Consider the following 114,852-nt stretch of genomic DNA (forward strand, 5'->3'; position numbering starts at 1 on the left):
GATTCGCCACGCCGTGGACGCTCGCCCTGGTACATGACGTGCTGTCCTGGGCGGGTGACTCCCTTGGGCTGGGCGTCACGCCCGAACTCGACCTGATGCAGACCCTGTACGCGAACCTGATGGGTTCGGTCGTGGTCATCTGGGCCACCCTGCGAGTGGTCAGGCCGCTGGCGGTGCACGGACTGTTCGACGGCGTTGCGCGCACGTTGTTCGCGACATGGATGGCATACGCCCTGGCCCATGGCGCCCCGCGGTGGCTGTGGCTGTTCTTCGTGGTCGAGGCGGCGCTCGCCGTCGTCGAGCTCGGGCCGTGGCTGCTGCACCGCACCCCCTGGCCGGGGGGCGGCCGCCCCGGCACTGCCGATGACCACCTCCTGGGCGCCGCAGGTCGCTGACGGCCAGCCGGGGCGGTCCGGTGAGCGGGCTCTGCTCGGGTCCGCCTGTCTCCACCGTGGTGGCGAAGAAGGCCCCACGGCATCCCAGTTCGCACCGCCCGCAACGGCGCGTTGGCCGCTCTCGCTGCTGATCGCCCCAGCCCGATCCTCGCGGAAGTGACCGGGATGCACCGTCACACCGCACTCCGCTGGGTCGCCTACGCCAGACGCGACTGGGCCGAGTACCTCGCAGCCCGGGCGGCAGATGACTCGCCATTGAGGCGGTTGCCCAAATGATGTTGCGTCTGTCCGGCGTGTCCTGGAGCCTCTCAGGCTGGAGGTGGTCTCCGTGACCGACATCAGGGTCTCCCTGTCCGTGCGCGATCTCACCCACGAGGACCTGCCCTCGTGCGACTGGTCGGGCTCCGCCATGCACGTGAGGCAGATTGCCGAGCAGTTGCGGCGGGCCGAGGTCGGCGAGGTCGACTACCTGGCTGTTTGCGGACCCGCAGACGTGCCGGTGGCGATCGGCGGCGTCGACTACATGCTCAAGAGTGGTGCCGGCACGCTCTGGCAGCTCGGTGTCCATCCAGCGCTTCAGTCGTGCGGCATAGGCACCTTGCTGATCAGCTCCGCAGAGGCCCGAATCACAGCCCGTGGTCTGGCGGTGGCCGAACTGGGCGTGGAGGAGAGCAACCCCAGAGCCCGAGCTCTCTACGAGCGATTGGGCTACCGGCCCTACGGCCGCGAGCTGGACTCCTGGGACGTGGAGACTGAAGAGGGTTCGATCAAGCGGTACCAAACCATGTGCACGTTGATGCGCAAGGACCTCGCATAGCCAGGGTCGCCAGCAAACCGAGCGGACATCGGAAGTTGCAGCAGCGAAGCAACGGCACGGAAGACGGGGAATAGCGCACGGTCGGAATAACCCCCTCCCGCCAGTAGTGCAGAGCCTGCGGGCCGGATGCTGTCCCGACTCCGAGCCCTGCCATTGCCGAAAATTTCATCCGCCCTGGTGGGAGTGGGTGTACCGGGTGTCGCGGATGGTCGACCGTGGTTGCTCGAGTCAGCGCTCTCGCGCGGTTGGAGGGCACTGCGGATGATGATCAACCGTGCTGCTGCGACTGGCTTACCTGGGTGTGGCGAACGCGTTCGCGGTGCTGCCTGCTGCCGATGAGCAACCGGGACAAAGACGCGGAGATCCTGGCCCTGCGCCACCGGATCACCGTGCTGGAACGCCAACTCGGCAACAACAGGCCGCGGTTCGCTGCGAGCGACAGGGCGTTCCTGGCCGTGCTGCTGCACCGTCTGCCCTCGGACGTGCTGCGCAGGCTGTGGCTGCTGGTGCGACCGGACACGGTACTGCGCTGGCAGCGCGGCCTCGTCGCACGCCGCCATGCTGCCGCCCTCCCGTCCGAAGAGCCCGGGACGACCCCGCACGATCAACTCCGTCAGGGCCTTGGTGGAGCGCTTGGCAAGGGAGAACCCCAGCTGGGGATATCGCAGGATCCACGGCGAGCTGCTCGTCCTGGGCGTGAAGGTCGCCGCGTCCACAGTTTGGGAGATCTTGAAAGAGGCCGGGATCGACCCTGCACCCGAGCGCGGCTCCAGCACGTGGGCGGACTTCCTGCGCTCCCAGGCCGACGCGCTGCTGGCCTGCGACTTCTTCGAGGCAGTCACCCTGTCCGGGACGCGGACATACGTGTTCGCGGTGATCGAACACGCCAATGGACGGATCCGGATCCTCGGCACCGCCACCCATCCGACCGCGACGTGGGTGGCGCAGACCGCGAAGAATCTCGTCATGGACCTCGAAGACGCCGGCTGCCGGGCACGGTTCCTGATCCGTGACCGCGACGGGAAATTCCCCAGCCTCTTTGACGCCATCCTCAACGACGCCGGCATCGAGGTCGTACTCAGCGGCGTCCGGATACCGCGAATGAACTCCATCATGGAACGGCGGGTACAGACCTGTCGCCGCGAGCTCCTGGACCGCACCCTCATCTGGAACCAGCGCCACCTCCTCCACGCCCTGCGCGAGTTCGGACAGTTCTACAACTCCCACCGACCGCATCAGGGCATCGCCAACACCCGCCCACTACACCCGTTCCCCGCGCCGATCACCGATCCGGGACAGATCACCCACCTCGACATACGAAGACGCGAGCGCCTCGGCGGCATCCTCCATGAGTACGAACATGCCGCCTGACGTGCGCGGATGAGATTCTCGGCAAGGGCAGGTCCCGGTGCAGGGTGACCGCGCTGGGTGGGAAGGCGACGAAGACCGGGCTGGTGCGGTCCTCGGTGGTCGTGATCGCGGGCCCGCCGTCGACGTGGACGGTGTGCCCCCGGGTCTCTTCCCGGTAAGGCTGAGGCCGCCAAGTGGGCGATGTCGTCGGTGCGCGGGTGGCGGGCGATGTCGGAGGGGCGCCTTCCTGGACGATGCGGCCGTCCTCATGGCGACGAGGTGGTCGGCCAGAACCATGGCGTCCAGCAGGTCGTGGGTGACGAGCACGGCGACCGCTTCGAAGGCGGCCAGATGGTGGCGGAGCTTGGCCCGGCTGCCCAGGCGGGTGCGGGCGTCGTGTGGCTCGTCGAGGAGCAGTAGCCGGGGCCGGGTGGCCAGCGCGCGGGGGAGGGCGACGCGCTGGGCCTGGCCGCCCGAGAGACGGCGGGGTTTGGCGGAGGCGTGTTCGGCGAGGCCCGTGCGGTCCAGCCAGGCTGCGGCCTGGGTGCGGGCCTCCGCCTTGCTCATGCCGCGGCAGCGGGGTCCGAAGGCCACGCTGTCCAGCGCGGACAGGTGGGGAAGGAGCAGATAGTCCTGGAAGATGACGCCGACCGGGCGGGACTCCCGGTGGCGTACGGTCCAACTTGGCACCGTACAGGTGGAGTTGGTCGTCAGCGAGCGGGAGGAGTCCGGCGAGGGCGCGCAGGGCGGTGGTCTTGCCGGCGCCGTTCGGGCCGAGGAGCGCGACCACGTCGCCGGGCGTCGCCGTAAGCGCCACGTCGAGACGGAAGGCGCCGTGCTCGACCACCAGCCGGGTGTCAGGCCCCTCGCCGGCCGGACCGGGAGCGTCGACGGCGACCGCGCGGGCTTCTGGGTGTCGGTCATGAGGCGGTCATCCAGCGGTCCCGCAGTCGCGCCAGGACCTCGACCGACACGGCCAGCAGCACCAGGCTGAGAGCGATCGCCGCCTCCGGATCGTTCTGCAGGGCGAGGTAGACGACCAGCGGCATGGTCTGGGTGCGGCCGGGGAAGTTGCCGGCGAAAGTGATCGCCGCGCCGAACTCGCCGAGCGCGCGGGTCCAGGCGGGCACGGCGCCGGCCGCGATGCGGGGGGCGGTGAGCGGCAGGGTGACCCGCGGCCCAGCTCGTCGCGTTCGGCGGTCGGTTTCCCGCCGTCGACCAGGCGCCTCGCGGTGTCGACGCTGACGCCCAGTAAGGCGGCCGCTTCCCCCATCCGGCAGGTACGCATACGCCGACGATACTGCCGCAGATGCGAGGGAAAAACCTCCTATGGCTTTGCATGAGCCGAAGCATTCATCTATTGGCATGGCATGTGCGTTTGTACGTGATGAGTGTTCGGGTACGGTCCCCCCGGAGGTGGTAGTCCGTGAGTCAGTCCCTCGTAGTTGCCGGTATGGCCGGCGGTCAGGTGGCGGAACTCGTCATCACCGGCGACCTGGCCCATCCGGCCAGGCTGACGGTTCCCGACCTTCTCATCTGGCCCCAGTACGAGGCACAGGTCGCCTTCGAGTGCGCCACCAGCGGCATCCAGCGCCACCGCTTCACCGGCCCGCTCCTGCACGACGTTCTCCAGGACGCCGGTCCTGCCTTCGATCCCGTCCGCCGCAAGGACCGGCTGCGCTTCCTGATCGCCGTACGCGGTGCGGACGGCCACCACGCGCTGCTGTCCTGGGCGGAGATCGACCCGGACTTCGGCCGCGCCCCCGTCCTGCTCTCGGTCACCCTCGACGACACCCCGCTCGACAGGGTCGGCCCTCAGCTGGTGCTGCCCCAGGACCGCTGCGGGGCACGGCACATCAGTGGCATCGACGCGATACGAGTGGACGGCGGCTACCCCGCGATGACCGGCGCCTGGTGAGTTCGGTCCAGGCCGCCCACGTCCTGGTCCTGGAGCACGCACCGCAGGAGAGCCGGTACGTCATCGCTAGGGCGCTGGAGAGCGCCGGGCAGAAGGTGCGGGTATGCCGGACGTGGGCAGGGGACCATATTCCGGACACGCTCGCCGACGTGGTCGCCCTAGTGGTCATGGGCGGCCCGATGACGGCGTACGCGGACTTTCCGGGCCGCATGCGGGAACTGGCGCTGCTGCGGGCGGCGCTGGAGGCCGATGTGCCGGTGCTCGGGGTCTGCCTGGGCGCGCAACTGCTGGCGGTAGCCGCGGGTGCAGCGGCCCGTCGCGGGATCGGAGCGCAGATCGGCTGGGGAGCGGTGGGCATGAACCCGGCCGCAAACACCGACCCGCTCTTCGCCGGCGTGCCCGAACGACTCCGCGTGCTCCACTGGCACGCCGACGCCACGGACCTGCCGTCCGGCGCCACCTTGCTGGCATCCTGCGACCGCTATCCGGTCCAGGCGTTCCGGATCGGCGGCTCGGCCTGGGGCCTGCAGTTCCACCTGGATGTGGACGAGACGGCCGTCGACGCGTTTGTCGCTGCGTGCCCGGACGAAGCGGCCATCGCCACAGACGTCGGCGAGTCCGCTCCTCCGGAACTGACCGCGTTTCGTACAGAGCTGACCGCGTTGGCCCGTCACCGTGACGACGTGTTCGCCCGCTTTGCCGGCCTCGTCGCCGACCGGGCCGCGATGATGTTGACCCGTACCTTCTTCACGCCCCGTGCGGCCACCTGGGAGGAGCGCTACGCAGCCGACGGCGCCAGGTACGCGGCGGCCGTCTCCCGCATGGGATTGCGTCCCGGCAGCGAGCCCTGGACGTGGGCTGCGGCAGCGGCCGCGCCCTACCGGCGCTGCGCGCCGAGGTCGGTGACGAGGGCGTCGGGTTCGGTGTGGACCTCACCGCGGCCATGCTGGTGGCCACAGCGAGGGAAGGTCGAACCGGCGTGGCAGGGCTGCTGCTGGCCGACGCCTGCCGGCTGCCGTTGCCGGCCGGCGCGGTGGACGGCGTCTTCAGCGCAGGACTGGTCAACCATGTCCCCGCCCCCGCAACGGCACTGCGCGAGTGGGCCAGAGTGACGGCCCCCGACGGCGTCCTACTGCTCTTCCACCCCTCCGGCCGCGCAGAACGCGCCGCACGCCACGGCCGCCCCTTCGACTCGTACGACCCGCTGGCTGAGGAGAACCTGCGGCCTGCTCTGGGGGCGGCGGGCTGGGACCTGGACTGCTACGAGGACGCACCCCGTCACTTCTTGGCGCGCGCGGTTCGTGTCGGCGGATGAGCCATCATCCAGCGGTTCTGAGAGGACAGGCGCATGCCCCCAGGCATGCAGGGACACCGCCCATGGCCTGGTCGGCACCGGGTGTAGTCGTGTCCTCCGCGCCTACCCGCGTTTCCCTGTCCGGTGTCGCACCAGCTGGAGTCGTGCAGGGCGGTACTGCTGATCGTGCACCGCGGTTACCCCAACACCCGTCCCGGAGGCGGGTGAGCGGACCGGAGCACACCCGAACCGCGCAGGCGAGCAGGGGTAAAGCGGCGCGGGCAGGGCGGGGGCATGACGGTCCTCGTCGCAGCCCCGGACCCGGTGACCACCTCGTACCGAGAGGTGCCGTGGGCGCGTGCACGCGAACTGGCTCATGCGGTCCCCGCGCTCCTGCCCGGTCGGCACGTCCCGCTTGCCCCGCCGGCACGTCCCACTCGCGCGGGCGGCAGGACTGACGCCGGCCGACGCGCTGCGGGCCCACCAGCTTCTGCCCGGCTTCAACACGGCGGCCATGGACGGCTACGCGGGCGGCCCCGGTCCTGGTCCGTGGGGCCTGCGGGGCGCGATATGCGCGGGCACTCCCTGGACGGGCGGGACGCCGGGTCTGGGGGAGGCGGTAGCGATCTCGACCGGGGCAGCGGTCGCGGCGCGGGTGCGCTCCGGATCGGCATTCTGGCAGCGGGTGGCCGACCTCGTCGCGACGCTGCGTGGCAGGGGCCCGCAAGTTCGAGGTCGAATGGCCATCCTATGTAGCATCTACCAACCAACTCTGTGTGATTAGCCTGTAGCTGCGGTTCTGACGGGCTGTTACTGTCCGCGTCTGCGAGCCGAGTTGAATGCCGACTCGTACGGGTTCCGTCTCCCTCCGTCCAAGGCTTCCCAGCCGCCCCCGGACCCGTGGCGGCCGCTACCCCCAAAGCGGTCGGTTCTTCTCGTGCAAGGCATTTCTCCGCGCTGCTCTCCCCGTACGCAGCGCTGCGATCAGAGAGGAAGAGTCCGATGAAGACCACATTCCTGCCGCGCCTGGTGGCCGGCAAGGGGATGGTGATAGGCGCCCTGCTGGCCCTGGCTGTGCCCGGTGTCGCGTACGCCAACACCGTGAGCGTGACCGTGAAGACCCCCGGCGCGACCGCCGGACCCACCACCACCTTCTCCGAGATCTCGACCCACGCCGACTGCAGCAGCGGTCTCGTCTCCGGCGGCGGGCTCGAGCAGGCCATCGGTACCGGTACGTCGTCCAACGGCAACCACGTGATGGGCACCGAGCCCAGCTCGGACGGCTCCACCGAGTACACCGGCACCACTGGTGTCGTCGGCACCGACAACACGCACTGGCTCGGCATCGGCGGTAGTGGCGGCGCGGTGAACAGCTCGTTCTCCACGACCCCCTACGCGGTGTGCTTCACCAGCAACGTGGTCAACCACACCCAGATCGTCATGAACAAGGCTGCCGGGCCGACCGCCGCCGCGACGCCGGTCGCGGTGACGGCGACCTGTCCGGCCAACACCGTGCTGCTGGGCGGCGGCGCCCGGACCACCCCGGCCAGTGTGGGCAGCCTCAAGCCGATCTCGAGCTTCCCCACGTTCAACAACTCGGGGCACGACTACGGCCTGAAGGCCGCGGCCGACGGTGAGACCAATCCCGACTCCTGGACGGCGGTCGGCTGGAACGGCGGCGGTGGCGGCACCACGAATGAAACCTACGCGTACGCGATCTGCAGCGGCAGCGGCATCAACGTAAGCGGCGTGACGGTGAAGGTCCACTACAGCGAGGTGACCACCTCCTCCTCGGCGGGCGCGAACACCGTCGTGACGGTCGGCTGCGGCGCCGACGGCAACCTGGTCAGCGGCGGCGCGGGCGCCAGCGGCGGCAACGTGACGACAACCGACTACACCGGTCCCGGCTCGGGCGGCGACCACCTCAACGGCAGCTTCCCCAGCGGCTCCAGCGGCAACCCCGTCGGCGACGGAACCACCACCGCCTCGTACTGGTCCGCGGACGCCCACGCGGGCGGCGCCGGCTCCACCAACACCTACGCGGACGTTTGGGCGCTCTGCGCCAACGACGGTGTCTGATCCACCGGTTGATCCCGCTCCGCGGGTGGGCCCGGCCCGCCCGCGGAGCACCCGTTCCCCATCTCAGCTGCCCACAGGGCCGGAGAAACAGTGTCAACACCCATGAGCGACAGTAGCCCGACCTCCCGTCGGACCATATTCAGATCCAGGATGATGACGGTGGCCGGCACCACCGGCCTCGTCGCCGCCATGATCGTGCCCCTCACCGCGGCCGCCGGCGCGGCGAGCGTGGCCGAGCCCTGCGGCACCGGGGGCGTCTTCACCACCTCCCAGCAGCCCACGTGCGCCTACAACTCCGCGGGCACGGACACCTTCACCGTCCCGGACGGCGTGACCGCGGTCAACGTCGACCTGTCCGGCGGCGAGGGCGGCAGCGCGGCGGGCTACATCGACCCGCACCCGGCGATCTCCGGTGCGCCCGGAGGTCTCGGCGGCGAGACCCGCGCCACCCTGCCGGTGACCTCCGGCCAGATCCTCCAGCTCACCGTCGGCGCGGCCGGTGTCCCCGGTTCCTCCCGGCACGGTGAGTTCGCCCGTCCCGGCGGTACCGGCCACGGGCGCGGCGGTGGCGGCGCGCACGGCGGCGGCGGTTCGGGCGGCGGCGGCTCGGACGTGCGGGTCGGCGCCTTCGGCGGCTTGGACCGCGTCCTGGTGGCCGGCGGCGGCGGTGGCGCGGGCAACGGCGGCCCCATGCTGCAGGGCGGCGCCGGCGGCGGTGTGGTCGGCCAGGACGGTGGCCAGAGCAACGGCCCGCTCGGCTCCGGCCTGGCCGGTGGCGGCGCTACCCAAACCGCGCCAGGTCACGGCAACCCCAACACCCTGAACGGCGGCCCCGGCACCCCGGGCATCGACCTCGACCCGATCACCAGCGAGCCCAACCCCGGCAGCGGCGGCACCGGCGGCAACGGCGGTGCGGGTGGCCCCGGCGGTGGCGGTGGCGGTGGCGGCCGGCACGGCGGTGGCGGCGGCTCCGGCGGAGGCAACCCGGGCTATTTCCCGGGCGCGGGCGGTGGTGGCGGCAGCAGCTACGCAGATCCGTCGGCGACCAGCGTCACGCTCCTCCAGGGCGTCAACCACGGCAACGGCAAGGCGATCGTCACGTTCCAATACGGGACGTCGCTCACGCTCAGCGCGGACACAGCCGCCCCGCTGTTCGGCCACGCCGTCAGCGTGACGGCCACTGTGGCCTCGGCCAATCCGGGCGCGGGCATCCCGACCGGGTCGGTCACCTTCTCGGACGGGACGACCACGCTGGCGACCGTGCCGCTCAATGGCGCAAGGGCGACCTTCGCGACCAGCAAGTTGCAGCCCGGGGCGCACAGGATCACCGCCACCTATGGCGGCGACCCCACCTTCACGGCCAGCGCCACGGCCGCGCCCACCGATCTCACCGCCGGCTTCACCCAGCCGTGCCTCACGGACCACGACGGCCCGCTGACCGTGCCCGCCGACCAGTCGCTGTGCATCGCCCCCGGCGCTATCCAGAACGGACCGGTGGACGTGCAGCCCGGCGGAGCGCTGGCGGTGTCGGGTGCGGAGATCAACGGCCCGGTGGCCTCGGACGGCGCCCTCGCCGTCACCATCTGCCACTCGACCCTGCACGGGCAGGTAACCCTCGCGGGCACCAGCGGCTTCGTGCTGCTGGGCGACGACGAGGGGACGGACTGCGCGGGCAGCACCTTCAGGGCCCCGCTGACCCTCGACGGCAACACCGGCGGCCTTGAGGTTTCGTCCAACACGATGTCGGCGCCGGTGAGGATCAACGACAATAGTGGTAGCGGCCTGCTGTCCGAGGACCTCGTCCCGGAGTTCGAGGGCAACCATGTCGGGGCGCCGCTGCGCTGCGCGGGCAACTCACCCACCCTGCGGCAGTCGGGCAACACCGTGAACGGGCCGCACAGCGGCCAGTGCAAGTGAGTTGAGCCCACAGCCCTGTCCGGCCGGTCTCGCCGGGCAGGGCATCGCGCTCAATTCCTCAGACCACATACACATATCGGTGCCGTAGTACGCGGCTTGGCGGTGCGGATCTCCCCCTACCCAGAGCCGGGCTTGGGCGTCGAGTCGGTATGTTGCCGGCCTGCGGCATGTTCGATCTCGGTTGGTCCGGCGACGGAATGGCCGGCGAGGCCGGCCTTGCGGAAGCTGTGCCAGCAGCCTCCCCGAACGGGGCCAACAGTGCCTCTAGGCAGCTCGGGGTTGCGAAGCCAACCGATTCTGGCCGGGCTTGGTTCGGGAGATCACCGCCACCGGCAGTGAGGGAAGACCATGCCGGGTGTCGGCGCCGGAGCCTGACCTAGAGTTCGGTCTGTGCCGTCGTACAGCATTGGGCAGGCCGCGAGGCTGCTGGGCGTGAGTTCGGAGACCGTCCGGAGGTGGGCTGACGCCGGACGGCTGCGCATGGAACGGGAAGGGCCGGGGAACCGCGCGATCGACGGAGTAGGCCTGGCCGCGTTCGCGAAAAAACGGGCAGCGGGGATGCATTCGTTGCGGCAAGGCCCCCGGTCACATCCGTACGCAACGCGTTCCCGGGGATCGTGACCCGCGTGACGCTCGACGAGGTCGCTGCACAGGTCGAGGTCCAGTCGGGACCGCACCGCATCGTCTCGCTCGTGACGCGGGAGTCCGTCGAGGAACTCGGCATCGAGGTCGGTGCCACGGTCACCGCGCGCGTGAAGTCCACCAACGTGCACATCGACACACCTTGAGCCGACGCGCGCCCGCCGGTGGCTCACCGGCACAGGAGTGCGGCGTGCAGGTCGAGTTTGTGGTCGAGGCGGGAGAGGTCCCGCCCGGTGAGTGCCTGCACGCGTTCAATGCGGTAGTGGACCGTGTTGACGTGCAGGTGCAGGGCGTCGGCGGTGCGGGCCCAGGAGCAGTTGTGGGCGAGGAAGACTTCCAGGGTCTCCAGAAGAGTTCGGTGCGAGGCCGCCTCGCTGTGGGCGAGGGGGCCGAGTGTCGTGCCGCTGAAGGCTCTTCGCACGTCCGTGGGGATGCCTGCCAGGAGTGATTCCAGGGAGGCGAGTTCCTCGATCATGGCCACCTGGCCGGTCGTCGGGGAGCTGTGGCGCGCAGCCGCGAGTGCGTAGCGGGCCTGGGTGAGGGCGGCGTGGAGTCCGGTGGGCTCCCCGGTGGGGCCGCTGACGCCGGCGTACAGCGGAGTCTCCGGTCGGCAGCCGTTGAGTAGGGACCAGGGCTCGTCGAGCCGGAGGGCGTCCTCGTCTCTCACGCGTACGACAGCGACGGCTTCGGCGTCCATCGTCGTGCCGACCGCGAAGACCGTGGCGGGGAGGTGCCCAAGCGCCTCCCTGAGCGCTTCCTTGGCGCCACTGTCCGCGAGCCGTGCGCCGGTGGTCGTGACCACGACCCGCCAAGGTCCCTCGGCGAGCGGCCCGCAGGACTCGAGAGCATTCGCCAGCGCTCCGGGGCCCGCGTCGCCCAGGTCGACGAGGGCAATCAGCTCGTGCCCGGTCCGTCGCCGGGCCGCGTACGTGCGGTGGTGATGGTGGCGGTACTGGCCGATCACCTCGGCTATCTCGTGCAGGGCTCGGGGAGGCGCTCCGCCCACCTGGGGCATATGGAGGTACCAGGCGTCGTACGGGGTGGTCTCCGCCTGGACGCGCAGCGTCTCCCCGGTGAGGCCGCGCAGGCTCTCCACCGCCCGCACCGCCGACAGTTGAGGAGCTGAAGCGGTGCGGGCGATCGTGCGCCCGGTGCTGGTGAGTACGTAGCAGGGCGGCGCACCGAACGGAGCGAGCGCACGGCCCAGGAGTTCGTCGGCGTCGGTGTCCTGCTCGACGAGGCGGCCGAGGTCGCTGCGTACGTACTCGGGCAGGGCGAAGTGGTCGGCGGGGCGGCGGCTGAGGTCGCCCCACTGGCGCCGGTACACGGCTTCTGTGATGGCCCGGAAGGTGGTGTGCGCCGACACGGCCAGGAGCGCGATGCCGTGTGCTCGACACGAGTCGACGATGTCGACGGGGACGTTGCCGTGGGTCTCCTCGCCGGCGAGCAGTGCCGTGGCTCCGGCCCGTGCCAGTGCGGAGACGAACCGCTCGGTCCTGGCGCGGCCGTCTGCCTCGTTCCACCAGACCAGGCCACTGAGCACGACCTCGCCGGGCTGGACGAAACGTGCGGGGTCCTCCAGGTCGGTCGCGGTCACTCCGCTGATCGCCCGGCCGAGCAGATTCTCGCCACCCCAGAGGTGGCTGAGATTGAGTCCCTCGGTCTGGAGGAGGTCTCCGACGTGCATGTTGCGGCTCCTTGCGCGGCCACCGGTGGTCATCCGGCTTCTCACACCCACCAGGCAGACATGGGCCGAGCCATCGTAATTGCAAGGGCCATAGGGGAGAACGCCTCTTGGTTGATTCACCAGGACGTGGCCGGTCCGGCGGGGGATTTTCCGTGGGGCGGACCAGTCGTTTTCGGCCTGCGGCGCAGCTTCACTGAGGAGGCAAGCAGTGGCCGACGGAGGGGGAGACATGGACCTGAACACGGTGCTCGACATAGGTGACGCGAGCCGTCACGAGCCCTGGCGACCGGGCGACGCCTGGCTCGGCGGCGGCACGTACCTCTTCTCGGAGCCGCAGCCGCATCTGCGCCGGCTGGTCGATCTGAGCCGGATGGGCTGGGTGCCCGTCCAGACACTGACGGACGGTTCGTTGGAGATCGCGGCAACCTGCACGATCGCGCAGCTGTCCCGGTTCGGGCGGACGCTCGACGCGGAGGCCGCGCCGCTCATCGAGCAGTGCTGCCGGGCCTTCCTCGCCTCGTTCAAGATCTGGAACATGGCGACCGTCGGCGGGAACCTCTGCAACGGCCTGCCTGCCGGACCGATGATCTCCCTCACCGCGGCCCTCGACGGCGAGTGCCTGCTCCAGGCCCAGGACGGCTCGCTTCGGCGGGTGAAGGTGGCCGACTTCGTCACCGGAGCTGGGCGCAAGGATCTTGCCGAGGGCGAGCTGCTGCGCTCGGTCATGATTCCCGCCCGCTCGCTGCGCTGCCGTACGGCCTTCATGCAGGTGTCGCTCTACGGCCTCGGGCGCTCCGGCGCCCTCGTCATCGGGGCACTGGATCCGGCGGACGGATCGCTGGCCGTGACCATCACGGCCGCCACCACCCGACCGTTCCGTCTCTGGTTCGCCCTGCCGCCGGACCGGACCGCACTGCGCAGGGCGATCGCCTCGGCCGTGGGCGACGGTGACTGGTTCGACGACATCCACGGGCTGCCCGAGTGGCGGCGGCACATGGCCTTCCATCTGGCCGAACAGGTCCGCCATGAACTCGCCCTGGACGGTGTGCGATGAGCTTCCGCATGCAGGTCAACGGCCGGCCCTTCGAGAAGGAGCCCCGCGCCGGGCAGTGTCTGCGCACCTATCTGCGCGAAGCCGGCTGGTTCGGCGTGAAGAAGGGCTGCGACGCCGGGGACTGCGGGGCCTGCACCGTGCATGTCGACGGCGAGCCGGTGCACAGCTGTCTCTATCCGGCCGTACGCGCGCAGGACCGGTCGGTCACCACCGTGGAGGGATTGGCGGCACAGGACGGTGAGCTCCACCCCGTACAGCAGAAGTTCCTGAACGCGCAGGGCTTCCAGTGCGGATTCTGCACCGCGGGGTTCCTGATGACCACGGCCGCCCTCGAACAGGAGCAGGGCAGCGCCCACGACGACGGCAAGCTCGACGACCTGCCGCGGGCCTTCAAGGGCAACATCTGCCGCTGCACGGGATACCGCGCCATCGAGGACGCCGTCCGCGGCGTCAAGCACACCGAACGACCCTGCGCCGGCAAGGCAGTTGGCAAGAGCCTCGGCGCCCCGGCCGGTCCCCAGGTCGTGACGGGCGCCGCCCGCTACACCTTCGACGTCGAGGTGCCCGCGCTGCTGCACATGAAGCTGCTGCGCTCCCCGCACCCGCACGCCCGCATCCTCGCCATCGACACCTCCGCCGCCCTGCGCGTCCCCGGCGTGCACGCCGTCCTCACCCATGAGGACGCTCCCGCCACGCTGTACTCCAGCGCCCGGCACGAGCACCCCACCGAGGACCCCGATGACACCCGCGTGCTGGACGATGTCGTCCGCTTTGTCGGCCAGCGCGTAGCCGCCGTCGTCGCGGACAGCGAGCAGGCCGCCGAGGAGGGCTGCCGGCGGATCGAGGTGACGTACGAGCAACTCCCTTACGTCATCGATCCCGAGGAAGCCATGCGCTCCGGCGCACCCGTCATCCACGCCGGCAAGGGTCCGCAGGAGCGGATCGCCCGCGTCGAGAACAACGTGGCCGGTGAGGTGCACGGCGAGATCGGCTGCGTGGACGACGGATTCGCCGAAGCAGCGGTCGTGTACGAGGAGACCTTCCAGACCCAGCGCGTGCAGCACGCCAGCCTCGAAACCCACGGCTGCGTCGCCTACTTCGAGCCGAAGGAGGACGGCAGCGGGGAGCGGCTGACCGTGCGCTCCAGCACGCAGACCCCGTTCCTGACCCGCCGTGCGCTGTGCGCCCTCTACGGCCTTGCCGAGGACGAGGTCCGCGTCGTCGCCGGCCGGGTGGGCGGCGGCTTCGGCGGCAAGCAGGAGATGCTGACCGAGGACATCGCCGTCCTGGCCGCACTCAAGCTGCGCCGCCCGGTCAAGCTCGAATACACCCGCGCCGAGCAGTTCTACGGCGCCACCACCCGCCACCCTTTCACCATCCGGATCAAGCTCGGCGCCCGCGCCGACGGCACGCTCACCGCGGTCCAGATGCGGGTGGTCACCAACACCGGCGCGTACGGGAACCACGGCCCCGGCGTCATGTTCCACAGCGTCGGCGAGTCCTTCGCCGTCTACCGCGCCCCGCACAAGAAGGTCGACGCCTACGCCGTCTATACCAACACCGCTCCCTCCGGAGCGTTCCGGGGCTACGGACTTGGCCAGGTCACCTTCGCCGTCGAGTCCGCCATGGACGAGGTCGCGCGACGCCTGGGCATGGATCCACTGGTCTTCCGGGAGAAGAACATCATCGGCCCCGGCGACCACATGGTCACACCGATCGGGCACGACGAGGACCTCTACATCGCCTCGTACGGCCTCGACCAGTGCCTGAGCATCATCCGCAGTGCCATCGCGGAGGACCGCAGCACCGAAGAGGTGCCGGCGGGGTGGCTCACCGGTCAGGGCGCCGCCATGGCGATGATCGCCACCGCCCCGCCGAACGGACACTACGCGGACGCCACCGTCAGCCTCCTTGCCGACGGCACGTACGACCTCGCCGTCGGCACCGCCGAGTTCGGCAACGGCACCACCACGGTCCACAAGCAGATCACCGCGGGCGCCCTCCACACCACCATGGACCGAATCGCCGTCCGCCAGTCCGATACCGACGTCGTCCGCCACGACACCGGCGCCTTCGGCTCCGCCAGCACCGTCGTGGCAGGCAAGGCGGTGATGCTCGCTGCCGACTCCCTGGCCGGACGGCTGAAGACCTTCGCGGCCCGGTACACCGGAGCACCCCGCCACCTGTGCACGCTCGATACGGAGGCGTTCGACTGCGCGGGCCGCTCGGTCACGCTGAAGGAGTTGTACGAGGCAGCACACGAGCAGGGAGCGCAGGCCGAGCTCACCGCGGACGGCTACTGGGGCGGCAGCCCGCGCTCCGTGGCCTTCAACGCACACTGGTTCCGCATCGCGGTCGACCCGGAGACGGGAGAGATGAGGATCCTGCGCAGTGTGCACGCCGCCGACGCGGGAAAAGTCATGAACCCCTTGCAGTGCCGGGGCCAGGTCGAAGGGGGAGTCGCCCAGGCGCTGGGTGCGACGCTCTTCGAGACCGTACGGGTCGACGAGCGCGGCGAGGTGACGACGGCAGCCTTGCGCCGCTACCGCCTCCCGCAGTACGCCGACGTGCCGCGCACCGAGGTCCACTTCATGGCGACCTCCGACTCGACCGGCCCGCTCGGAGCCAAGTCGATGAGTGAGAGCCCCTTCAACCCGGTGGCCCCCGCCTTCGCCAACGCCTTGTACGACGCCACAGGCATCCGCTTCACCGAAATGCCCATGACCCGCGACCGCGTCTGGCTGGCGATGAACCAGCAGAAGGCATGACAGGGCGAGCCCTCACCCTGACCGCGATCTTCATCGGGTACTTCGCCCCGCCCCGATCGAGAGCCGGCTCGGCGTGGGGTAGCCGTACCGCACCGGCCAGTCGCACCATCCCGCTCGACCCCACCACACATCCCCGATTCCTCGAATCCCCCAGCGAAGGAGACCGCCATGCTGGACATCGCCGAAGAGCTCGACCGGTGGGCCCGGCAGGGACGTGAGTTCGCCGTCGCCACGGTCGTGGCCACGAACGGAAGCTCGCCCCGACAGCCCGGCGCCGCCCTCGCCGTCGACAGTGACGGCACAGTCATCGGCTCCGTCTCCGGCGGATGTGTCGAAGGGGCGGTCTACGAACTCTGCCGTCAGGCCCTGTCCGACGGCAAGAACACCCTCGAGAGCTTCGGCTACAGCGACGAGGACGCCTTCGCCGTCGGTCTGACCTGTGGCGGCATCATCGACATACTCGTCACGCCGGTCCTGGCCGACTCGCCCGCCCGCGCGGTGTTCGCCGCGGCCTGTGCAGCCGTCGCGCAGGGGTCGGCGGCTGCACTGGTCCGCGTCACCGAAGGGCCGTCCGAACTACTCGGACGCGCCCTTCTGGTACACCCAGACGGCAGGTACGAGGGCAAGCTCAGAGGCCACCCCGACCTGGACCGGGCGGCAGCCGGCGTGGCCCACGCCATGTTGGACGCCGGTCGGACCGGCGTCGTCGTTCTCGGCGAGGACGGCTCGCGCTGCGGGCAGCCGCTGACGCTCCTCGTCGAGTCCAGCGTCCCTGCCCCCCGCATGATCGTTTTCGGGGCGGTCGACTTCTCGTCGGCGCTCGTCAGGGTCGGAAAACTTCTTGGCTACCACGTGACAGTGTGCGACGCCCGACCCATCTTCGCGACGAAGGAACGCTTCCCCGAGGCGGACGAGGTCGTCGTCGACTGGCCGCACCGCTACCTGGCGGCGACGCAGCTCGACTCGCGGGCCGTGCTCTGCGTCCTCACCCACGACGCCAAGTTCGACGTACCCCTGTTGGAGAGGGCGCTGAAGCTGCCCGTGGCGTACATCGGCGTGATGGGTTCGCGCCGCACCCACCTGGAACGCAATGAGCGGCTGCGGGAGGTCGGCGTCACCGAACTGGAACTGGCCCGCCTGCGGTCGCCCATCGGACTCGATCTGGGCGCGCGGACACCGGAGGAGACGGCGCTGTCGATCACTGCGGAGATCGTGGCCGTCCGGCGCGGCGGCTCCGGTGTGTCGCTGAGAGGAGCCCACACACCGATCCACCACGACGAGGCGAGGAGCGCCGCGCGAAGGATCGGCGAGGTCGCTTAGCTTGACTGCGTCGGGGATCTTGAGAATCCCCGGAGGGGCAGCCTGGTCAACCGTTCTGGTGAGTTCCCGTCTCCGACCGAGCAGATGGCGCGAGCGAGCAACCCGGGCGGTACAACGGCGATGGGGCACGGGCAGGCAGCCGAGGCGGTTCGCTGCCGCATCGATTTCAAGTACGCGCCGGCCATGGCGATCGCCTCGGTCTCGGCTGATCCCTCCTGCTGCCCCTGACCCCGCCGCGCCGCCCCGCTCACCTGGTTTCAGGGGCGCCAGGGTGTAGAAGTGAACGCGACCTGTTCCGCGCTGACGCCCTGACTGGAGTTCCCCGATGAAGGCCCTCGTAGCCCGCGCGTACACGACGCTCGACGGCATCAGCGTCACCGACCTCCCAAAGCCCGTCGCAGGACCGGGTGAGGTGCTGCTCAAGGTGGAAGCCGCAGCCCTCAATCCGCTGGACCTCGCGCTGATCACGGGTGCGATGAAGGACCTCTTCCCCGTCGAGCACCCCCTCGTCGTGGGGATGGATGCAGCGGGCACCGTCGCCGATCTCGGTCAGGGGGTGACGGCCTACGCACCGGGCGATCCGGTGCTCGCCTTCACCGGTCAGGCCGGGGCCGTCGCCGAGTACACCGTGGTCGCGGTGGGTCCGCACCTCGCCAAGCGGGCCGCCGGGGTCGCCGCACCGACCGCCGCAGCCATCCCCGAGTCCGGGATGACGGCCATGTGCCTGCTGCGCGCGGTCGGCCTCACAGCGGGGGAGAGCGTGCTGGTGGTCGGTGCGACGGGAGGTATCGGCCTGTACGCGGTACAGCTCGCCGCCTCGCTCGGCGCCAAGGTGATCGCCACCGCGACGTCCGAGGACGCGGACTACGTTCGCGGGCTGGGCGCGCAGGGCACTGTCGACTACAAGGCGGGCGACATCGCGGAGCAGCTGCTGCGCCAGGTCCCGGACGGGGTGGACGTGGTGGTCGACCTGATCAATCGAGGTGACGCGCTCTCCAACACGGCCCGCACGGTCCGCGCCGGGGGCCGTGTGGTCTCGCCCCTCTTCGGGCCGCAGGACCTGGGCCGGGGAGTCACCGGCGTCTACATTGGCAGCTTCACCGCCGAGCCCGGCGACCTGGCGGACTTGGTAGCCCGCGCGGCCGACGGGCGGCTACGGGTGGAGATCGGCGCCACCTACCAGTTCGACGACGCCCCGCAGGCGGTGTCCGACTTCGCAGGCAAGCACATCCGGGGCAAGGTCGTCATCACCGTCCCGTAGCGACAGATCCGGTGATGTGCCGCCTGGGTCGCTGGTCTGGTCTTCTGGTCCCGGGATGTAGTCGGTGCAGGTGCCGGGCATCGATGACAACGCCCCCTTCATCTCGACGGGGGCAGTCAGCTTCCCCACCGACCAGGCTCTTCGTTGTCGCTCCGGTGCAGGCTCAAGGGCGGTGGCTGGCCGATGTCGGTGGTGTGGAAATTTCTGAGGTCACAGGGTGTCGCCCTCGCCCGCGAGGTCCTGGCCGAGGCCGAGGGCTGCGAGCTGGTGGGCGGCGTCGCGGGTCGCAGCGTGGCGGGCGGCGCGCACGACGTACGCGTTGACGCTCAGGCCCGCTGCTTTCGCGGCGTGCTTGATGGCGGGCGCGAGTTCGTGTGGGGCGTCCGGTCCGGCGCCGCCGGCGCCTCCCGTAGGCTCCTGGCATGTCCTACGGGGTGGATGCGCGGGAACTGTACGAGGCCCTGGCGTGGTACGAGGGGGTCGAGCCGTACGAGACGATCGTCGTGCCCTGGCTTGATCGGGCCCAGGGGGGCTACCGCGCCTGGCTGGCCACGTCGGCCGAAGACGGCTCATGGTGGGCCGAGAAGGAAATGGAGCCCGACGGCCAGGAACTCGTGTGGGAGCTCTACGCCCTGCACCGGGTCAGCGACCGACTGCTGCTCACCCTTCAGCCTCCCTCCGAAAGGTCCGGCTCCCCGGACCTTCGGCCCTTGCTTTCGAAGTGCGAGTACCTCGACGTGTTCACCTCGCTCGGCATGACGCCGTTCGAGGACGGCGACGCATTCGACCCGTTTCTCCACGAGATCGTCGAGGTCGAACAGGCCGACGACCCGCACGTGCCGTTCGAGATCACCGAGGTCCTCTGGCCCGGCCTGATGCTGGGCCAGCTGCTGTTCAACCGGGCCGGCGTGCGGATCCGCGCCGGCGTCGAGCACGCGCAGCGCGGCGTTGCGGACCGCTCGCTGCTGTACTGGACCTTCCGGCGCCGCCACCGGCCAACGGTCGACCTGTCTCAGGGCTGGGGCAGCAATTCCCAGTGGCGTACCGACTTCCGCCTCGACTACCGGACCCCGGCCGGCGATCGGCTCAACGTGGCGGGGGATCGCCCGATCGACGGCAGTGCCGACCTGCACCCCGACCACCCGAAGAATCTCAGCCCCGAGGGGAGACTCCTGACGCCCGGCGACCGGCGCGAGCTGTTGCGCCACCGCTGCTTCCTGCGCACGCCCGAGGCCGCTGACGCACTGGCCGGATCGCCCGGCTGGGAGCGGGATCTGATGCCCTTCGACTGGCGGCTTCCGGACTCCGAGGCCTGAACCGGGGCGGCCGGTAGTTCGGGAACAGGGACGGCCGGACCCGCCTGCGCCGCCCGTCCAGTGGCACCGGGGAGACCTCTGCGGAACTCTCCCTCCGCAGGAGGTCGTTGAGGGGCGTTGGCCAGGTGGTCAGTGCCGTGAGGTAGAGGCCGCCCGCGCAGCCGAGGGCTTCTCCGGAGAGCCGACGGATAGTCCGTTGAGCAGGATGTTGTCCTTGTAGCTGTCGTTGCTGGCCCTCCGACTGAGTCGGTGGTGATTCCCTGCCCCGGGGTGACCGCGGCCTCGCGGTGTTCGACGGCTGCACGGTGTCCACGAGGCGGGTCGTTCCTGGAGATGACTGACGCGACGTCGTGCCACGGACCTCGGCCAGCATGATGATGATGCCGTTGGGGGACGGTCGAAGGGCGTGTGGGTCAAGGAGGTCTCGGCAGTCGCTCATGCACGTGTCATGGGAGGGGTAAGGGTTGTGCTGGCTGCTCGTTGTTCATCTTCTGGGTCTACTCGCATAGATGCTCTGGGTGGTGTCATGCCGTCAGCCGCCCGGCAGCACGGCCGGGCCGACCGACGGGACCCTCACCTATGCGCCCGATACGCCGCTTCGTCTCCGCTGCCGCCGCCCTCGCCCTGGCCACCGCTGCCCTTGCCGCCGGCACCGGCATGGCTCACGCCGCCGCCCACGCCGCTACCACCACCGCTTCCGGGGCGTGTCCCAGGCGTACCTGCCGCTGCCGGACCCGGTCTGCCAGCCTGGCGTCGACAACCTGGATGTCACCCAGGACACCATCAGCTCCACGATCTGCGTGTCCGGGTGGACCAGCACGGTGCGCCCGCCGACGTCCTACACCAACCCTGCGCCTGCCGAGAATGTCATCCATGCTGCTCACGGGCTTGCTTGGTGGTTGCGGCAGGATGATCACTCGTGTTGCTTCGCCTGGCATACCTGACTGTCACCAACGCGTTCGCCGCCCTGCGGCTGCTGCCGATGAGCGACCGGGACAAGGACGTGGAGATCCTCGCCCTGCGCCATCAAGTCACCGTCCTTGAGCGGCAGCTCGGTGCGGACAGGGTGAAGTTCGCTCCGGCGGACCGCGTTTTCCTCTCTGCGCTCCTCGCCCCGCTACCGCGCGAGGTCGTGCGGCGCCTGCGGCTGCTGGTCCGACCGGAGACTGTGCTGCGCTGGCATCGTGACCCGATGAGGCAGCGTCACGCCCGCCTCTGCCGGCCGAAGCGGCCGGGGCACCCGTGTACCGCTCGCTCGATCCGTTTTCTGATCCTTCGCCTGGTTCGGGAGAACCCGTCGTGGGGGTACAGGCGCGTGCACGGCGAACTCGCCGCTCTCGGCATCAAGGTCGCTGCCTCCACCGTCCGGGAGATCCTCAAAGCCGAAGGTATCGACCCTGCGCCCGACCGCACCGCCACCACCTGGGCCGGCTTCCTGCGCTCCCAGGCCAACGCGCTCCTGGCGTGCGACTTCATCGAGACCGTCACCCTGACCGGCCAGCGGCAGTACATCCTCGCGGTCATCGAGCACGCCACCCGCCGCGTCCGCGTCCTGGGCACCACCGCGCATCCCACCGCCCACTGGGCCGGCCAGGCCGCCCGGAACCTGGCCATGGACCTCGAAGATGCCGGAGCCACCGTCAACTACCTGATCCGCGACCGGGACGCGAAGTTCCCAGCTCTCTTCGACCAGATCCTGAGCGACGCCGGCATCCAGGTCGTGCCCTGCGGCATCCGCATACCGCGCATGAACTCCATCATGGAACGCTGGGTGCCGACATGCCGCCGCGAGCTCCTGGACCGGACCTTGATCTGGAACGAACGCCACCTGCGCCAGGCCCTGCGCGAGTTCGAGCACCACTACAACACGCACCGGCCCCACCAGGCCATGAACCAGGCGGCACCCCTACGCGCGGTGCCCGAACCGATCACCGATCCCGGCCCAATCGCCCGCCTGGACATACGCCGACACGACCGGCCCGGCGGAGCAGTCCACGAGTACCGACATGCTTCCTGACCTGGCCGGATGAGATATTCGGCAGGCGCAAAGCTGGCCCATTGCTTGAGCGGGTGCCGCTCTCCGTGCCGGGGCGGCCGCCCGGGTCTGCCGTCCCGGCGGCCCGCGGACGCCGCACCGTAGAACACCCGGTCCGAACGCACTCGGCCCAGCACCTGGACCGCCAGGCCCTCCTGGCCGGCCAGGTAGCTGATCCGGCTCAGGTCGTAGCCCGAGTCGAACACGATCACCGGAGCAGGCCGGTCAGCGAGCAGGCCCGTGTCCGCCAATTCCTCGACCACACGGGTAACTTGGCGCACCGTCACCAGGGTGGCGTCGTCGTCCGGGCCGATCCGGACTGCGTCCAGTAACGCCGTCCACGAGCTCGCAGCCCCCTCCAGACCGGCCGAGAATTCCGCCAGCGAACCCACCCGACCGGGCGCGGTCAGTACCACATCGGCCAGTTCGAACAAGGCATCCCCACGAGACTGCGGACACTGGTACAGGCCCTTCCGGAACGCCACCAGCCGCCGCCGGGCCGCGGCCTCGCCCTCGACCGCTGCGGCCAGTCCTGGCATAGTCGGACCCACGGCCACCCTCCTCTTCGAAGCCTCAACACTCCGAAGGTGACGGGTGGCCGCCCTGCTGTCACGAGCCATGACAAACCCCGACAAGAACGATCTTGATGGGGATAAAAGTAAAGTTCAGACGTCCAGTCGTTTGCGCGATCGCCACAGGTGGACCGCCGGGCGGCCATGTGTTTCACGAGCGACCACCTATGAAACACACGAGAGTTTCGCGGCCGGCCCCCGAGGCTCCGACTTCGCCGGAGTTGGCAGAACGTAGTCACTGACTACAGATTGATACTTGGGACTTCGCCGTGGCAATACGGGTTCCGGGCTTGCTTCCAGGCCTATGACCAATGCTCTAAAACAGGACGTATGCGTCCCGTATGGAGAAAATGGAATGTAGGGCACTCAGTGTGCCGAAAACCCGAGCGAGAGGAGTGCACCATGATCGCCAAGCTGCTCCGAAAGCTGTCCTTCACACGCAACTACGGTGCGTACGGGCTCCACGACTGGGCTACGTCCGCCGACAAGCTGTGACCGCACTGCCGGCGGGCGCTCCCGGGCGCCCCCCGGCTCTTGGCCATGCTGTCGGCGATATCGGCCTGGACAGGTACGAGCGTCAGGGGCGATTTCATGGGCCGAATGAATGAGCCGCCGCGGTTGCCCGAAGGCAGCTTCGCGGCCTGGAGCCGCGACCGGCTGGCACTGGCTCGCCGTGGCGCTGACGAATGCGGCGACGTCTGGCAGCTGGAGCCGGGTGCCTACGTAGTCGCTACGGCCGGCTCGTGCGAAGAGGTCCTGCACCGCGCGCAGGACTTCCCCAAGCCACCCTCGCCCCTCTTCCCACCGTTGAAGCGGGCCAACAGCGCGCCGACGCCCGAGGAGCATGCGTACGCCCGCGCCGCCCGAATGCGCGGACTACGCCCGCAGACGGTTGCAGCCCGGATCGGTGAGATCGCTCCCGGCGCCGCTCGATTTGCCGAACAGTGGCCCACAGGCCGGGACGTCGAGATTCTGCCCGTAGTCCGGCCCGCCCTGGCAGAGATCGGCGTGCGCTACCTCTTCTCCATGGACGCTCCCACTCTGCTGCCCTTCGCCTGGCAGCTCTTCATGGCCCGGGAGCTGCTCGTACGCCCCTCGCGCTGGGTATGGCCGCGCTGGGTCCCCACATCGGCACGGCGCTTCCGCACACGGCAGCAGGTCGCCTTCACCAACGCTTTGCGGCCGATCGTCCGCCGACGCCGTTCATCGGGCTGGCTGGGTGACGACGTGCTGGGACATATGCTCCGGCCCTCCTCCCGCTACGGCCTACTGCCGGAAGAGGCCATCCTCGACACTCTCCCCGGAATCACCGTCGCCACCTTCGAGACACCGTCCCGGGCAGCCGGATGGATCCTGCTCCACCTGGCCCGGTACCCCCAGGCAGCGGGCCGCGTCGCGGTCGAAGCCGCCTTGCTGCCCGCGGACCCGGCCGCGACGACCAGCATCCACCTCGACAGCCTCCAGTACACCCAGGCACTGGTACGCGAGGTCCTCCGGCTGTACCCCCCGAGCTGGCTGCTGACCCGGCGCGCCACGCGACAGACTCGGCTCGCCGGCTACACCATCGACGCCGGGTCCACCGTTCTCGTCTGCCCCTACACCGCCCACCGTGACGCGCGGGAACACTCCGAGCCGGACCGGTTCCGGCCCGAGCGCTGGCTCGATGATTCGGGCTCACCGGCGAATCCGGGGGCTTTCCTCACCTTCGGTACTGGGCCGCACGCCTGCGAGGGAGCCGCTCTGGCCATGGCCATGCTCACGCTCCTGACCGCGCAGATCGCCAGCCGCTACCACTTGAGCGAGCTGCCCGGACCGGAACCCGGCTACCAGGTCACCACCTTCGAAGGTCTCGCGACCGACGGCCTGCGCCTGCGTGCCACCGTGCGCGGCTGAGGGCGGTCCCGCTTTCGGTGACAGGACGCGCCTCCACCCGCGAGCAGCGAACGTTGATCAGGTTCGGGTGCCGTTCCACACGTGATCGTAGGACCGGCTCATGGTTCGCTCATCGTGTGTCGCTGGTCGAACTCGTTGACGAGGATGCCCATCATGACGAGGTCGTGGTGCCGGCCGGCGGAGAAGACGTGTTTCCGCAGGCGCCCCTCCTCGGTGAAGCCGAGCCGACGAAAAAGTGCCAGTGATGCCTCGTTGTCGGCCAAGACCGCCGCCAGGCATTTGTGGTAGCGCCGCTCGGCGAACATGAAGCGCAGCAGCAGCACCACGGCTTCCGCCGCATAGCCCTTGCGTCGGTGCTCGGCGCCGATCGTGACATCGAACTCGAACCAGCCCGATGGACGGCCGGTGCGATGTGAGCCGACCGTGCCGACCAGCTCTCCCGTGGCCGTCGTTTCGACGGCCAACCGGAAACGGTCGTCATCACACTCGGCAACGGCTTGCTCCTGCGCCCAGGCACGATAGCTCTCGGCGGACCGCGGCAGGTCCAGACGGGTCTGGCCCTGCCCGTAACCATCAGCGTCAGCGAAGCGCGCGAACACCGTCCAATCGTCGGGTTCGATGGCGCGCAGGCGCACCCGTTTGCCGGACCAGGACGATGCCATGCTCTAGTTGATCACGCTCAGTGCACGCGAGGTCGAGAGGCGCGCCGAGGCAGGTGTCGCCCGCAGTTGCTCGGTCTCGCCGCTGATCGTCGTCCTCGTCCGGAGCAGTGGGGTCGCGCAGCGGGCGCAAGTCCGACTGTGTCAGAGAGGGGCGTGCCGGTGCTGCCGCGCTACTGCTCTTCGGACTGAACTGAGGTAGAGCTGTCATGGGGGGGGAAGGTGGGGGCAGCTCATGACGGTACCCGTGGCGACGATTGTGAACATCGCGATCCCGTCGTCGGAGCCTGCCCACGCGATCGACGGAGTCCCAATAGCCCCGTCAAGCGCGGCTTCCCGAGTCCTGCCGAGTGGGCACGCGAAGGGCATGGGGCGGCCGCCAGTCACCGCTTTAGGAGTTCGCTGGATGTCAGGCGTTCGTCTCCCGGGCGATCGGACTTGCCGGTATCGGTGCCGCTGATACGCTGATTTGTGACGGTTTACCGGCGCACCATGTCATACGGTTTCGTCGAAACGGCAATCCAAAAGAGTGCCGTTTGCGTAACCAAAATGCAGCCGCAACCAGGGATGCGTCCCCAGTCAGGCGCCGATCGCCTCAGCCGCGATGATCATTCTTTTCATGGGGACCCACCGAGCGCGGTGCACCCTCTCGCACTTCGCAGGGGTGGGCAGCGGCCGGGTTCTCCCTCGTTGCGCGCCGGAGTGGCGCTGGCTTGAGGGTCTGCAGCTCCCACTTCCTGTGGAGGTCGGGGTGAAAGTTGTCGTTGATCTTTCCCGATGCGTGGGGCATGCGCAGTGCGCGTTCCTGGCTCCGAAGGCGTTCTGGATGCACGGTGAGGAATCGCTCATGTACGCCCCGAACCCCGACGACGCCCAGCGCGACCAGGTGCTACGCTCCGCGGCGGCCTGCCCGGTCCAGGCGATCCTGGTCGATGTCGACCAGCCGGAGGCGCGGCACGTACCGGCGGAGGCGTCGCCGTCATGACCGGTGCCGACAACCTGCGTGCGTTCAAGCGCGATGGCCGCATCGTGGTCGTCGGGGCTTCGCTGGCGGGGCTGCGGGCCGCGGAGGCTCTACGAGACGAGGGTTTCACCGGATCGTTGACCATGATCGGTGACGAGTTGGGCGAGCCCTATGACCGGCCTCCCCTGTCCAAGCAAGTACTGACCGGGTGGGTGCCGGCCGACGGCACCACTTTGCCCCGCCGTCGTGGCATCGATGCGGAGTGGCTGCTGGGCGTGCCCGCGAGCGGGCTGGACCTCGCGACGAACCACGTGCGTCTCGCCGACGGACGCGAGGTTCCCTTCGACCGCGTGCTGATCTCCACCGGGGTACGGGCCCGGCCGTGGTTCGTCGAGTCCGAGGCGGCCCTGGACGGAGTGTTCGTCGTACGTACACGCGAGCATGCCGAGAGCCTGCAGCGGGCCCTCGCCGCCGGGCCCTCCCGTGTGCTGGTCATCGGTGCGGGGTTCACCGGCTCCGAGATCGCCTCCGTCTGCCGCGAGCGGGACATCCCGGTGACCGTCGCCGAACTCGCGTCGGCCCCGCTGGTCGGGGCGCTCGGCGCCATGATCGGCGAGGTCGCGGCCGGCATGCAGCGCGCTCACGGTGTCGACCTGCGGTGCGGTGTCAAGGTCGCCTGTCTGGAGGGCGACGCGCAGGGGCGGTTTCGCCGTGCTCACTTCGGCGACGGCAGTACGGTCGACGCCGATGTGGCGGTGGTGGCACTCGGGAGCATCCGCAACACCGAGTGGCTGCGGGAGTCGGGACTGGCGGCGGGCGTATGGGGGATCACTTGCGACACGGGCTGCCGCGCCCTCGACATCAATGGCCGTGTCACCGACAACGTCTTCGCCGCGGGAGACGTGGCACGTTGCCCGAACCCCGTCTATGAATACCGACTCATCTCACTGGAGCACTGGGCCAACGCCGTGGAGCAGGCAGAGGTCGCGGCACACAACATGGTCAGTGCCCAGGCGGACTGTCGGCCCCACCTGTCCATCCCGCTGTTCTGGTCGATCCAGTTCGGCGTCAACATCAAGTCCGTCGGCGTGCCGACCTTCGCCGACGAGGTGGTCGTCACCCAGGGATCGCTGGACGACCACCGTTTCGTCACCGCATATGGCTATCGGGGCCGCGTCACGGCTGCCGTGAGCTTCAACAACGGTAAGTGGCTTGACCACTACCGACGGTTGATCGAGACGGCCGCGCCTTTCCCGCCGCCCTGCCCCACGCCGGACCAGCCGACCGACATGAAACCGGTGCCCGTCGGCACCCCCGGCCCCGCCCTGCTCGCGGAGGGTGCCACGGTGGTCCTCACCGGCCATGACCTAGGTGAGCGCCGCGTCACGGCCGTGCACCAGCGTCGGCAGGAGGAAGGCCAGACGACCACGACCGGGACACCCGGCACGCTGCAACGGATCTTCGACTACTCCGCCCGGGCCGACCCCTACCCGCTGTATGCCGAGCTGCGTAAGACGCCGGTGGCTCGGCAGGAGGACGGCAGCTACGTCATCAGCACCTATCGCGAGATCACGGACATACTGAATGACCCGCATCTGAGTTCCGACCTGCGCAATCTGTTGCGTCCGATGCCCCCAGCCGAGGAAGGGGCCACGTCGTCTTTCATCCACATGGACTCGCCCGAGCACGATCGCCTGCGGCGTATGGCGATGCGTCACTTCGGCCCCCCGCACACCCCTGGGCTGGTGACCGGACTTGAAGGCTTCCTGACCGCCACCGTCGGCAGCCTGATCGACGATTTGGCGGGCAAGGAGCGGATCGACGTCGTCGACGATTTCGCCTTCCCGTTCCCCGTAACCGTGACCTGTCACTTGCTCGGCGTGCCACGCGAGGACGAGCCGAGGTTCCACCTCTGGGTGAAAGACATCATGAACTCGATCGACTACAACCCCGAGACCGACCCGAAGGAGAAACTGGACAAGGGCGTACAGGCCCGCAAGGACTTGCGCCAGTGCCTCGGCGAGCTGGTGGAACAGCGCCACGGCCGGCCGGGAGATGGCCTGCTGTCACGGCTGGCCAACGACGACGGGCCCGACGGTCGGATGACCGACGACGAAATCGTCGCCACCGTCAGTCTGCTCCTCATCGCCGGCCATGAGACCATCGTCAACCTCATCACCAACGGCATGCTGACGCTGCTGCGCCACCCGCAGGTGCTGCAGCGACTGCGCGACGAACCGGACCTCGTCGTGCCGCTGGTCGAGGAACTGCTGCGCTACGAGCCCCCCGTGCACATCATTCCCTGGCGGGTGGCGTACAGCGACGTCACCGTCGCCGACACCGTCATCCCCCAGGGCTCGCAGATCATGCTCATGCTGGCCTCAGGCAGTCGCGATCCGAAGCGCTTCCACGATCCGGACCGTTTCGACCCGGATCGGCATGACAACCAGCACCTGGGGTTCGGCAGCGGCATCCACCTGTGTTTCGGCGGCCCGCTGGCCCGGCGGGAAACCCAGATCGCGCTGACCGAGTTGGTACGCCGGCTCAAACGCCCCAGACTGGTCGCCGACCCGCCGCCGTACCGGCCCAGCCCCGTTCTTCGGGGTCCGATCCATCTGGACATCGAGCAGGGTGACGGTTGACGCGGCAGCCGAGGGCAGTTGAAAGGTCGCGCCGCGGACGGCCCGGCCATCCGGCTCTGCATTCGACAGCAACCCGCTACCCTCCTCAGCTCACGGCGAGCGGCGCGCTCGCGGCCCGGACTCCGGTCGAGACCGGCTTCTTCCTCTTCGCCCGTCCACGCGCCACAATCTGCTCAACCACACCGCCATAGAGACACTGACTGCCACCGTCGCAGACCACGCCGCCTCCGGATTGCCCCACGGCGGCATAGCGTCAGACACCGCCCTCGGCAAGGACATGCCGGTGACGCCACACTCCCGCTGTCCCGCCTGCTCGGCGTCAGCCGCAACACGATCTACAAATACCTGCCCGAACTGAAGGACGGCCGCCTCGCGCTCACCGAGCCGAAAGCCTTGGCCGGACTCCCGCTCCCGCGCTGCCGACCAACTGGGCCCTGCATCAAGGCAGATCAGCGATATCCGTTGTTTTTGCGGCCGGTGATCCGGCTACCCCCTTGGGCCCACGCGAACGCCAGCCGGCCCCCTACGTAGCCAGTGCACCTCGTTGAGAGGCTGTTGTCTTTCCGGGCTTGAGGACTGCGTTTCCGCTGGTCGGGCATAGGGTCGGCGATCCCGTGGGAGTTGTGGCCTGGTGTGCTGTCGCTGCCCGGGAGGTCGTGGATGCCGTCGGTGGTTGGGCTGTTGGAACAGCGTGAGCTGGGTGCTCGCCGTCGTGTTGAAGAGTTGCGGGGGGAAGCCGACCGCGTCCAGGCCGAGTTGGCCGTGGCCGAGCGGGAATGGAAGGAGTGGGCCATCGCCTGCTCGCGGGTCGGCGAAGTGCTGGCCCCGGGCGGACGAGAGCGGGCAGGACCCCGCCCGGGCCGGGGGGACCGTGCCGGGCGCTGAGGAGCAGTCCGGAAAGACGTCGCGGGCGCCGGAGGTGGCGAAGACGAAGTCGCAGGTTCCGGTGTGGTGTGAGGGGCTGGCCTGGTCGGTGCTGTCGGTGGACTACCAGCGGATCCTGGGGGCGCTCGCGGACCGGGCCCGGCTCCATCAAGGGCCGCTGACCTGCCAGGAGATGACCGCGGCGTTCGGCATGGATGTGGTGCCGGCGCGGGTGGAGGCGCTGCGGTCGAAGGCGAAGCGCCTGGTCGCGCGGGGCTGGCTGGCCGAGCGGCAGCCGGGCCGGTTCACGCTCGCGCAGGGTGTGGCCGGGCAAGGCGGCGTGTCATGAGCAGGGGCATCGACCAGTAGACCATCGCTTCGGCGCTGGTGGTGCGCCGCTCGAAGTCGCGCACCAGACGGCGGCTTCGCATCAGGTGGGCGAAGAGACGCTCGACGATCCACCGCTTGGGCAGCACCACGAAGCCGCGCATGTCGTCGCTGCGTTTCACGATCGCCAGGACCAGCCCGAGCCTGGCCAGGCAGTTCTCGACGAGGCTGCCGGTGTAGCCGCCGTCGGCCCAGACCAGTTCGAGGCGGTGGTGCACGCCGGCGACCTGCCCGAGCAGCACCTGGGCGGCGATACGGTCTCCGGTGTCCGCGGCGGTGACCATCACCCCCAGCAGCAGGCCGAACGTGTCGACCACGACATGCCGCTTGCGCCCGTTGACCAGCTTGCCGCCGTCGAAGCCCCGGCTGTCCGCGCCGACCACGGCGTCCGCTTTGACGGACTGCGAGTCGATCACCGCGGCCGTCGGCTCCGCATCCCGCCCCAGCTCCTCGCGGACCCTCACGCGCAACCGGTCGTGGAACTCCTTGACCAGCAAGTTGTCGCCAGCGGCGGAAGAATGCGCAGATGCGGTCCCACGGCGGGAAGTCGGCAGGCATCGCCCGCCACTTGATCCCGTTGTCCACGAGATACCGGATCGCATCGAGTGCAGCCCGGTGGCAGTACCCCTCCGGCCGGCCGCCGCGACCACGCATCCAGCCAGGCAACGGCAGCAACGGCCGGACGGCCGCCCACTCCGTGTCCGTCATGTCCGTCGGATAACGAGGCTTCCGTCCCGTTGTCGGCGGCGTTTCCGAACCGGTGAGCCAGACAGTCACACTCCCAGGTGACCGCACTGGACTACCCGGCCGTCGGCACGGAAGACTGCTGCATCAGGGCCTCCTGCTGCTCGGTGATTCGACACCAACGAGCTGTTCAGGAGGCCCTGTCCGTATGCCCCGGGCGCCCCACGACCACCCGATCGGTACTCCCGTTCGACGCACATCTCTCAAGATCGAAAAGACAACAACTACTAATCGGGCACCCGTGGCTGCGCTTCAGTTGGCGAGCTTGGCCAAGTACGGCGCTCAGCACGTGTCCGGGTGTCGCCAACATCTCTGTGACGTCAAAAACTGCGAGCCATTCGGTGACCATCCAGGCAGGATGCTCTCTGTGAATCATGTCCTGTGCGGGCTGGCTGCCAATGCCGCCGTGCCGTCCGAGCTGGTCGACCGGCTGATCGAGGTCGCGGACGCTGACATCGCCGCGGACCTCGCTCGTCGCGAGGATCTCAGCCATGCGCAGGCGGTTGCCCTGGCATCGCGCGTTGAGGAGAGCGCCGCATGGCTTGCGTCCGAGGGCCAGCTGACCACTGCCGACATCGATCCCGCAGCACAACCACACGCCGCCCTCGCGTTGCTCTGCGAGCATGTTGACAGCCCGGACTGGGCGCGACTCTTCGCGACGGACCCAGTCTTCGAGCACCGGGAGAAGCTGGCTGCCTGTTCCGGTCTCCCATCCGATGTGGTGGAGACGCTTGCCGCTGACGCGGACGTACGGGTCGTCGCGGAGCTCGCATTGTGGACTACATCTGAGGTTGCCGGCAGGCTCGCGGGGCATCCGCATGCCGAGGTCCGCCGCGCAGCGGCGGCCAACGGGGCGACGCCCCCACCCATCCTGGCGGCGCTGCTCACCAGCGTGGGCCTGCCCCCGGCGCAGCAGTGCCTGGTCTGTGACCGCGAAGAGACGCCGTTCGTACACGATCCGCAATGCCCGCGAAACGAATGCGATCTGCTGCCGGGTGACTCCTGCGACGGCGCCCACCAGTCCACCGTGCAAGAGACGCAGCGGATGGCACTGCAGAACCCGGCCACGCCCACCGACGCCGTCATCCACTTCGTCAATCACCCCTCACCGCTGCTTCGCTGGGCACTCGCCGCTCGCCCCGACCTGCCGTCGGAGGTATACGGACAGCTCGCCATGGACTCCCACCCTGGTGTCCGAGCCGACCTCGCCGAGAATCCCGCGATCGAGGACGCCCTGATCCGAACGCTGGCCGGCGACCGTGGCCACGACGTGCAGCGCAGGCTCGCCCACAATCCGCGCGTCCCGCTCGACGTACTCATCCGCCTGGCGGGCACCACCAAGATCGGCGCAACCCTGCTGGCACGAATCGCCGCCGCCTCTTGCGCCGAGGTTGAGGAACTCGCCCAGTCACCAGAGCCGGCTGCGCGGATGCTCGTGGCTCAACGACGAGATCTGCCGACCAGAATCCGCGACGCGCTGGCCACCGACCCCGACGCGAAAGTGGTCAAGTCCGTTGCTTCGCACCCAGGCCTTTCCGAAGCGCAGTTGCGCGCCATGGTCGACAGGCACGGAGTCCGTGTCATCGCCAAGGTGGCGACCAACCCGGACGCGACTCCGGCGCTGCTGGAGGACCTGACCCGGCACGAACCCCCGGTACAGAAAGCGTTCCGCGAGATCGCCCGGCACCGCAACGCGACGGGCCCGGCGCTGCACAACTGCTTGGCAGACAGGCAGGCACGGCCACTAGCCGCCAGCCATCCGGCCCTTCCACCGCAAGTCATCATGGAGCTGCTCACGGATCCCGACTGGCAGGTAGTGGAAGCCGCAGCGGCCAACCCGTCGCTACCGCTCGCCACGATGTCGGCTCTGGTGCACCAGCTGTAATCGCTCTGCTCGCCAGGCTGACGATCACATCAGATCGGGCGCTCCGGGTGAGTGGTGTCGCCGTCTCTTCGCTGTGGCAGTACCCGGACCACGCCGGACCCTTCGGACAGTTTCTGTCGAAGCACCCGGTTCTCTGTTACCGACTGGTGCAGGGCGCTGACCAGTGCCTCGACATCGGCCTTAAGCCGGGCGATCTCTTCGGCGTCCGCAGCCCGAAGCTCCTTGAGCCGCCGGACCTGCTGGCGCAGCCGTCGTTCACTGTCCGGCATCTGCCCGCGGGCACGGACCTGGTCGTAGAAGTCGTTCTTCAGGTCGGGGTGGCGCTGGGTGAGCGCGTTGCGGGGGACCTGAGCCTCGGCCGCGAGTGCGACGATCGGCAGCGCGCCGTTGGAGTGCTCAGGCTCGCCGAGCATCCCGTACAGGGTGTCCCACAGCCGGACGCCGCCGACAAGGAATGACACTCAGTGAGGGGTCGTCAGCTGCGCAGGACGGTGGCGCGGCCACGTGCGGCGACCGGTAGGGCAATCTTGATGCAGTGCAGGGGAGTGACCTGACGGTTCTGAAGCATTTCCACGGCGGGTGGCCGCACCGATCCGGCAAACTCCCAGTTCAGCCCGCCCTTCCCGAAAAGAGCTGCCCCTGGGACGGTCGGCCCGAGGTGTCCCCGTCGATCTCCGGCTCCAGCAGGCGCCGACATGCGCAGGCGTGGGGCGGCAGTTGGCCGTGCCGACGGCAGTGATCACCCTGTCAATATGGCGCTCCTACGCTGGTTGGCGTGGAAACGTGCCTTCTTCTGGCGGTTGCCGCAGGTGTTCATGTCGCACCACCGGCGGGTGCGGCTTCGACTGGTATCGAAGAAGGCGGCTCGGCACGTCGGTGAGGCGCACAGGGCCAGCCGTCCGTCCCGTTCACCTGCGATGATGCCGATCGCGTCGGCGGCGATCACGCCCAGGGCATCCTCCAGGCCGGAGGCTGGACCGAGCCGCCAGCGGCGCTCGCCCTCGGGTGTCAGGATCGCCGTAGCCCGGCCCTGCCTGCTGCGGTCATTGAGGATTCGGACAGCGAATGCGGGCAGGGTGCCCTGGAGCGCGGCCGCGGTCGCGGCCGCGTGGATCGACTCCCTCAATTCCCGGGCGAGGTCGAGCTGGTCAGGAGTGCAGGAGTCCACGTCGAAGCCGTACACCGCCAGCCAGTCGACGAGTCGTCGCGGCGTGGGGATGCGCTCCACGGCGTCGCCATGACGCTCGGACAAGGTCCCCGTGAAGCTGGTCGCCAGCACGGATCCGAGGCGGAAGTCAGGGAACTCAGCACGCATAGAACCACCGTAGCCGGTTGCGTACGGGCGAGAGCTCGCGCTAGAACCGTCATAGCCGGTTCGCGATGGAGTGCGGCCGGTATCGCGATGGCCAGGAGGTCCCATGTCTCGCCCGACCGGCGACGTGTACGCATTCACAGCCCGCGCCACCGACGCCGAACTCGACGATCTGCGCGCACGCCTGTCCGCGGCGCGGCTGCCGGAGACCGAGACGGTCCACCGCGCCACGCCCGACCCGCGCCGGTGGAACCAGGGCGTACCGCTCTCCGACCTCGTCGATGTCGTCCACTACTGGCGCACCGGGTACGACTGGCGGTGGTTCGAGGACCGCCTGAACACCATCGGCCAGTACCGCACAACCATCGACGGCCTGGGGATCCACTTCCTTCACCGCCGATCAGCGCGCACGGATGCCACACCGCTGCTCCTGACCCACGGCTGGCCGGGCAGCATCGCCGAATTCATCGACGTAGTAGATGAATTGGCGGATCCGAAGGATGTCGACGCGCCAGCGTTCCACATCGTGGCCCCGTCGCTGCCGGGCTTCGGTTACAGCGACAAACCGGCCACCACCGGGTGGGGGACCGGAAAGATCGCGACCGCATGGGTGGAACTCATGCGGAGGCTGGGCTACGAAAGGTTCGCAGCCCACGGCGGCGATTGGGGAGGCGTGATCACCACCGTCCTCGGCGGCAGGTTCCCCTCGCACGTCCTCGGCATCCACACCACGCTCGCGCAGGCACCATCCGGCCTGACCACCGAAGGCCTGACGCCGACCGAACGCCAATGGGCCGAGGAAACCCGCGACTTCTGGCACCACCGCGCGGCGTACGCGAAACAGCAGGCGACCCGACCGCAGACCATCGGCTACTCGCTCGTCGACTCACCGGTCGGACTCCTCGCCTGGATCCTCGACAAGTTCGCCGAATGGACGGACACCGACGACAGCCCGTTCGAGAGGATCTCCATCGACCGAATCCTCGACGACGTCACCCTGTACTGGCTGACACGGACCGGCGCGTCGGCGGCCCGCATTTACTACGAGAGCCACGGCGGCGTCAACGCCCTCGACCCCGACCTCCGCGTCGATGTCCCGTCAGCCATCACCACGTACCCCCGCGACATCGAGAAGTGCCCACGCCCCTGGGCACAGCAGCGGTACCAGCAGATCGTCCGCTGGAAGACGGCCGAAGCCGGCGGCCATTTCCCGTCGCTGGAAGTTCCCGAATACTTCGTCAAGGACCTGCAAGAAGGCATCACGGCAGTGCTGACCGCCGACGGGCGGTGAACATGGAAGCGAGCCCCTGAACCAGGGCGCTGGGAAATTTTCCGAGGCCGCACTGCCCGACCGATCGCCGAGCGAACCATCCAGCCGGGCCTCAAACCGCAGTTCACGCAGGCAGTGCCGTCTCCGGAAAGGATCCGCACCCTTCCGGGAAGGCACCCCGCCCGCGGTCAGCGTCGGCGATCGCCCGGCGCGAGCAGGCTGGTGACTTCGGCGATCGCCTCCGGGGAGGGGTGGAGTACTTCCGTACGTTCTCTGCCTTCTTGTGCCGGGACTTCGCCATCAGCATCAGCAGGCTCGCCCCTCCCCCACCGAGGTGGGTCAAACCGGAGTGCCGCCACTCATGCAGATCCCAGCCCGTGCCCGGCTCACCGCCGAGGGCCGTGCGCTCGTCCAGTAGCATCCGGGCCTGCCCGTAGGAGAGCCGGGCGAGCCCAGTGTCCGGGCAGATGTCGCGCGGGCTGACGACCTTGCCGGGACCTGGCTTGCGGTGGGTGACGAACACCGGCCCGCGCGAACGGCCCTTGAGCAGGCGGGGCAGCAGCCGGGCGGTGCCCGCGTCCCAGTAGACCGTCTCCAGAACGAAGTCCTCGCGGACGGCGCCGCGGTGACGGGTACGGGGACGGGGACGGGCACCCTTGGCCTTCACTGGGGCGCGGCGCCCAGCGAGGTCGAGCTCCTCGATGTTGACGCCCAGGATCTCCTCGGCGCGGGCGACGGTCTTGTAGAGCATCCGCCACAGGGTCTTCTCCCGCAGGTGCACCTCACGCCGCGCGATCAGCCGGTCGATCGCCAACTTCGAGCGGGCCGGGGTCTCGGAGTCCGGCGGGGTGAGCCGCTTCGTCCAGGCCGGGACCGCTGGGCCGTCGTACCCGCGCTCACCGCATCAGCCCAGCCACGAGAGCACCGCTGCACGCCGGGCATTCCAAGTGTTCACCGCGGAGCTGCCCCACAGCAGCTCCAGGGCCTCGCCGATCTCGTCGTCCGCGACGGACGCCAGCGGCCGGCCTTCGCCGAGCCGCTCGGCGGTCTCACCCACCCCGATCCCGTAGCTGCGGACCGTGTTCGGGTTGCTGAGCGAGTCGAGGAACACATCGGCCGCCGCACGGACAGTCAGCATCTTCCCGGCGGGCAGCTGCACCACGGTGGCCACCGCTTCCCCCTTGCCGCAGATAACAGGGCCGCCTCGCGTCGCGGCCCGGAGCCGTCGCCGCAGGTAGCGTTCAACGGTGCCCCAGAAATAGGGCGTGATATGCGGGATGCCTTCAGACCGGCCCCGTGACCGACGCCCCGTCAGCCGCCCACCAGGGCCGACGAAGGCTTAGCGCACGATCTGACACGGATGTTCCAAGCGCCGCCAATCCGCCTTGACAGCCCAAGTGATTAGCCGCCATATTATTTGCATGACGAGGGACGGCATCGATGGCGAGGCGCCCACGCTGGACCAGGCCAGGCGGCAGGTCGAGCACTACGGACTGGAGGTCGACCCGCAGGCGGTGCTGGTCGCGGTGAGGCTGATCTCGGCGGGCGCGAGGGTCGGCCGGGCGGCCGAGGCGCACTTTGCCAGGTTCGGCCTGTCGACGGGGCGCTACCGCCTGCTCGCCGACCTCGAAGACCACGGCGGGGAGAAATCCCCCTCGCGGCTTGCGGTCGACCTCGATGTCTCCAGGGCCACGGTCACGGGCCTACTGGACGGCCTTGAGCGCGAGGGCCTGATCGCCCGCCGCCCGTCCACGGAGGACGGTCGGGGCGCGGTGGCCGTCCTGACCGCGCGCGGGGCGCAGCGCCTGCGCGACATGGCGGCCGAGCATTTCGGGCGGCTTGAGGCGATGGTGGGCGGGCTTTCCGTCGAGGAGCGTGCGGTGTTCCTGGATCTGCTCGCCCGCGTCGTGCGCGGCAGTAAGGCTCTGGATGCCGACTGACCCGGCCCTCAGCTGGTTTGGCCCCGCCCTCCGGGTAGGGCCCCTTTTTTCGAGGCAATAGTTAGCCGCCTAATTATATTGTCGAAGCAGGCTTGCCGCCCCCCGCTGCGACCCTTCGCTTCCCTCACGCGAACGAGAAAGAGGCCAGCATGCCCGCAACGAAGGACAGAACCAGCCGAAACCGGGCAGCCCCCCGGCCATCCCGGCCGTTCACCCTGTGGCGCGAGGTACTGACCGCCTACGCCGCCCCCGCGCTGATGGCCGGTACCGCCGGAGTCGTCACCAGGCAGCAGGATCTGGCCGTGGCTGCCTGCACCTCCATCGCCGGTCCCTCCGCCGTGGTGGCCTTCCTGGTCGGCACCTGGCTGTGGCACGGCGGGCAGCCCCGACGGTGGACCACCACCGCGCCGCGCGTCGCCCTGACCGCCGCACTCGTCATCACCGCCGCCGGCGCGGCGGCCCTGCTGGGATGGGTCGCCGCCCAATGGCTACCCGCCCACACCCCAGTCCCCGCCACCTTGTGGCTGGAGCGCCTGCGCATCGACCTGCCCGTCTCCGCAGCCCTCGCCACCACCATCGTCACCCTGCGCTGGCGCAGCACCATCACGGCATCCCCGACATAGCCAACTCCGGCACCGGGCCCACCCGCCCCATGCACCCAAGCCCGGCCGAGCCCACCCCGGCAGCCCCCCGCCGGGAAGTCACCAAGGAATGAGCACACGATGATCGTTGTCATGGGAGCGACCGGAGCAACCGGGAACGCCCTGCTCCACAGCCTCCTCACACTCGGCGCCCCCGTCCGCGCACTGACCCGCACCCCGCACAGGCCGATCCCCGGCCTAACCGGCGCACACCAACCGCCCGTCGAGGTTCAGTACGCCGACGCCACCGACCCCCACTCCCTGCGCACCGCCTTCAAGGACGCCAGCCAGCTCTTCCTCGCCATGGCCAACAGCCCCGCACAGGTCGAACTCGAAACCCGCGTCATCGACATCGCCGCCCACACCGGCATCGGACACATCGTCAAGATCTCCGCACCCGCCGCCGAACCCGACTCCCCGGTCGTCATCTCCCGCGGACACCACACCATCGAGGAACACCTACGCGCCAGCGGCCTCACCCACACCATCCTGCGCCCCTACGCGTTCACGCAGAACCTCCTGCGCCTGGCCCCCACCGTCGCCCAGGGCATCATCCTCGGCACGACGGGCGACGCGCCCTGCAACTACATCGACTGCCGCGACATCGGCGACGTCGCCGCCGCCGCCCTCACCAGGCCCGACATCGCCGGCGCCACCTACACCCTGACCGGACCCGAAGCCGTCTCCTACCCCACTCTCGCCTCACGACTGACCACCCTGACCGGCAATCAGATCCGCTACGTCAACCTCACCCCGGACGAACTGCGCGACAACCTCATCCACAACGCCCACATGCCCACCTGGCTCGCCGACCACGTGACGGAGATCCAACAACTCGCCATTACCCGACCCGAAACCCCCACCACCACCGTCATCGACATCCTCGGCCGCCCGCCCCGCACCCTCGACGCCTTCCTGCACGAACACCACGCCCACTTCCGCCGATAAGACGCCGCCTCAAGCCCGGTCACGAAACTGCGAACCGTCCCGCCGCACAAGGCAGATGATCATTCACCGGCTCGGCGGTGTGCGAAGCGGGTGAATCTCCGCCCGGCTGGGCACCCGTGGAGCCGATACGCCGCTGGGGATCACACACGGTCACCGGCCGGTTGGGTTCCGCGGGAACCGGTGACAGTTGAATACGAGAGCCCATCAGTATGAGCTTCCCCCGCTGCGCGAGAGGTGCTGATCAGCAGGTCGGGACGGGGTGATGGATGTTCAGATTCGCTTGTTCGGCCGTCGCCTGCTCGGTGTAGTGCTTCTCCTCGAACTCGATCGGGCTGAGGAAGCCGAGCCGTTCCTGGATGCGACGGGAGTTATAGAAACCGTCGATGTACTCGAAGAGCGCGAGGTTCGCCTCGGCCCTCGTGGCGAAGGTGCGGCCGCGCAGGCCCTCGGTCTTGATCAGCATCCACAGATTTTCCGCGAGGGCGTTATCGTACGAATCTCCCACGGATCCCATGGACGCCTCAATTCCCGCCCGCACCAGCCGGGTTGTGAGCTTGATGGACGTGTACTGACAGCCGTGATCGGCGTGATGGATGAGCGTGCCGGGCTCGACCTCGCGGGAGGCGAGGGCGTACTCGAGGGTGGTCAGCACCAGGTCCGCGTCGGCGCGGGCGGAGGTCTCCCAGGCGACCACCCGCCGGGAGAAGGCGTCGCGGATCGCCGAGAGCCACAGCGGTCCCTCGCCGGTCGGGATCATCGTCAGGTCGGTGACCCACAGCCGGTTCGGCGCGGGCGCGGTGAAGTTCCTGTTGACCAGGTCCGGAGCAAGGGTGGCCCTGGGGTCCCGGCGCGTGAAGCCCTTCCTGCGCGGGCTCACACCCGCCAGGCCGTCTTCGCGCATCAGCCGCTCGACCCGCTTGCGGCCGACGCGGGTACCTTCGCGCTTGAGGACGGCGTGCAGCCTCGGCGAACCGTAGATCCCACCGGCGTCGGCGTGAACCTTGCGGATCTGCTCGGTCAGCTCGACGTCGCGGCGCCGCCGTTCGCACGGCTCACGCTCGGCCCGGCGCCAGCGGTAGTAGGTGGAGGAGGGGATGTGGAGCTCCCGGAGTACGCACTCGATCCCCAAGCGGGGGTGCTCATCAACGAGCGCCGTCACCTGGGCCGGGTCGGGTCGAGCTGCGCCGCGAAAAACGCCGAGGCTGTCCGCAGGACATCGTTGGAGCGCTTGAGCTGGGCGTTCTCTTTGCGCAGAGCCACGAGCTCGGCCCGCTCGTCAGTGGTCAGCCGGTCATCACGCTCGCCGGCATCCGCCTCGGCCTGCCGGATCCAGCCGCGCAGGGCCTCGGGATGCACCCCGAGATCGACGGCCAGCCGCTTGATCTGCGGCCTCGGGTCGGAGGTGCGGTACATCCGCACCGCACGCTCGCGCAACTCCAGCGGATATTTTCTCGGGGCAGCCATGGTCGATGTTCCTCTCATGAGTCCCATCTGACCCTCTGTCAACTCACTCCGCATCTCGGGGGAAGCTCAGTATCAGCCCCCGGCAAGGCCGTGCTGACCGTACGGGAGTTGCAGGGCTGGCTGGCGTTGGCGGTGGCCTGCTATCACGGTCAGGTCCACGAGACGCTGGGCCGCCCTCCGGCCGGGGTCTGGTCGGAGAAGGCCGCCGCGTCGGGGCCGCTGGTGACGGTGACCAACGAGACCACCTTCCTGGTGGACTTCCTGCCGGTGATCCGCAGGACCTTGTCGCGGTCGGGGTTCGTGATCGACCACGTGCAGTACTACAGCGACGCGCTCAAACCGTGGATCGCCCGCCGCGAGCGGTGGGGCCGGTTCGTGCTGCGGCGCGATCCGCGTGACATCAGCCGTATCTGGGTCCTGGACCCGGACGGCACCGCGTATGTGGAGATCCCCTATCGGGCTCTGTCACGACCGCCGATCAGCGCATGGGAGCAGAAGGCCGCCGCCCGGCGGCTGCGCGAGCTGGGCCGTGCGGAGGTCGACGAGAACGCCCTGTTCGCCATGGTGGCGCAGATGCGGGAAATCACCGACACCGCCGCGACCACCACCCGCAAGGCCCGCCGTGACCAGCGACGAGGACGATCACGAATTTTGGGGGTCCGTGCAGGACGCCACCGGGCTGTTCGTACCTCAAGAAGACGGCCTTCGCCAGGTTGAACTGCTGGGGTGCTCGCCGCAGGGAAGGTTCCTGACCAGCCTCGATTATCTGGGGAGCCGGCGAGCGACGGTAGGCGGGGCTCATCTGGCGTTCCTCGATGCTGAAGGCATCGAAGTGGGTTCCTACTTCGTCAGCGGTGTGACCGCGACGGCCGCGAGGCCGTCCGTGCACGGTGACGGCTTGCTCGATGTCGACGTGCGTCTGTGGTGCGATGAACTACTCCCTGGGGCGGCGGAAGTCTGGGACCTGCTCCGAACAGGGAATCTCGACCGCGAGGGCCTGTGGGAGAACGTCGACGCGATCGGCCGCAAGGCCTGGTTGTCCGTCGCGCTGTGGTCCCGTGACTACCAGCGTCGCCGGAACCCCGAAGATGCCGCACCAGGACAGGTGTTCACCCTGGATGGTCGACAGGTCGTGGACGTCGACAGCTTCTACTGCGCGCTGGGAGAGGCCATCAACGGCCCCGGCGGGTACTTCGGGTGGAACCTCGCTGCCGTGGGCGACTGCCTCAGAGGAGGCTTCGGCGCCCAGCCCCCGTTCATCCTGGAATGGCTGCACTCGGACGCCGTGAGATCAGACCTGACCGACCATCCTGCACCGGGCAGTGACACCGCGGCCGACCTCCAGGTTCTCTTTGAAATCTTCGCCGACCACGACATCACCGTCCTTATGCGGTGAACAGCAGAACGAGACTTGAGCGAAGATCGGCAATCGCCTGTCAAGCGGCCTGCAGCGGACGCTGCGGGCGGGGCACGGCGGCGTTCGGCTGGGTCACGGGCCGGATCAGACGGCGGGTCATGAGCATCCGCGATCAGGCGATCATCCTGGGGAACGAGATCGTCGAAACCGCTCCCCAGATCCGTGGCCGCTACTTCGAAAACGATCTCCTCAAACCGGTGTTCGCGCACTACTTCAAGCGGGGCGCCCGCTGGACGTCGATGCCGCGTCCGGTCATGGCCGACCGCTCCTTCGACCTCACCCACGCCCGCACCAAAGACCCCGAGCACGTCCCCACAGACGCCGAGCTCGACGACAGTGATACTGGCACCGGTGTGGAGATGATGTTCGACGCCGCCCAGTGCCTGCGCTTCGGCCGCGACGTCCTGCTCAACGTCGCCACCGAGCACCACGCCCTTGGCGCACGCTGGCTCCAACGCCATCTCGGCGACCGATTCCGCCTCCACGTCGTGCACCGCCTGGACAGCAACCACATCGACACCCAGATCCTGCCACTGCGCCCAGGGACCCTGCTGCTGCGCGGCCCCGAGGTCCTCGCCCACCTGCCCGAACCGCTCCGGCGCTGGGACAAGATCTACGCTCCCGAACCCGACCCCGCCGAGTTCCCCGACTACGGTCCTGACGCTCTGACCCTCACCAGCCTGTACATCGACATGAACGTCCTCTCACTCGACGAGCACACCGTGATCGCCAACTCTCAGGCGCCCCGGCTCGTGAAGACTCTGGAGGCGCACGGGTTCACCGTCATTCCCGTACGTCACCGCCACCGGCGCTTGTTTGCCGGCGGCTTCCACTGCTTCACCCTCGACACCGTCAGGGAAGGGTCCGGCCCCGAGGACTACCTCAGCTCATGAGTGCTGTGTTCGCCCGTGAAACACCCGCCCACCCGGCGGTCCACCTGTGGGGCGCCAGGCCTGGGCGGTCTGCACCAGCAGGTCCAGCGTCGGCACCAGCACCAGGACCCGCCCCCTGGGGAACATGTCCAGCGCGGCCGACGCCGCGGTGAACGTCTTCCCGGACCCGGTCGCCGACACCACCGGGGCGTGTCCCCTGCGGGGGAGTGGTGGAGTGGGCGGGGAAGCCGAAGCTGCTCAGGATGCGGTGCTTGGCAGCGACTTGATCTTCACGAAGCCGGACACCGGCCATGGCTGCTCCCCGCGGACGCGGGGTTGGTCCCTCCCAGCTTGGTCCTTGTCGGGAGTAGGGGTGCGTGCCGTCCTGGGGCGGGCCTAGGGCTTGTGCCCGCAGGTTGGCGATGCCATGCATCCACCTGCGGTGTTTGCGCTGTGGTCGGTGTGCTGCGGGGGACCCCCGGAAAAGGGTGACGTGTTCTGTCAGGTTTGGCATGAACGATGGATGACATGAACAACGAGGACATCACCATCCAGAACACTCAGAACACCGTGCACGCCAGCCCAGCGGGTCTGCTCGCGGGGCGGGTCGCGCTGAGCGCCGTGGTTGGCGAAACCCGTCAACCACGGCGCTCAGTCACATCCGCCCATCGACCGCGACAAGAGCCCGCTGTTCGACGCCACCACGACCCGGTCCGGGTCGCCGACGCGCTGCGCCGCAGCCCGCACTTCGCCGCTTGTGGTCGGGCGCTTCACCTGGCGAGTGAGCGCTTGAGTTGGCGAGGCTGAGCATCTCAGTCGGCGCGCCTACTTATTGGCTTGTTGCGGAGTCGGGGCGGAATCCGCCGCCATGGATGATCCCCCGTGGCGACGGCTCGGATGCGGAGCGGTCGTGCGGCGGATCGCGATCAGGGCGGCGTCGTCGTCGAGGTGTCCGCCGGCGTGGGCGAGAAGATCGCGCCGGATGTGATGCAGAAGCGTCTCGGGGCTGGCGTCGGTCCACTGGGCTGTCCGTTCCGTGAACGGGTAGAACCCACCGGCAGGGTCGCGGGCTTCGATGACGCCGTCGGTATACAGCAGGAGGGTGTCCCCGGGCTCGAAGGAGAACTCATCGAGGGTGTAGTCCTCCGGTCCAGTGCGGCCGACCCCCAGCGGCGGCGCGGGGTGCACGAGAACGGTGACTGCTTCGCCCGGCCTGAGCAGCAGTGGCGGAGGGTGACCGCAGCTGGTCAGCCGGGTGATGGGGTCCTCGTCGGGGATCTCCAGCAGCAAGGCGGTCGCGAAGCGTTCCCCGGCCTCGTCCTCTGGTTCGAAGTCGGCCATGTAGCGGGCGACGCTCTGTTCCAGCCCAGCGGCCAGCTTCGGCAGCGTGGTGTGCTGGTGGGCGGCCTCGCGAAAGGCGCCGAGCAGCAGGGCAGCCTCACCGATGGCGGGCAGACCCTTGCCCCGCACGTCGCCGATCATCACGCGGGTTCCGTGCTCGGTGCGGGTGGCCGCGTATAGATCGCCGCCTATCTGGGCCTCGTCCTCGGCTGCCAGATACAGGGAGGCGACCTGCAGTGGTCCGATCCGGTCCGGGAGCGGCCACAGCAGGACGTGCTGCGCGGCCTCGGCCACTGACCGCACCTGGGCCAACTGCCGACTGCGCCGCTCGCGCACCGCACTAAAGAACACGACCAGAACCGAGAGCACCGCGAGGGTGATCAACTGCACTATGTGGTTCGTTGTGGTCAGCCCGCCGTGAAACACGCCAATGATCGCTTGGGCTGCCAAGGCCAGAACTCCGATGAAGCCGGTCAGCCGGGGACCGGCGAACGAGGCAGTGATCGCGGGCGCGATGACCAGCGCCGGTCCCAGATGGACGTCTGGGGGAGAGCGGATGTCCACCACAGTGATCACCAGGATGAGCACAACAGGGATCGCCAGCAGCGCATGGCGGGACTGCCATGGCTGCCGCAGGCTGGCAAAGCGCTGCGGGGCTGCCACCTCTCCATCCTGCGCCCCCTTGGGGGTGGCTGCGAGCCCAGGACATCAACACGGCACCCCCGCCAAGCGCTCCCTCGCCAGGTGAAGCGCTCAGTGTCGGAGGCGAAGACGACGTCGACGGCCGGGGTGAACAGGTCCTCCGGGGCGCACACCGCTGCGGACGCTGACCCGGGCGGCGACACGGTGTGGGTTCATCACCGAGGCCGGCATCAAGCTGACCTTCAAGGACGCGGGCGTTGCCGCGGTCGACGCCCAGGACCAGGAGGTGGCGCACCTGGTTACGGGACTGGATGGTGATGGTGTCCTCGCGCGGCGAGTCCGCGTCCGCTGTGACGAAGCCGGGGTGGTTGAGGATCGCCGCGGCGATGGCCTCGGTGAGCACCGTCTCGGGCAGCAGGCCGTCGTCGGTGGGCTCCGCGCTGCTCACCAGCGACCCGAGCGATTCGGAGCGCGCCACGGCCGAACTCCTCAACTGCGTGGCCGCCACCTGGGACAAGCAGGACCTCTCGCTGCGCGAGCACGCCCAGGCCGTCGCCCGCACCCTGCCCCGGTACGTTTCATGATCCGCATGCTCGCAGGGACCGCTGACACCGATCCCGCAGGCGAGCTGTCTCCTTGATCCCAGCGGTCATCACCTGTCAATCGGTCAAGATCGTTTATCAAAGGAAACGCGCCGCGTGACGCTACCCCGCACCTCCGCCCTTCAAAAAACGTTGGCACCCTCAAGTGATCAACGCACCACCCACGGATGATCATGTGATCGTGGAGGCACAGGTGCGTGACTACGGGTTTTCGTCAGCTCAGCAGGATGAGATCTGGAGACGCTGGCGCGAGGGACAGTCGTTCAGCTTGATCGGGCGAGGGCTCGGGGCACCGATGCACCACGTCCGCCAGTTCCTGTACCAGAGCGGCGGCGTCCGCCTCACCCCGCGGCAGCGCTCCGAGCGGCATCTGACCGGCGGCGAGCGCGAAGAGATATCCCGCGGCATCGCCGCCGGGGAATCGGCGCGGCAGTTGGCCAAGCTGCTGGGCAGGTCGCCTTCGACCGTCTCCCGCGAGATCGCCCGCAACGGCGGCCGGGACCGCTATCGAGCCGCGTCCGCCGATGCGGCTGCCTACGCGCGCGGGCGTCGGCCCGAGCGGGCCAAGCTCGCCCAACGGCCCGCTCTACGCGCCCTGGTGGAGGCCAAGCTGGCTATGTGCTGGTCACCCGAGCAGATCGCAGGATGGCTGCCGCCAGTTTCCCGGTGACACCGCCATGCAGGTCTCGCACGAAGCGATCTACCTCTCGCTTTACGACCCTCGCCGGTGCCAGGCGATCGACCGCAGTCTCACTCAGCGGCTGAGGTCAGCCCGGCCCATGAGCCGCCCGAAGATCGCCCGCCGTCCCACCGGGCGCGGCATCATCCGCGGCATGGTGTCCATCACCGCCCGCCCCGCCGAGGTCGAGGACCGCAAGGTCCCCGGCCATTGGGAGGGCGACCTCGTGATGCGCACCCGGCCTTCGGCAGTCGCCACGCTGGTCGAACGCACCAGCCGCTACACGGCCATCGTCGCGCTGCCGGACGGCATCAAGGCCGAGCAAGTCACCCCGCACCTCACCAGAAGCCTCCTCAGCGTCTCGCCCCAACTGCGTCGAACGCTCACCTGGGACCGCGGCCGGGAGATAGCCGAACACCAGGCCATCACCGCCGGACGGGCGGCCGCAGATCGCACAGTGGGGATGGGGGGCCAGGAACGTCAGCTCGGCCACCGTCGCCATCCGGCTGTACGGCCCGACCTCGCTGGACGACATCAGTCCGCCGGCCGGACCCGGACCAAACGCACCATCCGGTGGCGGCTCGTTGCGACCCGTACCTCAGCCACCAACCCCTGCGCCACCGCCTGTTCACCGGCTGTGGCCCGGCGGCCGGGGCCGGCTTTGCGGGGCAGGAGGTGGCCAGCGACGGCGTGGGCGACCTGGGCGGCGCGCACCACATCGAGGCGTGGCGAGGTCACCACTGGCTCGCCGTCCAGGAGGACCCGGACTGCCCATGGCCGGTGCACCGGGCCCAGGGCAGCGGGCACACGAGGCATCGATGGTGTCGTTGGTGCGCCACTTCACCCACGCCCGCTCCAGGTGTTCGTGTGGTGACAACCTCAGCTGTCGTGGAACTCTCGTAGAAGCAGCTGTCATGGAACGGTCATGGACCCGTCATGGGACGCTCATGAAAAGCGGCCAACCGTTCGGTGTGCCCCGTTCGTCTTCCCGGCGACACCGATATCCAGGGATTGGTCGGACCGTGGGCAAGAGGCAGCGGCAGGACAGCCGAGAAAATCCGGCGAGGCGTCATTCGCGGGGCAGGAGGTTAGTCGACTATCCGCGCCGGGGGAGAAGGGGCCTGCGCCGCTGGCTGCCGTCGTGGCGGCTGGTGCTGGGCACGGTCGTGCTCGCTGTGGGCGCTCTGGTCAGCCTGTTCGCCTGGGCGTATGCGAGTGTGGACATCCCCGACGAGAACGCCGTCGCCGTCCAGGAGGCCAACACGTACTACTGGGCGGACGGTACCCAGATGGTGAGTCTGGGGAAGGTGAACCGCAATATCGTCCACCTCTCGGACGTGCCGGAATCCGTGCAGAACGCGGTGATTGCTGCCGAGAATGAGAGTTTCTACAGCGACCCCGGAGTCTCTCTAAAGGGAATTTTCCGGGCCGCTGCCAGCGCGGTGGAGGGGCAGGAGACACAGGGTGGTTCCACCATCACTCAGCAATATGTGAAGAACATGTATCTCTCGCAGGAGCAAACTCTCACCCGAAAGGCCAAGGAGTTTATCATTTCGCTTAAGCTCGACCGGACAAAGAGCAAGCAGGACATTCTCCAGGGCTACCTCAACACGAGCTGGTTCGGCCGCGGGGCGTATGGGATCGAGGCCGCCGCGCACGCGTACTACGGCATTCCGGCGAGGCAGCTCGAGCCGGGCCAGGGGGCCGCGCTGGCCGCGCTGCTGAAGGGCGCCGAACTCTACGACCCGGCGACGAGCCGCGCCAACCACGAGCGTGCGGAGGACCGCTGGAAGTGGATCCTCGATCGCGAGGTCGAGGCCGGGCTGATGTCGCAGCAGGAGCGCGACAAGCACCGGACCTTCCCGGAGCCGGACAAGCAGTCCATGGCCACGAACCTCGCGGGCCAGACCGGCTATCTCGTCGACGTCGCCAATAAATACATCAAGGCACACTCCATGATCACCGACCAGGACCTGGCACACGGCGGCTACCGGATCCACACCACGTTCGACAAGAAGCAGGTGGAGCGGCTCACCGCGTCCGTCGAATCCGTCCTGGCGAAGGACATCGACCCGAGGAACCGGGAGGCCGACCGGAACATCCAGGTCGGCGCCGCCGCCGTACGCCACTCCGACGGTGCCGTCCTCGCCCTCTACGGCGGACCCGATGCGACGAAACAGTTCACCAACAACGCCGACACTCTCGGCGTGCCGGTCGGCTCGGCCTTTAAACCGTTCGTCCTCGCGGCAGCTCTTCAGTACGGCACGGAAAGGAGGGACGGCGATCGGACGTCCGTGCACTCCGGGGACTTCTACGGCAACGCCGGCAAGCTCCAGAGCGCGTCCGCCACGGCGGCTCCGGACAGCTCCCACCCAAGCTTGAGCCAAGCCCTGGCAACGGGCGGAAACGCCACGTATGTCCGCCTCGGCAAGGAGGTGGGACTGGAGGCGGTGAAGGACATCGCGATCCGCTCGGGCCTGCTCGAGAACAGCATGGCTCCGCTGGAGGACACCTTCTCCGTCGGCACGTCCACGCCCAGTGCGATCCGTATGGCGGGCGCGTACGGCACCTTCGCCAACCACGGCCTGCAGAACGACCCCTATTCGGTGACCAAGCTCGTCAAGGACGACGAGTCGGTGGGCGGCTTCGAGAGCCGCACGAAGGCCCGGCGCGCCCTGCCCCGAGAGGTCGCCGACGAGGTGGGCGACGCCCTGCGCGAGGCGGGGAGCAGGATGTTCGTCGGTGACACGGAGTGTGCCGTCGGCGCTCCCGTCGCGGCGGGCCGCACCGGCGACCAGGACCGCCTGAAGTCGGCCTGGTTCGTGGGCTGGACGAAGAACACCTCCACCGCCGTGACGATGTTCCGCATGCAGCCCACGGACGGCAAGCTGCTGTCGATGTCGGACGTGGGCGGTGACGGGGGACAGCGGGGGAACGCCTTTCCAGCGAAGATCTGGGGCGACTACATGGATGCGAACCCGCGCGGCTGCACTCCCGCCAAGGCCGGGTAGTAGAGCTTGCCGGGGTATCGATGATGCGTGGTGCCTACCGGGCCCGAAACGGTTCAGTGTCGGGTTTGTGCGGGCTCTGGTCCTACTTCGTGGGACCAGAGCCGCCCCGTTGACACAGTCATGCCCGGCTGGCGTCGCCGCGAAGACTCGACATCCTCGACTCGGTTTGCCTGTGCCAGGGGTTGCTGGAGCCGGTTTCCGCCGTAGCCCTTGAGCGGCGCGGTCCGCCGGGCGGCGAGATACAAGGTTCGCACCCGCTCACTCGCCCGGCCCTCGCCCTCGACGGCCTCTAGCAGGACGGGGGTGTCGGTTTCGGCAACGGCGATCCGGAGCCGGGCGACCAGCCCCTCCAGACCTGACGCTTGATATCGATGACATCTCTGCGTGTTCCGCCCAGCCGTCCTGCGGTAGGCACTGCCGGGCCGCGCGGAGTATTTGATGCCCGAAGGTGCCCGTGGTGCGGGCCGCAGGGCATCGGCGGTCACCACGTGGAGGCCATGTCGAACGGGGCCGGCAGAGCGGTGAACGCGGAGATCTCGTTGGTCTTGTCCGGCACCCGCAGCTGGCTGACGATACGGCCGGCGGCCGTGACGGCGGACAGCGGATGGGCGGCGGGCGCGGCATCGGTGCGCGAGCCGCGGGCGCTCTTGCGTCCACCGCGACTGTCTCCGTCCCGGCCGGGCCGTGGCCGAGCAGGTCGGCGAGCCCGCCGGGACACACCAGGACCAGCACCCGGCGCACAGTGGAGAGCGAGGCCGGCCGGCGCACACCGAGCGGCCCGCACGCACGAAACCCCAGGCGGGGGAGGGTGGCCTGGGGTGCATGGCCAGCCCACTGCCCAATCGCCAGATAGGAGCGGGCGCCGGCCAGGACCGCGCGGGCGGCGGTCAGCATGACCGAGGCCAGGTGTGCTGCCGTCCGCGCCGGTGACGCGGATCGGGCAGGGCACTCAACCGGGCGGCCCTGTACGGCAGTTCACGGCTGACGGGAGGCGACTTGATCAGACAGACGGGGGCAGACTGGCGGCACATCGGAGCTCCGGTGATGGGGCGACTTGGTAGGTCCCCTTGATCATCGGACCTTCGTTGCGTGCGGGGCCGCCGTAGTGAAGGTTCGTCACATCCCTGTGATCTGCTGGTTCTTGGACCCAACAGGACTATGAATCAGCCCTGGCTGGTGACCGCGTCCAAGCCGATCACCTCACGGCGGCCCTCGGCGGTGGCACCGACCGCGACCAGGCAGGCGATGTTCACCACCCGGCTGCCCTCGCGGACCTTCATCGTCAGCGCGTCCGCCCACACAAAGGCCTACGGGCCGACGTCCAGCGGCCGGTTGCACCAGGCATCCAGCTGGACGTCCAGGTGCTTGACCAGAGCGGACACCTGAGACTTCGACAGCTGGGTTACGCCGAGGTCCTTCGCGATCCCCTCGACCCGATGGGTGGACACGCCAAGCACATAGCAGGGGCGATCACCGACATCTGGGCCTGCTCGGAACGACGGCGGCGCTCCGGCAGCCACTCCGGGAAGTAGCTGCCCTCGCGGAGCCGCGGCATCGCCAGTTCGACCGTGCCGGCGCGGGTGTCCCACTCGCGGCGGCGGTAGCCATTGCCCCGGTTGACGCGCTCCGGACTGACCTCACGGTACTCGGCGTTGCACTGGTCCGGGGCCTCCGCGCTCACCAACACGTTCGCGAACGTGGTCAGCATCTGCCGCACCAGATCGGGACTCGCCGGGGCGAGGTAGTCCTCCAGCAACTCAGGGAAGGGCCCACTGTGCCGAGCGGTCATCGCGACCTCCAGGGACGGACTTTGATCGATACGTCCGGAGGCTCATCCGATGGCCGCTTCCTTATGCCCAAGACCACCCGCACGTCCAGTCAAACCACCCTGACCAGTGACCGCCTCACGAACCCGCCGTACACCACGTCCGTGGACGCGGCCCACGACCCTTGACCAAAGAGAGAGGGGCACCCCCCCGTAGGCACACCAGTCCAGGGTCTCGTCGCAGCGGGGCTCTGCGGTCGTTCCAGAGCTTCCCCAGCGCCGTCAGGCCACCGGCCGCTGGTCACTCCGTGACCGCGCAACCCACCACACCCGCGGCCCCCGGTGCCGCCGGACATCGCGTCCGCGGGTGTGGCCCTGGCACCTCAGGCGGCACGTCCGCAGGTGCGCCGAGTGCAGCACTGAAGCCGCTCCTCATCGCCAGGTCGTGGGGACGTACCCGTAGCCCTGATTCGCGTACCCGGCGGTCGCGTCGTAGTTCAGCAGCTTGGGCACACGGGTGTCGACCGTGACGAGCGGGGTGATCCCTCATAGTGGTGCAGGCCCCCACGCTCGCCCCCGCCCGCTCGGTACAGGTTCAAGCGTCAGGCAGTCGGACACACCTCGCGTCGGGCCTGGGTGAGTGCCGGATCGGCGACGGGCTCGCGTGACGGTGCGCCGTGTGGCATCGACATCGGTGCTGCTGTGCTGACGACCCGCGCCACAGGGCCGCCCGGAAGACGATGTTGACGGCGAACCCGTACTTGGCTTGCTCGGGTGCTAGCAATGTCATCGAGGACGAGATCGGCCTGCGGCTGGCGGCCCCCGGCGGCGACTGGCGCGCCCGCCCGGACATGGACCCGCAAGCCACCAGCGGGTTCCGGGCGGCCATCGTCGCCCGCGCTCGTTTCATCGAGGATCTGATCGCTGAGCAGGCCCACTCGCCTCCCGCCTGCGGATCTTCGAGGTCGATCAGCCCGGCACCCAGGCCTGGAAGCGCACGAGCATGCCCGGTCTGGGCATCATCCTCGGCGCCGAGTTCCTGGCCGCCACCGGCGGCGGCAACGGGCGTTGGACCTGACCAACGCCGGCCAGCCCGCAGAAGCCGGGAACATCGAGTCGGGCACGTCGTTGTCGGCGCTGGTCGCCGACGCCTTGCGCGTCTATCTCGCTGACGCCCATGGGCATGCACCGCAGTCGACCGAGGAGGAAGCCTGAATCCGGCCCCCTGCGGGCGCTCCCGTGGCGCCGGCAGCCCTGTCAGGTACTCGCGAAAGCCCCGCCGCCGGCCAGGCTGAAGCAGAGGTCGTCGAACCGGGCCGCGTAGTCCTCCAACAGACACCGGCGCAGGCGGACACAGACGGCGAGCGGTCATCTTCAGCGCCTGACAAGGACGTTGGCTCCTCTCACCGGCCTACGGCCAACCAGTCCTGCCCGTCAACCCACACCACCGGCGGATTTAACGAACTACCGGTAACCTCGGCCGCTGTCAGCAGTCACTTGCCTGTCAGCAGGGCCAGACGCAGGGCCAGTTGGAGTTCGAGCGCGTGGTCGGGGGTGTTCCAGTCGGGCCCGAGGAGCGATTCGATGCGGTCGAGGCGCTGGACGACGGTGTTGACATGGATGTGCAGTTCGTCCTTGGCCCGGGTCAGGTTGCAGCCGCTGGCGAAGTAGGTGCGCAGGGTGCCCACGAGGTCGCTGCCGCGCCGGGCGTCGTAGTCCAGCAGCGGACCGAGGACGGAGTCGACGAAGCCGGCGACGTCGTGGTTGTCGCCGAGGAGCAGGCCAAGGAAGCCGAGGTCCGCGACGCTCGCGCCTTCGCCTGTGCGGCCCAGGACGTGCATGGCGCGCAGGCAGCGCCGGGCCTCGGCGTGCGCGGCTGCGAGCGCCGCAGGGCCGGCGGAGGGTCCGGCAGCCGCGACTGTGACGGCGGCGCCGGTGAGGTGGGTGAGCTGCGCGGAGGCCGTCCTGGCGGCGTCGGCGGGCGCGGTCTCGTCCTGAGGCAGGAGGATGACGATGGTCTCGTCGTGTTCGGCGCTGATGCCGCGGCGGCCGAAGAGATGCTGCACGCCGGCGGTGGACAGCTTGGTGCTGGCCCGGGCGGCGGATTCGGCGACGAGCAGCAGGTGTGGGCGTTCGAGGTCGATGCCGAGGCGGCGTCCTCGGTCGATGAGCCCGACTGGATCGCGGTCGGGTGTGGTGAGCAATTCGGTGAGAAGCTCGCCGCGGATGCGGTTCTCGGTCTCCGCGACGGTGCGTCGCAGCAGGAGCAGGAGTGCTGTGACCACGCTGGCGCGTTCGAAGAGCCGCCGGTCCGCGTCCTGCAGGTCCGGGTGGTCGAGCAGGACGAGGCTGCCCAGGAGTTCGGGCCCGGCGAGGACGGCGCAGATCCAGTGCGTGTCGAGTCGGACTGCGTGGGCGGCTGCCCGGGAGGCAGCTGCGGCCTCCGCGATCGTGTCGGGCTCGATCGAGAGGTCGGGGGCGGTTCCGGTCTGCGCGAGCCGGTTGCCGGCCGGGTCGTGGACGCTGATCGGGTGGCCGAGGAGTTCGGCGAGGGCTGCCGCGACATCACGCGTTCCTCCGCCGCGCAGGACGAGGTCGGTGAGGCGGTCGTGGGCCTCCTCGGCGCGCTGGATCGCGGCGGCGTGCGCGCGGATGACCGCATTGGCGTGGGCGAGTTCCGCGAGAGCGGCCTGGGTTTCGTCGAGGGCACGTGCGGTGTCGATGGCGATCGCGGCGTGAGCGGCCAGAGAGCACAGGAGCGCGACCTCGTCGGGCGAGAAGGTGCGTGGGGTGCGGTCGGACGCGAACAGCACGCCGATGACCTTGCCGCCCTCCGTGGTGCTGGAGCCGAGGAGGAGGGGGACACCGAGGATGGCGACCAAGCCCTCGTCGAGGACTCCGGCGTCGATGGGGTCGGTGTGCGCGAACCGGTCGTCGGTGCGGTAGTCGGCCGTGACGTAGGGGCGGGCGGTCTGGGCGACGAGGCCGCCCAATCCCTTGCCCAGCGGCACGCGTAGGGCCTGGAAGAGGGGGGAGACGGACCCGTCGGTGACGCGCATGTAGGTGTCGCCCGCTCGCTCGTCCGGGAGCGTCAGGTAGGCGGTGTCGGTGCCCAGCAGCAGGCGTGCGCGGTGCACGATCGAGCGCAGCACGGCGTCCAGGTCGCGTAGGGCTGCGAGGTCGCCGGCGGTGTCGAACAGCGCGGCGAGTTCCGCCTCGCGGCGGCGGTGCTGGGTCAGGGTGCGGTGGACACTCAGCGCGAGCGAGGCCACCCGCTCGATCTTGTCGAGTTCGCTCGGGTCCGCGCCTGCGGCGCGGGCATCGGCCAGCGGGCGGCCGAGTTCGTCTGCGGTGGCGTCCTTCGCGAGGAGTTCCAGCAGGCGGTGGATGGTGGGGGAAGCGTGGTCGGACATGGCCGCCGTCATCGTCGAACGTGGATGATTGGGTGGGATGTGCCGACCGGCGTGGCCCCGTCACAGGGCTGGGCCGGTCGGCGTCTGCGGTGGACGACAGGCTAGTAGTCGGCTCGGCTCGGGGCCAGATCGCGTTCACTGCTCGCCGGTGCGCTGCCGGAGCTGGGAGCGACAGCGGCCAGGTCGCGGTCACGGGTCTCCTTGGCGAACAGCAGCGCGACTATGGTGATCGCCGCAGCGACGCCCACGTACAGGGAGATCGGTGAGGCGTTTCCGTAGGAGGCCAGCAGGGCGGTGGCGATCAGCGGCGCGGGGGCTCCTGCGGCGACCGAGGCGAACTGGGCGCCGATGGACGCGCCGGAGTAGCGCACCCGGGTGCCGAACATCTCGGCGAAGAACGCCGCTTGCGGGGCGTACATGGCGCTGTGGAAGACCAGGCCCACGGTAATCGCGAGAGCGAGCGCCGGGAAGCTCTTGGTGTCCACCAGGGAGAAGAACGGCCAGATCCACGCCGCCATGCCGATTGCCCCGGCCAGGTACACCGGTCTGCGGCCGATCCGGTCCGACAGGGCACCGAAGAGCGGGATCAGGCAGAACTGGATCGCGGAGCCGATCAGCACCGCGTTCAGTGCGGTGTGCTCCTTGATCTTCAGGTGCTCCACGCAGTACGCGAGGATGAAGGTCGTGATGACGTAGTAGGAGATGTTCTCCGCCATCCGGGCGCCCATCGCCACCAGGACGTCCTTCCAGTGGTGGCGCAGCACAACAAACAACGGGGCGGGCTCGGCAGTCTGCTCGGCCTTGTGGGTCTCGGCCCGGGCGAGGGCGTCCTGGAAGACGGGGGAGTCCTCCACCGACATGCGGATCCACAGGCCCACGCCGACCAGAAGCGCGGAGAGCAGGAACGGGATGCGCCAACCCCAGGAGACGATCGCGGAGTCGGACTGCACCGAAGTCAGCAGGGTGAGCACACCGACGGCGAGCAGGTTGCCGAGCGGGGCGCCACCCTGCGGCCAGGAGGCCCAAAAACCCCGCCGCTTGGCGTCACCGTGCTCGGAGACCAGGATGACGGCGCCGCCCCACTCTCCGCCGAGCGCGAAGCCCTGGATCACACGGAGGGTGGTCAGCAGCAGCGGAGCGGCCACGCCGATCGCGTTGTAGGTCGGCAGGCATCCAATGAGCGTGGTTGCCGTGCCCATCATCAGCAGGCTCACCACCAGCAGCTTCTTGCGGCCGATCCGGTCGCCGAAGTGACCGAAGACCAGCGCGCCGATGGGCCGAGCGGCGAAGCCGATGGCGTAGGTGAGGAAGGCGAGCAGCGTGCCGGTCAGCGGATCGGACTTCGGGAAGAAGACCTTGCCGAAGACCAGCGCGGCGGCGGAGCCGTAGAGGAAGTAGTCGTACCACTCGATCGTCGTGCCGATGAGGCTCGCTCCGACCACGCGTCCCAGGCCGCGGGGTCTGGCGGGAGCATTCGCAGCGGCGGGAATGCCGGCCATGGTGTCACCGTCTCGTGAGAGTTGTTGATGGGATGGGGGTGGGGCAGCTAAGAAGCGGTCAGTGAGCGGTCCAACCGCCGTCCAGGGGCAGAAAGGCGCCGGTCAGGTAGCCGGTGTGCGGGCCGCACAGCCACAGCGCGGCCGCTGCCACCTCCCCGGGCTCGATGAGCCGCTTGATGGCGGAGCGTTCGAGCATCACCTGCTCGACCACGTCCTGCGCGGCTATTCCGTGCGCGAGCGCCTGGTCGGCGATCTGCTGCTCGACCAGCGGGGTACGCACGTATCCGGGGTTGACGCAGTTGCTGGTCACGCCGTGCGCGGCCGCCTCCAGGGCGACCACCTTGCTCATGCCTTCCAGCGCGTGCTTCGCCGCGACGTACGCCACCTTGTACGGGCTGGCGCGCAGGCCGTGCACGGAGGAGATGTTCACGATCCGCCCCCACCCCTGCGCGTACATGTGCGGCAGGGTGCGGCGGATGATGCGGAACGGTGCCTCAACCATGACCCGCTGGATCAGGGCGAACTGTTCCGGCGGGAAGTCGTGGACGGGGGCGACGTGCTGCAGCCCGGCGTTGTTGACCACGATGTCCGCGTCGTCCGGCAGGCCGTCGACCGCCTCCGGGTCGGACAGGTCGACCACCAAGGCGGTCCCGCCGCTCTCGTCCGCTACGGCCTTGGCCGCGTCCATCGCCCGGTCGACAAGGTAGACGCGCGCGCCAGCCTCGGCGAAGGCCAACGCGCAGGCGCGTCCGATGCCGCTCGCAGCCCCGGTGATCAGAGCCGTACGGCCGACAAGGAAGTGAGTGCTCTCCATACCGGGTCACCGTAGGGATGCAGGTCACGCTCTCCCATGTGAACCTCCCCCACAGTCGTGCGACGGGATGTGGCAGCACAGCCCATACCGCTCAGCGCCCACAGCCCCTTCTACCAACAGCGATCCTGCGCAATGGCGAACCGCTGGCGGACCGGGAACAGCCACCCGGGGGGCGATGTGCCGCGTCGCGTCGCGTCGCAGACCTGGAGCTGATGAATCCCGCGCCCTCGGCCACTGCGCCTGCCAAGCGGGCCAGTTCTATCGCCGAACCAGTGAGTTCCACCTCGCCGAAGATGGGATCGGACACGAGAATCATGGGCATCGCTCCTGCAAGGTCGGGACGGGACCGCGAAGATCACCCACCCTACGTATCGGCAGCAGCCGTTCGAAGGCGACCGGGAGCCGTTCCGGGCCGCGCAGGATGGCGTTTTCGCGGTAAGGCGGTGGGTCGGCGGCCAGGCGGGGAGAGACCAGGCGGCCGGCGAGCGCGGTCAGGGCGATCTGGGCCTCGGCGCGGGCGAGGGTGGCGCCGATGCAGTAGTGGATGCCGCCGCCGAAGCCGAGATGGGCGTTGTCGGCGCGGTCGGGCAGGAACTGGTCGGGGTCGGTGAAGCGCCGCGGGTCGCGGTTGCCGGCGGCCAGGAGCAGGCGGATGCGTGAGCCCTTGGGGATGGTGGTCCCGGCGATGTCGATGTCGGCCAGGGTGCTGCGTCCGGACATCTGCACCGGCGGGTCGTACCGAAGCACCTCCTCCACCAGCGGCGTGGCCAGGTCGGGGTCGGTGCGCAGGCGGGCGAGGAGGTCGGGGTGGCGCAGCAGGGCGAGGGTCCCGTTGGCGATGAGGTTGACGGTGGTTTCGTGACCGGCGATGAGCAGCAGGCCGAGGGTGACACGGAGGTCGATGGCGTCCATCGGTCCGTCGGGGCTCTGGTCGTTCATCAGGCCGGCCAGTAGGTCGCTGCCGCCGTCGGCGTTGTGCCGTGCGATCAGCCCCTCCAGGTACTCCACCAACTCGGTGCGTGCCTGCTGGAGTTCGTGTATCTCCTCCTCGGTCTGGGTGTCGACGGGGTCCAGGCCGCGGGTCAGGCGGCGGGCGAGAGAGCCGAAGAGGCGCTCGTCCTCGCGCGGTACGCCGAGCAGTTCGCAGATGACGGTGACCGGCAGCGGGTAGGCGAGGTCGGCGACCACGTCCAGCTGTCCCGGCTGCTCGCTGGTGTGCGCGTCGAGTAGCTCGGTGACGAGGGTGTCGATGTGGTCGCGCATGCCCATGATGCGCGGGATGAACTGCTGGGTCACCGCCTGGCGCAGCTGGTCGTGGCGGGGCGGGTCCTCCATCAACAGGCTCTTGCGGATCGGCTGCTGTTGCGGGTTGAGGCGGTCGGCGCTGATCCGCGGGTCACGGAGCAGCAGGCTGATCTCGCGGTGTCCGGTCGCCAGCCAGGATCCGTCGGCCATCTGTACCACCGGCTGTTGCAGCAGCTGCTCGTAGGCGGGGTAGGGGTCGGCGCGGTTCTCGTAGCGCAGGGCGTGGGCGAACAGCTCCGTGGGGAAGTGCTGTTGCTGGATGGTTGGGGTCATGGTGTGGCTCCCTCACTCGTGTCTCTCACTCGTGTCCGGCCAGGACGGACGGGACGGAGGGGACGGATGGGGCGGATACGGTGGATGGGCTGGACTCGATGGGCGGGGTGGACTGGACAGGCGGGGCCGGCGGCGTGGACGGAGCGGGCAGGTGGCCCGGTGACGGGTCGACGGTCCGGGGGACGGCGGCCGGGGCGGTGCCAGGGAAATCGGCGTCGAGGGGTTCGAGCCGGTCCGGCCCGTCGGTGGCGTTGAGCACCGGCGGGAACGGCGCTTGGGCCTCGATCAGCGCCGCGTATCCGTCCAGCACGCGGGGCGCGTCCACCGCGACGACGGCGACCAGGCGCCCGCGCTGCCCGTATGCGGCGACGAACTGCCGCTGGTCGAGCGCGCCCTGGGTGACCACGACCTGGTCGGCGAGGGCGGGCAGCCCCAGGCACTTGAGGTTCATCCCGAACTGGTTGGACCAGAACGCCGGCAGCGGCCGGTGGTCGCGGTGTTCGCGCGGCGGGTGGGTCATGTTGTGGGCGGCGGTACGGGCCTGGGCGACGGCGTTGTCCCAGTGGTCCAGGCGCAGCAGTTGCCCGGGGTAGAGCGGGTGCGGCCAGCGGGCGATATCGCCGGCGACGAAGACGTCCGCAAGTGGTGTCCCGTCGTCGGTCAGGGCCCGGCAGGACGCGTCGCACGCCACGCCGCGGGCGTCGGCGGCCAGCCCGGAGCCGGCCAGCCACTCGGTGTTGGCCATGGCGCCGGCGGCGACGACTGCGACCTCGGCCGTCACCACCGTGCCGTCGGAGAGGACCGCGTGCCGCAGGCGGCCGTCGGCATCGCCCTCCAGGGCGTGGACGGTGGTGCCGAGGCGCAGGTCCACGCCGGCGTCGCGGTACCAGCGGGCCGCGGCGCCGCCGATCACCCCGCCCAGCGCGCTCGACAGGGGGGCGCCGCTGCGCTGGGTCACGGTCACCTCGATGCCCAGGTCGCGGCAGACCGAGGCGACCTCGCCGCCGGTGAACCCGGCGCCGATGACCAGCACCCGCTGCGGTCCGGCTGCCAGCGCGGCGCGCAGCCGGTCGGCGTCGTCGCGGGAACGCAGCAGGTGCACCCCGTGCAGGGCGCCGCCCCGCTCCGTTGGCCAAGGCCGGGACCGGGTGCCGGTGGCTATCAGCAGCCGGTCGTAGCCCACCTGTCGCCCGTCGGCCAGCGTCACCGTGCGGGTGCGCGAATCGAGGCCGTCGGCGCGGGTGCCGAGCAGCCATCGGGCGTCGATGTCGCGCAGACGGGGCAACTCGGTGTGGTCGCTGGTCAGCCAGCCGGACAGCACCGCCTTGGACAGCGGCGGGCGGTCGTAGGGCGCGTACGGCTCGTCGCCGATGAGGGTGAGCTCGCCGGTGAACCCCTCGTCCCGCAGTGCCTCGGCGGCACGCAGTCCCGCCAGGGAGGCGCCGACCACGACGATGCGCTCGGGGGCGGTCACCGTATCGGGGGCGGTCACCGCACACGCTCCGGTACCAGGGGAGCGGGCTCGGTCACCGGGGGTGCGGGCTCGGTGGCCCTGCCCAGGGCGATGGCCTGCACGGGGCAGGCCGCGGCGGCCCGCTCGACCTCGCGGCGGGTGCCGGCGGCGGGCGCGTAGTCGTACTCCAGCGCCTCCTCGCCGTGGAACCGGAAGACGGCCGGTGCGGCATAGACGCACTGCCCGTAGCTCTGGCAACGGTTCAGGTCCACGACCAGCCGGAGCCTGCCGGATGGGGGCTGGGGGAAATCGGCCGGGCCGGGGGAGTCGGTGGGGTCGGCGGATTGCGTGAGGCCGTCGGGCCTTGTCAGGTCCGCGTCGGCCCATTCGGCCGGCTCGGCGGCATCAGCGGCTCCAGCGGAATCAATGGATCCGGTGAGCATGTCTTTGCTCTCCTCCCAGGTTGGTGGGGGTGTGGCGGTGCTTTCGGTGATCGACGGGGCCTGGGCGTGGCTCCCTTGCTCCTCGATCACGACTTCCGATCGCGAACGCCATTCAAATAGTCACCACTATTTGGACTGTACACGCTATTCGAGAATTGACATAGTCACCACTATGCGAATAGCCTCACCAACATGAGTGCCGAGCAGGACGAACCCGTACGCCAGCGACTGACCCGCGCCGAGGCCAAGGCCCGCACCCGTCGGCTGCTGCTGGATGCGGCGGCCCGCGTCTTCGCGCGGAAAGGGTTCGCCGGGGCCTCGGTGGAGGAGATCGCCGAGTCCGCCGGCTTCTCCATCGGCGCGCTGTACTCGAACTTCGGCGGCAAGGAAGCGCTCTTCCTGGAGCTGATGGCCGAACGCGGTCTGGGCCGCGTCGCCGAGGCCGCCCAGACCCTCGACCGGCACGAGGCCGGCACCGGAGAGGCCGCCGCCGAACTGGGGCGCCTGCTGGTGGACGTCGCCGACAAGGACACCGACTTCGCCCCACTCCAGGCCGAGTTCTGGCTCTACGCGGTGCGCAATCCGCACGTCCTCGACACCATGGCCGCCGCGCTCCGCGAACCGCGCCAGGCGCTGGAGGGGCTGATCGACACCTGGCTCGCCGAACAGGGCGCGCCCGCCGACGCCCCCGCCGATGCCGTGGCCACGGTGGTGGCCGCACTGTTCCAGGGGCTGGTGCGCCTGCGACGGGTCGACCCGGACGGCGTCCCCGAAGAACTCTTCGGCCAGGCCCTGGTCTGGCTGTTCGCCGGCATCCATGCCGGCGCCGCCCCCACAAGCGGTCCCGACCAGCACTGACCGGCCACGACAGGAACCTCGTCGCGCGCATCTCCTGCTGCTCGCTCCGTTTCTCCGCCCCTGTTCCTCCTGCCGGAAGCCGCCTACATGAACCCGCACGTGTCACAGGGCACCCCTGCCCCCGGAGGCATCGGCAGGGTCTACGCCCTCATCGGCATCGTCCTTGCCGTCATGTGGGTGGGGGAGACCACCGAGCCCGCGTGGGCCCATGGGCTGCGCACCGTCGTCCTCCTGCTGACCCTGCCGCCGCTGCTGCTGCCGGCCAACCGCCGCCTCACCGCCGCGTTCCATACCGCCGCGCGCCCCGGCCCGGCACTCGCACGACTGATCACCGTCCGAGTCCTGATCGTCACGGCGGCACTCGCCGCCAACGCGCTCCTCGGGCACCTGCTGGACCCGCACTCCGGCCACGTGCTCCGCGCGCTCGCAGTCCGTGTGCTGTGCGTCCTGCTGACCATCCCGCTCCAGATCCGCGCGGCCCACCGGTCACGCGCCCGGGGCGTCCACCCCTCGGCCCGCCCCACGCTGTCCGCGCCCCGCGTGATCGGCGCCAAGCTGACCCTGGCCACGGCCGCCCTGCTGGCCCAGCTCCTGCTCAACCCCTACATGGCCAACGCCCAGTTGGTCATCGCCGCCGCCCTCGCCGTCACCGTGACCGCGCTGGGCCCCGCACTCCATGCTCGGCTGCTGATCGCCCCTGCCGCCGGCCCTTCGTCCGGCCCGGCCGCCCAGGAACAGAGTCCGGCCGGCGCCACGACCTCGTGGCCACAGGCCCCCAGCGCGGCACCATATGGGAGGACGTACGTACCGTGCACCTGGTGCGCGCCGATGCGGCGCGCACCGCGCGCGGTGCGGGTGATCTTCTTTGCCTCGAAGAGCTGCGGGGCCATACTTCTGAGCAGGTTGCCGGGCTCGCACCTACGGCGGTGACGGGCGAGGGAACTGCGGGGCCGGGCGCAGTGCTTTGGTCAGTCTTCGCCCTGGGCCGGGATGGTACCGGCGGCGATGGCGTCGAATTGGGTGGTCAGGTCGCGTGTCAGGCGGGTGAGCAGGCGGAGGAGCTCGGTGCGGTCCTGGTGCGGCCACTGGGCGAGCGCCGCGGTGAACCAGCCGTTGACGACGGTGGTGTACCGGTCGACGATCCGCTGCCCGGGGGGTGTGAGGGCGATCAGGCGGGCCCTTTGGTCCTCGGGGTCGGGGACGCGCTTGATGAGCGCCCGCTTTTCCAGGCTGTTGAGGTGACGGGTGACGTGGGGTCCGACGACGTGCATGCGGGTGGCGATCTCGCCTACGCGCAGCGGGTGTTCGGCGGCGTCCAGGACGACCAGGATCGTCATGGCAGGCCGGTCCAGTGTCACTCCGGCGTCCTGGACGGCCTGCTCGTAAAGCTGCCCGCGGTTGAGCAGAGTCCGCAGCTGGAGCAGGTGTGGCAGCAGCCCGGTAGTCGCGTCGCTGAGCGGATCCATGTCCCGCACTCCTTGATAGATACCTAACGTAGGTATATTGTATCCCTCGGAAGCCGACCTCGCAGGAGATCGGGCCGCCGACAAACATGATACCTAAGGTAGGTAATCAACGTCATGAATGAGCCCGCCCCCTCCACCGTGAACGTAGCCACGACCGACGTCCTGATCATCGGCGCTGGCCCCACCGGCCTGACCCTGGCCTGCGACCTGGCCCGACGCGGTGTCAGCTTCCTCCTCCTGGAGCGCTCCACCACGCCCAGCACCGCCTCCCGCGCCAAGACCATCCAGCCCCGCACCATGGAGGTCGCCGACAACCTCGGCGTGGCCGGGCGCGTCCTGACCGAGGGCCGGGTGAACGTCCCCACCCGCCACTACGACCGCGCCCGGGTGGTCTCCGAGGCGGTGGAGCTCGCCGCAGGGGTGCGTACCACGGACGCCCCCTACCCGCCGGTCTGGCTCTCCCAGCCGCGGTTCGAGCAGATCCTGCGCGACCACCTGACCGAGCTCGGCGGAACCGTCCACTGGGGCAGCGAGGTCACCGACCTCCAGCAGGACGGTGACGGCGTCACCGCCACCGTCACCACCAGGCCCGACGCGGGCAGCCGCACCGTCCACGCCCGCTACGCGGTCGGCGTCGACGGCGGACGCAGCACCGTCCGCGCACTGGCCGGCATCGAACTGCACGGCACCTCCCTGACCGACCAGCGCTGGCACCTGGGCGACGTCCGCGTCACCGGCCTGTCCCGCCACTGCCAGCACCTGTGGACCAGCAAGGAGGACGGCCTGCTGTCCCTGTTCCCGCTGCCCGGCACCGACCTGTGGCAGTTCCAGGCCTCCATTCCCGCCGACCCGGCCGAGCCCGAGGAGCCGTCGCTGGAGCTGTTCCGACGCATCTTCGCCGAGCGCGCCGGCGTCCCCGGCGTGGTCATCCAGGACGTCGCCTGGCTCTCCCTCTACCGGATCAACGTGCTCCTCGCCGACCACTACCGCAGCGGGCGGATCCTCTTGGCGGGCGACGCCGCCCACATCCACTCCCCGGTCGGCGGCCAGGGCATGAACACCGGCATCCAGGACGCCTACAACCTCGGCTGGAAACTCGCCGCCCTCCTCGATGGCGCCGACCCCGCCCTGCTTGACACCTATGAGCACGAGCGCCGCCCCGTCGCCCGCAGCGTCCTGGACGACAGCACCACCCGCCTGGGCAAGGTGATGCGCGCGCTAGGCGAGAGCGCCGGCCCCTCCGCCCAGCAGGGACTCACCGACGACCGCACCACGGGCCTGGGCGTCGCCTACACCGACAGCCCGCTCACGCACGGCCCCGGCGCGGGAGTCCGCGCCCCCGACGCACCCTGCCGCAACGCCGGGACCGGCCGCCCCACCCGTCTGTTCGACCTGCTGCGCGGCCCCCACTGGACCCTGCTTTCCTTCGGGAGCACCGCCGTCCAGCAGATCCCGGACGGCCCGCGCACCATCCGCGTGACCACCGACCTGACCGCCACCGGCGCCGACGCCGTCATCGACGCTGATGGCCTCGCCCACCATGCCTACGGAACCGCCGGCGACGAACTCGTCCTCATCCGCCCCGACGGCTACATCGCCACCCGCCGCCCCGCCAGCGACCTGGCCGCAGTCCTCGCCCTGGCGGCTGCCAACGGCATGTGACCTGCCGAGCTGGACGCGCGGCGGACAGAACCGAAGTCAGTGGTGCCCCACGCCTTCTCGCCCCTGCCGATCCGCGCCCCGGCATCCGCGGACGATTCATCGGCGAAGGCGGAGAGTGCCCCAGCCCCGACTGGAGACCACGTCGTACCCGAGTGCTGCCAGTTGGGGACTATCAGGATTCCGAATTTATGACACTCCCGCCGGTTATCCGACGCGCCGCCGATGTCATGGCGACGCGCTTCGTGTCCACTGTTGGTTCGCGAGGGACGCCACACGCTTGGGAACACCCCAAGGTCATCTCGCACATGCGCCTCCGAGCCGATCGGCGTGGGCCATCGGCTCGGAGACTCCTGCGGGATTCCGCACAGGGTTTCGGACGAGGTAGTCGTTCAGCGTGTGGTGGAAGCTTGTCGCCAGGTGGGACTGCGGCGCGAACAGGTCGAACGCGTGGTAGGCGCCGGGGTAGAGGTGCAGCTCCACGGGGACGCCGTGGGCGCGCAGGCGCGCCGCGTAGTCGAGGTTCTCATCGCGGAAGAGGTCAAGTTCACCGACACCGATGAAAGTCGGGGGCAGGCCGGCGAGGTCGGTAGCCCGGGAGGCGGCGCAGTATGAAGTCACGTCGTCGGTGCCGACGCGGTCGCCGAGGATCGACTTCCAGGCCGAGATATTGGTCGCGCGGTCCCAGATGCCGATGTCGGTGATCTCGTGGCTAGAGTCGGTCGTGTTGCGGTCGTCGAGCATCGGGTACATCAGCAGCCGGAACAACGGGGTCGCCGCGCCGATGTCGCGGATCAGAAGCGCGGAGGCGGCGGCGATGCCTCCGCCTCCGCTCTGGCCGGCCAGACCGATCCGGGCGGGATCGAGGCCGAGGTCGGTGGCGTTGTCGCTGATCCACCGGTAGGCCGTGTCCTCGGTGGCGCCGGGCGCGGGGGTTTCCGGGGCCAGCCGGTAGTCGACGCTGACAATGGCGCAGCCGAGTGCCGTGCACAGCGGCTTGAGCCAGGGTGAGTCCTGGGCAGCGTGGCCGAGCACCTGCCCACCGCCGTGGAACCACATGACGACCGGCAGCGGGCTGGGCGCGTTCTGCGGACGCAGCAGGAGGATCGGGACGTAGGGGCCGTCGGCGCGCGGCACCTGGATCTCGTGGGTGGTGACGGTGGGCTCGTCGGGGATGGTGCTGGCGATGGATTCGGCCATCGCGCGGACGCCGACTCGCGTGCCCTCCAGGTCGCTGAGGTCGAACACCCCGGTCGGTGTCATGGGTACGGCCTTCAGGACCTCGGCGAGCTCGGGGTCGATCCGCTCGCGTGCGTTGTGCTTGTGCATGTTGTTCGTTCCTTACGCTGCGATGCGGCGCGGGGCGCGCGGGCGCGTGCAACAGCCGATCGTGGGGATGATGGCCGATTTCCGCCGCGCGGCGTTGATGCCGGGGCGGCGGACCCGAAGCGGCTCAGCGCGCCGTGGTCGTCGGCGCGTCGAAGTAGTGGCCCTGGGCGAGGTCCTCGATCAGACCGGGCTGGACCGGCTTCCAGCCGAGGAGGTCGCGGGTCAGCGTGGACGACGACGGGTTGTCGACCTGGGTGTGGGCACCGAGGAAGCCGAAGTGGTCATCGGCCTGGGCCGGCGGGATGCTGACGACGGGCAGGTCCAGCCCGCGGCCGATGGCCTCGGCGATCTCCCGGAAGCTGACCCCCTCGTCGTCGACAGCGTGCAGCCGTGACCCCGCCGGTGCGGATTCCAGAGCCAGCCGGTACAGGCGTGCCGCGTCGAGCGTGTGCACGGCCGGCCAGCGGTTGGCCCCGTCGCCGACGTAAGCCGAGACGCCCTTCGACCGAGCGATGGAGACGAAGGTCGGGATGAAACCGTTGTGGTCGAGCGCGCTGTGGACGCTCGGAGTGAGCCGGACGACGGACGAGCGGATACCGCGCTCCGCGAGAGCGGCCACCGCGTTCTCGGCGTCGATCCGCGGGCCCGCGCCGAGCGCGTCCACTTCGGTGAGGGGGTCCCGCAGTCCTGCGAAGGCGAACAGTACCGTTCCCGACGTGGCCACCAGGGGCTTACCGGTGCCGGCGAGCGCGTTCCCGAGCGTCTCGACGGCGCGCAGATCCGCCGCGACCGCGCTGTCGAAGTCGCCGGCGAACATGGCGTCGTGCTTGAAAGCCAGGTGGATGACGCCGTCCGCCGCGGCGGCGGCCGCGGCGAGGCTGTCGAGACCGTCGAGGTCGCCCCGGTGCACCTGGGCACCGGCGGCCGCCAACGAGGCGGCGGACCTGTCCGAGCGAGCCAAGCCGACGACCTGATGCCCGGCTTCGAGGAGCTCGGGGACGACGGCGGAGCCGAGGTGTCCGGAGGCTCCGGTGACGAATACGCGCATGGTTGTGCCCTCCTGCGGCGGGCTCCCCACCCCGGTGGGGAGGTGATGTCAGTAACTGACATCACTCTGATGTCAGCTTCTGTCATCGGCGGCTAGGATCGGATCATGAGCCGATGGAAACCCGACGCACGAGGCCGTCTGGAGAAGGCGGCGCTGGAGCTCTACAACCACAAAGGCTTCGACGCCACCACAGTCGCGGAGATCGCCACCCGTGCCGGGCTCACCCAACGGACCTTCTACCGGCACTTCGCCGACAAGCGGGAAGTCCTCTTCCCGGCCGCCAACCCCCTCGCCGACACCCTCGCGGACGCCACGGCCGCCGCCCCGGTCCCCGTGATCAAGTGATCAGTCTGGCTCCATGAGAGTCAGGTGGAAGAGGTGATCGGTGTGGAGGACTGGGTTGAGATCCGGCGGCTCCACCGTGCACCCAGCGCGACGGGCCGGGGAATTCTCCGTCGTGCCGGACGCTCTCATGGCCCGCCGTCCCAGGCGGGGCCGCTCCGCGCGCGGCGGGCAGGGCCAGTCACGTATTGCGGCCCACCTGGGCGGGCGCGGTCTCCTTCGTGATCGGCGGCTCGCCGTTCCGTCTCGGTGTGTCCTTCACCCGAGGATGGATTCGTCACTGTTTGAATCACCTTCATGACCAAGCGCGACGATGCGGCTCTCTTCGGCAACCGATTCCTGACCGTGCCCGCTCCCTCGGAGACCTTCCCCGAGGAAGGCATGGCCGCGACGGACGCGATGAGGCTGGTGGGTGAGGACCTCGCCATGGAGGGCGACCCGCAGCGCAACCTCGCCACGTTTGTCACCACGTGGATGGAGCCGGAGGCGCAACGGCTGATCGCCGAGAACCTCCACCGCAATTTCATCGACCATGCGGAGTACCCCATCTCCGCCGAGATCGAGCAGCGTTGTGTGCGGATGCTCGCCGACCTCTTCCACGCGCCGGGCAGGACGACTGGATGTCGGACCCAGGGTTCGTCCGAGGCGATCATGCTCGGCGCGCTCTCGTTGAAGTGGAAGTGGCGCGAGCGCCGCCAGGCGGCGAACCTGTCCATCGACCGCCCCAACTTGATCTTTGGCGGAGACGTCCACGTCGTGTGGGAGAAGTTCTGCCGTTACTTCGATGTCGAGCCGCGAATCGTGCCGCTCGCCGAGGGCAAGTACACGATCGGCCCCGAGGACGTGGAGCCCCACCTCGATGAGAACACGATCGGCGTCGTCGCCGTCCTCGGCACCACGTTCACCGGCCACAAGGACGATGTCGTGGGGATCGACAAGCTCCTGCGGGACGTCCGCAGAAAGCGGGACCTCGACATCCCGATCCACGTCGACGGCGCCAGCGGGGCGTTCGTGTGGCCCTTCCTCTACCCGGACTCGAAATGGGACTTCCGGCTCGAGCAGGTCCGTTCGATCAACGTCTCGGGACACAAGTACGGCCTGGTCTACCCCGGCATCGGATGGCTGGTCTTCCGCGAGGAGTCCGACCTGGCCCAGGACCTCGTGTTCTACGAGAACTACTTGGGCAAGACGGACGCGACGTTCACCCTGAACTTCTCCACCGGCGCTTCGATGGTGCTCGCGCAGTACTACAACTTCGTGCGGCTCGGCCGTCAGGGCTACACCTACGTCATGAAGATGATGCAGGAGAACGCCCGCGCGTTGGCGGACAACCTGCGTAGCGGCGGCCGCTTCGAAGTGATCGGCAGCGACCTTGAGCAACTGCCGCTGGTCGCCTTCCGCCTCGCCGGCAAGCACGCCTACGACGAGTCCGACATCGCCTGGCAGCTCTCGGCCGAGCGGGGCTGGATGGTGCCGGCATACACCCTCCCGCCCAACGCGGAGCGGGTGAAGGTCCTGCGTGCCCTGGTCAAGGAAACCCTGAGCCGCGAGCAGATCGATCGTCTGAGCCAGGACATCGCCGCCGCGTGTCGCACTCTGGACGACAAGGGTGCGACCCACGGGAAGGAGCGGGCCCAGGTCAAGCGCGGTAGCGGCTACTGACGCACGCTCCCAGGGGGCGGGCGGCGAAGTCGCTGCATCACTACACGGGTTGTGGGGCGAAGGGGAGCAGGTCGTCCGCTCCGGGCCTTACCACGCCGTAGCTGCTCTCGGGGACCTCGTTCCAGACGCTGGGCAGATCGCCCAGCGGCTCGGACACGATGAGGCGGGTCTCGTCGAGGTTCACGGGCAGGGCCGGCACTTCCGGCGTTTGTTCGAACGGCTCGGCCCTGGTTCCTTGGTGGCAGATTCCGTGGCGGTGCGTACCGGCGTCGGGGGTGACGACGGACGCTCTTATCTTTCGCTTAGAACGTTCTCCTAGCGTCTCGTTCATGATGATGCAACGTGGTGCAGTCGGATCTGTTGTCCTCACGGCCGTGGCCTTGACGGCCGTCGTCGAGGTGGCCGCCGCGGCTCCCGCCCCCGACAAGGCGGCCGCCTCCGTGTCCGGAGGCAAGGTGACGGACAATCTGTACATGTCGCTCGGCGCGTTCGAGGATGCGGCGTCCGGCAAGGACTCGAAGGTCAAGGCCATGATTGACCGTCCGGACATCGGCGGCGTACAGGTGGTGGTGCCCTGGAAGGCCCTTGAGGGGAGGAAGGGGGAGTACAAGTGGTCGCGGCTGGGCGATGCCCTGAAGTATCTCCAGGAACGCCACAAGAAGCTGTTCGTCCAGGTTCAGGATCGGTTCTTCGATGTAGCCATCAAGGACGCCAACGTTCCCCAGTATGTGAAGGACGAGGGCGGGGTCGCGCCGACGGTCGATGAGAACCCCGACAACCCCACCACCCACGGGGCCATGGCCGCGCAGTGGAACAAAGGGGTGCGGGCTGACTTCCAGGCCATGTTGAAGGCGATGGCGGGGAAGTTCGACGGCAAGCTCGCCGGGGTGAACCTTCCGGAGACCGCGGTCGAGGTCGACACCAAGAAGGATCAGACCAAGTACACCTCGAAGTCCTACATCGATGCCGAGATCGACAACATGCGCTACGGCAAAAAGGTCTTCACCAAGACGCAGTTCATCCAGTACATCAACTTCCTGCCGGATGACGACGACCACAAGCGCATGAAGGAGATGTTCGACGTCGCCAGGGACAAGAAGATCGGCATCGGAGGACCGGACACCCTCCCGGATCGGAAGTACCAGATGGAGAACTCCTACAAGTTCCTCCACGAATACAAGGATGCCCTTCCCCTCGTCGCGATGGCTGTACAGGAACCCGACATCAACGCCAAGGACCCCAAGACCGCCAAGCCGTACACCCGCGAACGGTTCACCGACTTCGCCCACGACTACCTCGGTGCGCGCCACATGTTCTGGAGCACCGAAGCGGACTGGCTGCAGAAGCCCCCGGCATGACACGTGTACGAGTGCGGCTGCCCCGCCCCTGACCGGTGACCCAGGCGAGGCGATCGAGGGGCAACTGCTGGATGACGACGTTGCGGGGTATGAATTGGCATCCACATCCACCCCCGGCGTCTACACCTGGGTCCCGGCATTCTCCCGCCCAGTTCCCCGCAGTCGGTGCAGGTCGCCGACCACGAGCTGATCATCCATGAGCCCGGGGCACAAGCACGACGGCAAGACGGGTCAAAACCTTCACCCCACGAGAAAACCGATCAAGTACACCGCGAGAGCCCACCTCGCCCACACCGGCTTCCTGCCCCACCGTTCCCGCAGTTTGACCCCCACCGGGCCAGCCTAGACGAGCCCACACATCTCGAAGGTGGGGACGGACAGCATCGGCGGGACCAAAGATCCACGGCCGGGTCTCACGCATGCTCGTGCTCGTCGCTCTTCCCCACACCGTTCAAAATCCAACCATGTGACGGGAAGAGCGACTCTGACGTGTCGGTGACCGATCACGTCCAGGCGGGGGATCGGTACCGCCGTGGGAACCGTGTCCGAGGACGTGCGGCACGGAGATGGTGATCTTTTTCTCCACCGATTCGCCGGGACCAGCTCGGCGCCCTGGGCCTGGTCCTCAACGCCCTCGTGCTCTTCAACACCGGCTACATGGACGCCGCGGTCCACCAGCTGCGCGCGGACGGATTCGACGTCCGCGAGCAGGATGTCGCCCGTCTCTCCCCGTTCGTGCGGCACCACATCAACATGCTCGGCCGCTACTCCTTCCAGCTGCCGGAGCTACCCGGCGGATTGCAGCCTCTGCGCGACCCGGATGCCGCCGAGGACGAGTGACCGGCCTCTTAGCCGCCTCCCACTCCATCTCCGCGTCAGCACTGGTCAGTGGCCTGGAGCGGGTACAGCGTCTCCTCACGAGCGACAGCTTTGCGTACCCACTCCGTCCGGGCAGGCCCGGTGGGCTTTCGCGCGCCGAATGCGCGCTCAGCTGACCGCAGCGCCGAACCACTGGGGAAGCCGGTCGAGCAGATCCTGCTGATCGTCACCAACCCACGCCACGTGGCCGTCCGGCCGCAGCAGCACCGCGGGCGCGTCCAGTTCCTTGCTGATGTCGGCGACGTGGTCGACTCGATCTGCCCAGCCTGCCACCGAGAGGCGGCCGGTCTGGTCGAGCAGCAGCCCGCGGCCGCCGTGCATCAGCTCGTAGAGGCGACCACGCTTCAGCCCCACGTCCCGCAGCCGTCGGCCGAGCAGTTCATGCCCCTCGCCGAAGTCGTAGCGGACCCCGATCGCCGTGATCTTCTCCATCAGGCACCGGCTCACCTCCTCGAAGTCCATCAGTTCCGACACCAGCCGGCGCACTGCTTGGGGACCCGGCTCGACGGACATCAGCTCCATCTGTGCGCGGGTGTTGTCCAGCACATCGGCGGCCACCGGGTGCCGTTCGGTGTGGTAGCTGTCCAGCAGTCCCTCCGGTGCCCAGCCGTTGACTTCGGCGGCCAGCTTCCAGCCGAGGTTGAACGCGTCCTGGATGCCGAGGTTGAGCCCCTGCCCGCCGGTCGGCGGGTGGATGTGCGCCGCGTCGCCGGCCAGCAGCACCCGGCCGGTCCGGTAGCGCTCGGCCAGCCGGGTGGCGTCGCCGAAGCGGGAGAGCCATCGCGGTGAGTGCACGCCGAAGTCGGTGTCGGCGAGCTTCCGCACCTGCCTCTTCAGCTCGTCCAGGGTCGGGGGGACCGTGCGGTCCTCGGCCACCCCTTCGGCGGGCGCGACGAGGCGGTACACCCCGTCCCCGAGGGGCATGGCGCCGAACCGCTTGTGGGTCTTGCGGACTTCAGCCATCACGGCGTTCAGCGTGTCCGGTGGCGCGGTCACCTCCACCTCGCCCAGCAGCGTCTCGACCCTGGAGGGCTCGCCGGGGAAGCCGACGCCGAGCAGCTTGCGCACCGCGCTGCGGCCGCCGTCACAACCGACGAGGTAGCGCGAGCGCAGTCGCGTGCCGTCGGCAAGTTCGGCGGTCACCCCGTGTTCGTCCTGGCTCAGCCCGACGAGTTCGCAGCCGCGCCGGATCTCGACGCCGAGTTCGGTGGCGTGCTCGGCAAGCAGGCGATCGGTGGTGGTTTGCGGGATGCCGAGGGTGTACGGATGTGCGGTGTCCATGTGGTCCGGCGCTGGCTTGTCAAAGGCGGCGAAGAAACCACCGACCGGGTGCTGCTTACCGAGGGCGAGGAACCGCTCCAGCAGACCTCGCTGGTCCATGACCTCGACGCTGCGCGCGTGCAGACCGAGCGAGCGGACGATCCTGGTCGGCTCCGCGTCCTTCTCCAGAACGAGCGCGTGCACGCCGTGCAGCCGCAACTCGCTGGCCAGCATCAAGCCGGTCGGTCCGCCGCCGGCAACGATCACATCAATCATGAACCCCCCATTTAAAAAGGTTGCATTTCGGCCAGCTGCTCTACTCAGTCCGGCGGCGCGCACACCCGGACCTCCGCGCCGCGTGCCCGCAACCACACTGCGAGCCCCACCGGCGGTTTCCCATCCCGAAGAGGTCACAGTCGATAAAGGCGCACGTGCCTCGCGAATCCCTGATTTCCCCAAGTTCTGGCCTCGGCCGACGATTCTGCGCCACAACCCGGGCCTTGCCGCAAGGCCCCCCGTGCGCTATAAGTTGAGAGTGGCAAGGAGTAGGTAACCTCCTTGCCTTTGCTTTTTGCCGTCCGTTGTGAACGGACAAAGCCCTCCCGCATCGGGGCCCACGACGCGAGGTCGACATTCGAGGTGTGGTCGCCAAAGGCGGCGATCCTCGCCCAGACCCCACCGCGTGTGAGGGCCGGCGTCCCAGCTGACTGGCTGGATCAACGCCGGGCGTCGCCGGGTGCGAGCGGGCTGGTGACTTCGGCGATTGCCTCGTCCGAGGGCTTGAAGTAGCGGCGGAGGTTCTCCGGCTTCTTGTGCCGGGACTTGGCCATGAGCATCAGCAGCGAGGCGCCCTGCTCACCGAGGTGAGTCAGGGCGGTGTGCCTTGTGTCCGCAGAGGCCGTGTGCGGATGACTCCGTGTGGCGATTGAGCAGGTCCGATCGCAGAGGCGGCTTCCGCGACGCAGATGGTCGGCTGTGTTGTATTCCGCAGGACCTCCCGTGATGCAGGTCACTCTCTTTCGTGTTCCTGGGGCCTCGCTGTCAGTAAGGACTGAGATCGTGCCTCCGTGGGCGAATTGGTGGAGCATGTAGATGAGCAGGACCGCGTGTTGGGAGTCGTCGAACGAGGCGAGGCGGAGCGTCAGCACTGGCCGCATCGCATTGCGACGACGATCTGCCGTGATCGGGCAGGGCGGATCTTGGTGCTGCGACGGTCCGAGACGCATTCCCGGTTCCCTGGCTACTACGACGTGATGGTCGGTGGCGCCGTGAACGAGGGTGAGTCGTATGAGGAAGCCGCAGCCCGGGAACTGTCCGAAGAGCTGGGCGTTCGTGTGCCCGTGCGCTTCATGTTCAAGTTCCTTTGCCGGGAGGGGACCAGCCCCGTGTGGTTTGGGGTGCATGAGGCTGTCGTGACTGAACCCCTGATCCCGGACCCGGGCGAGATCGCCTGGCAGGGCTGGCTGACAGAGGCCGAATTGTGCGAGGTCGTCGATCAACGGCTCTTCGTTCCGGGAGGACGGATAGCTCTGCGCCGATACCTTGAGTCCGGATCCGGCAGCGGTGCAGGCGAACTGGGAGCCGAGTGATTGGCGATGCGGTTGTCTCGTCGAGTCGGGCATTTCAGCTGCAGGACCCGATCACTGTGGTTCGTGGTGTTGGAAGGCGCCTGACTTGGGTGGTCCCGGCGGCAGCTTCGCGGAGCCGGACGCTCTCCTCGTGCTGGGCGGCGAGCCGGGCCAGGGCCTGGCCGCGGAAGTCGGCGAGCTCCGTGACGGTCTGCTCCGATGCGGCCAGCCGTTCCCGGAGCTTGCTGTTCTCTGTCTTGAGCCGGGCGATCTGGGCCTCGCGATGGTCAGGGATCTCGCCGACATCCTGCAGGGCCTGGACCCGTCGCTCGAACTCGACGCGGAAGTGCCGCCAGTGCCCGCCGCAGCCGGTCGATGTCGATGCGTCCACGGGCCACCGCGGCATACAGCCCGCCGTGGCCTCGGTGGCGTTCACCCACCAGCGACAGCTCGGCCAATGACTTCACCGGATCGTCACCGCACAGAACGGCATCGGTCACCTCGTACAATGCGTCCGAACGCGCGGTGAGGCAGGAGTAGAACTCGCCCCGGAAGCATGACAGTTCAGCCAACGGCTCTCGTCGGGCATCGTGATGCAACAGACTCATCCTCACGGCCTTCGTGCTGGACATGTGTGTTCCTTGGTCGGAGCACATGTTCAGACGAAGGCCGCTCTGACGTACACCGATTTCCGAACCGATTGATCAAGTTCGAGGCACGATTCGACCCCAGTCGTTAAAGATCAAGCTAGTTCAGCGGGTCGGCGGCCAGGACCCATAGGTCACCGGTGCCGCACGTGATGCGGCGTCCGGTGCCGGCCGGTGGCTGTTCGAGTGTGGTGCGGCGCAGCCGCCAGCGTGTTCCGTCGATCATCGCTACCGGGCCCTGTACGCGGGGGTGGTGGCCTGCGATGTTCCATGCGCGTACCTGTGTGTGGATGTGGGTGGCTTTCGTGGACCAGTCGACCGTGGCGTAGTCCTCCGAGAAGAATCCGGCCCAGGTGCCCTCGCGCTGCGGCTGCGGTTCGCCTCGGTCCCCGCGTACCAGTCGCCGCAGCACCTGCGGCAGCATCCCTGAAGCGGCCTCCAGGACCCTTGTGTTGACGCCGGTGAAGGACCAGACCTGGTCGGTCAGGGGGATCGTCGTGCGGGCCAGCACGGATCCGGTGTCCAGCTCCGCGTCCATCCGGTGCCAGGTCACGCCGATCGTGCGTTCGCCGTTGCGCACGGTCCATCCGACGGGGTTCGGGCCCCGGTAGGAGGGCAGGTCGGAGGGGTGGCAGTTGATCGTCCCCAGGCGGGGGACGGACACGGCGGCGGCGGGCAGCTTTCTCGGGTAGCCATAGCTGACGGCCACGTCCACCGCGTAGGCGCGCAGGAGCCCGGCAACCGATTCCGTGCGGGAGGGGACAGCCAGGTCCACGCCCGGTGGCAGGTCGTGCTCACCGAGCACGTGCCCGGGCCAGTCGCAGGTCGCCGGTAGCCGATCACGACCGGGACCCGGTGTCCCAGGGTGCGCAGTGCCTCGACCAGTGGAGGAGCGGTCTGCGGCAAAGCCGCGACGACGGCGACACGCAGTGCGGGGGCGTCCCGTTCGCACGGCGTCGTCGCCCGTGGTGTGTGCGGGGCGGTCATCGAACGGCCTCGGCTGCCCGCAGCGAACGCAGCCGGAGGTCGGTCCAGGAGGTCTCGGTCCAGGCCAGGCAGGTGGCCCGGTCGGCGCGGGGGTGCACCTCGCGCCAGCCGTCCGGGACGGCGATGTCGGCGGGCCAGAGGCTGTGCTGGTCCTCCTCGTTGGCGAGCACGAGGAACGTGCCGTTGGGGTCGTCGAACGGGTTCATGGGTCTCCTCAGGTGGGGGAGTCGCAATGCGTCGCGCGGGCAGCGCTGTGGTCGGTCGGGGAAGGGCCGCTGGAGGGCGTCGAGGGCGGTGGCGGGTCCCTGCCGCTTCGGGCAGGGACCGGCCTCGGTCAGCCGCGTGCGGGTACGGGGGCGTCGCCGGGACCGGTCGGCGCGGTGCCCGGGTCCGCCGCCGCCGCCGGTGCCGGCGACGGCGCGGGCAGCGGGGTGAGGGTGGCGGCCAGGGCGGCTGGGGTGGCCCGCCGCATCACCTGCTCCAGCGTGACCGCGGGGCCGAAGTGCTCCCGCAGGCGCTGGAGCAGGCGCGCCGCGAGTAGCGAATGCCCGCCCAGGTCGAAGAAGTTGTCGTCGATGCCGACCCGCTCCAGGCCCAGGACGTCGGCGTACGCCTCGGTCACCACCCGCTCGGTCGCCGTGCGCGGCTCCCGGGTCAGGGCCGGGGTCCGCTGGGGTTCGGGCAGGGCCCGGCGGTCCACCTTGCCGTTGACGGTCAGCGGCATGCCGTCCAGACCATCACCCGGGCGGGCAGCATGAAGTCCGGCAGCACCCGGGCCAGCGCGTCGCGCAGAGCGCCGCCCTCCAAAGGTGCACCGGTCTTGGACGAGCCCACGGCGTATCCGGTGAGCTCCTTGCTGCTACGTCCGTCCGGCCCGGCCACCACGGCGGCCTGCACCACGCCAGGGAGGGCGGCCAGGGCGGCCCGCACCTCGTCCGGCTCGATACGGTGCCCGCGGATCTTGACCTGGTCGTCGTTGCGGCCGGTGAACTCCAGCGTGCCGTCCGGGAGCCTGTGGGCCAGGTCACCCGTGCGGTACATCCGCGAGCCGGGCGGCCCCCTGGTTTTCCCGGGCCACGCCTGGACGCACCCACGACCTGACCGCCGCGCGTGCCCACGGCATCGTCCAAGCCTGCCTCACCAGGCAGATCCTCGTACTTGCGGACCGCGCCTACCAGGGCGCCGGCGCCACCGTCCGCACCCCGTACTACCGCCACCACGAACAGCCCGACAACTACCAGCAGTTCAACCGCGACCACGCCCGCCTACGGGCACCCGGCGAACGCGCCTTCGCCCTGCTGAAGTCCTGGCGACTGCTCCGGAGAGCCAGATGCTCCACCCGCCGCATCGGCACCATCGTCCAAGCCGTCCACACCCTGCTGACCTGCAGCCATTCAGGATGAAAACGGCTCAGTGAGGGACGGGCCAGCTTTCGGTACTGACTCTCGTGGTCATCTCCTCGGTAGGCGTGGAGTGGGGATGCCTAGGGCAACGGGCGGTCGCTGGGTGCGCCGTTGTGTTTCGTCGCGCTTGGAGCGGAGGAAGGTGAGGGTGAGGTCGATGCCTTCGATCTCGCCGATCCAGCCCTCAGTTTCGGCGCGCGCTCGACGGTCGAGGAGGTCAGCTTCCAGTTCCGCGAGGCGGGGCAGCATCTTGGGACTGACGTGCAGCATGGGGCAGCGGACGCAGGCTTCTCTGAACTATTGAGGTTGATGCCCGAGAGTGGATCTAGGCAGCATGAATCGATGCGCCGTGATGGCGTTCGGTCCGCCAGAGGATCTGGCTGCATCCGATGGGGGGATTGTGGAAGATCCAGAGTTCGACGTGCGGTTGACCTCAAGCGGGAGCAAGGGACTCAACCTTGTGCTGGCAGTTCGGTCAGTGACGGGGCTGAGCGCGTGGCGAAGCAAGCAGCTGCTTGAAGCCGCCCCGACGACGGTTGTGGACCGGACATGGTTCGCGGCCGCAGCGGCCGCGTCGAGGCGCCTCAACGCTGCTGGCGCGCGAGCTGACTTGGTCTGCCGGTGGTGTGAGCGGGTGATGTCTCCGGAGGACTGTCCGGTGGACCCGGGGCCGTGCTCATCGCCCTTCCTGTCCCCGACGGGCTGCCCCGCGAGCCGCTCGCCCTCGAGGACCTGATCCGTGAGCAGGTCCGCGCCTGGCGGGTGCGGGGATTGAAAGACCACAGCGTCGTCTTCGACCACATCGACCAGTACGGCGAGACGTCGGCCAGGAGACTGTTCAGCCACCAGCTGGTCGACGAAGCGCGGCGCCTGGCAGGCGCGCACCGCTTGGTCCTCGGGCACCACCTGGGGGCGAGCGTGAGCGGCGGCGAGGTGTCCAGGGTCGACTTGGCCCGGGTCGCGCTGCGGACCGCGATGAGACCGACGTCGTCCCGGACGATGCGCCGGCTCCGATCGAGCAAGCCCGCGCACAGCGCCGCCGTCAGACCGCGGCGACCGAGGCCGCCACCCTGCGCAGGGCTCGCGAGGAGAAGGCCGGCCTTCAGGTGCAGCCGAGGCAACTGGACCGGACAGCATGACTGGCTGGGCACTTCTGGCCAGTGCAGGTCGACCGAATCCGATCACCCCGCTAGGTTCCTCAACGGAGGTTCGACACGTGAGGTTACGAGAAGCGATCGGATGGATGCTGATACCGGCGTCCTTGCCCGGGTGTCCCGACTTGGCGGGCATCGTTAGGCAGCACATCGCGACCGTCCGGGACGGAGCGGCCGTGGCGCGCGAGGGCCTCATCGGCGTCTCCAACGCCACCGTCGATGGACCGGGCAGGCTGCCCGCCGACCTGATCTATCCCGGCTCAAGCCTCGCCGAGCAACTCCAGGAAGCGCTCCCCGAAACGCGCGTCGTCAAGACACTCAACACCATGCTCTTCCCGGTGATGACCGCCCCGGCCATGCTTGCCCAGGCGCCCAATGCCTTCCTCTCCGGCGAGGACCCGGGGGCCAAGCAGACCGTCCGTGAACTGCTCACCGACCTCGGCTGACGCGAAGAATGGATCACCGACCTCGGCGGAATCCGGACCGCCCGCGCCACGGAGGCCGCGATCCTGTTCGTACCGCACGTCATCCGCTCCAGCGGATTCACGCCCTTCGCGATATCGATCGCCCGCTGACCCGCACGCGCGGCGCACCGCTCACGGCGGCCTGACTGCGAAGGTCCACGTCGCCGACGACCACCCTGGGCGAACGGGCCCAGGACTCCAGAGGGCCGCCGGTCGGGAAAGTTGAACTCGTGAGCCCGCCCCAGCGACGCACAACGGGGTATCGATCGGGCCGCCGACCGCGTTCGGGCTGATCCGTGCGGCCCCTCCCGCGCACCTCGTACGGACCTTCGGCTGTCTGCGCGTGGCGTGGCACACTGGCGGCTTGGGCGGTGGTGAACGGGGGCGTCGGGTGGGTCTGGTGATCGAGAGTCGGCCGTCGGAGTTGCCGTACATCGAGAGGGTGTGGCGCAGCCGCAGCAGTGGAGTTGGCCGGATGACGTCGGTCGCGGCGTCGCACTGGGAGCTCGTCTTCTGGGAGCACGAGGGCCAGGTGCAGGCGGCCGTGCTGGGCCCGGAGCCCAGGGCCTGTCCGGCTCCCGTTCCCAAAGACGCCACGTTCTTCGGCATCAGCTTCGCTCTCGGTACCTCGATGCCGCACGTGCCGATCAGCCAACTGGTGGGGAGCAGTGCGGAGATACCCGACGTGACGCGGCACTCCGTGTGGTTGAAGGGTTCCGCCTGGCACGTGCCCGACTACGACAACGCGGAGGCGTTCGTACGGCGCATGGTGCGTGAGGGCATCGTGGACTGCGACCCGATCGTGCCCGCGGTGCTCGGCAGCGCGGCCCCCAATGTCTCCGAGCGGACCCTCCAGCGGCGTTTCCTCGCGGCAACGGGCCTCACGCAGGGAGCCGTCCGGCAGATCCACCGGGCCCGCGAGGCGGCGGTACTGCTCCAGGAGGGGGCGCCCGCGCAAGACGTCGTGCACCGGCTGGGCTACTTCGACCAGCCGCACCTGGCGCGGTCCTTGACCCGGTTCATCGGCCGGACCGCCACTCAGCTGAGCGCCCCGGACGGCGCGGAGCCACTGTCGCTTCTGTACAAGCCCTCCTCCCCGCTGCCCGCATAGTCTTCCTGACGTAGCCGACGGGGGTCGGCCCGCTCAGGCCGGACCGCTAGTGAGCCGGGACCGGGCAGAGGCCCCGAACACATCACGGAGGAATCATGCGCAAGGTCGTTTCGGGTCTGTTCGTCTCGCTCGACGGTGTCGCCCAGTCGCCGAACGAGTGGCAGTTCGCTTTCGACGAGGAGATGGGCGCGGCGCTGGGAAAGACGCTGGAGACGGCGGACACGATTCTGCTGGGCCGGGTGACCTTCACCGAATGGGCGGGGTACTGGCCGACGGTGACCGACGGCGAGGACGCGGGCTTCGCCAAGTGGATCAACGACTCGCCCAAGTACGTCGTCTCCTCCACGCTGGACAGCGTGGACGACTGGGTGAACAGCACGCTCATCAATGGCGATCTGACGGCCGCCATCGAAGAGCTCAAGGCGGGGGAGGGGAAGGACATCACCGTCGCGGGCAGCCCGACCCTGGTGCGCTCGCTTCTGGAGCAGGACCTGCTGGACGAACTGGTGCTGCTGATCCACCCGGTGGTGGCCGGCGAGGGCCGTAAAAAGCTGTTCGCCGACGACGCCACCCTGAAGAAGCTGGAGCTGGTCAGCGCTCAGCCGACCAGCAGCGGAGTGATTATCGCGACCTACCGTCCGACGCGCTGACCACTGCGTCAAAGCGGGCCGGGTACATGGACGGGCAGCGGATCGAGCCGCCTGTCCATGTCGAGGCGGACCGGGCCTGACTCCGCCGTCGCGGCACGTCATGACCTCCGACGAGGACCCAGCCAGCCGGGCCGGGTGAGAGTCAGACGGGTTGGGTGTGGAGTCAGACGGCCGGGTGTGGAGTCAGACGCGAATGCCCAGCCGCGACCGCCTCGACATCTGTTCCGCGGCGAGCAGATAGGCGACGGGAGATTGCGTTCTGTGTAGCTGGCGGGCTTTCAGACGGCCCGCGATATACGGAACGACACTGAGCGCGACGGCCCCGGCTCCCATGGCTGGGTGGCCGCCTGAGACAGCCAAGGTGCCCAGGACGGTGCCGGAGACGGCCCCGAGGTCCACCTTCAACCCCAACGTGCCCACCGTCGACTCGACACCGAACGCGCGCAGCGCACGGCGTAGTTCGTCCAGTCGCGGTTTGGTGGTCCGCTCGTGGAGCGCCTGCAGATGGGCTTGGGCTCTCGGAGTTCTCGACAGCGGCGATCTGTTCGAGCTCGGCTGCCAGCGAGCCGATGTGTGTGTGAAAGGCCGCGAGCTCGGACGCGTACCTCTGCCGGAAGCTCAGCAGCCGTACCACGGGCACGCTCGCGATCCTCTCGGGTCGGATCACCGCGCGGAGCGAGAGCTGGGCGTATGCGGCCCGGGTGTCCTGGAGGGCCGGGGTCACAGGGAGATCGATCAGATCGGCGAGGCGGTCAAGAGCGCCCACCGCGTGGTGCATCCCCGGGTCGTCGGTCACGGGCGACAGTGTGTTGTGACGGGCGACGGTGTCCGCCAGAGCGGTGAGGCAAACGGTGCCCAGCCTGGGGTGGAGGCCGACCCAGGGATCATGCTCGTCGACTTGGACGGCCAGGCCCGCCTCGATCAATTGGTGCCGCAGTGCGAACGACATCTTGGTGCCGGTTCCGCCGCAGTAGATCCACAGCAGCGCCGGATGATGCCATGCCCGGGCTCTCTCAGACGTTGGCTGGGCGGCGGGGTGAAGTCCTCAGCGACACAGAGCGTGGGATCCGCTGTCCGTAAGCGCAGGACGTTCAGCTCCCGGGCCAGGTCCTCGTACCCCAGGATCTCGAAGGAGGCATCAGCCACGGTCTCCAGATCGCGCCTGCTCGGAGTGATCTCCCGCAGCAGATCACTCTCCCCACGGATCTCGCGAACCACCTCGCTGTCGCGATCATCGACGGTGCGAGGACGGAGCCTGACGACCCTCTCCCATGACAGCAGCGCCAACGTGAGCCAGTCGGTGTCCTGGAAATGCATCCACGGGTAGTACAGAGCGATCGATGCCATTACCCCTCCGGCTGCCGGCTGCTCCCTTCGTCTTCCTGTGCCCAGTCTGGCTCACGTATACGGCGTAAGGGCCGGTCACCAGCCTTTCGCGAGAACACACCGGGCCAACTGCGACAGACCATCAGGCCACCGTTCGAATCGTTGTGAGGAAGCGTCAGAAAAGCGACGCACAGAATGGTGTCGTGGAAAACACCGAGACAAGTCCGTCGGTGTGGGCATGAAGGGGGCGGCAGGGGCCAGATCCCGGTGTGGCTGAGCACCTGTCGTTGGGCTGTCCGGCAGGGCAGGCGTTCCGCGGGCGGGGTCGTCACAGGGCGCGCCGAGGCTTTCGACGAGATCGCCGAGTGGTGTGACGGGTGCGGGGATGCCGCTGATCGCCGCGGCCGATGCGATGGAAGGACCGCTGGTGCCGCTCCAGAGGGGATGAGCTGGTCGCCCGGTCTCCGTCTGCGGCACACGTGTCCGTGAACTGTCCTGCCGGGAGGCGGCCTTGGCCCCCGTTGCGCCCGCCGAGGGTGAGCGACGTCGAAGCACGTTTTCGGGATGCCCAGTCGGAGCCCCTGCTGGGCGGGTGGGCAAAGCGGTTCGGCGGTGTCGGGCCTCCTGCGGTAACGGAGCGAGGGGCCCAGGCATCACTCCCACCAAGCCAGGCAGCCCCGCGACGTGCGGGCGCTCCGCCCGCAACTACGCCAGCAAGGTCGCGGACCGCTTCGGCCTCGCGCTGACCGACGTCACCTGCAGCGGCGCCACCACCGCGAACATCCTTACCACCGGCCAGCACGGCAAGCCTCCGCAGATCTCGGCGCTCACCGCCGACACCCGCCTGGTCACCGTCACTGTCGGCGGCAATGACGTGGATTACCTGGGCAGCCTGTCTGTCTACTCCTGCCAGAACACCCACCGTCCTCACTGTGGCACCGTCGACCAGCGCGCCATCGACGCGGCGCTCAGCACCGTGCACACCAAGATCGGCGACGTGGTCGCGGCGGTACACCGGCACGCACCGAAGGCGCAGGTGCTCCTGGTCGAATACCTCACGGTCCTGCCGGCCAGTGACGGCTGCTCCGGAGTGCCGCTGACCACGGCACAGGCCGGATTCGAGCGGAAGGTCGCCGCGCGCCTGCTGTCAGCCACCCAGCAGGCGGCCGCCGACCAACAGGCCACCGTGGTCGACGCGGCCGGCGCCAGCGCCAACCACAACGCCTGCTCGTCCACCCCATGGGTGGGGAAGTACGACGTCCCCTCCGCACGCCCTACCACCCGAAACCGCAGGGCATGGCGGCCGTGGCCGACCTGATCTCCGCCCGACTGGGCTGAGCTCTCGCCGGTACGAGCATGCCGGCATCCGCGCGGAACGGGAACACCGTCCGCTCCGGGTTGGTCGCCGTCGCACCGGTTCCCGGTTCGCTGTCTGCTGCACGGGCGTCGGCACGGACCTGGTCGAGCAGCCCGCCGCACCGAGAGCCGCCAGATCGGCATCTTCGCCGCCTGCGCCACCACACGCGGCCACACCCTGGTCGGCCACTCCCCGCCAGTGCCTCGAACCTCCGCTCTCAGGGAGCCGGTGCAGGGCCCTTTACATGGTGACCACGTGCTTCTCGACGAGCGACGTGAGATGAGGCACGGTGCGGCCCTGGGTCAGCGAACACTCCTGTTGGGGCACAACTACCGCTGGAGAAAGGTCAGACGGCCGCCATTGAGCATGGTCAGATGCCGAGGTGAAAGAGCGGGCCCCGCGGATGGTCTGCGTCGGCCTGGAGTCGAGGGCTCACATGCCGTGGTGCTGATCACCGATGAGGGCTGTCGGTTCGGTGTCGGTGGATTGTCGGTGGAATTTGACACCTTTCCAGAGGACCGGCCGGGTACCCACTCGGCCATACGTCCGCCTTGAAAGGGTGATCTTCGTGCATGACGTAGTGATCGTGGGCGCCGGCCCGGTCGGCCTGTTCCTCGCGTGCGAGCTCGGCCTCGCCGACTGTTCCGTCTTGGTACTTGAGCAGGAGCCGCAACTGCGCTCCCCGTGGAGGGCACTCCCGCTCGGGCTGCGGGGCTTGTCTCCCGCGTCGGTCGAGACGTTCTACCGCCGAGGGATGCTGCAAGACCTGCTGAAGGCGTCGGGCATCGACAACTATCCCTGGGCAGACCCCGATGCGGATGAGGCGGCACCTCCTGCTCAGGCGGGTCACTTCGCCGGCATGGTGCTCGATCCGGCGAACATCGACGTTGCCGCCCTGCCCTTGCGGCTTCCCAGCCCAGCGATGGAAGGAGTGATGACCAGCCTCGAAGCCATCGAGAGCGTGCTGGCCGAGCGGGCGACCAAGCTCGGTGTGGAGATCAGGCGCGGCGTCAGGATCTCAGCCGTCACTCAGAACGACGAGAACGTGGTCGCACACGCCGACCAGGACGAGTACGCGGCGCGTTGGCTCATCGGTTGCGACGGTGGACGCAGTGCGGTGCGCGGGCTGGCGGGCTTCGAATTCGTCGGTACCGAGCCGCAGTTCACCGGCTACACCATGCTCGCCACCGTCGCCGATCCCGAGAAGCTGCGCCCCGGGTTCAACCCGACACCGACGGGCATGTACCTGCAAACACCTGTGCCAGGACACATCGGCGTGATGGAGTTCGACGAGGGCGCCTTCGACCGTTCGCAGCCGCCGAGTCGCGAACACCTCCAGGCGGTTCTGCGGCGCGTGTCCGGCACCGACGTGACGCTGAGCGAGGTCCACCTAGCCTCCAGCTACACCGACCGGGCCAAGCAGACGACGACCTACCGGCGCGGACGCGTCCTGCTCGCCGGCGACGCCGCCCACATCCACTCGCCCCTCGGCGGCCAGGGACTCAACACCGGCATCGGCGACGCCCTGAACCTGGGTTGGAAGCTCGCGGCGACCGTGCACGGGTACGCACCGGACGGGCTGCTCGACACCTACACCCGCGAACGCCATCCGATCGGCGCATGGGTGCTCGACTGGACGCGCGCCCAGGTAGCGACCATGAAGCCGGACCCACACAGCCAGGCGGTTCAGACACTGATCCGCGACCTGATCGGGACCCGCGACGGAACAACCTACGTGTTCGAGAAAATGTCCGGCTCGTCGGTTCGCTACGACCTCGGCAGCGAGCAGCCGCTGGTCGGCCGCAACACCCCGGACCTTCGTCTTGAGGACGGGACCCGCCTCGGCGACCTGATGCCGGAAGGACAAGGCGTTGTTCTCGACTTCACCTCCGACCGCCGCCTGCACGATGCGGTGAAGGGCTGGGACAAGCGGGTCCGCTACGTCGCCGGGCCGGCCCGCACGGACCTCGGACTCGACGCCGTACTGGTCCGGCCTGACGGCATCGTCGCCTGGGCAGGCGAACGCGACTTTGATCGAGCAGGGTTCGACCAGGCCACCGGCTTCTGGTTCGGCAGCCCGGTGGCCTGAGCAGTGACCTCGCCTCCTATTCGGTCCTGTGGGCGCTGCGGGGGCAATGAGAAGCACGCTGCTGCTGGGCCTTGACCCCGCGTCCTGGACACGGGCTTATGCGGCTTCGGTCAGCGTAGTTGATGTTGTTGCGGTGGCTGTCTCGTAGGCGATGGGGCTGCGGTGTCCGAGGCGGGAGTGTCGCCGTCGGGTGTTGTATCGGTGGAGCCAGCGGAATGCGTCGAGACGAGCCTCGCGCTCGCTTGGCCAGCTCTTTCGACCTTTCAACGTCTCCCTTTTGAAGGTCGCGTTGAAGCTCTCAGCGGCGGCGTTGTCCGCCGAGCTGCCCACGGCGCTCATGCTCTGGAGCACGCCCGCGCGGTGGCAGGCGTCGGCGAAGGCCCTGCTCGTGTATTGAGCTCCGTGATCGGTGTGCATGATGGCGCCTTTGAGGCTGCCCCGGGTCCGCTCGGCAGCGGCCAGGGCGTCGATGACCAGCTCGGTGCGCATGTGGTCGGCGAGTGCCCAGCCCGCCAGACGCCGTGACGCGAGATCGATCACGGTCGCGAGATAGCAGAACTTCCCGCCGCCGACGCTCAAGTACGTGATGTCGCCGACGTACTTGGTGTTCACCTCGGTCGCGGTGAAGTCGCGGCCGATCCGGTCCGGGGCCTTCGCGGCGGCCGGGTCCGGGACCGTGGTGCGGTGGCGGCGGCGAATGCGGACGCCGGCCAGGTCGATCGTGCGCATGACGCGGGCGATGCGCTTGTGGTTGACCCGCTCGCCGTCCTCACGGAGTTCGGCGGTGATCCTCGGGACGCCGTAGGTGCCGTCCGATTCCCGGTGCACGGCGCGTATCCTCGCGGCGAGCTTCGCGTCGGCCGCCTGGCGGTTGGCTCGGTCCGGGGCGGTCTTGCGCCAGTAGTAGAAGCTCGAGCGGGCGATGCCCAAGACGGTGCACAGCCGCTTCACGCCGTGCCGGCGCTGGTGATCTTCAACGAACTGGAAGCGGTTCACCAGCGCGTCTCCGTCGCGAAATACCGGGCCGCCTTGCGCAGGATGTCCCGCTCTTCTTCGAGTTCACGGACCCGCTTACGCAAGGCGGTCACCTCCGCCGAGTCCGAGGCCGGCACGGCCGTCCGGGGCGCCGAGTGCGAGCCCGGACGCCGTCCGTCGGCGGCCCGTATCCAGTTGCGCAGCGTCTCGGTGCTGACCCCCAGATCGGCGGCGACCGACTTGATCGTCGCTCCCGGCCGTGAGCGGTACAGCGCGACCGCGTCCGCCTTGAACTCCGGCGGATAGTGCTTCATCCCCACAGGGACTCCGTTCTCCCAGATCCTCAAGATCCAGTGTCTACGGTGTCCAGGACGCGGGGGCAGGGCCCGCTTTTGACGCAGCTCTGGTCGCCCTCGCGGCCGATCCGCCGGGAGCAAGGCCCCAAAAGCCAGCCTCGCCGTCCTCAGGGCAGCCTGGACGTCTGTCGCATCTTCAATAAAGCTTGGTTTTGAAGATCGCCCTGCGGAGCCGTCCAAACCTCGCAGGGCTGTGGCCTTCAGAGCTTCACGACGCCGAATCTTCAGCGGTTTCCGGCGTAGTGGCCTGCGGCGGTCCGGTGAAGGCCCTTCACTTGGGCTGGGAGGCTCCCGACGCGAATACGAAGCCCACGTCTCGCACCCGGCGTGGACGGGCAAAGCATCGAAGACTTCGAGAAGGACCTGAGGAAAAACCTCTATAGGGTCTGGAATCGGATGTCCTCGGGCTCGTACTTCCCGCCGCCTGTGCGTGCGGTGGAGATTTCCCAAGTCAAACGGAGGCGGCACGAGAATGCTCGGCGTTCCCGCTGTCGCCGACCGTGTGGGTGGCCGAAGGGGGTTCCCTGGGCGCCTCCTTCGAAGGGCACTTGGGAACCCCCTTTGGTGCCCGGCACCCGAGGTTGGAGGAAATCCCCTTGTCAGGGCGGTAATCGGCGTGAAAACTGCGCCGTCACAACTCTCTTCTCTCCTCCTGTACTTGAAAGAAATATTAGTGGTGGAGGAGATCATCGGGTTGCGGGGCGTCCGGACGCTCGCCCTGGCCGGGCGGGGCCGGCGCCCGGCCGGTGGCCGGTCGTGGCAGATGGGGGAGCAGCGTTGATGGCGGGGAAGCGGAAGACGAACCCGGCGGGGTCGACGAACAGTTACCGCGGTGACGTGCTGCGCGTGCTCGGGGCGCTGAAGGTGGCGACGGCTGATCAGATCCAGCGGATCGGGGCCCCGCACCTGACGTTCCGGCACGCCGACAAGCCGACCCTGTCGAAGGAGAAGCAGGCCCGCACCGCCTCGCACACCGGTGCGCTCTCCGACATGCGCAAGCACGGCTTGTCCGAGAACGGAAGCTGCACCGAGACGGGGGACTCGCTGCGGAACCTGACCCTCAAGGGCCTTGAGGCCGCCTCCTACGAACTGCGGCGCCCGGCGGGGGAGATGGGCTCCACCGCACGCGGTGCGGGCTCCAGCGGGGCCTCCCACCCGATGGCCGTCAACGAGACGGTGATCGCGATGCTGCGCCCGAAGCCGAACATGGCCAAGCTCGCCGACGATCCGCCCCACGTCCAGGCCGCCGCCCAGGCCGCCGTCGACGGACCGGATGGGATCGGCACCATCGCCTCGTTCTGGACCGAGGTTCCGCTGCCCGCCACCGGTACGTAGAACGCGCCCGGCAAGGGCGGCGCCCAGGCCGACCTGGTGCTCACCGCACCGCAGGACCAGGTGCCGCTGCTGTTCATCGAGGTCGACAACTGCCATGAGACGCCGGAGGAGCTCGCCGCCAAGCTGGAGAAGTACGCCCGGTTCTTCAAGCGGCAGGTGAAGGACACCGACGGCAAGGAGCGCCCGATGTGGCGCACCCGCTGGACGGCCCGGGAGACCTGGTCCGGCGACAGGACACACCCGCCCGTCCTGCTGGTGTTCAACCGGATCGGCGAGCGCAACCCCGACCGCACGGTCCCGCGCCTGCAAGAGAGCTGACCCGGCACCTGTGGGAAGGCGAGCGGCAGAAGGCCGGCCACCATCGCTACGACGGACGGATCCCGATCATCGCGACCAGGCTGAACAACTTGCGCCAGCACGGCCCGGCCGGACCGGTCTTCCTCCGCTTCGGCCGCGACCACATGCAGCCGCTCCTGGAGGCGATCGGCAATCCGCGCCGCGAGGCCGCCGACGCCCGCGAACTTGAAGAGTCCAGGGCCCGCCAGGCGGAGTACCAGGCACAGGTACGGCGGGCAGCGCAGGAGCAGGCGGCGAAGCAGGCGCCGAGCGCGGGGCCCGCCGTCCCGTCTGCACCGGCTGCGGGGCGAAGTTCACCGACACCCGCTGGGAGGTGGCACAGCCGAAGGACTGGGGAGCCACGAAGGACTCCCACCCGCACCTGTGCGACAGCTGCAAGCACGCAGCCGTCGCCGACGCCCACGAGGCCGACCGGCAGGAGCTCCCGGAGCCGCTTCCCGAGTGGGCAGAGCGGAAGCACTTCCTGCGCTACGCCCGTCGTCCCCGCTGCACCGAGTGCAGGGCGGCGTGCACGGACGAGCGGTGGCAGGCGGTGGAGCGCACCGGCGGGGACGCCCTTCCTCCGGAGCGCCGTCCGACCCTGTGCGGGGACTGCGACCAGCGGCACGAGATCGACTGGGAGCAAACCTGGCCGGGCGCGATCCGCCAGGACCAGGATCAAGCGCAGGACCAGGCCGTGCCCGAGCAGAAGGCCACCGGCTGGCTCTCACGTCTGCGCCGCTGATCCGAGCAAGCCGCCGGCGGGCGCGGGCAAGCCCAAGGTCACCCCTCCGTAGTGAAAGGTCAGGTCAGCGGCACCTTGAGCAAATGGACGACATGGCGGACTCTTGGAGACAGGAGGCCGCCATGCCGAACAAACGCCCCCGCGGCCCGCAGCCGCACTGGCGCCCCAAGCGGGAGGCCCCGGGTGCTGATCGCGGTCGACGCCGCGCTCGACCGCTACCGCGACCACTTGCCCGTCTCGCTTCGCCAGCTGTTCTACGTGCTCCTGAGCGACGCCGTGCTGGAGAAGACAGTGCGGATGTGTGAGTACGTCGGCATGGCCCGTCGCTCCGGCCGGATCCCCTGGGACGTGATCCGCGACGACACCCAGATCGCCGTCGATGTCCCACCCTCCTTCACCGGTCCCGAAGACTTCCGGACGGCCGTGAACGCGGCGGTCGACGACTACCGCGTCGACCGCCAGGCGGGCCAGCCCGTCCGGCTGGAGCTGTGGTGCGAAACAGTCGGCATGGTCCCCCAACTAGTGAGGATTGGTGAGGAATTCGGCATCGCCTGCTTCTCCGGCGGTGGCTTCGACGGCCTGGCCGGCAAACACGACGCAGCCGTCCGGGCCATGGAAGGCGGGACGAGAACCCGCATCTTGCACCTTGTTCTCCCTGGCGCTTCGACGCGTGGCAGGACGCTGCGTCTGATCGTGTGACGAGCGGGTTCCGCCCGTCAACCGTTCGACCCAGTGTTGTTGGTGGCGGCGCCACGCTGCCACCAACGAGGCGGGGGCCCCGCGGTGCGCCCGGGATCACGCGTGCTCTCGACGTACAAGGGGCTGGCAACAACGGCGCGTGTCGTCGCGCGACGTCCGCCCACACTGAAGGGCACCTCCAGGGCAAACGTCACCTTGGCATAGCCGGTGAGGAGGCCAGCGGCCTGAGGCGGCATCCCCTGGTCGAGTTGATGCAGCAGATTCGACAGTGCCCTGCCCGGATTTTCGCCGTTGCGGGGCAAGTTGCCATACAACAGATCCATGAACCCCGGGGGATAGCTTCGGGACACGGAAAGCCCTTCTGTGGTGCTGTCGGCGGAATCGGCACCCGCGAGGTGCTCGGGGGAGCCATGCAGCACAAGTCGCGGTTTGGGGCCCGTGGCGGACCACCACCATCGCCGACGAAACGGCGCCGGCCACGCCCGACTTGATGGCCCGCGACTTCACCGCGGATGCACCGGGACGTAAACTGGTCAGCGATATCACATATGTTCACACCTGGGCTGGGTTTCTGTATCTCGCGACGGTCATTGACTGTCACACCACGGCCGTGGTCGGCTGGGCGATGGCCGACCACATGAAGACGTCGCTCATATCGGACGCACTCAACATGACGGCACGGAACATCGACCTCGCCGACGGCTGCATATTTCATTCGGATCGCGGCAGTCAATACACTTCCCGAGAACTCCGGGAGAAACTCGGTTCGTTGGGGCTCAGAGCCTCCGTCGGCCGCACCGGAGTCTGCTGGGACAATGCCATGGCCGAATCATTTTTCGGGGCCCTGAAGAATGAGCTTGTACATCGAACGTCGTTCCCGACGCGCGCGCACGCTCGCCGGGCAATCGTCCGATACGTCGAGATGTTCTACAATCACAAACGCCTCCACTCTGGCCTCGGCTACCGAACCCCCGCAGAAGTGCACGCCGAGTACGAAGAGTTGCAGGCCGCAGCCTAGAAACCCCTCAACGCCACTGTCCGAGGAACGCAGGGCGGCTCAATCTCCAGTGCTGTCCACATAGTAGACCCCCTGATCCGTTCCCCCGATGGAATCGGTCACAGCAGGCCAAATGTTTGGGTCATTGTTGACAGCCGCGTAGCTTGGAGAAATTGACGTGATCTGTAGGGCCGTCGCCACTGTGGCGGCAAGGTAGAGGAAGGAGCGCTTGTGAGATACCCGCATTCTGAAATCCAATTCTATTGATATTTTAGCGTTTTAGGAAGTAGGTGGTTCACTTTTCGGCGCTAGCGACTTCCTGGGGTGTCGCTCGCCTCATCTCAGTAGGCCCAAGCCCATTCCCACCTGTTCTAAAGCGAGCTTGCGGGAATGATGAACGACTCCAACTCGCCCGGAGGGAAGCTCTCCCCGAGTTACTGATAATTCGGAGGAATGAAGGAGAGTCGCCGGGAGCGGACTGCGGAGTCCTTGACGACCTTCAGGACACCGCACCCAGGCCATCAACCAGCTCAAGGCCCTGCTGGTCAGCGCACCGGCCCAACTGCCGCAGTCCAATGTCTCGCTGCTGCCGGACGACGTCCCCTTCGCCCAGGCGGCGGCCCTGGCGGGCAATGGGCCTGTCGCCAGAGCACAACTCGACGCCGGTCATGTCGGCCAGGGCAGCAACGTGCTGGTGATCGGTGCGGCGGGGCCGCTCGGTGCGACCGCCGCGTCGCTCACCGGTTTTCGCGGGGCCCATGTCATCGGTGTCGACCGGCTGAGCGTCAAACCGGGCTGCATGGAGGGCCTGCCACTGCGAGCGGCCCTCGACGGTGACGCGGAGGACCTCGCCGACGCCATTCGCGAGGTGACCAGCGGGTGGGGTGTCGACTGCGTCATCGACAACCTCGGTATCCCGGCGGTCTGGCACAAGTACCGCGAAACACTGGCTGACATGGGCCGGATAGTCGTGTCCGGAGCGATTTCGCACGAGCCGCTGCCCATGTCGTTGCTGCCCTTCTACCTCCACAGCCAATCGCTCATCGGCGTCCGCACCGGCAATCGCACGGAGATCACCGCCTTGTGGCGGGACGTGGCGGACGGCTTCCGTATCCCGGAGGCATTCGTGGATGCCAGGCCATGGGAAACCGTGGGTGATGCCCATCGTGCTGTCGAGGCGGGGGTCTCCCGAGGCCAGGCGGTGCTCGAAGTGGGGGACTGACTGGGCAGTGGCCAGGTCTGAGCTCTTTCGGCCAGGCGGGCGAACACGGGCGCGGGCGCACACATCTGGCCCCCGGACCGGGAAGACAGTCAAGCAGTCAAGCAGTCACCCAGTCACCCAGTCACCCAGTCACCCAGTCACCCAGTCACGTGGGCGTAGGCGGGGGCGCTTACCTGGACGAAAAGGTTCCCATGTCTGCCACCCGACGCAGGCGCACCGGCGCGCCGTCAGTCCTGAGCGCGATGGCCGCGCTCACCGCATCCGCCCTCGCCCTGACCGGTTGCGGTGCCCCCGTCGGGCACCGCGCCGGCGGCCATACGGGAGCCCCGGGCGGCGCCCATTGCCCCCAGCCGCAGCGCCCGATCGCCACGACGGACGCCGACTGGCAACCGGTCGCCAAGGCGATGGGGCGCACCGGCGCGCTGCGGGAGAAGGTGGTCTTCGGGATCTCGCTGCCCCGCAGGGATCTGACGGTCACCAGTCGGGGAGTGGACATCGGGGCGTCGCTCGCGCTCAACGGCAGCGCGGACTTCGCCCGGTACTGCGACGGCACCATGCTCATGGGCGACCTGGTACTCACTGAGGACGAACTGCCCAGGGCCACCGAAGCCCTTCAGGAGGCGGGCATCGAGCAGACCGCCCTCCACAAGCACCTGCCCGACCAGTCGCCCCCCATCTGGTGGACGCACTTTCACGCCATGGGTGACCCGGTCACCCTCGCCCGCAAACTCAAGACGGTGCTGGAAGTCAGCGGTGACCCCATCGCGGTGCCGGCGCCGCCCCAGACTGAGCCCATCGAGCTGGACACCGACGGGATCGACGAGGCGCTGGGCCGCAAGGGCATCGCCGAAGGCCGGACTTACAAGTTCTTCCTCGGCCGCGCGGAGACCATCACCTCACACGGCCATGTGCTGCCCGCACCCATCGGTGTCGACACGGTGATCAAGTTCCAGGCCCTGGGGGACGAGCAGGCCGCGGTCACCGGCGACGTTGTGATGACAGCAAGTGAAGTGCAGAACGTCATCCGGGCCCTGCACAAGGGTGACTTCGAAATCGTCGAGCTGCACAACCACATGCTGGATGACCAGCCCCGCCTGTTCTACGTGCACTACTGGGGAATCGGGGACGGCGTCGAGCTCGCCGAGGACCTGCGCCCGGCCCTGGACGCCACCAACCTGGCGCGGCCCGCCCCGGCGTCATGACCGACGCCGACGATGGACGGGTGGTTGGTGCTGGGTGTGACAGCAATTGCTCTTGAGATGAACGCCTGCCCGGGCAGCACATGGTGGCCTGGGCACCGCGTGGTCTCTCCTGGCTGCGCCCGGCTCGTCTCCGCTTTAGAAGCTGATGATCTGCAGAGGGAGGTACAGGCTCATGTACACACTCGATCGGGTTGATCTTGGGCGTGTCGTACACGTGTCGTGAGTAGGGGGATTCGGTGCGGGACAGCCATCGCGGGAGGTGAGAGGAGGCGAAAGGTGTCCCGTCTCGATGATCCTGGACTCGGAGCGTTGGATGGATCTGCGCCGTTTTCGCGCCCTGCACGAAGCAGGTCTGAGTATCTCCGCGATCGCCCGGGAGACCGGGCTGAACTGGCGGACCGTGAAGAAGTACGTCGAGGAACCGCCGCCGGTGGTGCCACCGAAGGGGCCGTCACGCAAGGGCTGTCATGGGCAGGTGATCGAGCCGTTCAAACCGGTGATCGACGCCGGGTCTGTCCAGTCAACGGCCCTGGCTCACATCCGGTGGTGACGGAGGGTAGAGCTACCCGAGGAGGATGCGGTGGCGCAGGAGGGTGAAGCCTGCGCGTCCGTGTATCTGGCGCGCGATCCGCTTGGTCTTCGTGTTGACGCCCTCGGTGGGGCCGTTGCTGTACGGAAGTGTGAGTCCGGCGATCACGGCGTCGAGGTCTCGCTCGAGGCCCCGGGCGAAGGCATGGAGATGGGGTAGATCGGCTGTGCGGACCTGGTTGATCCAGTGCGAAAGCTTGTCGGCGTTTTCTTCGTGAGGGGTCAGGAGCCGGGCGAAGTCCCGGTTGCTGCAGGCGAGTTGGGTCATTTCGGAGCAAGCGGCGGTGAGCCGGGCCAGAAGGTCGTGATGTTCGTCCTTGAGGTTGGCGGGCTTGGTCAGCAGCATCCGGGCGAGTCTGCGTGCTGAGATGTGGCTGCGGTCGGTGTCCGCGCGGCCTTGGCTGATGTACTTGTGCAGGAGGTTGAGACAGCCGGTGAATCCGAGAGTCTTGATCTCTTCGAAGAGGTGCTTGACGGGGACGGCGGGGTCTTCGACGCGGCGTTTGCGCAGGTGCTCCCGGTAGGGATCGACTAGGCCGGCGCGGTATTTGGGGACGCGGAGCATCCGCTCGGGTCGGTCGGCGCGGGCGTAGCGTTTGACGGTGTTCAGGGCCAGTTGCAGGCGGCGGGCGCATCGAGTAGGCCCACGCCCTGGTCGAGCAGGCCATGGACCTGGTGCCAGCGTTCCAGGGTGGTCTGGGCGCGGGGCCCGTCGTAGAGGGGCGCGTCCACGACGGTGGCCCAGCAGCTGCTGTGTGCTTTGACCTCGTTCAGGGCGGCTTCGCATAGGTTGTGCCACAGGTGCCAGCGATCGCCGACCTGCGTCGCCTCGGGCAGTGCGCGGCGGATGGCCTCGGCGTAGGTGGCCGAGCCATCCCGGCACACGACCTCGACGCCGGGATGGGCGCTCAGCCACGCCTCCAGGGTGTCGGCCGTACGGTCGGGCAGCACATCGATCCGCTCATGTGTCTCGGCGTCGATCACCACGGTCGCATAGCGGTGACGCCGGCGCAGAGCGAAGTCGTCGACACCGATCACGCGGGGCACCCGCCCGGTGGGCAGCGGGATACCCAGCAGCACCCGCAGGGCCGTGTGACGAGACATGCCCACCGCGAGTATCGCCAGCAAGCGTGCTCCGCCCCGGCCCGCCAACTCTTTGACCACGGCCTTAACTTGCCTGGTCAGACGGGCTGTCCGGCGCTGATATCGCTCCAGCACCCCCGGTACCTGTTCGCGGAAGGTGTGACGGCAGCCCTGCGTGGGACACACCAGACGCCGCACCCGCACACGGACCACCACCCGTCGCCCATCGAGTGGAACGTCGGCCACTGTCCGCAGGTGGTAGCCATGCACCCGGGCCGTCTCAGCCCCACACCCCGGGCATACAGCCGGTCCCTCGGGCGTCCGCGCCCGCACCCAGATCCGCTCGCCCTCGTCGACCACATCCTCGACAACCAGGGAACCCAGCCCCGAAAACACCGTAGCCACAAGCTCGTTGATATCTCGCACACGACATCAACGAGCCCGCTAACGCTCCGTCACCACCGAATGTGAGCCAGGGCCCAGTCGGTTCTGGATCACTTTCAGTGCCGGGACCACGGAGGGTCACCGAAACCGCGATCATGAACGGCTTGGGACGCTGAGAAGGACCCGCTTGCGGAGCAGGTCGAAGTTGGCTCGGCCGAACATCTGCCTCTTCAACATCTTGATCTTGTTGTTCTGGCCCTCAACGGCGCCAGAACTCCACTTCAGAGTGAGGCCGGCGACGACGGCGTCGAGGTCCTGGCCGAGGCCGGTGACGAAAGTGTGCAGAGCAGGGAGGTCCTCGGCCTTCACACGCATGATCCATTGGTCCAGGTACTTGCCCTGCCGGTTGTTCATGAGCTCGGCGAACGCGCGGACGTGGTGCGCGGTGCGGTCGAGGGCGGGGCAGCGGACCAGGATTGCTTTGAGCTGCTGAGTCTGGTCGTCGGTAAGGCGGTCGGGATGGCGGGTGAGCCAGCTGGTCACGTTTCGCACGGACGGTGCTTTCCCGGGCGGGTCGTGCGGAAAGCTCTCGCGGAGCTTGGCCACGTACTTCTTCACGACGTTTTCGCCACCGGGGTAGCCGCGCTCGCGGACTTCCTCGAACAGACGGCGGGCGACGGTGCATCCCTCGGCCCAACGCTGATGCAGGTAAGGCTTGTAGGGGTCGAGGATGCTGGCCCGGCCGGTCCACCGGCCGACCCGGAGTTCGTCTGGGTCCGCGGCGTTGGCGAAGCGGCGGACGGTATTGCGGGCCAGACCGAGCTGGCGGGCGATCGCGCGCAGTCCGACGCCCTGGTCGAGGAGCGAGTGGACGTCCGCGTGCCGTTCCCGAACACGGTTAGTGAGTCGGCCCGTTGTCCGCAGCCCTGCAGGAGAAGACGGTTCGGGGCTCGTGCTTTCTATGGCCGCGATGACCTGAGCCGTGGCGGATTCGTGCGGCTCACGCAGCAGCGCGCGATGCTGGACGACTGTCTTCTCGACGGCTTCGGCCAGATTCGACCAGATGTGCCACCGGTCCGCGACGTGGATGGCGCTTGGGGCGCCGAGCCGTCCGGCCTCGGCGTAGGCCGTGGAGCGGTCACGGCAGATCACCTCAACGCCGGGATGCTCGGCGAGCCACTGAGCGACCGTCGCCGTCGTCCGGTCCGGCAACAGATCGATGGGCTGGCGGGATTCGACGTCGATCAGGATCGTGCCGTAGTTGTGGCCCTTGCGCAGTGCGAAGTCGTCCACTCCGAGTACCCGCGGAGTCGAGCTCTCGGGCTCCGGAAGGCGACGGATCAATCGCAGCAGCGTCGACCTGCTCACTCCGGCCGCCAGAGTCTGGGACAGGCGGGCACCGGCCCGGCCGGCCAACATCACCGCCAGACGCTCCAGCACCGTCTGCAGCCCTGCGCTGCGTCGTCCGTGCCTGACGGTCAGCCCGTCGACCTGCTCGGCGAACGTCGCCTGCCTGCACAAACGTTGACCGCAGCGGAACCGTCGCACCCGTAACTCGATCAGGACTGGGCGACCGCCGACCGCACTGTCGGCGAGGCGACGTATGTATTGGCTGTGCACCCGAGACGACAGCGTCCCGCACGAAGGACACACCACCCGCTCCGCGGCCGTCCGGGCCCGCACGGTCACCAACTCGCCCTCGGACACGACGTTTTCGATCACGACACCTTTGACCTGGTGGAACCACAGGTCCTGGAAGAGGACATCAGCCACAGCCGTTCATGATCGCGGTTTCGGTGACCCTCCGTGGTCCCGGCACTGAAAGTGATCCAGAACCTGAAAAATGACCCCCCACTGCGTCAGTTGATGTTGGTCATTCCCCGGTGTTGGCGGCGGGAACCCGTCCGAGGTCGCGGCCGCGCATGCGATAGCTGTCGCCCTTCAGCGAGATCACCTCGGCATGGCGGACGAGGCGGTCGATCACCGCTGCAGCGACGGTGTCATCGCCGAAGACCTCGCCCCAGCGCCCGAAGGGCTTGTTGCTGGTCACGATCACCGAGGCTCGTTCGCAGCGGCCCGAGATGAACTGGAAGAACAGGTTCGCGGCCTCGGGCTCGAAAGGGATGTAACCCACTTCGTCGACCACGATCAGCGGGATCCGTCCCAGCCGGGTCAACTCCTCGTTCAGGCGTCCTGCTTGGGCCGGGAGGATGGGGGACCGACGTGGAGGACTGGGCGGAGATCTGCCGGCTGCACCGATCTGAGCAGATGCCGATCCGGACGATCACGAGGCATCTGGGGATCTCTCGGAACACGGTCCGGCGGGCCCTGGCGGGCAGTGCCCCGCCGAAGTACCAGCGGGAACCGCGGGGTTCGATCGTGGACGCGGTCGAACCGCAGATCCGTGAACTGCTCATCAGCGCATCCTCAGCGCGCTCGTGGACCGGCACCGGCTCCATAATAAGGAAGCCCGAGGGCAGGGCGTCGCCCTTCTGGATGCGGGTGGCCTTTGCAGGGTGCCGGTCACACCGGGCGGAGAGCTCCTTCCCGGTGAGGCGTCCTCACGCTGTCCGGGCACGGACCATGTCCATCTCGTCGAGAGCGAATAGCGAGGCCACTGCCGTCATCGCTTCCTTGCCGTAGGTGGTGAGGATGTGTCCGTCGGGGTTCGTGAGTGGCAGGCGGCTGATCAGGCGGGCGAGCGCGGCACCAGGGGCCAGGACGGTGCCGGGGCGGGGCAGATGGATGACGGCGAGTTCGTCGGCGCTGCAGTCGGTCAGGCAGCAGCCTTCGCCGCGCCAGACCGCCTCGCCTGCCGGGTTGATCGTGTATCGGCCGCTGTGGGGCGCGCGGGCCACCCGGGCCGGAGGCCCGCTGTGGCGCAGGATCAGTTGTACAGCGGCGTCCGCCTCGGACAGTGACTCGCCTGCGGTGCCGTGACCGTGCTGTTCCAGGACGTGCCGCACTTGGGTGGGCAGGACGCCGGCAGCCAGTTCAAGCTCGCCCAGCAGCCATGTGGAGCTCTGCATTCGGCAATTGACCTCCAGGGTGACGACGTCGTCACCCCTGACGACCAGGTCCACGCCGAACGTGCCGCGGTAGCCCATGTCCGCGAGACGTCGGCCGACCCGTTCCACGGCGTGCCGGGCACGCCCTCGGGCGGTGGCCGGCAGCGCACGGGCGGCGCCGAAGTCGCAGCCGGAGTACGAGCCGAACGGGGCCCCGGCTCCCTTGAGATCGGTGAGCTGGACGGAGGCGGGGAGAACGTGGACCGTACCGCCGAAGGTGACCAGGCCGTGTTGGTTGATAGGGACGCCTTTGGCGTACCGGCTCACCAGCCAGGGGCCTCCCTCCGGAATGTCACCGGCCCCGTCCACCTGCTGCCCGTCGTGCACCAGGTAAGTACCGTGGCCGCCCGTACCCCGGGGCTGCTGCACTACGAAGGAGGAGCCGAGTTTCCGGCTCAGCACCGTGAGATCGAGCTCGGCGACCACGGTGTCGTCCGGGGTGGGCAGCCCCAGGGAGCGGAGCCACGGACGCATCAGGGTCTTGTCCACCAGGTACTCCGGCAGCGGCGGCACCGGCGGGGCCACGACGCGCACGCCGGACTTGTCGAGTTCCGCACGCCATTCCGGCCACCACTGCCCGTACGAGGCGAGCCGCATCTCGCGGCCGTGCCAGCGCCGGGACAGGAGGGAATCGGCCCGGGGCAGGAGGTGCCGCATCTCGCGGCGGCCCCCGGCATCGTCACGCAAGCGGGTGAACTCCTCGGCGGAGAAGCACTCGACACCGAAGCGGGCCGCCCAGCCCGCGTCCTCCTGCTGCCCGCTGACGAGAGCCGCGAGGCACCCCGCGCGCAACAGCGGCAGGAGCAGAAACGGCCGGGGAGTGAAGCCCAGCGTGCGGGCATTTCGTAAGACGTCGCGCGCGTCGTTCAGCGAGGTGATCACCAGAGGATTATCCGACCCAGGGGTCCGGCCCGTGCGGCAAAAGAGTGTCCTCGCGGTCGGGTGCTGCGTACCGCTCGAAGGGATGGCGGTACGGAAAGATAGCCCCGAGCCGCTGCAAATGTCTGTTTCTGCACCTGTAACGCCTTGAGTGTTTTCCAACCTCACGTCACGCCCTCAAGACCTGGCAGCCAACCTCGACCTCACCGGTGCGCTGCGCTACCTGGACCGCACCCCCTACGAAGCAGCCCAGGTCCTGGCGCTGCGCGCACTCGTCCTGCACAGGGCGACCTCCACGATCGGCGCCTCCGGGACGTCTTGCCGCGAGAGCAGGTGACCTGCTGTCGTTCCCAGTCGATGGTGAAGTGGGTGAGGTCGTAGGCGTCCGGATCGCGGGCCTGCCAGCCCGAGTCGGGCCGCAGCGGGCCGATCAGCTCGATGCCGTGTTTCCCGGCGGCGTCGAGGATGTTGTTCACGCTGATGTAGGCGGCATCCGCCAGCTCCTGGTGCGGCTGCAACCCCCGCTCGACCAGGTCTTCGTGGCGGCGCGTGACCGTCTCCACATCGGCCAATGACGCCTCGGTGGCTGCCGTGTGGACAATCAGGTGCGGCCGGCCGGCTGTGTACGTCTCCGCGAAAATGAATCTTGCAGCCGAGCCAGCCGACCCCGCGTTTGACGCCATAGCAGGCCTCGGGGTCGTACGGACTGGAGATCTTGACCGCTCCGGGAGGTACGTCCGCTCCCAGGCACGCAGAACATCCCTCGTCACGGTGCGGGCCGAAATACGTAACTCCCCGCCCTCCACACCCACATGTTCCACTCGCACCTTCTTCAGGTGCGGAAAGACAATCCCGAGCAACTCCTCACAGTCCCGACGATGGCACCGTGATGACGGGCTGTCACCTCGTCACGAAGATCTTGCGAGCTCCAGATCGCGGTGCTGCCACGACTACGCGCAATGGCATGCGCAGGGCAAGCGGCGGGTGGGGGTGTCCGGGTCGCGGGGATGCGGGCCGGGGGAGTGAGTGCCGTTGGCATGTGCACCGAAGCCCTCCCGTAACTACCAATAGTAGTATTGGAGTTACTGCGTGTGGTCGGGATGCTGGATGTGTCTTCGCGGTCGGCTGTGTGACCGCCCCCTCCTGGAAAGGGAAACACCCATGCTCCGTGCTGCCCACCTCCGTTCGCGCCGTCTCGCCGTCGCTGTCGCCTGCGCCGCGCTGTCCGCCGGTGCCGCGCTCGCCTTACCGGCGAGCGCCAGCGCCGCGCCGAACGTGACCGTCTCGTGCTCGGCTGCCGGCCAGACCCACTTCAGTCCCGGCGTACAGCTGTGGCCGCGCCCGCAGCACGTCTCCTACCAGGGCCAGGACGGCCCATGCAACGACAACAGCGACATCGGTATCCGCAGTGCGCGGATCACGGCCGACTTCGACGGCGTCACTCTCTCGTGCCTGTCCGGCGGCGGCACGGGCAGCGGCACCGGCACGATCGAGTGGACCACCCTGGACGGCTACCGGCTCCGCAGCGTCGTGAACCTGACGATCGACAAGACCGTGCTCAACGACGCGACCGTGACCGGCTACGTGACCGACGGCCCCCTCAAGGGCCACGGCTTCAGCGGCACCTTCAGCACCAACCTGTTCAGCGGCGCGGGCAAGTGCACCGTCGGCGCCCCGTTCGGCGGTGTGAAGGAAGCCGACTTCACCGGCGAGTACAGCATCAACTGACCTGGAAGCGGGCGCCGGCCCACCCTGGCCGGCGCCTGTGCCAGTCCGGTCGTCCACACCGCCTGCGCCGCCCGAGCCGTGCGGCAGCCAGGTTTCTTGGCGGGCGCCGGCACCCCCCCCGTCTCGGCGCCCGGTGCAGCACAGAGGTTCCGCCGAGTTCGAACTCGGCGGAACCTCTGTGCTGCACCGGCTCAATGCGGCAGTGCGGCCCAGGGCCCCCTGAACGCCGCTTGCCCGGTCTGTCCGGATGGTGTCCGCGATGGACTGACCAGGCGGCGCGATCGGGTGCAGCGTGCCCCGTGACCTGCTGTCCTGCGTGTCCTGTCCGGTGTCCAGGATGGCGCGGACACTGTCCTCGTCGTATTCGATACGGAGGATGTCCAGCTGATCGAAGACGTCGTCCTCGGACGCGCCAGGCGCCGTGTCCAGGACAGCGCGGACCACGGCCCGGACAGTCCCGGTCGCGTGTCCGGCCTTGTCCCGGGCTGGTGTCCGGACCTCGGTCTGTAGCGGGTCGAGGAGGTCGAGACGCACCCCGACCGCGCCGCGAAGCGTCTGCCACGCCCGGCCCGGGAACATGACCCAGCCCAACACCAGGATGTGCGGAAGGCGTTCGGCGACGAGACCGCGCGCGGCACGCTGCTCGTCGCGGACGTCGCGGACGTCGCGCCGGTGCAGCTCGGTGAGCAGCTCGACGCCACCCGACAGCGCGGCCAGGCCCCACGCGGCGGGCCGGCCGCCGATGGCCTGGCCGTGCGACCAGTTGAGGACACCGGACACGGTGACGAACGCGAGGAGTGACAGGCGCGGGAGCCCGGCTGGGGTGTTCCGTTCGATGGCGCGGCGGGCGTAGTCGGCGCAGATGAGGCTGGCGCGCTGAAGCCCCATGCGGCTAGGTGGTTCATGCCCCAGCGGATGAGGAGTCCGCTGATGGACCAGGCGGCGGCGCCGAGCATCATGAGGACGACGACGGCCCATGCGGCGCGGATGGCTCCGCCGAGGCGGCGTGGTGCGGTGGTCACGTTGCAGCTCCAGGAGCAGCGGGGCTGGGCCCCGGGGAAGTAGGGCCCGGCCGGTTGGTGGTGGTCAGCTGCGGCGGTCGGCGATGGCGTGCCAGCGCTGCGCCTTGGCCCGGCATGCGGCGGCCGCACGGGCGGGCGGGATCCACTCGATGCCGTTGCCGGGGTCGTCGCCGTCCTCGTTGGCGATGTAGCACTCGATGAAGGAGGTGACCTCGTCGAACATGTCGGCGCCCGGGGTGTTGTCGACGTACGGCATGTCGATGTCCCCGAAGGCGATCAGGCGTACGGCGCCGTCGGGGACGAGTCCTGTGCTGTTCTCCAGGGTCTCGGCGACCTTGGTGAGGGTGGCCGCGATGTCGGCCGGGTGCTGTCCGGGCATGGTCACCAGTCCGGAGATCGGCCGCATCACCGACTGGGCACAAACCGCCGACACCCTGGTCGATCTGCGAGAGCGGCGGATACGCGGCAAGGCCGTCCTCTTGACCGAAGGAGCACGATGAGCACTACCACCGACTTCGCCGCCGCCCAGTGGACACGCGCCACCGGCACAGGTGTGGACCCTCACGAGTACCGGCGCGTCACCGAGAGCCTCGCCTCCGTCGCCGACTGGGGCCCGTCCTTCCTGCGCATCGGACACGGCTACCTCCAGCGCGCGGAAGACGCGGGATCGTCCCTTTCCGCGGGTGAGTACCTGCTGACGGCGGCCCGGTGGTTCCACCTGGCCACCCTGGCGCACGCGGACGCTTCCCGTGCTGCCGTCGAGGCGGACCACGCGCTGAGCCGGGCACTTACGGTGTTGGAGTCCGGTGCGCGGCGGGTGAGCGGCGAGGGATTCACCGGCTGGCTGCGTGGCCTTGCCGACGCGCCGGGGACCGTGGTCGTCGTCCCCGGCCTGGACTCGGCCAAGGAGGAGTTCCTCGATCTGGTGTCCGCACTACTGGCCAGGGGTCTTGCGGTGTTCGCGATGGACGGCCCCGGGCAGGGCGTGCTCGCGGCCACCACGACCTTCGTGCCGGACTGCGAGCGGGTCGTGGGCCGGGTCATCGACGCCCTCGGCGTCACACGCATCGGACTCGTCGGCCTGAGTCTGGGCGGCTATTTCGCGGCCCGGGCCGCGGCGCTGGAGCCGCGCGTGGCGGCCGTCGCCACCGTCAGTGGTCCCTTCCGTCTCGACTGGGAGGAACTGCCCCCGCCGGTACAAGAGATCATGGCCCAACGCGCGGGGGGGCCTCTATGTCCTTCGTCAAGTGAGGCGGGGTGTTCGGTGTTCGTAGAAGGTGCCGTCGCGGAGTATCGCGAAGAGCACGCTGATGCGGTGCCGGGCGAGGCGGAGAAGGGCTTGTGTGTGGGTCTTTCCTCTGGCCCGGCACTTGTCGTAGTAGGTGCGGGAGGCGGGATCGTGCAGGGCCGCGAACGCGGACAGGAACATGGCTCTCTTGAGCTGCCGGTTGCCTCCTCGTGGTGCGTGTTCGCCGTGGATCGAGGTTCCCGAGGACTTGGTCGTCGGGGCGAGGCCGGCGTAGGAGGCGAGGTGGGCGGCGCTGGGGAAGCTGGTGCCGTCACCGACTGCGAAGAAGATAACGGGGCCGACGCCGCCCACGAGTTCGTACGACACGTTGACCTCGCCGCCCTGGCACCCCGCATCGCAGCCCCGCTGTTGGTCGTGGACGGAGGCCAGGACGTCATCCCCGGCGTGAGGAACGGCGAGCCCCTGGCCCGTCTGGCGCCGCACGGCAGCTACCTGTCCGTCCCGCACGGCGACCACCTCCTCGGTAACGCGCGGCCCGACTGGCTGCCCCACCTCAGCGACCACCTCACGCACACCCTGACGGGAACACCGGCATGAACCGCTTCACCGAGCCCTGGCTCACATCCAGTGGTAACAGACTGTTGCCGACTTCACCTGTTGTGCTGTTCGGACCCTGCAGGCGCTGGGAAGGAGACGGGGCGTCGTGGCGCTTTCACTGTGCCGAGGTCGTCTGTTTTCGCTTTCTTGGGGCGGTTGGTGTTGATGTGCCGTCGCACCGGTGAAGGGGGCTGTGGTTCCCCGGCTGGCATGGCGACTGCGAGAAGTCGAGGTTGTCTTGGGCCCACCCTCTCCGCCTGCGTAGTCCAGAGCTCGCACGAGACGTTCGCCCGGTCTTCACCTGCCGCAGCCTCCCAGGTTGGCATGGACACTCCTACTCTCCTGCTGCATCGCCGTCAATCTCCCCCTCACTTCCGGAGGTATCTATGTCCGGTGAATCCCAACCCCGAGCCCGTACTGCGTTCTTGACCGCTCTGGGCGTGGCCGTTTCGTCGGCCGGGCTCTGGCTCGGCTTCGGCGGCACGTCGCATGCCGCGACGGGGGTTCCGACCCCCGACCATGTGGTGGTCGTGGTCTTCGAGAACCACGCGTACGACCAAGTGGTCGGCAGCTCCAGCGCTCCGTACATCAACTCGCTGGCGTCGGGCGGCGCCAACCTGACGGCCTCGTACGCCGAGACGCACCCGAGTCAGCCGAACTACTACGCGATGTTCTCCGGCTCGACGCAGGGCATTACGGATGACAGCTGTGTCACCCCCGGCTTCTCCTCCGCGCCCAACCTGGCCTCCGAGCTGATCGCGGCCGGCAAGACGTGGGCCAGCTACAACGAATCGCTGCCCGACCAGGGGGCGACCGACTGCCGGAGCGGCGACTACGCGCAGAAGCACAACCCGTGGTTCGGCTTCTCCAATGTGCCCACGGAGTTGGCGTACACGTTCGACCAGTTCCCCAACGACTACAGCACATTGCCGCAGGTGTCGTACGTTGTGCCGAACCTGTGCAGCGACATGCACGACTGCTCGGTGTCCACTGGCGACACCTGGCTGAAGAACAACCTCGGTGCGTACGCGGACTGGGCACAGAGCCACAACAGTCTGCTGGCGATCACCTTCGACGAGGACAACCGGCTCAGTGGCAACAGGATCCCGACGGTGCTCTACGGCCAGCCGGTGACCCCGGGCTCCTCGTCCTCAGCCACGTACAACCACTACAACCTGCTGCGCACGATCGAGGACATGTATGGTGCCTCGCATGCAGGAGAGGCTGCCAACTCCTCTGACATCACCGGGATTTGGGCCTCTTGATTCATGTACGCGATCCCGATGCCGGCGAGGGCCTGACGGTGGGGCACCTCACCGGGGCCTGAGGCGCAGGGATCAACGAACGCCTGGCCGGCCGGGTGTGGGGAAGGTATGCGGTTTCCGGGCAACGAGGTTCCCTGCCGTATGACGGTCCCTCGTGCTACCTGCGGGTCTACCGCTCCTGCGATGCCCGGATCCCGCAGGATGGCCTTCATGAAGAAGAACTGCCCTGGTTGTCAGGCCTTGCGTGTGAAGGCGGCGAAGCCGCGCGCCGATATCGGTGATCTGCTGGTGCAGACGGCGTTGCATGAGCTGTCACCGGAGTGCGGAGACAAGAAGCCGGCAGCGAAGAGCTACAGGGCGGAGGCCTCGTTGCGCAGTTCGGCTTGGTAGCGGCCCGGTGTCTGGCCGACGACGTCAGCGAACGCGTCGATGAAGCTGGAGGGGTTGGACCAGCCGCACTCCATCGCGGTGTCGGTGACCGACAGTCCCTGGGTGAGGTGCGCCAGGGCGTGGTGGATGCGCAGAGTGGTGCGCCAGCGGTGGAAGCTCATGCCCAGCTCGGTGTGGAAGAGCCGGCTCAGGGTGCGTTCGCTCGCTCCTGCCAGGCGCCCCAGCTCGGCCAGCGTCGTAGTTCGGCCCGGGTCGGCGTGCAGCAGGTCCGTTACCGCGCGGAGCCGGTCGTCGCCGGGCTCAGGCAGATGCAGCGGCTGCTCCGGGGTGTCGCGAAGCTCGTCGATCACCACCGCGAGCAGCCGCTCATGGGCACCGGGACGGGTTTCCGTCCGGTCCGTCAGTACCAGGACGGCCTCGCGCAGCAGCGGGCTGACCGCGAACACGCTCGGCCGCTGCGCGAGTTCGCCGCACAGCTCGTTCGGGACCGTGAGCACGCGGGCGTCGGTCCTGCCGTAGAACCGGTGGGAGTGGGCGAACCCGGGCGGCGTCCATGTCAGGCGGTTGGCGGGCGCGACCCAGGTCCCGAGTTCGGTCGTGGTCGCCAGGGTGCCGGCTGCCGCGTACACCAGCTGGCCTTGGACGTGCGAGTGCGGGTCGAGACGGTAGCCGTGCGGCAGCCACCCCGCCCCGCTCAAGGGCATGGCCCGTACGTCGGACGAATCCTGGGTGACCTGGCGGCGTTTCGGCATCGGAGGTGAGTTTATCGGTGGGCCGATTGCGTTCCGTGGAAGCGAGAACGGTGCCATCGCGAGCCAACCTCCGTGCGTGGACGCCCTGTTGAACTCCGTCCTTCACGCGGCCGGGTGATTCACATCCAGGGGCTCCAGCATGGCTTCCAGGTTCTTCAGCGCGATGCGCTTGCGGAACTCCCCTTCGTACGAAGGGTCACCGGCGTCGTGCATCGCCTCGGTGATCCAGACCGCCGCGGCCTGCTTCTGCCAGGTGTGGTCCAGGCACGTCTGCGAGTAGCGGTCGAGCAGAGCGGAATCGTGCCGTTCCACCCGGTGGATGACCGCGCGGGCGAACACGTCGGCGTCGTGGAGCGCCAGGCTCATGCCCTGCGCGCTCATCGGCGAGATGATGTGCGCCGCGTCGCCCAGGAGGTAGAGCCTTCCGTAGCTCATGGGGCTGAAGACGACCCCCTGCAAGGGCACGATCTGCTTGCTCGTGATCGGGCCCTTGGACGGCGCGTATGCGCCGAGGCGGGCTTCCGATTCGCTCCAGATGCGCTCGTCCGGCCACTGATCGACCGTGTCGGTGAGCGGGCACTGAAGGTAGAGGCGGCTCGCGTGCGGGCCGCGCGTGAACTGTGCGGCGAAACCGCGCGAGTGGACCGCCATCACGGCCGGCGGGTCCGCGGGAGCCGCGGTCATGACGGCGAGCCAGGCGTACCCGAACGCATGGGCCGAGCTGGTGAGGACTTCGGCGGGGACAGCCGTCCTGCTGACCCCGCGGAAGCCGTCGCTGCCGGCGGCGTAGTCGCAGCTGAGGGTCCTGGCCGTGCCGTCGTCGTGCCGGTAGCGGACCAGAGGGCTCCCGGTGTCGATGTCGTGCAGCGAGACGTCCTCGGCGCCGAAGCGCAGATCCCCGCCGTCGCGCAGGAACACCTTGATGAGGTTGCGGACGAGGACTTGTTGAGGGCAGTACACCCCGTCGGCGCCGTCCGCGTCGTCGCCGCCCACCTTCCACTGCCGCTCCTCGCCCTCGATCAGCAGCGGAAGGGTCCCGCCCGAGTCGCTGTGGCCGTGGCCTTCGACGACTTCGGCCAGGCCCCACTCGCGCAGTCGGCGCACCCCGCCGACGTCGAGAGACCCGGCTCGCTGCCGCTGCTCGACGTGTTCACGGCTGTGTTTTTCCAGGACGATGCAGCCGACGCCCTTGCGCAGGAGGAAGTTGCCGAGCGCCAGCCCGGCGACGCCGCCTCCGACGATGACGACGCTGGTGTCCTTACCGGTGGTGGTCATGTGTGGTGAGCTCCTCGCAGAAGGCCGAGTCACACCCGCTGGCGGAACGGCCGTGCCGTCCGTGCGGGGTGCTTACTGACACCACTGTGGAACCCGGCGCGCCCGCGCCCAACTGGTAAAGGGACACGTGATACCGGAAACCCGCCAACTCCGTGGAGGGATGGATTCCGGCCCGGAGTCCCTCAACCGCAGCCCATCCAGTTCGATACCTGCCCACCCGGCCTCACGGAGTCGGCGTGTGCTCCTCGGCGTACCGGGCCAGGCCTTCCGCCATGCCCCGCATGAACTTCTGGAGGTAGCGCGGCATGATCCAGCGCAGCAGCAGGCTCGTCTCGTACTCGCCGTACCAGTGGATGACCGTCCCCGAGCCGGGTGTCGGATCCAGCTCGATGCGCGCGTGATAGTTGCGCATCGACGGATTGAACGCGTCCTCGTAGGCCAGAAGCCGGTGCTCGACCTTCTCGGTCAGCCGCTCCCCGGTGACCGTGCGCCCCGTCCGGAAAGCCCGGATGGCGCCGACGCCGTCGTCACCGCCGGGGTCGAGGTCGGTCGACCGCGCCGTGTCCAGGCTGTCCACTTTGGACCACAGCGGCCAGCTCGCGGCGTCGACCAGCAGCTTCCAGACGATGTCGGGGGAGGCCTTGGTGGTCACGGTGACGTCGTACCTGTGCATGGTGAGGGGCTCCTTCGCCGAGTTGACCTGGGCGGTCATGAGCAGGTTGGGGAGGCGCCGCGGTGGTGCCGCCGTGGTGTCACGTACGTCCTTGTCGAAGGCACGGTAGAGCTGGAAACCGCCGGTCAGTGCCACGGGGTGGCGGTAGGTCCGCGAGGCACGCGTGAGGCTGTGGTTCGGTGGCCGCCGAGTGGGCGGCGTGCACACCCCCCCCGGTGCGTGAGGGCATCGGTGTCGGTGGCGCTCATCGGGACTCCTCCAGCTGGGTACGGGCTGTCGACAGGCCCTCAGTTTCGGCAGACCCCTCCCGATCTCGCACGAAAGCTTGCGGTAATGGCAACGTGGGGCCTCATGGATCCGAAGACGCCCAGGACGGACGAGGACGTACTCGACGGTGTGGGGCCGCGGCTTCGTGCGCTCCGTCGTGACCGCGGCATCACCCTCGCCGACATCGCGGCGACGACCGGTGTCTCCGAAAGCACGCTGTCCCGGCTGGAGAGCGGACAGCGCCGCCCCACCCTGGAGTTGCTGCTGTCGCTGGCCCGTATCTACGAGGTACCGCTGGACGACCTCGTCGGCGCCCCGCGCACCGGCGATCCCCGGATCCACCTCAAGCCGATCAAGCGGTTCGGGATGACGTTCGTGCCACTGTCCCGTCGGCCGGGTGGGGCGCACGCGTTCAAGATGATCACCCCTGCCCGGCCGAAACCGCTCGATCCCACCCCCCAGACCCACGAAGGCTTCGAGCGGCTGTATGTGCTCAGCGGTCGCCTGCGGCTGGTGATCGGCGAGCGGGACCTGGCGCTGCCGCCGGGTGAGGCCGCCGAGTTCGACACCTCCCTGCCGCACTGGCTGGGCAGTGCCGACGGCGGCGCGGTGGAACTGCTCATCCTGTTCGGCCTGCAAGGGGTGCGGGCGCATGTACGCACATCCGGCCCTGCAGCCACTGGCTGAGGCTGTTGCTCGACCTCTGGCCGATGCTGCGCACGGTGGATGATCCGCCCTCGCCTACCGCACGGGTTTACCCCCTGACGTTCTGGGTGGAGCGGACGCTCCTCCGGCGGCACGATGTGGCCCGTCCCGCTCCGCCCCTAGCCTCCTGTGCTGAGCACACCTCCCGCGATGAGACAGGGAGAGCACTGTGCGCAAACTCAGGATCGTCTCGTTGGCAGCGACTGCCGTACTGATCGGAACCCGGGCGGCCGCCATGGGCCCGCCGCCCAGGCCTCGGCGTCGTCCACGTCATCCCCTGACGCCGTCCCGCATCGATGCCGCCCTCAGGCCCGCGCATCCGGGCGCCGCACACGCGCCCGTCGAGCCGCGCACTACTCCGCGGTGCGCGGTGGCAGCCCTTGGGTGATCCGGTCGAACAAGTCCCTCAGCGGCTCCCCGAGTGTCTGGCCGAACTCCGTGAGCCCGTACGTGACTTGAGGGGGCGTCGTCGGCTCGACCTCCCGTCGGACCAGGCCGTCCTTGACCAGGGCGCGCAGGGTCTGGGAGAGCATCTTCTCGCTGATCCCATGGATGCTCTCGCGCAGCTCGTAGAACCGAAGGTCGTTGCTCCGCAAGGCGATCAGCACCCAGATGCCCCACCTACTGGTCACGTGGTCGACCACGTCGCGGGCAGGGCAGTCGGTGTGAAACACCTCATCCCGCCGGTCGGTCTCGACCTGGGTCACCTGCACGCCTTCCTTCATGTCCGGAGCTTACCTCTGGGTATGTTCTTACGAACAGTAAGTCCGGCTCCCAGCGTCAACGACCGCAGCACACAACGACTTTGGAGCTGAACATGATTATGGTGACCGGGGCTACCGGGAATGCGGGCCGGCCTTTGACGCAGGCCCCGGCCGACGCGGGGGAGCAGGTGACGGCGGTGTCGCGGCGCGCGGTGGAGATGCCGGACGGGGTCCTGCATGTGGCGGCCGACCTGGCCGATCCCGCGGGCCTCGCCCCCCGTATTGGACGGCGCGAAGGCGTTGTTCCTCCTGCTCTCCGGCGAGCTGCACGCTCCCGATGCGAGGCCGACCGACATCATCGACCTGGCTGCGGCCAGCGGGGTCCGCCGGATCGTCCTGTTGTCCTCGCAGGGAGTGTCGACCAGGCCGACCGGCCCGTCGCGGGTCGCGATGCGCGCGGTGGAGGACGCGTTGCGGGGGTCGGGCATTGACTGGGCCGTGGTGCGACCGGGCGGTTTCGCGTCCAACGCCTTTGCCTGGGCCGAGTCCGTCCGCACACGCCAGACGGTCGCCGCGCCTTTCGGTGATGTCGGGGTTCCGGTCGTCGACCCGGCGGACATCGCCGAGGTGGCTGCGGCCTGCCTGCTGGATGACCGGCACACCGGCGGCGTCTTCGAGCTCACCGGCCCCGAGGAAATCACGCCTCGGCAGCAGGCGGAGACCATCGCCTCCGCCCTGGGCACGCCGGTGCGGTTCCACGAACTCACCCGTGAGGAAGCCAAGGCGGCGATGACCCGGTTCGTTCCGGCGGAGCTCGCCGACGACACGCTGGACATCATTGGCGACCCCACCCCCGCCGAACTGGCACGGTCCCTCCCCTTGCCGCAGATAACAGGAAGCTCGGCCGGTCTCATCAGGACGAACTCGAGCCGCCCGCGTGCCCTCGTGCCTCGTCAACGCCGCCCACACATGCTGAGGGCCTCTGCGGCGTCGCCCCCGCACCCAGCAGGGACTGACCAAGAAAGACGGCCAGGCACCGTACGTCGGACCGGTGCGTGCTCGACGGCGTACGGGGCGACAGGCTTGCTCGTGATCTTGGGAATGACCGGCCGGGCATGGCGGCCCCCACGATGGCCGGCTCGTATGCGGACTCCCCATCGGTCGCAGCCACCGCCGGGAGGTCCCGGCAGCTTCTTCTCCTACCTGGACTTCCGCGTGGCCGCGTACTTGGAGGGCCGTTCGATCGCCGCGGGTCCATGCGGCCACCGATACCGCGTCCTGCTCCAGGGTGCCGACGCCGGCTCCGGGCGTAGCGCTACGGGTCGGCGGAGGCAAAGGCAGCCATAGCCTCAAGCACGGGTTCGGCAGCGTCTTTCGGTGCCAGGCGAGTGTCCAGGCCCAGCACCAACCCATGAAGTTCCGGCAGCACCTGGCACAGGTTCGCCGGGCCATGTGCGCTTTCGAGAACGACTCGGTTGACGCGATCGCCACGCTGTTCTTCTCCTCGCGTTCGGTCAGGACCTGGAACACAACTCGGCTCTGCGGCGGTCGAGTTCCATGCAGCTGCGACGCCGTGACGGGCACGGGATACTGGTGTCTTCTGACGACGCGGCGACCAGGGGAGCGCATCGGTGAATTCTGTGGGGAAGAAGGGTCGTTGGGGTGTGGGCGGCAGGAGGGGCGCACGGCATGCGGTCGTCGTGGGCGGGAGCCTCGCGGGGCTGCTCGCGGCGCACGTCCTCGCGGGGTATGCCGACCGGGTGACCATCGTCGAGCGCGACCGGTTCCCGGACGGTACAAGGCCGCGGCCCGGCGTATCGCAGGGCCGGCATCCGCATGTCCTGCTGGAGGGCGGGCAGGTGGCCCTGGAGTCGCTGCTGCCGGGTTTCCTGGCGGAGTTGCGGGCGGCGGGGGCACCGCGCGTGGGTCTGCCGTCGGACATGGTGCAGAGGCAGGACGGGCGCTGGTTTCGGCGGCTGCCCGCGACGACGCACATCTACACCGGTTCCCGCGCGCAACTCGAGGAGTTGGTGCGGCGGCGCGTCCTCGCCAACCCGGTGATCAGCGCGGTGGAGGGGACCGATGCCGTCGGGCTCCTCGGTGACGACTCGCGCGTGCGGGGCGTGCTGCTGCGGGACCGCTCCGGCGACGCCCGAGGGGAGCAGCGTGCCCTTGAGGCCGACCTGGTCGTCGACGCCTCCGGCGGCGGTACGAAGGCCCCGCAGTGGCTCACGGCGATCGGAGCCGAGGCCCCGCACGAGGAGACCATCGACACGGGTCTCGCGTATGCCTCCCGCGTCTACCGCGGCAGGAGCGGTGTCCTCGACGGCGACACCTGCGGCTACTACGTCTACCCCAGCCGAGCCCAGGTCCACGGCGGTGGTGCGCTGCCGCTGGAGGACGGCACCCATCTGGTCATCGTCTCGGGGCTACGCGATGACGAACCGCCCACAAACGACGACGAGTTCGTGACCTACATCAAGAAGAGGCTGCCGCATCCGCTCCTGCACCAGTGGCTGGACGAGGCCGAACCGCTCTCCTCGGCGTTCGGCTACCGGCGGACCGCGAACATCCGCCGCCGCTACGACCTGCCCAGCCGCCACCCGGCCGGATTCCTTGCCACCGGCGACGCACTGTGCTCGTTCAACCCGATCTACGGACAGGGCATGGCCGTCGCCGCGATGAGCGCGGTCGCCCTGCGCGACGCACTGGCCGATCCGCGCCGGATCCCCACGACGCGGCGCGTGCAGCGGGCACTCCTCGCGGCGTCCCGGCAGGCGTGGGACATCTCCGCCGGAGCGGACCGCAAGATGCCAGGCGCGGTCGGCACTGCCGTAGCCGCCGGGCCCGCGGACCGCATCGCCGACTGGTACCTGCAGCGCGTCCTGGAGCGCTACCCCGGCGACCCCGTAGTGGGGCCCGCCTTCCGTTCCGTACTGACCCTCTGCACACCCGTCACCGCCCTCTTCGCCCCGCCCGTGCTCCGGGCCGTCCTCCTCCGCCCGGCCGCGCCTACGCCCACCGAGCCGCCCGCGGCACCGGAGGAACCAGGGCGCTGAGCGGGCCCGCAGCTGACGGCAATTGTCCCGCCAGCCCGAGCGGCAGCCCGTCCGTCCCGGAAACCCGGTGTCCGGGGACAGTTCCGTCGCGCGCGAGGAACACCGGTGGCGGCCAATCCCCCCTCGCCCGCCACCCGGGCCTGTCTCATCCGCTTCTCTGCTCTTCCTGCCGTGGCAGTTGGCCAGCCACTGCCCGACCGGCCGCTGGTCGTAGCGGCGCATGAACTCCTCCTCGAACCCGGCGGGCAGACGTGGGCAGATGCCCGCGTTCACACTTCGTGGGGGAGCATGAGGATCATGACGGGCTCACCCGTACCGTCCTCGGTGCAGGCGATGAGCCGGTCGGGGCCGTTGCACGACTGCCGCAGGGAAGCTGTTGGCGTGGCTAGCCGGGACTGTCGGTTGTTATACGGGCGAGCAGTTGGTGGGTCTGCTGGGTTCGGCGGTGTCCGGGAGGCAGATACTTTTCGCAGTCCGCCAGTACCTGGCGGGCCTCTGCTTCGGCCTCTGCGCGGTGGCCCAGGCCGTGCAGAGCGGTGGCGACGCCGAGCCCGATCGCGCTGGCGCCGCCCCGGCCGTATGCGGGGGCGGTCTTGCGGGCCTCGGTGAGTGCTTCTTCATGGCGACCCTGGCCGTTGAGGCTGCGGACCAAGCCACACCCCAGGGCCATGGCGGCCTCCCTCTCGGCACGGGGCAGGGCACCGCGGGCCACAGCCTCCGCCTCTTCGTAGCGGCCCTGGCCGTTGAGAGCGAGCACCAGGCAGTGCAGCGCGGCCAGTTCCACCTTTGCCGAGGGCCGTGTCATGCGGGCCATGGATTTGAGGACGTCCCGGCATTCGGTCTCGGCCTCGCCAGTCCGCTCAAGGTGGCACAGCGCCGCCGCACGGTTCACCCGGACTGCGAGCGACACCGCGTGATGAGGCATGCTGGGCGGGTCAGTCAACGCGGCCAACAAACCGTCAAGCTCGGACACGGCCTCCGCGGCGCGGCCCTGTGCGAGGACGGCACGCGCGGCGAGCATCGAGGCAGTCGTGTTCGTCAGGTCATCCCGCCCAGGTGCGCGACCTGCTGCCTGCTGGAAGGTGCGCGCCTGTTCTTCGGCCTCCTCGGCACGGCCCGCACGCAGGAGTTCGCTGATGGCCCGCAACACCAGTGCCGAGGCCTGGGGGATCCCGACGATGGCCGGTACGGGCTTTCTGCGGGTCAGGAGGGTTCGAATGGACTTCACAGACCGGGAGACTACGGCGAGCAGCTCATCGCTGATCGCAGGGGTGCGGTTGCGCCCGCATCCCCGTCCGTGACGTCCCTGCTACCTGGTTCACCGGCTGGGAGGAGGCCGGCCGTCCCGCCCCCGAGACGTACACGCCCGCCCTGGTCCGCTACGACGACCAGGGCGCCAGCGGCTGGAACCTGCGCTCGCCCGCGAGGTGCACACCCCGGCTCCGCGGCTCGTCCGGGACCACGGCCCGCAGGTGGGCGGTGTGCGGAGCTGCTCTCACTGTCGTGGCGTGGCCTACGTGGGTTTCCTTCAACTGGGCTTCGAGTGTGGCGAGTTGGTGGCGGCCCTCGGGGAAGTCAGGTCACCGATCACCGCACCGACCCGAGCGTCCCAGCCCTCGTCATGCACCTCACCCCCGCACACCGGGAGCCATGGCGAGCCTCCGACGGGTCCGATCCGCAGACCGGTGCCTCGCGGCCATCGTTGGCCGGGGCGTGTGAGGAGGACCGGCGTGGTAAAAGCCTGCTCATGAACGACGATTGGGAGGTGCCACAGCCGTTCGGCAGCGGAAGGCGTGTCGTGCGCGGACAGGTGTGCTGGGAGTGGCCAGGGCCGGCAGGCAGTCGGCCCTGGTGCGGCCTCTGATGAGGCAGTGACGGACGCATGGCGCTGACCTTCTCCTCCTTCACGTCGACGCGGACGACGGTGCCGACTAGCAGCATGACCTGCTTGCCGAAAATCCATGGGCCGGTGTCGACGAGGTTGGTGGAGTGCGGCTGAGAGGCGATTGCTGATTTGTCGGGCGCATGGCGAGGCAATGCCACTGCTGCTTGGGCCACGGCAGGTCCGCCTCGCCGAAGCGGAGCACGATGGGCTGCAACACGGGCAAGGTTCGCGCCCCCCGGCAGGGGGCATGGCTTGACTTCGCGGCCCCGGCTCGGAACCGTGTTGCGTCTGCAATGCCCCAAGGTTGAAGCAGGTTCAAGCTGCCGCGATCACAATCACCCAGTCCTCCGCCGTCAGTCGTACGGGCTGTCGCTTGTCGGGGTTGAGGCGGACCCCGTATGCGGGACCGTGCGCGGACTGGGCGCGTAGCCGGTATCCGACGGCGCACTCCTGGCGGCGTCGCGCCGAGGCGACGACGGTGGCGAATGCGACCTCTTCTCCCGGTCGGACGTAGTCCGTGGCGGGTCTCAGGTACAGCTCGTTCCCGTCAGCCGTGAACAGCTCCTCGAAAAGGGCGGCCAGGTAGGGACTCTCCGAGATCTGGCACATGAGGAGGCTGATGAGACGACCGCTCACGATGAAGTCGGCACCCTCCCGCGCCGGTGCGAGGAGCCGGTTGCGGTCGTCGGACATCTCCGTCGTGAGAGAGATCTCCCGGCCTGTGGCCTCCTCGATCGCCCGCAGATGCAGCAGAGTAACCAGTGCTCTGTCGTCCACATCCGGGCTCGCCTGGGCGGAGTTGAGGACGCCGACCGGCGCGTCTCCGGAGTCGGCGATGACGATCACGCTGTCGAAGGACGGCACGTCCAGCGCTCCGAGGACGGACGGGTTCGTGGTGTCCGCGCAGTGCAAGGTCACCTCTAGGGGCCCCTGTTCGGCCGCTGAGTCGTAGGCGCTGCGCATGGTCGCATCATCCCCCGGAGCCACGATGTCCAGCGTGGTCCCCGTGCTCGCGTAGGAGGCGATTTCTCCGACGATGAGGGGAGCCCGGCGGTTCCAGCCGAGCAGGAGCAGCCGCTCGGGGGTGGTGGCCCGGGCGGTGGCCGTGGCGATGGCGTCCTGGTCGATGAATGACGTGGCGTCCTCCAGTTCAGCCGTGTCGTCATCACGCGAGATGACGATGATCCGGTCGTCCACCGTGATCGTCGTTTCTGCGTCCGGATTGAGT

General features: G+C 68.8%; 94 protein-coding genes and 27 pseudogenes (2 of these 121 only partly in view). 69 read left to right on the plus strand and 52 right to left on the minus strand.

Going from position 1 to position 114,852, the window contains the following annotated elements:
* From OG522_RS36475 to OG522_RS36485, 3 genes and pseudogenes are all read left to right on the plus strand, one after another.
* Nucleotides 1–395: the 3' portion of a hypothetical protein gene (locus OG522_RS36475; protein WP_443074800.1), read on the plus strand. Its footprint begins 85 nt before the window's first position; only the last 395 of its 480 coding nucleotides appear in the window; its start codon lies beyond the left edge, outside the window; the stop codon is at nt 393–395.
* Between the two features lie 328 nt (nt 396–723).
* Nucleotides 724–1,212: a GNAT family N-acetyltransferase gene (locus OG522_RS36480; protein WP_329467305.1), complete on the plus strand. Its 489-nt coding sequence runs from the start codon at nt 724–726 to the stop codon at nt 1,210–1,212.
* 274 nt (nt 1,213–1,486) lie between these two features.
* A pseudogene (locus OG522_RS36485) lies at nt 1,487–2,583 on the plus strand (integrase core domain-containing protein).
* Nucleotides 2,584–2,608: 25 nt separating this feature from the next.
* Here the strand turns inward: OG522_RS36485 and OG522_RS36490 are convergent.
* Together OG522_RS36490 and OG522_RS41365 are read right to left on the minus strand one after the other, a co-directional pair.
* Nucleotides 2,609–3,486: pseudogene (locus OG522_RS36490) on the minus strand (ABC transporter ATP-binding protein); the annotation flags it as partial.
* A pseudogene (locus tag OG522_RS41365) lies at nt 3,483–3,884 on the minus strand (molybdate ABC transporter permease subunit); the annotation flags it as partial. The pseudogenes OG522_RS41365 and OG522_RS36490, both read right to left, overlap by 4 nt.
* A 104-nt stretch (nt 3,885–3,988) precedes the next feature.
* Between OG522_RS41365 and OG522_RS36505 the strand changes: the two are divergent.
* The 7 genes and pseudogenes from OG522_RS36505 (at nt 3,989) to OG522_RS36535 (ending at nt 10,558) form a co-directional block, all read left to right on the plus strand.
* On the plus strand, nt 3,989–4,480 hold the full coding sequence (locus OG522_RS36505) for a molybdopterin-dependent oxidoreductase (RefSeq protein WP_329467306.1): 492 nt from the start codon (nt 3,989–3,991) through the stop codon (nt 4,478–4,480).
* A 95-nt stretch (nt 4,481–4,575) separates the two neighbouring features.
* Nucleotides 4,576–4,980 (plus strand): annotated as a pseudogene (locus tag OG522_RS36510) (type 1 glutamine amidotransferase); the annotation flags it as partial.
* A 353-nt stretch (nt 4,981–5,333) separates the two neighbouring features.
* Complete coding sequence (locus OG522_RS41370) at nt 5,334–5,795, plus strand: class I SAM-dependent methyltransferase (protein WP_443074801.1); 462 nt, start codon at nt 5,334–5,336, stop codon at nt 5,793–5,795.
* A 355-nt stretch (nt 5,796–6,150) separates the two neighbouring features.
* Entirely contained in the window at nt 6,151–6,558 is a 408-nt protein-coding gene (locus OG522_RS41375) for a hypothetical protein (RefSeq protein WP_443074861.1), read from the plus strand.
* Nucleotides 6,559–6,776: 218 nt separating this feature from the next.
* Nucleotides 6,777–7,853, plus strand: coding sequence for a hypothetical protein (locus tag OG522_RS36525; protein ID WP_329467307.1), 1,077 nt, complete (start codon nt 6,777–6,779; stop codon nt 7,851–7,853).
* Between the two features lie 159 nt (nt 7,854–8,012).
* Nucleotides 8,013–9,770, plus strand: a complete 1,758-nt coding sequence (locus OG522_RS36530) for an Ig-like domain-containing protein (protein WP_329467308.1) — start codon at nt 8,013–8,015, stop codon at nt 9,768–9,770.
* Nucleotides 9,771–10,160: 390 nt separating this feature from the next.
* Nucleotides 10,161–10,558: pseudogene (locus OG522_RS36535) on the plus strand (TOBE domain-containing protein).
* Nucleotides 10,559–10,581: 23 nt separating this feature from the next.
* On the opposite strand, the gene OG522_RS36540 reads toward OG522_RS36535, so the two are convergent.
* Nucleotides 10,582–12,099: a PucR family transcriptional regulator gene (locus tag OG522_RS36540; protein ID WP_329467309.1), complete on the minus strand. Its 1,518-nt coding sequence runs from the start codon at nt 12,097–12,099 to the stop codon at nt 10,582–10,584.
* Between the two features lie 229 nt (nt 12,100–12,328).
* Here OG522_RS36540 and OG522_RS36545 point away from each other — a divergent pair, with 229 nt between their 5' ends.
* The 6 genes from OG522_RS36545 to OG522_RS36570 all read left to right on the plus strand — a co-directional run bounded on the left by OG522_RS36545 (nt 12,329) and on the right by OG522_RS36570 (nt 21,835).
* On the plus strand, nt 12,329–13,153 hold the full coding sequence (locus tag OG522_RS36545; RefSeq protein ID WP_329467310.1) for an FAD binding domain-containing protein: 825 nt from the start codon (nt 12,329–12,331) through the stop codon (nt 13,151–13,153).
* The gene (locus OG522_RS36550) at nt 13,150–15,921 is read left to right on the plus strand and encodes a molybdopterin-dependent oxidoreductase (protein WP_329467311.1); all 2,772 of its coding nucleotides are present in this window, start codon (nt 13,150–13,152) and stop codon (nt 15,919–15,921) included. The genes OG522_RS36545 and OG522_RS36550 overlap by 4 nt, the downstream gene beginning before the upstream one ends.
* A gap of 168 nt (nt 15,922–16,089) precedes the next feature.
* On the plus strand, nt 16,090–17,241 hold the full coding sequence (locus OG522_RS36555; protein ID WP_329467312.1) for an XdhC/CoxI family protein: 1,152 nt from the start codon (nt 16,090–16,092) through the stop codon (nt 17,239–17,241).
* A gap of 325 nt (nt 17,242–17,566) precedes the next feature.
* Nucleotides 17,567–18,502: an NADP-dependent oxidoreductase gene (locus OG522_RS36560; protein ID WP_329467313.1), complete on the plus strand. Its 936-nt coding sequence runs from the start codon at nt 17,567–17,569 to the stop codon at nt 18,500–18,502.
* A 422-nt stretch (nt 18,503–18,924) separates the two neighbouring features.
* Nucleotides 18,925–19,818, plus strand: coding sequence for a hypothetical protein (locus tag OG522_RS36565; RefSeq protein WP_329467314.1), 894 nt, complete (start codon nt 18,925–18,927; stop codon nt 19,816–19,818).
* 919 nt (nt 19,819–20,737) lie between these two features.
* Entirely contained in the window at nt 20,738–21,835 is a 1,098-nt protein-coding gene (locus OG522_RS36570) for an integrase core domain-containing protein (RefSeq protein WP_329467315.1), read from the plus strand.
* 32 nt (nt 21,836–21,867) lie between these two features.
* Here the strand turns inward: OG522_RS36570 and OG522_RS41380 are convergent.
* A pseudogene (locus OG522_RS41380) lies at nt 21,868–22,473 on the minus strand (transposase); the annotation flags it as partial.
* 552 nt (nt 22,474–23,025) lie between these two features.
* Here OG522_RS41380 and OG522_RS36575 point away from each other — a divergent pair.
* On the plus strand, nt 23,026–24,318 hold the full coding sequence (locus tag OG522_RS36575; RefSeq protein ID WP_329467316.1) for a cytochrome P450: 1,293 nt from the start codon (nt 23,026–23,028) through the stop codon (nt 24,316–24,318).
* 98 nt (nt 24,319–24,416) lie between these two features.
* On the opposite strand, the gene OG522_RS36580 is transcribed toward OG522_RS36575, so the two are convergent.
* On the minus strand, nt 24,417–24,980 hold the full coding sequence (locus OG522_RS36580; protein ID WP_329467317.1) for a GNAT family N-acetyltransferase: 564 nt from the start codon (nt 24,978–24,980) through the stop codon (nt 24,417–24,419).
* 616 nt (nt 24,981–25,596) lie between these two features.
* Between OG522_RS36580 and OG522_RS41385 the strand changes: the two genes are divergently transcribed.
* The 4 genes and pseudogenes from OG522_RS41385 to OG522_RS36600 all read left to right on the plus strand — a co-directional run bounded on the left by OG522_RS41385 (nt 25,597) and on the right by OG522_RS36600 (nt 29,796).
* Nucleotides 25,597–25,962, plus strand: coding sequence for a ferredoxin (locus OG522_RS41385; protein WP_443074802.1), 366 nt, complete (start codon nt 25,597–25,599; stop codon nt 25,960–25,962).
* Nucleotides 25,959–27,329, plus strand: a pseudogene (locus tag OG522_RS36590) (NAD(P)/FAD-dependent oxidoreductase); the annotation flags it as partial. The gene OG522_RS41385 and the pseudogene OG522_RS36590, both read left to right, overlap by 4 nt.
* 132 nt (nt 27,330–27,461) lie before the next feature.
* Complete coding sequence (locus OG522_RS36595) at nt 27,462–28,583, plus strand: cytochrome P450 (RefSeq protein ID WP_443074862.1); 1,122 nt, start codon at nt 27,462–27,464, stop codon at nt 28,581–28,583.
* A gap of 660 nt (nt 28,584–29,243) precedes the next feature.
* Nucleotides 29,244–29,796 (plus strand): annotated as a pseudogene (locus OG522_RS36600) (hypothetical protein).
* Here OG522_RS36600 and OG522_RS36605 read toward each other — a convergent pair.
* Together OG522_RS36605 and OG522_RS36610 are read right to left on the minus strand one after the other, a co-directional pair.
* Complete coding sequence (locus tag OG522_RS36605; protein WP_329467871.1) at nt 29,753–30,298, minus strand: transposase; 546 nt, start codon at nt 30,296–30,298, stop codon at nt 29,753–29,755. The pseudogene OG522_RS36600 and the gene OG522_RS36605 overlap by 44 nt on opposite strands.
* Before the next feature lie 94 nt (nt 30,299–30,392).
* A pseudogene (locus OG522_RS36610) lies at nt 30,393–30,542 on the minus strand (transposase); the annotation flags it as partial.
* Nucleotides 30,543–30,945: 403 nt separating this feature from the next.
* Here OG522_RS36610 and OG522_RS36615 point away from each other — a divergent pair.
* Complete coding sequence (locus OG522_RS36615) at nt 30,946–32,463, plus strand: hypothetical protein (RefSeq protein WP_329467319.1); 1,518 nt, start codon at nt 30,946–30,948, stop codon at nt 32,461–32,463.
* 29 nt (nt 32,464–32,492) lie between these two features.
* Here the strand turns inward: OG522_RS36615 and OG522_RS36620 are convergent, their stop codons facing one another.
* Nucleotides 32,493–32,924 (minus strand): hypothetical protein, encoded by a 432-nt coding sequence (locus OG522_RS36620; protein WP_329467320.1) that lies wholly within the window; start codon nt 32,922–32,924, stop codon nt 32,493–32,495.
* A 278-nt stretch (nt 32,925–33,202) separates the two neighbouring features.
* Nucleotides 33,203–33,778 (minus strand): CGNR zinc finger domain-containing protein, encoded by a 576-nt coding sequence (locus tag OG522_RS36625; protein ID WP_329467321.1) that lies wholly within the window; start codon nt 33,776–33,778, stop codon nt 33,203–33,205.
* Nucleotides 33,779–33,881: 103 nt separating this feature from the next.
* Here OG522_RS36625 and OG522_RS36630 point away from each other — a divergent pair, with 103 nt between their 5' ends.
* Nucleotides 33,882–35,066: an epoxide hydrolase family protein gene (locus tag OG522_RS36630; RefSeq protein ID WP_329467322.1), complete on the plus strand. Its 1,185-nt coding sequence runs from the start codon at nt 33,882–33,884 to the stop codon at nt 35,064–35,066.
* Nucleotides 35,067–35,233: 167 nt separating this feature from the next.
* On the opposite strand, the pseudogene OG522_RS36635 reads toward OG522_RS36630, so the two are convergent.
* Nucleotides 35,234–36,216, minus strand: a pseudogene (locus tag OG522_RS36635) (site-specific integrase).
* A gap of 250 nt (nt 36,217–36,466) precedes the next feature.
* Between OG522_RS36635 and OG522_RS36640 the strand changes: the two are divergent.
* The 3 genes from OG522_RS36640 to OG522_RS36650 all read left to right on the plus strand — a co-directional run bounded on the left by OG522_RS36640 (nt 36,467) and on the right by OG522_RS36650 (nt 38,574).
* Entirely contained in the window at nt 36,467–36,985 is a 519-nt protein-coding gene (locus tag OG522_RS36640; RefSeq protein WP_329467323.1) for a MarR family winged helix-turn-helix transcriptional regulator, read from the plus strand.
* A 149-nt stretch (nt 36,986–37,134) separates the two neighbouring features.
* Nucleotides 37,135–37,608, plus strand: a complete 474-nt coding sequence (locus OG522_RS36645) for a hypothetical protein (RefSeq protein WP_329467324.1) — start codon at nt 37,135–37,137, stop codon at nt 37,606–37,608.
* Between the two features lie 99 nt (nt 37,609–37,707).
* A complete protein-coding gene (locus OG522_RS36650; protein ID WP_329467325.1) occupies nt 37,708–38,574 on the plus strand; it encodes an NmrA family NAD(P)-binding protein in 867 nt (288 codons plus the stop codon).
* A gap of 241 nt (nt 38,575–38,815) precedes the next feature.
* Here OG522_RS36650 and OG522_RS36655 read toward each other — a convergent pair whose 3' ends face one another.
* Both OG522_RS36655 and OG522_RS36660 read right to left on the minus strand, forming a co-directional pair.
* A complete protein-coding gene (locus OG522_RS36655; RefSeq protein WP_329467326.1) occupies nt 38,816–39,733 on the minus strand; it encodes an IS3 family transposase in 918 nt (305 codons plus the stop codon).
* Nucleotides 39,730–40,038, minus strand: a complete 309-nt coding sequence (locus tag OG522_RS36660) for a transposase (protein WP_329467327.1) — start codon at nt 40,036–40,038, stop codon at nt 39,730–39,732. The genes OG522_RS36655 and OG522_RS36660 overlap by 4 nt, the downstream gene beginning before the upstream one ends.
* Before the next feature lie 90 nt (nt 40,039–40,128).
* On the opposite strand from OG522_RS36660, the gene OG522_RS36665 reads away from it, so the two are divergent.
* The 3 genes from OG522_RS36665 (at nt 40,129) to OG522_RS36675 (ending at nt 42,348) form a co-directional block, all read left to right on the plus strand.
* Nucleotides 40,129–40,755: a Mu transposase C-terminal domain-containing protein gene (locus tag OG522_RS36665; protein ID WP_329467328.1), complete on the plus strand. Its 627-nt coding sequence runs from the start codon at nt 40,129–40,131 to the stop codon at nt 40,753–40,755.
* A complete protein-coding gene (locus OG522_RS36670) occupies nt 40,700–41,434 on the plus strand; it encodes a barstar family protein (RefSeq protein WP_329467329.1) in 735 nt (244 codons plus the stop codon). Before OG522_RS36665 ends, OG522_RS36670 begins: the two co-directional genes overlap by 56 nt.
* Before the next feature lie 119 nt (nt 41,435–41,553).
* Nucleotides 41,554–42,348: a hypothetical protein gene (locus OG522_RS36675; RefSeq protein WP_329467330.1), complete on the plus strand. Its 795-nt coding sequence runs from the start codon at nt 41,554–41,556 to the stop codon at nt 42,346–42,348.
* On the opposite strand, the gene OG522_RS36680 is transcribed toward OG522_RS36675, so the two are convergent.
* Complete coding sequence (locus tag OG522_RS36680) at nt 42,343–42,531, minus strand: DEAD/DEAH box helicase family protein (RefSeq protein WP_329467331.1); 189 nt, start codon at nt 42,529–42,531, stop codon at nt 42,343–42,345. The two genes, OG522_RS36675 and OG522_RS36680, sit on opposite strands and share 6 nt — an antisense overlap.
* Nucleotides 42,532–42,855: 324 nt before the next feature.
* On the opposite strand from OG522_RS36680, the gene OG522_RS36685 reads away from it, so the two are divergent.
* A complete protein-coding gene (locus tag OG522_RS36685) occupies nt 42,856–43,134 on the plus strand; it encodes a hypothetical protein (protein WP_329467332.1) in 279 nt (92 codons plus the stop codon).
* Between the two features lie 18 nt (nt 43,135–43,152).
* Here the strand turns inward: OG522_RS36685 and OG522_RS36690 are convergent, their stop codons facing one another.
* A complete protein-coding gene (locus OG522_RS36690; protein WP_329467333.1) occupies nt 43,153–44,331 on the minus strand; it encodes a PP2C family protein-serine/threonine phosphatase in 1,179 nt (392 codons plus the stop codon).
* Between the two features lie 236 nt (nt 44,332–44,567).
* On the opposite strand from OG522_RS36690, the gene OG522_RS36695 reads away from it, so the two are divergent.
* The 3 genes and pseudogenes from OG522_RS36695 (at nt 44,568) to OG522_RS36710 (ending at nt 48,602) form a co-directional block, all read left to right on the plus strand.
* Entirely contained in the window at nt 44,568–44,894 is a 327-nt protein-coding gene (locus OG522_RS36695) for a hypothetical protein (protein ID WP_329467334.1), read from the plus strand.
* A 211-nt stretch (nt 44,895–45,105) separates the two neighbouring features.
* Nucleotides 45,106–46,027: pseudogene (locus OG522_RS41390) on the plus strand (IS30 family transposase); the annotation flags it as partial.
* Nucleotides 46,028–46,613: 586 nt separating this feature from the next.
* Nucleotides 46,614–48,602: a transglycosylase domain-containing protein gene (locus tag OG522_RS36710; RefSeq protein WP_329467337.1), complete on the plus strand. Its 1,989-nt coding sequence runs from the start codon at nt 46,614–46,616 to the stop codon at nt 48,600–48,602.
* A gap of 481 nt (nt 48,603–49,083) precedes the next feature.
* Here the strand turns inward: OG522_RS36710 and OG522_RS36715 are convergent, their stop codons facing one another.
* Nucleotides 49,084–49,320, minus strand: a complete 237-nt coding sequence (locus tag OG522_RS36715) for a hypothetical protein (protein WP_329467338.1) — start codon at nt 49,318–49,320, stop codon at nt 49,084–49,086.
* Between the two features lie 451 nt (nt 49,321–49,771).
* A pseudogene (locus tag OG522_RS41395) lies at nt 49,772–50,391 on the minus strand (transposase); the annotation flags it as partial.
* 716 nt (nt 50,392–51,107) lie between these two features.
* Here OG522_RS41395 and OG522_RS36730 point away from each other — a divergent pair.
* Nucleotides 51,108–51,385 (plus strand): annotated as a pseudogene (locus OG522_RS36730) (hypothetical protein); the annotation flags it as partial.
* 50 nt (nt 51,386–51,435) lie between these two features.
* Nucleotides 51,436–51,582, plus strand: a complete 147-nt coding sequence (locus OG522_RS36735; protein WP_329467340.1) for a hypothetical protein — start codon at nt 51,436–51,438, stop codon at nt 51,580–51,582.
* Nucleotides 51,583–51,598: 16 nt separating this feature from the next.
* Here the strand turns inward: OG522_RS36735 and OG522_RS41400 are convergent.
* From OG522_RS41400 to OG522_RS41405, 7 genes and pseudogenes are all read right to left on the minus strand, one after another.
* A pseudogene (locus OG522_RS41400) lies at nt 51,599–51,739 on the minus strand (IS701 family transposase); the annotation flags it as partial.
* Between the two features lie 121 nt (nt 51,740–51,860).
* Nucleotides 51,861–53,780, minus strand: coding sequence for a helix-turn-helix domain-containing protein (locus OG522_RS36740; RefSeq protein ID WP_329467341.1), 1,920 nt, complete (start codon nt 53,778–53,780; stop codon nt 51,861–51,863).
* A gap of 101 nt (nt 53,781–53,881) precedes the next feature.
* Nucleotides 53,882–55,279: an MFS transporter gene (locus tag OG522_RS36745; protein ID WP_329467342.1), complete on the minus strand. Its 1,398-nt coding sequence runs from the start codon at nt 55,277–55,279 to the stop codon at nt 53,882–53,884.
* Between the two features lie 58 nt (nt 55,280–55,337).
* Nucleotides 55,338–56,093, minus strand: coding sequence for a 3-hydroxybutyrate dehydrogenase (locus OG522_RS36750; protein WP_329467343.1), 756 nt, complete (start codon nt 56,091–56,093; stop codon nt 55,338–55,340).
* Between the two features lie 312 nt (nt 56,094–56,405).
* Entirely contained in the window at nt 56,406–57,671 is a 1,266-nt protein-coding gene (locus tag OG522_RS36755; protein ID WP_329467344.1) for a cytochrome P450, read from the minus strand.
* Between the two features lie 25 nt (nt 57,672–57,696).
* A complete protein-coding gene (locus OG522_RS36760) occupies nt 57,697–59,163 on the minus strand; it encodes an NAD(P)/FAD-dependent oxidoreductase (protein ID WP_329467345.1) in 1,467 nt (488 codons plus the stop codon).
* Nucleotides 59,160–59,567, minus strand: a complete 408-nt coding sequence (locus OG522_RS41405; RefSeq protein ID WP_443074803.1) for a ferredoxin — start codon at nt 59,565–59,567, stop codon at nt 59,160–59,162. Before OG522_RS41405 ends, OG522_RS36760 begins: the two co-directional genes overlap by 4 nt.
* A 192-nt stretch (nt 59,568–59,759) precedes the next feature.
* Here OG522_RS41405 and OG522_RS36770 point away from each other — a divergent pair, with 192 nt between their 5' ends.
* On the plus strand, nt 59,760–60,425 hold the full coding sequence (locus tag OG522_RS36770) for a TetR/AcrR family transcriptional regulator (RefSeq protein ID WP_329467346.1): 666 nt from the start codon (nt 59,760–59,762) through the stop codon (nt 60,423–60,425).
* Between the two features lie 87 nt (nt 60,426–60,512).
* Nucleotides 60,513–61,355, plus strand: coding sequence for a hypothetical protein (locus OG522_RS36775; RefSeq protein WP_329467347.1), 843 nt, complete (start codon nt 60,513–60,515; stop codon nt 61,353–61,355).
* Between the two features lie 38 nt (nt 61,356–61,393).
* On the opposite strand, the gene OG522_RS36780 is transcribed toward OG522_RS36775, so the two are convergent.
* A complete protein-coding gene (locus OG522_RS36780; protein ID WP_329467348.1) occupies nt 61,394–61,891 on the minus strand; it encodes a MarR family winged helix-turn-helix transcriptional regulator in 498 nt (165 codons plus the stop codon).
* A gap of 114 nt (nt 61,892–62,005) precedes the next feature.
* On the opposite strand from OG522_RS36780, the gene OG522_RS36785 reads away from it, so the two are divergent.
* On the plus strand, nt 62,006–63,553 hold the full coding sequence (locus OG522_RS36785; RefSeq protein ID WP_329467349.1) for an FAD-dependent oxidoreductase: 1,548 nt from the start codon (nt 62,006–62,008) through the stop codon (nt 63,551–63,553).
* Between the two features lie 294 nt (nt 63,554–63,847).
* On the opposite strand, the gene OG522_RS36790 is transcribed toward OG522_RS36785, so the two are convergent.
* Both OG522_RS36790 and OG522_RS36795 read right to left on the minus strand, forming a co-directional pair.
* Nucleotides 63,848–64,879 (minus strand): alpha/beta hydrolase, encoded by a 1,032-nt coding sequence (locus tag OG522_RS36790; RefSeq protein ID WP_329467350.1) that lies wholly within the window; start codon nt 64,877–64,879, stop codon nt 63,848–63,850.
* 124 nt (nt 64,880–65,003) lie between these two features.
* On the minus strand, nt 65,004–65,927 hold the full coding sequence (locus OG522_RS36795) for an SDR family oxidoreductase (protein ID WP_329467351.1): 924 nt from the start codon (nt 65,925–65,927) through the stop codon (nt 65,004–65,006).
* A gap of 105 nt (nt 65,928–66,032) precedes the next feature.
* On the opposite strand from OG522_RS36795, the pseudogene OG522_RS36800 reads away from it, so the two are divergent.
* Together OG522_RS36800 and OG522_RS36805 are read left to right on the plus strand one after the other, a co-directional pair.
* Nucleotides 66,033–66,254: pseudogene (locus OG522_RS36800) on the plus strand (helix-turn-helix domain-containing protein); the annotation flags it as partial.
* A gap of 312 nt (nt 66,255–66,566) precedes the next feature.
* Nucleotides 66,567–67,931: a glutamate decarboxylase gene (locus OG522_RS36805; RefSeq protein WP_329467352.1), complete on the plus strand. Its 1,365-nt coding sequence runs from the start codon at nt 66,567–66,569 to the stop codon at nt 67,929–67,931.
* A 40-nt stretch (nt 67,932–67,971) separates the two neighbouring features.
* Here the strand turns inward: OG522_RS36805 and OG522_RS36810 are convergent.
* Nucleotides 67,972–68,106, minus strand: a pseudogene (locus OG522_RS36810) (class II glutamine amidotransferase); the annotation flags it as partial.
* 199 nt (nt 68,107–68,305) lie between these two features.
* Between OG522_RS36810 and OG522_RS36815 the strand changes: the two are divergent.
* Both OG522_RS36815 and OG522_RS36820 read left to right on the plus strand, forming a co-directional pair.
* A complete protein-coding gene (locus OG522_RS36815; RefSeq protein ID WP_329467353.1) occupies nt 68,306–69,289 on the plus strand; it encodes a hypothetical protein in 984 nt (327 codons plus the stop codon).
* Nucleotides 69,290–69,880: 591 nt separating this feature from the next.
* Nucleotides 69,881–70,129: pseudogene (locus tag OG522_RS36820) on the plus strand (Tn3 family transposase); the annotation flags it as partial.
* A 147-nt stretch (nt 70,130–70,276) separates the two neighbouring features.
* Here OG522_RS36820 and rox read toward each other — a convergent pair.
* Nucleotides 70,277–71,704 (minus strand): rifampin monooxygenase, encoded by a 1,428-nt coding sequence (gene rox / locus OG522_RS36825; protein WP_329467354.1) that lies wholly within the window; start codon nt 71,702–71,704, stop codon nt 70,277–70,279.
* 440 nt (nt 71,705–72,144) lie between these two features.
* Nucleotides 72,145–72,312 (minus strand): annotated as a pseudogene (locus OG522_RS36830) (site-specific integrase); the annotation flags it as partial.
* Nucleotides 72,313–72,495: 183 nt separating this feature from the next.
* Here OG522_RS36830 and OG522_RS36835 point away from each other — a divergent pair.
* On the plus strand, nt 72,496–73,017 hold the full coding sequence (locus tag OG522_RS36835; RefSeq protein ID WP_329467355.1) for an NUDIX hydrolase: 522 nt from the start codon (nt 72,496–72,498) through the stop codon (nt 73,015–73,017).
* A gap of 34 nt (nt 73,018–73,051) precedes the next feature.
* On the opposite strand, the gene OG522_RS36840 is transcribed toward OG522_RS36835, so the two are convergent.
* The 6 genes and pseudogenes from OG522_RS36840 to OG522_RS36865 all read right to left on the minus strand — a co-directional run bounded on the left by OG522_RS36840 (nt 73,052) and on the right by OG522_RS36865 (nt 75,671).
* Nucleotides 73,052–73,387: a hypothetical protein gene (locus tag OG522_RS36840; RefSeq protein ID WP_329467904.1), complete on the minus strand. Its 336-nt coding sequence runs from the start codon at nt 73,385–73,387 to the stop codon at nt 73,052–73,054.
* Nucleotides 73,335–73,604, minus strand: a pseudogene (locus tag OG522_RS36845) (transposase); the annotation flags it as partial. The pseudogene OG522_RS36845 and the gene OG522_RS36840, both read right to left, overlap by 53 nt.
* 139 nt (nt 73,605–73,743) lie before the next feature.
* Nucleotides 73,744–74,448 (minus strand): methionyl-tRNA formyltransferase, encoded by a 705-nt coding sequence (locus tag OG522_RS36850; protein WP_329467356.1) that lies wholly within the window; start codon nt 74,446–74,448, stop codon nt 73,744–73,746.
* A 178-nt stretch (nt 74,449–74,626) separates the two neighbouring features.
* Nucleotides 74,627–74,836, minus strand: a complete 210-nt coding sequence (locus tag OG522_RS36855; protein ID WP_329467357.1) for an MbtH family protein — start codon at nt 74,834–74,836, stop codon at nt 74,627–74,629.
* Between the two features lie 128 nt (nt 74,837–74,964).
* Nucleotides 74,965–75,354 carry a phosphopantetheine-binding protein gene (locus OG522_RS36860; protein ID WP_329467358.1) on the minus strand — a complete coding sequence of 130 codons (390 nt, stop codon included), beginning with the start codon at nt 75,352–75,354 and terminating at the stop codon, nt 74,965–74,967.
* Entirely contained in the window at nt 75,345–75,671 is a 327-nt protein-coding gene (locus OG522_RS36865) for an AMP-binding enzyme (RefSeq protein WP_329467359.1), read from the minus strand. Before OG522_RS36865 ends, OG522_RS36860 begins: the two co-directional genes overlap by 10 nt.
* Before the next feature lie 14 nt (nt 75,672–75,685).
* Here OG522_RS36865 and OG522_RS36870 point away from each other — a divergent pair.
* From OG522_RS36870 to OG522_RS36885, 5 genes and pseudogenes are all read left to right on the plus strand, one after another.
* A pseudogene (locus tag OG522_RS36870) lies at nt 75,686–76,033 on the plus strand (transposase family protein); the annotation flags it as partial.
* Between the two features lie 352 nt (nt 76,034–76,385).
* Complete coding sequence (locus OG522_RS41410) at nt 76,386–76,769, plus strand: ribosomal protein L7/L12 (RefSeq protein ID WP_443074863.1); 384 nt, start codon at nt 76,386–76,388, stop codon at nt 76,767–76,769.
* A 609-nt stretch (nt 76,770–77,378) separates the two neighbouring features.
* Nucleotides 77,379–77,762 (plus strand): annotated as a pseudogene (locus OG522_RS36875) (NADPH-dependent F420 reductase); the annotation flags it as partial.
* A gap of 364 nt (nt 77,763–78,126) precedes the next feature.
* The gene (locus OG522_RS36880; RefSeq protein WP_443074804.1) at nt 78,127–78,762 is read left to right on the plus strand and encodes a helix-turn-helix domain-containing protein; all 636 of its coding nucleotides are present in this window, start codon (nt 78,127–78,129) and stop codon (nt 78,760–78,762) included.
* 95 nt (nt 78,763–78,857) lie between these two features.
* The gene (locus OG522_RS36885; protein ID WP_329467361.1) at nt 78,858–79,412 is read left to right on the plus strand and encodes a dihydrofolate reductase family protein; all 555 of its coding nucleotides are present in this window, start codon (nt 78,858–78,860) and stop codon (nt 79,410–79,412) included.
* 163 nt (nt 79,413–79,575) lie between these two features.
* Here OG522_RS36885 and OG522_RS41415 read toward each other — a convergent pair whose 3' ends face one another.
* Nucleotides 79,576–80,361, minus strand: a complete 786-nt coding sequence (locus tag OG522_RS41415) for a DUF6236 family protein (RefSeq protein ID WP_443074805.1) — start codon at nt 80,359–80,361, stop codon at nt 79,576–79,578.
* Complete coding sequence (locus tag OG522_RS36890) at nt 80,334–80,759, minus strand: hypothetical protein (protein ID WP_329467362.1); 426 nt, start codon at nt 80,757–80,759, stop codon at nt 80,334–80,336. The genes OG522_RS41415 and OG522_RS36890 overlap by 28 nt, the downstream gene beginning before the upstream one ends.
* A gap of 571 nt (nt 80,760–81,330) precedes the next feature.
* On the opposite strand from OG522_RS36890, the gene OG522_RS36895 reads away from it, so the two are divergent.
* Complete coding sequence (locus OG522_RS36895) at nt 81,331–82,056, plus strand: SGNH/GDSL hydrolase family protein (protein ID WP_329467363.1); 726 nt, start codon at nt 81,331–81,333, stop codon at nt 82,054–82,056.
* A gap of 607 nt (nt 82,057–82,663) precedes the next feature.
* A complete protein-coding gene (locus tag OG522_RS36900; protein ID WP_329467364.1) occupies nt 82,664–84,184 on the plus strand; it encodes an FAD-dependent oxidoreductase in 1,521 nt (506 codons plus the stop codon).
* Nucleotides 84,185–84,280: 96 nt separating this feature from the next.
* Here the strand turns inward: OG522_RS36900 and OG522_RS36905 are convergent.
* Nucleotides 84,281–85,479 (minus strand): IS3 family transposase gene (locus OG522_RS36905; RefSeq protein WP_443074806.1). Its coding sequence is split into 2 segments (ribosomal slippage): nt 84,281–85,194 and nt 85,194–85,479, totalling 1,200 coding nucleotides; the frame shifts between segments, so codons are not numbered across the junction.
* Between the two features lie 816 nt (nt 85,480–86,295).
* On the opposite strand from OG522_RS36905, the gene OG522_RS36910 reads away from it, so the two are divergent.
* From OG522_RS36910 to OG522_RS36925, 4 genes are all read left to right on the plus strand, one after another.
* Complete coding sequence (locus OG522_RS36910; protein ID WP_329467366.1) at nt 86,296–86,850, plus strand: hypothetical protein; 555 nt, start codon at nt 86,296–86,298, stop codon at nt 86,848–86,850.
* 36 nt (nt 86,851–86,886) lie between these two features.
* The gene (locus OG522_RS36915) at nt 86,887–87,168 is read left to right on the plus strand and encodes a hypothetical protein (RefSeq protein ID WP_329467367.1); all 282 of its coding nucleotides are present in this window, start codon (nt 86,887–86,889) and stop codon (nt 87,166–87,168) included.
* A gap of 352 nt (nt 87,169–87,520) precedes the next feature.
* Nucleotides 87,521–87,931 carry a hypothetical protein gene (locus OG522_RS36920; RefSeq protein WP_329467368.1) on the plus strand — a complete coding sequence of 137 codons (411 nt, stop codon included), beginning with the start codon at nt 87,521–87,523 and terminating at the stop codon, nt 87,929–87,931.
* A gap of 183 nt (nt 87,932–88,114) precedes the next feature.
* The gene (locus tag OG522_RS36925) at nt 88,115–88,630 is read left to right on the plus strand and encodes a hypothetical protein (RefSeq protein ID WP_329467369.1); all 516 of its coding nucleotides are present in this window, start codon (nt 88,115–88,117) and stop codon (nt 88,628–88,630) included.
* Nucleotides 88,631–88,647: 17 nt separating this feature from the next.
* Here the strand turns inward: OG522_RS36925 and OG522_RS36930 are convergent, their stop codons facing one another.
* Nucleotides 88,648–89,049 (minus strand): DUF7019 family protein, encoded by a 402-nt coding sequence (locus OG522_RS36930; protein WP_443074807.1) that lies wholly within the window; start codon nt 89,047–89,049, stop codon nt 88,648–88,650.
* 35 nt (nt 89,050–89,084) lie between these two features.
* On the opposite strand from OG522_RS36930, the gene OG522_RS36935 reads away from it, so the two are divergent.
* The 4 genes from OG522_RS36935 to OG522_RS36950 all read left to right on the plus strand — a co-directional run bounded on the left by OG522_RS36935 (nt 89,085) and on the right by OG522_RS36950 (nt 92,601).
* Entirely contained in the window at nt 89,085–89,648 is a 564-nt protein-coding gene (locus OG522_RS36935; protein WP_329467874.1) for an IS3 family transposase, read from the plus strand.
* Between the two features lie 667 nt (nt 89,649–90,315).
* A complete protein-coding gene (locus tag OG522_RS36940) occupies nt 90,316–90,849 on the plus strand; it encodes a zinc-binding dehydrogenase (protein ID WP_329467371.1) in 534 nt (177 codons plus the stop codon).
* Nucleotides 90,850–91,040: 191 nt separating this feature from the next.
* Nucleotides 91,041–92,051, plus strand: a complete 1,011-nt coding sequence (locus OG522_RS36945; RefSeq protein WP_329467372.1) for a DUF1259 domain-containing protein — start codon at nt 91,041–91,043, stop codon at nt 92,049–92,051.
* Between the two features lie 313 nt (nt 92,052–92,364).
* Nucleotides 92,365–92,601, plus strand: a complete 237-nt coding sequence (locus tag OG522_RS36950; protein ID WP_329467373.1) for a hypothetical protein — start codon at nt 92,365–92,367, stop codon at nt 92,599–92,601.
* Between the two features lie 12 nt (nt 92,602–92,613).
* Here OG522_RS36950 and OG522_RS36955 read toward each other — a convergent pair.
* The 3 genes and pseudogenes from OG522_RS36955 to OG522_RS36965 all read right to left on the minus strand — a co-directional run bounded on the left by OG522_RS36955 (nt 92,614) and on the right by OG522_RS36965 (nt 96,366).
* Nucleotides 92,614–94,148: pseudogene (locus tag OG522_RS36955) on the minus strand (ISL3 family transposase).
* A 111-nt stretch (nt 94,149–94,259) separates the two neighbouring features.
* A complete protein-coding gene (locus tag OG522_RS36960; protein WP_329467374.1) occupies nt 94,260–95,879 on the minus strand; it encodes an ISL3 family transposase in 1,620 nt (539 codons plus the stop codon).
* Nucleotides 95,880–95,979: 100 nt separating this feature from the next.
* Nucleotides 95,980–96,366, minus strand: coding sequence for an ATP-binding protein (locus OG522_RS36965; RefSeq protein WP_329467875.1), 387 nt, complete (start codon nt 96,364–96,366; stop codon nt 95,980–95,982).
* Between the two features lie 8 nt (nt 96,367–96,374).
* Between OG522_RS36965 and OG522_RS36970 the strand changes: the two are divergent.
* Nucleotides 96,375–96,521, plus strand: a pseudogene (locus OG522_RS36970) (IS21 family transposase); the annotation flags it as partial.
* A 56-nt stretch (nt 96,522–96,577) separates the two neighbouring features.
* Here the strand turns inward: OG522_RS36970 and OG522_RS36975 are convergent.
* Together OG522_RS36975 and OG522_RS36980 are read right to left on the minus strand one after the other, a co-directional pair.
* Nucleotides 96,578–96,661 (minus strand): annotated as a pseudogene (locus OG522_RS36975) (transcriptional regulator); the annotation flags it as partial.
* A gap of 6 nt (nt 96,662–96,667) precedes the next feature.
* Complete coding sequence (locus OG522_RS36980; protein ID WP_329467375.1) at nt 96,668–98,056, minus strand: ATP-grasp domain-containing protein; 1,389 nt, start codon at nt 98,054–98,056, stop codon at nt 96,668–96,670.
* Nucleotides 98,057–98,204: 148 nt separating this feature from the next.
* Between OG522_RS36980 and OG522_RS36985 the strand changes: the two genes are divergently transcribed.
* The 4 genes from OG522_RS36985 (at nt 98,205) to OG522_RS37000 (ending at nt 100,582) form a co-directional block, all read left to right on the plus strand.
* Nucleotides 98,205–98,390 carry a hypothetical protein gene (locus OG522_RS36985; protein ID WP_329467376.1) on the plus strand — a complete coding sequence of 62 codons (186 nt, stop codon included), beginning with the start codon at nt 98,205–98,207 and terminating at the stop codon, nt 98,388–98,390.
* 28 nt (nt 98,391–98,418) lie between these two features.
* Nucleotides 98,419–98,628, plus strand: coding sequence for a hypothetical protein (locus tag OG522_RS36990; protein WP_329467377.1), 210 nt, complete (start codon nt 98,419–98,421; stop codon nt 98,626–98,628).
* Nucleotides 98,629–99,214: 586 nt separating this feature from the next.
* The gene (locus OG522_RS36995; protein WP_329467378.1) at nt 99,215–99,781 is read left to right on the plus strand and encodes a hypothetical protein; all 567 of its coding nucleotides are present in this window, start codon (nt 99,215–99,217) and stop codon (nt 99,779–99,781) included.
* A gap of 600 nt (nt 99,782–100,381) precedes the next feature.
* Nucleotides 100,382–100,582, plus strand: a complete 201-nt coding sequence (locus tag OG522_RS37000) for a hypothetical protein (protein ID WP_329467379.1) — start codon at nt 100,382–100,384, stop codon at nt 100,580–100,582.
* Nucleotides 100,583–100,867: 285 nt separating this feature from the next.
* On the opposite strand, the gene OG522_RS37005 is transcribed toward OG522_RS37000, so the two are convergent.
* The gene (locus OG522_RS37005; protein WP_329467380.1) at nt 100,868–101,182 is read right to left on the minus strand and encodes a hypothetical protein; all 315 of its coding nucleotides are present in this window, start codon (nt 101,180–101,182) and stop codon (nt 100,868–100,870) included.
* Between OG522_RS37005 and OG522_RS37010 the strand changes: the two genes are divergently transcribed.
* Nucleotides 101,181–101,303 carry a hypothetical protein gene (locus OG522_RS37010; protein ID WP_329467381.1) on the plus strand — a complete coding sequence of 41 codons (123 nt, stop codon included), beginning with the start codon at nt 101,181–101,183 and terminating at the stop codon, nt 101,301–101,303. The two genes, OG522_RS37005 and OG522_RS37010, sit on opposite strands and share 2 nt — an antisense overlap.
* Nucleotides 101,300–102,013: pseudogene (locus OG522_RS37015) on the plus strand (alpha/beta hydrolase family protein); the annotation flags it as partial. The gene OG522_RS37010 and the pseudogene OG522_RS37015, both read left to right, overlap by 4 nt.
* A 33-nt stretch (nt 102,014–102,046) precedes the next feature.
* Here OG522_RS37015 and OG522_RS37020 read toward each other — a convergent pair.
* Nucleotides 102,047–102,355: pseudogene (locus OG522_RS37020) on the minus strand (transposase); the annotation flags it as partial.
* A 680-nt stretch (nt 102,356–103,035) separates the two neighbouring features.
* Here OG522_RS37020 and OG522_RS37025 point away from each other — a divergent pair.
* Entirely contained in the window at nt 103,036–103,914 is an 879-nt protein-coding gene (locus tag OG522_RS37025) for an alkaline phosphatase family protein (protein ID WP_329467382.1), read from the plus strand.
* A gap of 350 nt (nt 103,915–104,264) precedes the next feature.
* On the opposite strand, the gene OG522_RS37030 is transcribed toward OG522_RS37025, so the two are convergent.
* The 3 genes from OG522_RS37030 to OG522_RS37040 all read right to left on the minus strand — a co-directional run bounded on the left by OG522_RS37030 (nt 104,265) and on the right by OG522_RS37040 (nt 107,139).
* Entirely contained in the window at nt 104,265–105,056 is a 792-nt protein-coding gene (locus OG522_RS37030) for an AraC family transcriptional regulator (RefSeq protein WP_443074808.1), read from the minus strand.
* Between the two features lie 102 nt (nt 105,057–105,158).
* Nucleotides 105,159–106,331, minus strand: a complete 1,173-nt coding sequence (locus OG522_RS37035) for a 4-hydroxybenzoate 3-monooxygenase (protein ID WP_329467383.1) — start codon at nt 106,329–106,331, stop codon at nt 105,159–105,161.
* Nucleotides 106,332–106,554: 223 nt separating this feature from the next.
* Complete coding sequence (locus OG522_RS37040; protein ID WP_329467384.1) at nt 106,555–107,139, minus strand: SRPBCC family protein; 585 nt, start codon at nt 107,137–107,139, stop codon at nt 106,555–106,557.
* Between the two features lie 216 nt (nt 107,140–107,355).
* Between OG522_RS37040 and OG522_RS37045 the strand changes: the two genes are divergently transcribed.
* Entirely contained in the window at nt 107,356–107,958 is a 603-nt protein-coding gene (locus OG522_RS37045; protein ID WP_329467385.1) for a helix-turn-helix domain-containing protein, read from the plus strand.
* Between the two features lie 371 nt (nt 107,959–108,329).
* On the opposite strand, the gene OG522_RS37050 is transcribed toward OG522_RS37045, so the two are convergent.
* Nucleotides 108,330–108,701 (minus strand): winged helix-turn-helix transcriptional regulator, encoded by a 372-nt coding sequence (locus OG522_RS37050; RefSeq protein WP_329467386.1) that lies wholly within the window; start codon nt 108,699–108,701, stop codon nt 108,330–108,332.
* A gap of 92 nt (nt 108,702–108,793) precedes the next feature.
* Between OG522_RS37050 and OG522_RS37055 the strand changes: the two are divergent.
* Nucleotides 108,794–109,577 (plus strand): annotated as a pseudogene (locus tag OG522_RS37055) (SDR family oxidoreductase); the annotation flags it as partial.
* A gap of 803 nt (nt 109,578–110,380) precedes the next feature.
* Nucleotides 110,381–111,739, plus strand: a complete 1,359-nt coding sequence (locus OG522_RS37065; protein ID WP_329467877.1) for an FAD-dependent oxidoreductase — start codon at nt 110,381–110,383, stop codon at nt 111,737–111,739.
* Nucleotides 111,740–112,124: 385 nt separating this feature from the next.
* Here the strand turns inward: OG522_RS37065 and OG522_RS37070 are convergent, their stop codons facing one another.
* Together OG522_RS37070 and OG522_RS37075 are read right to left on the minus strand one after the other, a co-directional pair.
* The gene (locus OG522_RS37070) at nt 112,125–112,967 is read right to left on the minus strand and encodes a tetratricopeptide repeat protein (RefSeq protein WP_329467387.1); all 843 of its coding nucleotides are present in this window, start codon (nt 112,965–112,967) and stop codon (nt 112,125–112,127) included.
* 972 nt (nt 112,968–113,939) lie between these two features.
* Nucleotides 113,940–114,852, minus strand: the end of a protein-coding gene (locus tag OG522_RS37075) for a CASTOR/POLLUX-related putative ion channel (RefSeq protein ID WP_329467388.1). It continues 1,130 nt past the right edge of the window; the window shows 913 of its 2,043 coding nt (coding positions 1,131–2,043); its start codon lies beyond the right edge, outside the window — the gene reads right to left on this strand; it ends in the stop codon at nt 113,940–113,942.

Origin of the sequence: Streptomyces sp. NBC_01431, from assembly GCF_036231355.1 — a bacterium.
Taxonomy (GTDB): domain Bacteria; phylum Actinomycetota; class Actinomycetes; order Streptomycetales; family Streptomycetaceae; genus Streptomyces.

What these genes read in the sequence shown, in the direction of transcription:
- OG522_RS41410 (WP_443074863.1), top strand. Translation starts at nt 76,386, where the DNA reads ATGGCGTTCGGTCCGCCAGAGGATCTGGCTGCATCCGATGGGGGGATT.
- OG522_RS36685 (WP_329467332.1), top strand. Translation starts at nt 42,856, where the DNA reads ATGAACAACGAGGACATCACCATCCAGAACACTCAGAACACCGTGCAC.
- OG522_RS36575 (WP_329467316.1), top strand. Translation starts at nt 23,026, where the DNA reads ATGAATGAGCCGCCGCGGTTGCCCGAAGGCAGCTTCGCGGCCTGGAGC.
- OG522_RS36950 (WP_329467373.1), top strand. Translation starts at nt 92,365, where the DNA reads ATGGATCTGCGCCGTTTTCGCGCCCTGCACGAAGCAGGTCTGAGTATC.
- OG522_RS36580 (WP_329467317.1), bottom strand. Translation starts at nt 24,980, where the DNA reads ATGGCATCGTCCTGGTCCGGCAAACGGGTGCGCCTGCGCGCCATCGAA.
- OG522_RS36885 (WP_329467361.1), top strand. Translation starts at nt 78,858, where the DNA reads ATGCGCAAGGTCGTTTCGGGTCTGTTCGTCTCGCTCGACGGTGTCGCC.
- rox (WP_329467354.1), bottom strand. Translation starts at nt 71,704, where the DNA reads ATGATTGATGTGATCGTTGCCGGCGGCGGACCGACCGGCTTGATGCTG.
- OG522_RS36880 (WP_443074804.1), top strand. Translation starts at nt 78,127, where the DNA reads ATGACGTCGGTCGCGGCGTCGCACTGGGAGCTCGTCTTCTGGGAGCAC.
- OG522_RS37030 (WP_443074808.1), bottom strand. Translation starts at nt 105,056, where the DNA reads ATGCCGAAACGCCGCCAGGTCACCCAGGATTCGTCCGACGTACGGGCC.
- OG522_RS37005 (WP_329467380.1), bottom strand. Translation starts at nt 101,182, where the DNA reads ATGCCCGGACAGCACCCGGCCGACATCGCGGCCACCCTCACCAAGGTC.
- OG522_RS36645 (WP_329467324.1), top strand. Translation starts at nt 37,135, where the DNA reads ATGCCCGCAACGAAGGACAGAACCAGCCGAAACCGGGCAGCCCCCCGG.
- OG522_RS36770 (WP_329467346.1), top strand. Translation starts at nt 59,760, where the DNA reads ATGAGTGCCGAGCAGGACGAACCCGTACGCCAGCGACTGACCCGCGCC.
- OG522_RS41405 (WP_443074803.1), bottom strand. Translation starts at nt 59,567, where the DNA reads ATGCTCACCGGATCCATTGATTCCGCTGGAGCCGCTGATGCCGCCGAG.
- OG522_RS36995 (WP_329467378.1), top strand. Translation starts at nt 99,215, where the DNA reads ATGCTCCGTGCTGCCCACCTCCGTTCGCGCCGTCTCGCCGTCGCTGTC.
- OG522_RS36745 (WP_329467342.1), bottom strand. Translation starts at nt 55,279, where the DNA reads ATGGCCGGCATTCCCGCCGCTGCGAATGCTCCCGCCAGACCCCGCGGC.
- OG522_RS41385 (WP_443074802.1), top strand. Translation starts at nt 25,597, where the DNA reads ATGGGGACCCACCGAGCGCGGTGCACCCTCTCGCACTTCGCAGGGGTG.
- OG522_RS36740 (WP_329467341.1), bottom strand. Translation starts at nt 53,780, where the DNA reads ATGTCCGACCACGCTTCCCCCACCATCCACCGCCTGCTGGAACTCCTC.
- OG522_RS37045 (WP_329467385.1), top strand. Translation starts at nt 107,356, where the DNA reads ATGGATCCGAAGACGCCCAGGACGGACGAGGACGTACTCGACGGTGTG.
- OG522_RS36545 (WP_329467310.1), top strand. Translation starts at nt 12,329, where the DNA reads ATGGACCTGAACACGGTGCTCGACATAGGTGACGCGAGCCGTCACGAG.
- OG522_RS36795 (WP_329467351.1), bottom strand. Translation starts at nt 65,927, where the DNA reads ATGCGCGTATTCGTCACCGGAGCCTCCGGACACCTCGGCTCCGCCGTC.
- OG522_RS37010 (WP_329467381.1), top strand. Translation starts at nt 101,181, where the DNA reads ATGGTCACCAGTCCGGAGATCGGCCGCATCACCGACTGGGCACAAACC.
- OG522_RS36805 (WP_329467352.1), top strand. Translation starts at nt 66,567, where the DNA reads ATGACCAAGCGCGACGATGCGGCTCTCTTCGGCAACCGATTCCTGACC.
- OG522_RS41415 (WP_443074805.1), bottom strand. Translation starts at nt 80,361, where the DNA reads ATGTCGTTCGCACTGCGGCACCAATTGATCGAGGCGGGCCTGGCCGTC.
- OG522_RS36775 (WP_329467347.1), top strand. Translation starts at nt 60,513, where the DNA reads ATGAACCCGCACGTGTCACAGGGCACCCCTGCCCCCGGAGGCATCGGC.
- OG522_RS36860 (WP_329467358.1), bottom strand. Translation starts at nt 75,354, where the DNA reads ATGCCGCTGACCGTCAACGGCAAGGTGGACCGCCGGGCCCTGCCCGAA.
- OG522_RS36525 (WP_329467307.1), top strand. Translation starts at nt 6,777, where the DNA reads ATGAAGACCACATTCCTGCCGCGCCTGGTGGCCGGCAAGGGGATGGTG.
- OG522_RS36625 (WP_329467321.1), bottom strand. Translation starts at nt 33,778, where the DNA reads ATGCGTGCTGAGTTCCCTGACTTCCGCCTCGGATCCGTGCTGGCGACC.
- OG522_RS36785 (WP_329467349.1), top strand. Translation starts at nt 62,006, where the DNA reads ATGAATGAGCCCGCCCCCTCCACCGTGAACGTAGCCACGACCGACGTC.
- OG522_RS36890 (WP_329467362.1), bottom strand. Translation starts at nt 80,759, where the DNA reads ATGGCATCGATCGCTCTGTACTACCCGTGGATGCATTTCCAGGACACC.
- OG522_RS36630 (WP_329467322.1), top strand. Translation starts at nt 33,882, where the DNA reads ATGTCTCGCCCGACCGGCGACGTGTACGCATTCACAGCCCGCGCCACC.
- OG522_RS36640 (WP_329467323.1), top strand. Translation starts at nt 36,467, where the DNA reads ATGACGAGGGACGGCATCGATGGCGAGGCGCCCACGCTGGACCAGGCC.
- OG522_RS36855 (WP_329467357.1), bottom strand. Translation starts at nt 74,836, where the DNA reads ATGAACCCGTTCGACGACCCCAACGGCACGTTCCTCGTGCTCGCCAAC.
- OG522_RS37035 (WP_329467383.1), bottom strand. Translation starts at nt 106,331, where the DNA reads ATGACCACCACCGGTAAGGACACCAGCGTCGTCATCGTCGGAGGCGGC.
- OG522_RS36755 (WP_329467344.1), bottom strand. Translation starts at nt 57,671, where the DNA reads ATGACCCCAACCATCCAGCAACAGCACTTCCCCACGGAGCTGTTCGCC.
- OG522_RS36660 (WP_329467327.1), bottom strand. Translation starts at nt 40,038, where the DNA reads ATGGCTGCCCCGAGAAAATATCCGCTGGAGTTGCGCGAGCGTGCGGTG.
- OG522_RS37025 (WP_329467382.1), top strand. Translation starts at nt 103,036, where the DNA reads ATGTCCGGTGAATCCCAACCCCGAGCCCGTACTGCGTTCTTGACCGCT.
- OG522_RS36750 (WP_329467343.1), bottom strand. Translation starts at nt 56,093, where the DNA reads ATGGAGAGCACTCACTTCCTTGTCGGCCGTACGGCTCTGATCACCGGG.
- OG522_RS36780 (WP_329467348.1), bottom strand. Translation starts at nt 61,891, where the DNA reads ATGGATCCGCTCAGCGACGCGACTACCGGGCTGCTGCCACACCTGCTC.
- OG522_RS36790 (WP_329467350.1), bottom strand. Translation starts at nt 64,879, where the DNA reads ATGCACAAGCACAACGCACGCGAGCGGATCGACCCCGAGCTCGCCGAG.
- OG522_RS36865 (WP_329467359.1), bottom strand. Translation starts at nt 75,671, where the DNA reads ATGTACCGCACGGGTGACCTGGCCCACAGGCTCCCGGACGGCACGCTG.
- OG522_RS36675 (WP_329467330.1), top strand. Translation starts at nt 41,554, where the DNA reads ATGAGCATCCGCGATCAGGCGATCATCCTGGGGAACGAGATCGTCGAA.
- OG522_RS36540 (WP_329467309.1), bottom strand. Translation starts at nt 12,099, where the DNA reads ATGCACGTCGGAGACCTCCTCCAGACCGAGGGACTCAATCTCAGCCAC.
- OG522_RS36945 (WP_329467372.1), top strand. Translation starts at nt 91,041, where the DNA reads ATGTCTGCCACCCGACGCAGGCGCACCGGCGCGCCGTCAGTCCTGAGC.
- OG522_RS36650 (WP_329467325.1), top strand. Translation starts at nt 37,708, where the DNA reads ATGATCGTTGTCATGGGAGCGACCGGAGCAACCGGGAACGCCCTGCTC.
- OG522_RS36565 (WP_329467314.1), top strand. Translation starts at nt 18,925, where the DNA reads ATGTCCTACGGGGTGGATGCGCGGGAACTGTACGAGGCCCTGGCGTGG.
- OG522_RS37050 (WP_329467386.1), bottom strand. Translation starts at nt 108,701, where the DNA reads ATGAAGGAAGGCGTGCAGGTGACCCAGGTCGAGACCGACCGGCGGGAT.
- OG522_RS36550 (WP_329467311.1), top strand. Translation starts at nt 13,150, where the DNA reads ATGAGCTTCCGCATGCAGGTCAACGGCCGGCCCTTCGAGAAGGAGCCC.
- OG522_RS36560 (WP_329467313.1), top strand. Translation starts at nt 17,567, where the DNA reads ATGAAGGCCCTCGTAGCCCGCGCGTACACGACGCTCGACGGCATCAGC.
- OG522_RS36555 (WP_329467312.1), top strand. Translation starts at nt 16,090, where the DNA reads ATGCTGGACATCGCCGAAGAGCTCGACCGGTGGGCCCGGCAGGGACGT.
- OG522_RS36910 (WP_329467366.1), top strand. Translation starts at nt 86,296, where the DNA reads ATGGCGGGGAAGCGGAAGACGAACCCGGCGGGGTCGACGAACAGTTAC.
- OG522_RS41375 (WP_443074861.1), top strand. Translation starts at nt 6,151, where the DNA reads ATGCGGTCCCCGCGCTCCTGCCCGGTCGGCACGTCCCGCTTGCCCCGC.